This window comes from Enterococcus sp. CR-Ec1 (assembly GCF_002850555.1).
GTDB classification, from domain to species: Bacteria; Bacillota; Bacilli; order Lactobacillales; family Enterococcaceae; genus Enterococcus_D; species Enterococcus_D entomosocium.
The window spans coordinates 1,180,172-1,295,514 of sequence record NZ_CP025223.1 but is presented as its reverse complement, the minus strand read 5'-3'; the positions used below and the strand labels follow the sequence as shown (position 1 = coordinate 1,295,514).

Below are 115,343 nucleotides of genomic sequence, written 5' to 3'. Positions count from 1 at the left end.
GTTTGGCCGTTTTCTAAAAACATACTTGCCATGATCTGTACTTGGTCCAGCAATCCGCCAGGATTTTGTCTTAAATCCAAAACAAACGACTTTGCGCCGGCTTCTCGCAGTTCGGTGATGGTTTCTTTCAACTCAGCTGCTGTGTTTTCACCAAAGGAAGTAATATCGATACGACCGATTGTGTCATTATTTTCAGCAATTTCTCCATGGACTGTTTCGATTGGGATCACATCACGAGTGATCTCCACATCAAAGGTGTCCTGATCACGTTGAATCGTTAAGGTGACTTTCGTCCCTTTTTCACCACGAATCTTTCCCACAACTTCAGATAATTCCTGTCCTTGCGTATCTTCACCGTCTACCTTGACGATTCGGTCATTGATCCGCAGACCACTTTTTTCAGCAGGCGTATTTTTTATCGGCGCTTGTGCGACTTCTGGATAGTCTTCAACGATTGACAAGGTAGCACCAATCCCTTCAAAACTTCCAGAAAGTGATTGTTCTAAGTTATCCGCATCTGATTGGTTCAAATACGTCGTATAAGGATCATCTAGCGCATCAGTCATCCCTTGAAGGGCACCTTCTATCAAGGCATCCTCATCAACTTCTTGGTAATAATTCGCAAGGATTTGGTCATATAGCGACTGGATTTTCTCCATTCCGCTGGCTTCTGTGGTCGTTTCTGTCACCGGTTGCGTCGTCTGCTGATTTTGCTGAGCCGTTTGCCATAAATAGACACCGCCTCCTGACAAAATTGCGACACAAACGAGAGAAACGATATATCGGCTCGTCGTTAAACCTTTCATTCACAACACCTCTCTGAGAAAAAACAGCTCCGTTCTGCGGATTTTATGCAACCATACAAAACGAAGAATCGTTTTTTTATTTGTTATTTTCGAGATACTCTGCCCAGATACGATCAAAAATATCCATGGATGGCAAATAATCAACATTTAGTTCCAGATAAGAAGAGACTTCATCATAGTCATCGCTGTGCTTCGGAAACTGGATATCATGACTTGCATGAGTAGCAAAGATCTGGGCCTCATCTGTATGACTCGGTCCTTTGACTGCCATTAAATAGGTATAAAAACTTTTACGCATGTTCTTGCTCCCAATGATTTTCTAAAAAGGCTGCTCTACGGGCATGATTGCGAGCAAAATTCTCAGGATTCTTTTTATAATACTCTTGGTGCTCTTCTTCCGCTAAATAAAAAGGTTGGGCTGGTTCGATCGTGGTCACGATCGGATCGGTAAATCGACCGGAAGCCTGAAGCGCCTCTTTGCTGGCTTCGGCTTTTTTCCGCTGCTCTTCATTAAAATAGAAGATAGCCGGACGATAATTGTCGCCGCGATCTTCAAATTGACCAAAAGCATCTGTCGGATCCGTTTGCTGCCAATAGATCGTCAAAAGGTCTTCATAACTGATTTTTTCAGGATCAAAAATGATTTCCACTGCTTCAGTATGCCCTGTTTGATGGCTTTTGACTTCTTCATAGGTTGGATTTTCGGTATGTCCTGCGGTATAGCCGGAAAAAATTGAATGCACCCCTTCTAATTCATCAAAGGGTTGGATCATACACCAAAAGCACCCACCGGCAAAAATTGCTCGTTCCATTATTCATCCTCCGTTTCAGCTGGTAAATATAAACTCATTTGAATTTCATCATCCACAAGATTGATTTTGTTGGCTTTGATAAACAAGCCATTTTGCATACGGAATTGATCCAAACGTATCAAAATGATTTGTTCATCGGCATTGACATCGATCCAGTCAGGAAATTTAAAACTACGTTTGATCATTTTCATTACTTCACTGGTGGGCAGATCCAAGGTGCCGATTGATAAGCTTTTGGCTTTCAATTGAACGTTACCTTCTTCGGTCACGTAAGGATCAAAATAGAGATAGAAGGTGATAGGAAATCCTAATACTTGAAACTCTCCCGTCAACAATGCCTCATTTCTTAGCTCAAAATTATACTTGACCTCTTGATCTTTTTGAAAATCTGACAGATAAAAATCAATCAATTGGTTGACCTGGCTCTTGTTGCTGTTAACGGTCAGAACAGGACTGCCCTCCCGTTGAACAAGTTCAGCACTTTCATTTAAGCCGGTTTCTCGCTGTTGAAAAATTCTTGAAGCAAAGAAAACCGTTGTGCCTAAAAGGATACCGACCAACACTAGAAAAGCAATTTTCCAGTAGTTGATCGATTTTTTTTTCGTTGCAGCTGTTTTTTCCGGCTGCTTCGTTGATTCGCTTGGTTTCATTTTGCTTCCTCCTCTAGCAACCAATAATTTTGCGTTTTGATCACTTCATCGCGAACGGCATTCGCCATCAGTTGATACCCAAGATTATTGGGATGGAAGCGATCGCCTTCATACAAAACATTGTTTGTGATATTATTCCCGACAGTTTGCGATGAGTCAGTTGTCGTTGAAGTACTGCTTTGTGATTCGTCCGAAGCTGTCGTCGATGAATCAGATAAGCGTTCTGTGTCCGATGATTCGGCAGTTTTCTCTGATTCTCCTTCTTCTGTATCAGCAATACCGACCTCATCACTTAACCCTTTATAGAGCAAATCGTTGATAGGAATAAAAAAGGCATTGTCTTGCTGATTGACGAACGTTTCCGTTTGTTTATTCCAGTTATCAATGATCGTCTGCATATCCGTGATTTCTGGGAAATTCAGATAAAATGGATTGTAGATGCCCAAGACATAGATTGGTGCATCACTATTCAAATCGCGGATTTGAGCAAATAAGTCTTTTAAACGTTCCTGGTAATCTTCCATCGGTTCCGTAAACGTCTCAATGCTCAAGCCGAAGAAATTGCTCTGAATCACTTTTAGTACGTCGTTACCGCCGACAGTCAAGGTAATCAAATCCGCTTGACTAAGATCTTGGCGTAAGTCTTCATCGTTTTTCACTCGCTTTAAAATCTGATCGCTTCTTTCACCAGCGACCCCATAATTTTTAGTTACCAAATTGCTCAAATCATAGCGATCCTCTAGATCCCCAGCCAAAATTGGCACAAAGCCACCACGAGCTGTTTCATCACCAACCCCTTCTGTCAAGGAATCCCCAAGAGCGAGATAATCAATGGCGGATTTTTTCGAATCATTGGCTGCTAGCTTGTCCACAGGGGTCAGCAATGGTTGGGCTTTGGGAACAGTAAAATGAAACAGTAAGCTAGTTCCAATAGCTATCAATCCCACAACGAGTAGATAAGTTACTAATTTCTTCCATTTCACAGGTATTCAAACTCCTTTGTAATCTTTGCTATTTTAACAAAATTCTCATAAAATTCCTAGTCGCAATCCTTCAAACTTAAGAAAGAAAACAGCTACCTGCCAAAGAGTCGACAAGCATAGGCAGCTTCTTTTTTTGTTTTTTCTTCCTGACAGCTTGTCATACGCCAAAAAGCGATTCGTCATTAAACGAATCGCTGAAAGAAAACATGCTTTTTTATTCCGTACTATAAGTAATCGCAAAGGCACCTTTACCTGTGTGAGTGGCGATGATCGGTGTCGTGTGCAACAAGGGGATATCCAACTCGGGGAATAGTTCCGCTAATTCCTTTTGGAAACGTTCTGTGATTTCTAACCCTTCAGCATGAGAAATACCAATTTTCGTCACTTTAGGCATACTCTTCAGTTCAGCTTTTAACTCTTCAAACCATTTATTGAAGGTCTTGACACCACGTCCTTTGACGACTGGAATCAGTTCTGAATGATCAAAATCCATAATCACTTTCATGTTCAGCAAACTCGATAAAAGACCTTTGGCACGACTGATACGACCGCCTTTTACTAAGTTTTCTAACGTTGAAACGCCGATAAATAATTTCGTATGCTCCCGCACCAAATCCACCTCTGGTAAAACTTCTTCTAGTGTCTTACCGGCTTTAGCCAATTCTGCTGCCCGAATCACTTGAAAAGCCAACGCTTGGTCTGTCGTGTCACTATCGATCACAGTGACTTTGGCTTTTGATAGATGACTGGCTTGACGAGCCGCTTCCACGGTTCCGCTAAGCCCTTTGGTCATATGAATCGATAGTATTTCACTGCCATCTTTGCCTAATTCATCATATAGTTCTACAAAATGACCGATTGGCGGCTGGCTAGTTTTAGGTAATTCTTTGGCTTGCGCCATCATTTGCATAAATTTTTCTCCCGGCAGCGTTTCATCATCTGGATAAACGACACCATCGATCATTACAGATAAAGGCACGACATGGATAGCCAAAGCATCACGGACACTTGGTTCCATCGTACTGGAAGAATCTGTCACAATTTTAAGATTTGCCATCATATATTCACTCTCTCTTTAAATCAAGTCTTTTTTCGTGGTAAAATAACCACAGACCATTTATACTAAGTATAACAGAGAGAAAATTTTTTTTCATCTAATTTCGATTCGAAAGGACGGTGCCGAATGCAGCACATGAAGTTTAGTCGCAGATATTTGATCGTCAATGAAGTATTAAATGCAGTAACCCACGGGATCGGATTAGGACTGAGTATCGCAGGACTGGTCATCCTCTTAATCAAGGGGGCAAATCTAGGGTCACCTATCCACATCGTTTCCTATGCCATTTATGGGTCGATGATGATTTTGCTCTTCCTCTTTTCTACCTTATTTCACAGTTTGATTTTTACCAAAGCAAAAAAGGTCTTCCAAGTCTTTGATCATGCCTCCATTTTCTTGCTGATCGCCGGAAGCTATACACCTTTTTGCTTGCTTAGTATCCAAGGCTGGCTTGGCTGGTCACTCTTTGTCTTGATTTGGCTACTAGCAATTAGCGGCATCGTTTATAAGTCACTGACTCTTCATAAAAAAGAGACTGTCTCAAAAATCTCCACCCTGATCTACATCATCATGGGCTGGCTATGTGTCGTCGCCTTCAAACCTCTGATCGAACATTTAGGCTACTGGGGAACATTTTTACTAGCAAGCGGTGGTGTTTCTTATACTGTAGGTGCGCTATTCTATAGTTTAAAATCCGTTCGATTCATGCATGTGGTTTGGCACTTATTCGTTATGTTAGGTGCTGGACTGATGTACTTCTCCGTCTTGTTGTATACCTAAAAATGAAGCATTGCTTACAAACAAAGAACAGGAAACTTTCGCTGCAGAAAGCTTCCTGTTCTTTTATTTTCTATGATAAAATTCAAATTGATGGGGGTAACGGTTCTTTTCATCGACGATCCCATCGATCACATGATCAAGTTTCCATTGCGTCCAATCAATCTCTGGGAAATACACATCTCCGTTAAATTCCGCATCGATCACTGTACGGTACAATTGATCGCAATCGTCAATCATCGCTTCAAAAACACCCGCTCCACCAGTTAAAAAAACGGGATGCTCTTGTTGCTTCACATACGCTAAGATTTCCTCTCGGTCATGCATCACTAACGCGCCGTTGGCTTGATAGTGTGGATCACTTGTCAAAACGATCGTCGTACGCTGCGGCAGTAATCTTTTTCCCATTCCTTCAAAGGTTTTGCGCCCCATTATAATCGTATTATTGATGGTTTGCTCTTTAAAAAATTTCAAATCATTTGGCAAATGCCACGGCAACGTGCCATCTGCTCCGATCAAACCCTTTTGATCTTGTGCCCAAAGTGCGATCAACATAAAAATTACATCCCTTCTGTATAAAATGATTCCGAAATAGTAGCAGCAACCTGCAGCCGCTGCATCAGCTGAAAAGCTGATTCATGCTCAAATGGATCTTTGTTGCGCTCATCAAAGCGCAAGCCATCACAGGCTTGGTAAACAATTGTGCCGCCGCTTCTTTGGACATTTCTCGGCCATTCCCCATCGTTTAAACGCGCGTTGTTGTTTTTCAGTAAGGTCGGTATCAGGGAGATAGGAAAGAGAGCACTGCCAGCTGCGACATCAATTTCTTGTGTTTGAAAAAAGTCAGCAGCGATCTCGTTGATCAAGCACTCCGTTCTTTGCCACGTTTGCGGATGACTCGCAAACGCCCTTGCAGTTCGCCCTAGGATACAATACGTATTCTCTGGTAACGGCTGTTTGCTTATTGCCACAAGTTCTTCTGGATACGTCTCGATCCACGTCACTACGCGATCAAAATCACAAATATGCAATGAATCCAGCATTGGTAAAGTATGCTGTGCCGCAAAAATAAGCCTTCTGCGGGCATCCGCCGCCCCTTTTGCTGGTATAAAAATGGCAGTACACTGCTGATTTGAACGAATGGCTGCTTTTAGCTCCGGCACCGTTTCTTCGGATACGGATAGCCAAACTGCATCATAGTGCTGATCCAAGAAATCAATGACTTGCTCAATGAGCACTGGAGTAATTGATCCGGCATGTCTCTGATGGAAGGTCGCCGCAAAGCCTCGTTTGTGGGTATTTTCCATTACGCCTCATTCCTTTCTTTATGAAATGAAACCAAACAACCACTTAAACTGCGATCGGTGCTTTGATTGTTGGATGCGGATCATACCCTGCCAGGGTAATATCTTCCATTTCAAAATCAAAGATTGACTGTTTTTCAGGATTTAACTGTAAGCTTGGCGCCGGACGTACCGAACGAGTCAACTGTTCCTTCATCTGTTCTATATGATTACTGTACAGATGAGCATCACCTAATGTATGGACAAAATCTCCGACTTCTAGTCCAGTTTCATGAGCAATCAGGTGCGTTAATAGCGCATAACTAGCAATATTGAAGGGAATGCCTAAAAAGACATCGGCACTGCGTTGATATAACTGACAGCTTAAGCGACCATCATGAACATAAAATTGAAACATCGTGTGACAAGGGGGCAACGCCATCGTCGGTACATCTTCTGGATTCCAAGCAGAGACGATTAAGCGGCGAGAATCTGGCGTCGTCTTGATCATGTCGATCACTTCTTTGATTTGATCGATAAACCCGCCCGTACTTTTTTCCCAATGGCGCCATTGGTACCCATAAACGTGTCCCAAATCGCCGAAGGCTTCAGCAAAAGTATCATCAGATAAGATTTTTTCACAAAACTGTTTCAACTCGTGTTGGTACTGTTCATTGAAAGCTTCATCCACTAGGGAACGACGGCCAAAGTCCGTCATGTCAGGACCTGTGTAAGCATCACTTTTAATATAGCGCTCAAACGCCCATTCATCCCAAATGTGGTTATTATGTTCTAGGAGATAACGAATGTTGGTATCTCCTTTTAGAAACCACAATAATTCGCTTTTGATCAAGCCAAAAGGAACTCTCTTGGTTGTCAACAATGGAAAGCCTTGGGACAGATCAAAACGCATTTGGTGACCAAAGACACTGCGTGTTCCCGTTCCGGTACGATCACTTTTATCATTGCCTTCTGCTAATATTTTTCTTCCTAGATCTAAATATGCTTGTTCCATCGTTCTCTCCTTTACTCTACACAAATTCGCTCAAATATTCCCAACGATCCATTTTTTCTGCAAGTTGCGTTTCAACCTCGCTGATTTCTTGCTGTAATTTTTGGAGCTTGGTAAAGTCAGCTCCTTGATGATTCATCTCTTCAGTCAAAGCGGCTGCTTTTTCTTCTAAAGCCGCGATATCATCTTCAATTGTCGCCCACTCTTTTTGTTCCATATAACTCAGTTTCTTTTTGACAGGCGTTGCAGCAGACTCCTCACTATCAGCAGAAAGGGAATCGGTTTTTGATTCTTTTGGCTCTAGTACACATGAACTAGCTTTATTGGTATTGGCTGCTAGATACTCATTAATGGAACCAAAGTAGGACTTAATCCTGCCGTTTCCTTCAAAGATCAGCAATTTTTGGGCAACTTTATCTAAAAAGTAGCGGTCATGGGAAACAGTGATTACTGCACCTGGGAATGTTTCCAAATAATTTTCCAAAATCGTCAGGGTATCAATATCCAAATCGTTGGTCGGTTCATCTAACAAGAGAACATTTGGCTGCCCAATCAATAGCTTGAGCAAAAATAGGCGTCGTTTTTCCCCGCCAGACAGCTTGCCGATCTTAGTGCCGTGCATGGATCGCGGAAACAAAAACTGTTCCAGCATTTCTGCGACACTGACTTGTGAGCCATCCACTTTTTGCACTTCCTCGGCTGCTTCTTGCAAATAAGCAATCATTCGCTGATCAGGGTTCATCGCTTCAATCGTTTGCGTATAATAAGCCATTTTCACAGTCACGCCAATCGTCCGCTCCCCTTCTTCTAAAGGCAGGCGACCAGCTAAAATATTGAGCAACGTAGATTTGCCCGCACCGTTTTCTCCTGTGATCCCTAAGCGTTCTCTTGATTGAATCAACAAATCAAAGTGAGACAAAATCGTTTTGTTTTCAATTTGGAAACTCGCATCTTTTAGCTCTAAGACTTGTTTGCCTAAGCGTGTCGTAGCAACATCAATGGCCACTTCGCCGTTACGTTTTACTTGATGTAGGTTTTCTTTTAAATCATCGAAACGATCGATCCGTGCCTGTTGTTTCGTTGTACGGGCCTTTGCTCCGGTGCGAATCCAAGCCAACTCATGTTTGTATAACTGCTTGCGCTTGTCTTCTTGCGTCTCCTCCACTCGTTCTCGTTCTGCTCGAGCATGAAGATACGTCTCGTAATTGCCTTGATATTCATGCAGCTTGCCAAAGGACAATTCAAAGATCCGGTTAACGACTCGATCCAAAAAGTAGCGATCGTGGGTCACCATCAATAACGCACCCCGATAATTTTTTAGATAGCCTTCCAACCATTGGATCGCATCATAATCTAAGTGGTTAGTCGGTTCATCCAATAACAACAGGTCTGGTTCATCGATCAATACTTGAGCCATAGCCACTCGTTTCTTTTGACCTCCAGATAACTCACTGACCTTTTTCTTTAAATCACTGATCCCAAGTTTTTGGAGGATAATTTTGGCTGTTGTATCTGTGTTCCAAGCATCCGCTTTATTCATCGCTTCTTCTGCCAATTGATAATTGCGCTGCGTTTGTTGATCCATACCATTATTTTCTAAAGCAATCAGCGCTTTTTCATAGTCGCGAACAACGCGGATCAGCGGACTGGTCCCTTGAAAAACAGCATCTACAACGGATAATTCTTCTTGTAGCTGATTGTCTTGCGCTAAAAAGCCAATTCGATAATCTTGACTAGCAAAAACAGTTTGGCGATCACCATCTCCACGATCCAAACCTGCTAAGATTCGCAGCAAACTTGATTTCCCCGTGCCATTGACACCGATCAAACCGATCCGATCTTTTTCATGTATCAGAAAAGAAAGCTGATCAAACAGTGTTTTTTCACCGTAAGTTTTGGTTAATTCACTTACTTTTAATTCTTTCACAGAATCCCTCCTGAGTTTTTTCTTCGCTCATTGTACCACATTTCATCCGAGGAAACGATGAGAGAAAGGAGCAGTTTTTGCAATAAAAAAGAATGCCTTCGTCAGTTTATTCCCTCTGATCATCGATGTTGATCATCTTTTAGGAATAACCTGACGGAGACACTCCATAAAACGTGCATCAAGTTGCGCGCCTTTTGAGACATATTATCGGCGGAACATCCGCTGTTTCGGTTGTTCTTCCGCTCGAGACATCGCATACGATTCTAACAGATTGACATTGCGTCGGTACTCATTTGCAGAAATCGTTGAAATCTTCTCTGCCACTTCATATTCATCGATCGTCTTGCGCTCAAGATAATAGCCCCAAAGGACTTTCTTAACAAAAATCGGGTCTTGCTCAATCATGATCGTTTCAATGAAATTGCTATGTTCAAACCGTTTGATGCTCATTTCTCGTTGACGAATAAAGAAATTGATCAGCGAAGAATCATAAACATCTTCTAAATTGCTCAAACTGTGAAAAATGTATTCACTGTTTTTTAAGTAGATTTTTTGTACTTCAGAAATGTCTCGTTGTTTCAAGGCATCTTTCAGTTGCTGCTGCCGCTGTAAAAACAAACGTGGATGGATCAGTACACGAATAAAACGCTGAATAAAGAAGAGCCAAAAACTAAAGAATGAGAGAATTTGTTTTGCGAGGGAATGCTGCTGCTGAGAAATAAAGCGTGAATAAAAACGATAGCCATTTAGGCTGACTTTCCCATTTCGATAAGCTTCATCCAAGCCGTCTTGTTCGATCGATAAGATCAATCCTTGAATTTCTTGGATTTCTTGTTTTTCTGAATCAGTCAAACTATTGCGATACAATTCCCAACGACGATTTTCATAGGAATTGATGACAGCATCGATCGCTAAGCGACCTTTATCAGAAAGCTCTTGTTTTTCTTCTGCTTCCAATTGTTCGATGACGTCTTCTAAGATCAGCAAGTGATTGAAGTCGACACTTTCGGCAGCTTCACCATCTGCCAAATAAGGTAAGACCATCACGCTGATGATCAATGTCAGCAAAATTACACAGGCGGTCAAAAACAGGAGCAAGCTCCGTTCCTGAAACGGTGTCTCATGCACCATCACCGGTAAAATGAAGATGGCTGCCAAACTGACTGTTCCCTTGACGCCACCAAAGGTCAACAAGGCGACTTGATTCATGGATACTTGTTTTTTTGACTGTAAGAACCAATAATAAAATAGTAAAAAGATAAAACGTACGAGGAAAATCACCGCTGTGACGACTAAAATCGTGATGACTAGATGCCAGTTTGCATAGTTTTTGCTTTCCCAGATCGGTGAAAAGACTTGTGACAACTCGATCCCTAGAAAGAGAAACACTAATGCGTTCAATGTAAAGACAATGGTCGACCATGTGCTTTCAGAAATGTTCGCTAATTCTGCATCAAACAACGAGATCCGGCGTTTTCTTTGGGCTTGGGCTACACCTGCCACAACTGCTGCGATAATCCCTGAGACGCCAATCATTTCTGCCAGCAAATAGGCAGCAAATGGCAAGAGCAGTTCAATCAATAAGTATACTGTGACATCTTGTGCCGAGATTTTTTCAATAAAACGTAAAATCCGGCGTTTCAGCCATACGATCAAGTAACCGACAAGCCCGCCACCGATACTAGAGAAAAGAAGTTGGAAGCCTGCGTTGGCTGCTGAAAAACTCCCGGTAGTCAAAGCCACGATAGCAAACTGTAATGCGGTAACCCCCGAAGCATCGTTCAGTAAGCCCTCGCCTTCAAGAATATGCATAATGTTTTTGGAAATTTTCAAACGCTTTGCTAATGAGGAGACTGCCACCGCATCAGTTGGTCCTAACGCAGCCCCGAAAGCGAAGCAAGCAGCCAGAGGTATCGTCGGCATCAACCAATGGAGGGTTCCGCCGACCGCAAACAGCGTCATTAACACGCCACCAAAAGCCAAAAACAGCACGATCTTGCTGTTTTTTAGGATCTCAGGTACATCTGCTCGTTCCCCTTCTCGAAATAGCAATGGACCAATGATCATTACTAAAAACATTTCCGGTTCAAAGGCGATCTCTTGACCCATTTCTGTAAGACCTAATAAAATTCCTAAGATGATTTGAATAAAAAAGATCGGTACTGAGGGCAATATTTTGCTCGCCACATTTGATAATGTGACAAGAATTGCAATGATAATGACGAGTTCAATAAATTCCATCCATTACCCTCTTTTCTTTCGAATGGCTAATAACAGCTCAAGAAAATCTTCTTTTTTTAAAAGGATCTTGTCGTTTAGAAGACCTAACTCCTTTTCGTTATTTTCAATCTCGCATTGGACACGCCGTGATTCCAAGCGATATAAATCGTGTTTCATTCGTTCAAATTTTCGGAAAAGCAATGGATTTTTCCGTTGTAAATAATCCCGAATCTCCTTTTTTTCAGATGGTGTAAATTGTCCCAACTGCTTCATTAGTTCTTGCTTACTTAAACATTCCTTGTTCATAATTACGTTTTTTACCCCTTTTATCATCAGTTTATCTTTTTATTTAACGTGCAAATCAAAATTATCTCTTGACCGCTAGTATTCTAAGCCAATCATTCAAAAATAGCAAGTCTTTCTCACTAAATGTTGGTTTTCTATCAGTTTTCTTATAAAACAAAAAAACCGCAGTCTTCACTGCGATTTTTTATGCTTATTTCATATATAAGTCGTAGTAAGCATCCATGATCTCTTTGGCGATTTGAATATTTGGATGGGTATCTGTGTCGCCTTTTAATTGAGGCATTACGATCGCAATCGCAATATCCGCATCACTGCTTGGCCCGTAGGCAACGATGTTTAGGTTAACTAAGCTGATGGTATTGCCATTACTATCCACAATTGGTGTTTCGGCAGTACCTGTTTTGGCAGAGACCTCCATTTTCGCAGAAGCCAAGCCTTTGGCAGTTGCCCAAGCATCCGTTCCATGAACTGCATCATAAAATCCATTTTGAACAATTTGCATTTGAGCATCTGTTAAACCAACTTCATTCAATACCGTTGGTTCGATCTCTTCGATCAGTGAGCCAAGACCGCCAGTTTCATCATTGCCGTAAATACCGTCGACGATATGAGGCTGCAATCTTTTGCCACCATTAGCAACGGTTGCTGCATATTGTGCCAGCTGCAACGTGGTATAGGTATCAAACTGACCAAAAGCCAAGTCAAGGATCTTCCCACCATCACTGACCGGGTCCATGTTATCGATCGATGTGCTGATACCAGTCGCTTCTCCCGGTAAATCGATCCCAGTTTCAGTTCCCATACCAAAAGAGGCAAAAGACGAACGTAGTTTTTCATAGACATCCCCTTGACGATCCACTGTTGGAATCGAGATACCTGACTGATAATTGATGCCCATCAAACGTAAAGCGACTTGCATCATATAGGAGTTAGAAGAAACTTCCAACGCCTGCTCCGCAGAAAGGTTACGATTATTTGCCCCAGTTGGGTTGAAAATTGAGGCTTTTACATCGGAGCCAATTCTGATTGGTTGATCCAATAACACTTCATTGCCGTTTAAGACCCCATTTTCCCAGCCAGCAGCCAAAGTCCCTGCTTTGACAACGGACCCTGGTACAAAGGAATTAATGAAGGTACCAATGGCATTTTCCTGCAATTCATTTGAACCTGTATCATGATGATAGCCGGACATTGACAAAACGCCGCCGGTTTTTGGATTTAACGCCACTGCGTAAACCCCTGGAGAATATTCTGCTGCCCCAGAATCAATCAGTTTTTGGAAATTGTCTTGCAAGATTTTATCAACTCTCGCTTGAAACTCAGCATCTAATGTTAATACAAGGTTATCCCCTTTTGCCCCAGCAAAGGTTTCTTTTTGACTTTCAATATTATTATTGTTATCAAGGGAAATCTCGGAAATGGATTTTGTGCCTTGTAAGACTTCTTCATACTGCTGCTCTAAATAACTACGTCCAACTCGATCATTACGAGCATAGCCTTTTTCTAAAAATTCATCCAAAACTTCTTCCGGAATCCCTTGTTCTTCACTAGTCACCGTTCCGATCAAACTAGCCAGAGAACTTCCTTCAACGATGTTTCTCGTCCAATCAGTCCCCGTGGAGATTCCCGGTAAATCAACCATATTTTCAGCGACAACAGCTAATTCACGGTCAGACACATCCGACGTCTTAATAAAGACCGTACTCAAAGATTGGGCGCTATTCATCCGCTTAAAAATCGTGGCTGCTTCTAATTCTGCATCAGAGAAATTGATTTCATCTTCTGTCACTTTATCAACGGTTGCCGCATATTGTTCAGAAGTACCTAAAGAACGCTCTTCATCACTCAATCGGTCAGTTGCTGCTTCAAGATTTTCTTCATCGGCCAGCCAAAAGTCCTTAAGATCACGATCAGACAAGTTTTTGTCCACAGGTACTTCGATCAACTCGCTCAATTTTTTGGCCGTTTCTAATAAATCTTGAGCGGTCATTTTGTTTCCGCGGGTAAATGTGATTGCTGCATTGGCTTGATTTTCCACCAGCGCTTTTCCAGAAGCGTCATAGATCATTCCCCGAGGGGCGCTTCCTTTGACTTCCACTACAGATGAAGCTTTCAACTGCTGCTCAATATTGTCGCCATTGACGATCTGTAGATAGCCTAATTGAACGATCAAGGACACAAACAAAGCAAAAATAATAAAAAACAAAAAGTTCAATCGAAATGGAACATGAGATTTGCGATACGATTTAGCCTTTGGTTCTTCTGGCCCCTTGCGTATCCCTTGGACAACTTTATCTTTCAAATTCTTCATCTCATCTATCCTTCCAATCTATAATGACTACTGTCCTATTTTACCAAAAAATTCGATTCGAAACAGAAAAAACAAAAAATATCCATTAATCCTTAGAAAAAACTATAAAAATTAGCGTGAATCCGAGTAAATGTTTCACAGTTTGATTGTTTCATTTTCATTCTTTCATGAAAAAATTGTTTTTTTAAGCTTTCTTATGTTTTTTCATTTGATGGTTTCGTGAAACAAGATTTCCGTTGGTGCTTTTGTGGAAAACTAAAAAGCAGGAGGACTTTCGGTCATCCTGCTTTTTAGGCTTCTAAAGAAACTAGCTACTCTCCAGTTGTTGAGTTTTCTTCTGAAAAGGTCAGACTGTCGTCGTATAACTGATAATTAGGCGATCCGTTAGTAAATTCGTCGCCTTGGGTCAAACCCTCGTTCGTCGGAAGTTGCAACTGCTCCTTTAATAAATTTTGCGTATGTAACAACTGATTCGTCCCCAATAACTGATAATACACTCCACCAATCAGTTGCCCTTCTCCTTGGAGTTGCTCTTGTTTGATGGTCGTAAAAGCAGGGATATAATTGGTAGCGATGTCCATCATATCATCCCACGTAAGATCCGTCTTCGAATTCTTTTCAACCGCCTTAAGAATCTTTTGGTAATTACTGATACCATCCAGACTCATAACTTTTTGAAGAATTTTCGTAACCACTTCTCTTTGCCGTCTTTGGCGACCGATATCCCCTTCCGGATCTTGTTTTCGCATTCTTGCATAAGCCAGACCTGTCTTACCATCTAAAGTAATTCGCCCTTCAGGGACATGAACACCTTCTAAAGTAAAATCGATAGCATTTGTCACCTCGATGCCCCCAACTGCATCGATCAGATCCCGCATACCCTGCATATTGATCGTCACATAGTGATCGATAGGAATGTCCAAGAGATTTTCAACAGAGTCCATGGCCATGGCCTCCCCACCAAAAGCATAAGCATGATTCAGCTTATCGATCGTATTGTACCCAACGATTTGTGTATAAATATCACGGTCAAGGCTAATGATCGTTGACTGTTTTTTTTCTGGATTTACCGTCACCACCATCATACTATCCGAACGACCTTGTTCGGTTCGCCCTAAAGCCCCAGTGTCGATTCCCATTAGCAAAATGGAAAACGGATCTCGATCTTCAATGCTGATCGCTTCCTCTCGTTTGTCTGTTTTCCGATCAACAGCGTGAGAGATTTGATTAAAAGTGGCATTCGTCTCTTGATAAACCTGCATCCCGTAGATCGTTACTCCAATGATTCCAACCACTAACACGACTAAAATACCTAAAATTACCTTTTGATATCTCCGCATCTTACACCTCGCCAATAAAAATTCACTCATCAAATAAATTTTCCCACAAAACGCATCTTTCAGCAATCGCTATCATGCATCAACTTCATATTTAATCCTTCCGTAACTTCTTTGAAATAAACAAAAATAAAACAAAAATAAAGTGCACCCTCTAAGTTAGAGAGTGCACCGCAAATAGTCACTTTTTTAAATATAATCCACAAAACGAGCACGAAACTTCATATGCAGATGGCTTCCTAAAATAAGAAGCATCAAAGTTAAACACCAGAATATAAGTGTGTAAGTCGTTTTTTCCCAAACCCATGCACGGGAAAGGAAAGCATCACGAAATCCTTCGATTAAATAGTAAAATGGATTCAAGCGAAGAATCTTGATTAACCAAACAGGCATATTTCGGTTATTAATATCCCAAATCGGACCAGAAACATAAAATAATAATCTCAAAACAGACTGTAGAAAAATATGATAGTCACGTATCAGTACTGTTATGGTCGCATTCAATAGACCAAAAGCAAATAGGAATATGACCATCGCAAGAAAGTAATAAATAAATTGTAACCAATAGATGCTTGGTGTCACACCTGCTATGAATAACGAACCTACGACGATTGCCACCATAGGAATGTAGGATGACAAATTACTTATAATATTGATCGATGGTAAAATGCTTACTGGGAACTTCATTTTTGCTACCATTCCAACTTGTCGGTGAATACTATTAGAAGCGCCTAGTACAGATGCATTAATATAAAACCAAGCAGTGATCCCAATCAGCATCCAGATAATAAAAGGAACGCCATCAATTTTTCTATTCCCGTTCACTCCTAACCCGAAAACCAAATAATAAATACCGATTTGAATCGCAGGATTTAATATTTGCCAAGCTAATCCCAAATAATGGCTCTGATAAGTAGCCTTATCCTCATATCGAGACATCCGGAATATAATTCCCGCATGCTTAAATTGTTCTTTTATAACTGCAGCAATCTCTTTCACAAACTTCTTCCTTTTCTATATGAACTAAACAAAGAAACATCTTCTTTATTTGAAAACTTGACTGATCGTTTCAACGGGATTCTTAATTGCGTAAGTAATCGAACGCCCACTAAAAGAAACCAGCGAACAAAATATCGTTGCGGCTACTACCAAACCTAGGATTCCTTTGGTTGGCCAGCTCATTTTTTCCCCTAAAGGTGTACGTTTCAAGTTTTTTTGGATCATTTGGTCCGAAAGATTTTGTTGTTGCAAGAAGTGATCTTCACGGCTTTTTTCTGCTAATTTCTCCAAATTAAAGGCTTTCTGGTCTTCTTTATAATTGTCTTGATACGCTTTTTGCTCTTTCTTTGGCTGCTTTTTGAACCAATCAATGAATTTGCGATATTCAGCCATTACTTCTTCAGTAGGACCAAACATCCGTAAATCACCATAGTGCATCCAAATCGTTCGGTCGCAAAGTTTTTCTACCTGTCCTAAAGCATGACTGACAAAAAAGATGGTTTTTCCGGCTGCTTTAAATTCCATGATTTTATCCACACATTTTTGATAAAAAGTTTCATCACCGACAGACAAAGCTTCATCAATAACTAAAATATCTGGATCATTATGAACAGCAATAGCAAAGCCTAACCGTGATTTCATCCCACTGGAATAGCTTTTAACCGGTTGATTGATAAAGTCACCCAAATCAGCAAAGGCCACGATCTCAGGCATTTTTTCATCAATTTCTTTATTAGTCATTCCAGACATCAATGCTTTGAGCCGAATATTTTCTAACCCAGTCAGCTGATATTTTAACCCCGCACCGATTGCGATAATCGAGGTGTCACCATTTACTTCCATCGTACCAGATGTCGGTGGGATAATCCCACTGATCACGTTGGATAAAGTTGATTTCCCAGAACCATTGATTCCAATGATCCCTACTGATTCGCCGGCTTTCACATCGAAGCTGATCCCTTTTAAGGCCCAAAATCGAGGAACATTGCGATGATAGAACTTGAATAGCGCTTTTACTTTATCCGCTTTCTTTTTATATAAGTCGTATTCTTTCGTCACTAAAGTTGCACGGACTTTGATTTCTTTTTCCACTTTCTTCATCCATTCTCATAGAATTTCTAATTGATCGAGTCAACTCACAAAACATCATACCATATTTTGTGTTCTGAACAAATAATCAATGAAAAACTAGTAATAAAATCTTAATTTCTTGAAGTTGGGCTCAATAAAAAAAACATCTGTAAAAGATGCTTTTTTATAATAGTCCTTTTAATTGTTAAGTTTCAAATCTTTTTTGATTTGAGTAGTTGATATTTCCGGGGTCCGTGCTAGATAGATCACTTCAGCATCTGTTTCTTCTTGAATAAAATCAAATTTGCCAGCCCAATCGTCTCCCATAACAAAGGTATCCACATGATATTCTTTGACATCGGAAACTTTTTGTGCCCACCCTTCTTCAGGAATCACTAGATCCACATACCGAATCGCTTCTAATAATTGCTTTCTTTTCTCATAAGAAAAGTAGCATTTTTTTTGTTTTTCGTTCCAATTAAATTCATCCGTTGATAGTGCCACGATCAAATAATCGCCTTGCTCTTTTGCACGACGCAAAAGATTGATATGTCCATAATGCAATAAATCAAATGTTCCGTAAGTAATTACTCGTTTCATGCTTATCCCTCTTCGCTTCCTAGTCTTACTAATGTATTGAAGATACCAAATATGGCGAGAAATAGCAAATTAAAAAAGCTGAGGGCTTACTCAGCTTTTCCGTTCTGATTTAGACTTTGGTCACTTCTGCTGCTTGAGGTCCGCGGGCACCTTCAACGATCGTAAATTCAACTTCTTGACCTTCTTCAAGTGACTTAAAACCGTCTCCTTGAATGGCAGAAAAGTGAACAAATACATCATCGCCACCGTCAACTGTGATAAAACCAAACCCTTTTTCGTTGTTGAACCATTTTACTTTCCCATGTTCCATAGTGTGTAAAGCCTCCAATAATTATAATCCGACGATTCCGTCGCCTTTATTATAGCGGATTATGTAAGCGTTAGCAATATCAAAACTATTCTTTCTATCCACAAAAAAAGAAGCCTTTTAGCAGGCTTCTTTCTAGTAAATTGTTTAAGCTTTTGCGAAATATTCGTTTACTTTGTCCCAGTTAACAACACTCCAGAAAGCATTGATGTAATCTGGACGAACATTTTTGTATTTCAAGTAATACGCATGTTCCCAAACATCTAAACCTAAGACAGGTGTTTGGCCATCCATCAATGGTGAATCTTGATTCGCTGTTGAGGTGATTGCTAATTTGCCATCTTTAACGACTAACCATGCCCAACCTGAACCAAAACGTCCGGTTGCAGCCGTTTTGAATTCTTCTTTGAAGTCTTCAAAGCTGCCGAAAGCTTCGTCAATTGCCTCTTTGATAGCTCCAGTAGGTTCACCGCCAGCATTTGGGCCTAAGATTTCCCAGAAGAACGTGTGGTTAGCATGGCCGCCGCCATTGTTACGAACCGCTGTTTGAATATCTTCTGGCACAGAAGAAAAGTCAGCTAATAATTCTTCAACTGTTTTTTCACCTAATTCAGGGTGTTTTTCAATCGCTGCGTTTAAGTTTGTTACATAAGTGTTATGGTGTTTATCATGATGCAAATGCATCGTTTCTTCATCAATGTATGGTTCTAATGCATCGTATGCGTAAGGTAAATCTGGTAATGTGTAAGTCATAAAAAAATTCCTCCTCAATGATAATGTTTACATAAGTAACATTATCAGACTATCAGACTTTGTTCAAAAAATATGCTTACTTTTTCTCACTTTTTTTCGTATTGAAAATCAAAAATTTACTAAACACATAGTTTGCCAAAACAACAACAACTTGGGTGACCAGCTTGGCAACTAGATCGCCGGTTGCCAAAATTGAAATAAATAGATACATACAAAGCATATCTAAGCCTAATGATAAGACACGAAAGAAAATGAACTTCCCAAATGCCGCCCATGACTCTTGCTTTGTCTCGGTTTTTGCTTCAAAAACCCATAACTTATTTGTAAAGTAGGCGAACAAAACAGAAGCAATCCATGAAATCACATTCGCTGTCTGGTAATAAAGACCAAATCCTTCACGAAAAATGAGATAGACGACAATGTTGACTACAGTCGTTAATCCACCAAAAAATAAATACGTAATCGGCTCCCACAACTTTTTTTGCTGCAAGAACTGCTTGTATTCGTTGTACTTTTGCATTCTTTTGCCTACTTTCATTTCTTTATTTATTCATTCATTCGATTATTGGTTCTTTTTTTGTGAATTCCTTGTAATTCAAAGAACCCTTCGTTACAATTACTCTAGTTATACCACAAAGGAGTTCATCAGCAAATGACTATCGTCCAACTATTTAAAATTGCTTTTTTCCGAATACCTGATTTAAAATTTGTCAAAAAAGCAGAATTTTCCAAAGTAATCGTTTTTCTATTAAGCGCCTCCGTGCTTATCGCGGTACCGATGACCATCAATGTATTAGGTGTCTTTCGCGATGTGCAAGCAGACGGACAAAAAATTGGAGAATCGATTCCAGATTTTACGATCGAAAATGGGCAGCTTGCTACAGCGCCGGATACGCAAGGTTTCATTTATCAAACCGATTCGATCATCTTTACTTTCGATCCAGATGGCAACCGTACGCCAGCAGATATTGCATCTGATGTTACTGGCTCTGTCATCGCTGTTGGCTTGTTAAAAGATCAGCTGGTCATCCGTATCCCCTCTTCTGGCTTATCGACGTCAATGTTAGATTCTAATCAATTAGAATTTGATTACAGTGAGCCTGCGCTGCGCAATCTTAACGGTCAGGCGATTCGAGAAGCGCTATCAAACCAAGCAATTCCATGGCTAATCAAACTCATTGTCTTTTTTGTTGCATTGTATCCATCATTTGTCAGCTTGCTGATCACCTTAGTGATGGGGACCTTTATTGCAACAATCTATACAAGATTAAAACGATTCTCCTATACTTTCTTTGAAAATTTAAAGATTCTGATCGTAAGTGCTGCATTGCCTACGCTTATTAGTGTAATCGTACAACTACTATTGCCTTCCTTCGATGCAACCACCTTTATTTTGTTTGGTTCTTTATTCTTATTCACACAAGGGGTCAAACATTCTCCAAAAATTCAGTTTAAAACCTAATCTAGGCCATGTTCAATTCCTTGAACATGGTTTTTTTCTCATTCTTTGCTACACTTAAGTTAAAAGGAGGCTTGGCAATGAAAAAAATAATCTTAGCCACTCGAGAGTTTCGCGACACATATGTGAAACAAATCGAAAAAGACTATCAATTTCTTGTGTACACAAAGGACCAAGCAATTGATTGGTCACAAGTAGAAATCACCATTGGTTGGAAGTCGGAATGGAAGGACTACCTGCTAACGGAGAAAACAAATTTGAAATGGGTCCAAGCGATTTCAGCTGGCGTAGACACCTTACCATTAAAAGAGTTTGCGAAATACAATATTCGCTTATCTAACGGCAGCGGCATCCATGCCGAATCGATCACAGACCATTTGTTGGCTCTACTATTTATGGAAAACCGCGGGATTTTCCAAGCAATTCAGCAACAGAGAAAACAGCAATGGTCACCGAATACAATTCACTATACAAAATTGTCGGACCAAGAGATTTTGATCGTTGGTACAGGACAAATTGGCCAAAAGTTAGCTCAAGCATTGACCTTTTTTGGTGTAAGTCCCATTGGTATCAATACTAGCGGGCATGACGTGACAGGTTTTGAAAAAACGTTTGCGTTATCTGACTTACACGCTTGCGCAAAAACCGCCGATTGCGTCATCAACATCCTTCCTCTGACGGAAGAAACCAATCACTTGTATGATGCAGCTTTTTTTGCCCAAATGAAACCTAGTGCTTCCTTTTATAATGTCGGCCGCGGGCCAAGTGTGGATACCACTGCATTAGCAAAAGCCCTAGAAAAAAAGCAGATAGCATTTGCCGCACTGGATGTTTTTGAAGAAGAGCCCTTGCCCGAGAATGATCCGTTATGGCTCATCGAGAACCTTTTGATAACACCCCATATCTCAGGGCATACGCCCCATTTTCAAAAGGCATTTATGGCCATTTTCTTAGCGAATCTCCAACAATTTTTGGCGAAACAAGAACTTGAAAAAAATGAGATAAACTTGGATAAAGGCTACTAACAAATTCTTTCCGCAAAAAAAGTGTACAGTTGGAGGCGAAACCTTCAGATTGTACACTTTTAATTTATCGTTGTTTTTCTTGGTCTTTTTCAGTTTCTTTCAAGAAATATAAGGGTCTATTTTTGGTTTCTAAGAAAATTTTCCCAATATATTTCCCGATGATTCCCAAACAAAGCAATTGCAAGCCGCCCACAAATAAGAAAATGCTAACCATCGATGGCCAACCAGTTGTTGGATCACCAAAGATAAAGGTTCTGATCACAATAAAGATCAATGCGATCAGAGAGCCAAAACAGGAAAGCGCACCAATAAAAGAAGCAATGTTCAGAGGGGTATCCGAAAAGTTGACGATACCGTCGATCGAATATTGAAATAGTTTCCAAAATGACCACGATGTCTCACCAGCGACTCGTTCCCGGTTCTCATAGGCGATGTATTCTGTATCAAAGCCGACCCAACTGAAGATCCCTTTGGAAAAGCGATTGTATTCAGACAGTTGTAAAACGGCATCTACCATATTACGGCGCATCAAGCGAAAATCTCGAGCACCATTTACCATTTCGGTATCGGCAATCTTGTTGATAATATTATAAAAAGCATCTGAGAAAAAACTACGGATCTTCGGTTCTCCTTTGCGATCCGCCCGTCTAGTCCCCACACAATCAAGCTCTGGTTTTGCTTCCAGCATCGCAAACATTTCTGGCAGTAATGTCGGCGGGTCTTGTAGATCTGCGTCCATCACAGTGACAAAATCGCCTTTCGCCGCTTGTAAGCCTGCATAAAGTGCCGCTTCTTTGCCAAAGTTTCTCGAAAAAGATAAATAGCGAACACTGTCGGGGCGGGCACGATATAACTCTCTTAAAACAGGTAGTGTTTGATCTGAAGAGCCATCATTGACAAAAATATATTCAAAGGGCATATTTAATTGTCTCTTCACTTTTTCTGTTTCCTCAAAGAATATCGGCAAGCTCGCCTCTTCATTAAAACAAGGTACAACAATTGATAACATCGGTTTCATCTCCTAGAGCCAATCGTGGGAAGCCGGTCAGCTATGACCGAATCCACATTATTTTTTATCTTCACTAAAATCGTACTTCGGTTCATCCAACGTTTGATCATAATCAACTGTCAGATTATAGCCTTTGAAAAACCACTCATCCGCTTCATCAATAAAAAAAAGCAAGCCGTCAATGGTTTGTTCAACGATCGGACGTTCTGGTTTGTCCACTGACATCCCCACGGAAAATCCGTCATGCACTTGTGTCTTTCCATAAATTTTTCCAAAAAAACGAATCCCGCTTCCTTGGTCTACCTCCAACTCTTTTTTGAACCATTGCATTGCTTCAGGACTTATTGTTAAGTTCATTTTCTTCACTCCTAATCATTCATATGTTCATCGAGTATATCTACATCATCTGTATTGCCGATCACGAGTAAATTGTCATTTTCACGCACGATTGCCTCTGCATCAGGCGAAACGATCACTTGTCCTGGTCCACGACGAATCGCAACGACTGTCAGACCATACTTTTGTCGAAAATTCAGCTCAATCAGGGATTTATTGAAAAAGCGTGGATTGGACACGCGAATCTCTGCTAGAGAAAATTCGTCAGATAGTTCAATATAATCTAAGATATTTTTGGAAACTAGATTATGGGCGATGCGAATCCCCATATCACGTTCAGGATGGACGACACGGTCTGCGCCGAGTTTTTCCAGTACACGGGCATGGTATTCGTTTTGGGCTTTGGCTAAGATATTAGGAACACCCATTTCTTTAACCATCAGTGTGACCAATATACTGGCTTGAATATCTTCACCTATCGCAACAATGACATGGTCAAAGTTACGGATACCCAATGAACGCAACGTCATCTCATCTTGTGCGTTGCCGACCACCGCATGGGTGGCGATATTCATATATTCATTGACACGATCTTCGTTGCTATCGATTGCCAACACTTCTTGACCTGATTCAATCAACGTACGACAAATACTTCCACCGAAACGACCTAATCCAATAATTGCATAATTTTGCTTCACCACAAACGCTCCTTTGTTTGCCAGATCATTATTTAGTATAACAAAAACCTCCCCTGCTTGCCATGAGGAGGTATGATTATTAAGATTTTATTTTATCAAGCCATGTTTAAAAGCATATATCGTAGCTTGCGTACGATCTTCTACTTCTAATTTTGATAAGATATTTGACACATGTGTCTTCACTGTTTTCAGCGTAATGAAGAGTGAATCCGCAATCTCTTGGTTGCTCTTTCCTTCAGCGATCAACAGTAACACTTCTTGTTCCCGATTGGTCAAATCTTCATGTAGGATTGGTGTCCGATTCGTCAAACGATCCATCATTTTCGTGGTGACTTCGGGTTCTAAGACCCTCTCTCCTCGCTGGGTTGCACGAATGGCTTCCGCAATCTCATGAGCAGTAGACGTCTTTAACAGGTAACCGGCCGCACCCGCTTCAATTGCAGGATAGACTTTCTCGTCATCAATAAAACTAGTGACGATGATGATTTTTGCTTCTGGCCAATCATTTAAAATCAATTTCGTAGATTCGATCCCATCCATTTCATCCATCACCAAATCCATCAAAATCACATCTGGACGTAATTCCAATGCCTTTTCATACCCGACTCGACCATTTTCCGCTTCCCCAATTACTTCTATATCGTCTTGAATTGATAGATAAGAAGAGACCCCCAGACGAACCATTTCATGGTCATCAACTAACAACACTTTAATCATACGTTATGCCTCCTTCAACAGTGGAACTTTGATTTCAATACTGGTTCCTTGATTTTTAAAACTAATAATTTTCAACGTTCCGCCAACAGCACTTACCCGTTCTCGGATATTCATCAAGCCATAGCTGCCGGCCTTTTGATCTTGGGGATCAAAGCCAACTCCGTCATCGATCACCCGCAATAACACGTTATTATCGATGCGATGCAAGTATACTTCTAACTCATCAGCTTTCGCGTGACGCAGGGTATTAGACAAGAGTTCTTGGATCACACGAAAGAGTTGATCTTCAATCGAACTAGGCATCGTAAAGTCTTCAATATCCCAAGTCAATAGAATTTTGATTTTGGTCTCTAATTCCTTTAACAATTGCTCGATTCCTTGCTTTAGACTCTTCCCTTCCAAAGTTACAGGTCGTAGATGAAGCAAGAGCGCCCGCATTTCAGATTGCGAAGCATTGATAATGTCTGTGACCATAGCTAACTGTTTCTTTTGGCTTTCTGGAGCATCTGTTCGAATCGCTTGCTCATTCAGTGCAGACATCATCATCATGGCGGCAAACAGCTGTTGAGAAACAGAGTCGTGCAGTTCACGAGCCAGACGCTGCCTTTCTGCTTCTAAAATCTCTTCTTTCGTCTGACCATCAACAAACTGCGGTTTCGCATTCAATTGCTGTAATTCCATCGACATCTGTTTCATCTTCGATTGGATACTGGCAATATCACGATCCACATTCGCAATCAAATGGTTTTCAGACGCATGTGGGATCTTTGTTTCCAATAAAGGGCTATCGATATAGCCGCTGGCTAACAGTCTTAGCTTTTCTTCCACCGGACCGTATTGACGGTTGCGAAAAAAAGAAATCAGTAAAAAGACAGCTAAAGCAATCAATGCAGATATTACAAGTAAGTGAAAGACGATTGGGATAAAAAAGAGTTTGATTTGAAAGACTTCTATCAGCCAATTATTTTTCCCACTGGCATACAAATAGGAAAACAGCATCAATATCATGGTGAAAAAACTTGCTAATCCTGCGTAAAAAGCGATCATGCCTCTTGAAAATTTCCCAATCATACCCGAATCACCTCAACATCACCAACAAGGGTATTCGTTAAGATTTTCAAACGCCGACTATTTTCGCCATAATCCGGGCTGTAAATCGTCACTTTTTCATTTTTCAAGCTCGTTTCTTCGCCTTCAAAGATAACGGAGCCAATAAAAGTACTGTGCTCTAATTTGATCGCTATGCCAGCAGGCACTAAAATACGAGTTCTACCAAAGCCTTTTCGTACGATCACGACGTTTTCTTTCTTAGGCAATAAAGTGTTGCCTAGATCGATGAAAGTGTCTCCCGTCAAGATATCTAAATTGATATCGTCCCATTCATAGACTTGACTGCCGATCCGTTCATTGCCTAACCATTGCTGCTTTTGTTTCAGCGGATGATCCACTTTGGGTTCTTCAGTTTCAACGATAATCATTTGTTTTTTGCGCCAGAATGAATTTTTAGTTAAGTCGATTCCGGTAATCTCGACTCCTTTTAAACCAATAAATAAAATCGCAAAAATCAGCATCAGCCACAGTGCTGGACTATTTAACAAACTGATCAAAATAGCAATGGAACTTGAGACCATCAAGAAATTTTTAAAATTGCTCTTGCGCTCACTTCGGTTCACAAGGACCAAGCACGTCACACCAAGTATTAATAAAAATAATAATGGCGGATTAGATAAAATTTGCCATACCGCAAAAAGCAGTAAGAGCGCTTCAACAATAAAGAAAAAACGCCAAGGACTTTTCATTCAAGCTCCTCCTCCTAATAATTCTACTTTATCATACCTGAAAAAAATGGTTTGTCCATCCGTCGCTGGTCCGAAAAAAGACCCTGTTTGATCAATTTCCCTAAAGGAGAATGAACAACAGGGTCACCTAAATCTACCTAGTGATCAAGCGACTAGCTTTTCTTTACTTCTGTGATTCTTACTTGCATATCTCCGCCTGGCGTTGAGATCGTCACTTCATCATTGACTTTTTTCCCAATCAAAGCACGAGCGATTGGTGAATCATTGGAAATTTTACCAGAAAACGGATCTGCTTCAGCACTACCAACGATCATGTACTCTTCTTCGTCACCATCAGGCAACTCAACAAAAATCACAGTTTTTCCGATGGAAACTTCATCAGAGTCTACACCCTCATTATCAATGATCTCTGCAAAACGAATCATATTTTCTAAAGTAGTGATTCGGCCTTCGACAAACGCTTGTTCATCTTTAGCAGACTCATACTCGGAGTTTTCGGATAAATCGCCAAAACTGCGGGCTACCTTGATACGTTCAATGATCTCGCCGCGTTTTACCGTTTTCAATTCTTCTAATTCTTGTTCTAGCTTTTCTTTTCCTTCAAGTGTCATTGGGTAAACTTTTTCTACCATAGTTCTTTTCTCCTTTTAGTAACTTCTAATAAATCGCAAAAGGTAATCTTTTGCGATGAGTCCACAAAAGATTACCATGCTTTTTTTTAAATGTAAACTATAAACCTATGAAAATTTAATTTGAGGTATTGTTTACATATTGTTCCACTAATTGCATATGCTGTTCATAGGTTTCCGCAAAGTAAACTTCTTGGGTTTGAATGTCAGCAACGAAATAATAGTAGTTGTTCGGTGTTGGATCTAAGACAGCTTGGATCGCTGCTTCGCTTGGATTGTTGAATGGTCCAGGTCCGTAGCCAGTATGCACATAGAGATTATAAGGAGAGTCAACTTGAGTGTCCTCATAAGTGACTAGCTCTTTGTGCTCACCTAACGCGTATAGAATCGAAATATCCGATTGCAGCGGCATATCAATCGCTAAACGATTGAAGAATACCTGTGCGATATTTTTACGATCTTCTAGCTTACTACCCTCTTTTTCAACAAGTGAAGCCAATGTAAGGACTTCTTGGACCGTCATTTCTTTTTGAGCAATTTGATCGAAATATTTGGACAAGACTGAATTTGATTTATCCACCATTTGGGTAACGACTTCTTCTAGGGTATTCCCTGTATAGTAGTCATACGTCGCTGGGAACAAGTATCCTTCTAGTCGGTAACGCACGCCTTGCGCATCGCCGGCACTTGCTAAAAGCTCAGGATAGGTTTCTTTCATTTTTTCAAAGAACTCATCGCTTTCCATCAAAGCTAAGAAATCGTCTTTCGAGATATTTGTTGCTTCCGCTAGAGCATCACCGATTTGATCCACATCAAACCCTTCTGGAATCGTCACTTTTGCATCAGAGGTGACCGAACCTTCGCCATTTTGCAGCATCTTTGAGATTTGATCCAAAGTCATACTAGGAGAAAAATGATAATTTCCTGCTTGAAATCCAGTTAAATTATTGAATTTCGTATAATAGTTAAAGATCATACCACTTTTAATGATATTGTCTTCTTCCAATATTTCTCCAATTGCTTTGTTGGACGATCCACTAGGAATCTCAACTGCCACCGTTTCTGTATCTTCTGGATTCAACGGCTGCAATCCTGATGTTACATAACGATACATTGAAAATCCTAAAACACCACCGATGACGAGCAGAGCAAGGACTACGATCAAAACGATCCGATTGACAATCCGATCTTCTTTTTTGCGTTGCTGCTTGCGCAATTGCGTTTCCCCACCTTCAGCTATGGGCACTTCTTCCGCTGCTGCCCTACGACTTGTAGCAGCTTGCTTTGCTTGTTTATTTTTGGTCTTTCCACTTGCAGTTCGCGAACCCACCTCTTCTTGAGGTTGTTGAATAGGACGCTCGTTCAAACCATCGCTTTCCTGGGTTTGATCTGATTGAGGTTGCTTTAAAGCTCCTAATACTTCGTCTTTAAAGGATCTATCCTCTGGATGTTGTTTACTCAAAACAACTCCTCCTAACTTTCGTAATACTGGCTTGTACCATTATACACGAAAGTTAGGAGGAGTGGAATAGAATTAGTTTCAAATTCGTTTCATTCCAAAGTTAAAAAGATTATATAACAAAATATTTTTATATATTTTTTTAACTTGATTAATAATAGTGTAGCTTAAACAAATAATGAAAGTAATTCCTGAAATAAAAATAGAAATTTTAATAGTCAAAGGAATCGGATACGAAATTCTTATTGCACTTACTTCATTTGCATTTAACTGGATTGTTCCAATATCGGTTGTGCGTACACTAATGGTTTTTCCTGAAGAAAGGTCTTTAATTACAGTATCCTCGTATTTAAATATAGGTACATTAATCATTTCCTCATCACCTGATTCCCAAGAAACGATGATATCTCCGTCTGATACTTTTTTCTCAAAATTTGGATTTGGATTAATTACATATTCCCAGTATTTGGAATACGGATCAAAAAGTTCAAAATCTTGGTTACTCAACGGTTCTTTTAATGGTAAGTAGTCAGAAGTCCCTTTTCTTACAACATCCAATATTTTCCCAAGATCACTACTCCTAATGATATTTCTTAATTCTTTGGCTGATATGTTTGACGGTTTCTTATTTGGTGAGGCTAACACATTTTCAGAGTTCCATTCTGTCATTCGAGACATCACTCTATCTTGAGCCATGGAAATTGAAAAAAAGGTTGCTGTGCCTAACACTACTAATACCATTTCTTTCTTTAAATATTTGCAGGTATATTCAAAAGTAACTAACAATAAAATTGTCGGCACGATAATAAGCCTTGATGGAAACTGTAAGAATGATTCCAACGCTGGGAATAATTTTGAGAAGATACTCCATGGAAAAAAACGACTTGATACTAGTAAGAATATACTTCCAGTAGTCATTAAAATTTTTATTGTATTGTTTATATTTTTCCAATTTATAATTAAATTAATTACTTGGAAAAAGAACAAAGAACTAAGTACAATTCCAATATTCGCTTGTCCATTTCCCTTTTCAGGCAAGAAATACACTGCATTTTTTAGTAAGTCTAACGGAACTGTTTGCAATAATTGATTATCCTTTAAAAGATAAAACATTCCTAACCAAACGTTTAAGCTTAACAATATGGCTATACCTATGGAAAAGAGCATTTTAAACAAGAATTCTTTTTTTAAAGTAGTCTTTATAAAAGCATATATCACACAAGGTAATAGGACTAAAGTTGCTAGGAGTGAGGAAAACACATGCGTTTGAAGTAAGACTCCCATACTCAATCCTAAACCTAGCACTGAAAAATTATGTTTTTTATCTACTAACATCTCAATACCATAATACATGACATAAGGTATGAGCATATTTCCAATCCCTGTAAAAGATCCTGCGATATTCCAAGAGGCAACAAAATAAGTACTCATATAGATAGCACCAGAGAGAATTGCTAAACTGTCTCTCATTGATAATTTTTTTGCAATGCGATAGATTCCATATGCACCGATAATGTTAACCAAAAAAGATGTAACTAACTGAAACTTAACCCAACTTCCCAAAAACAGCAATAATGCTCCCAGTATATATGACATTCCAGGACCATAAAATGCATTAACAATTCTTGCAGATTGTTGATAGGAAAACAAAGAGATAAAATAATTAAAATCCCCAGTTTTTAGTTGCATCATAGTCTCATATATTCTATTCATATGAAAAATAGAATCAACGCCAAGAACATAACCTTTTGAAAATATTTGTGGACTTTGGATAATTACCGATAAAATGGCAAATATCATCCAAATTGATATGCTTTTTTTCCATCCTGTAACTTTGTTTAAATACATACTACAACTCCCTACATAAAATACTAATCTTTAAAAATTTTTTCCCAAGTACTTAATGCTCTTTCTTCATACGATGAAAACATAAACTTTTCATTAGGTAAAATATTTTTAATACCTAGATCAAACCCTTTTATCAAACCCTCTATCGAATTTTCGACTACTATTGTTTTATCTGCTCCATCTAAAATTTCTAATGTTTCAGGTACTTCAGTCATTATTACTGGTGTATTTACGGCTAGTGCTTCTAATACAACCATTCCTAATCCTTCGTATCTACTACTAAAAATAAAGTATGATGCTTTTTTCAATAAATTATAAGGGTTTCCTAAATTCTGCAAGAGATAGATAGACTCCTTTTTGTTACTACTATTAATTTTATTTATGATCGTTTCCTTTTCAGGGCCATATGACTCAATTAAAACTAAGTATACATTTTTTTCTTCAACAGTTTCAAATGCTTTTATCAATCTATCTAAACCTTTTTGTTTTGAAAATCTACCGATATTAATAAAAATCTTATTCGATTTATTTTCAAATTTCTCAATTAGTTCTAAAGGTATGGTATCTGTAAAAGGCAAATTAGATAACTTTTCTACTTTTTTCTTATTTATTAAGACATTACTAACAAAAGTATTAGCTTTGGGAACTAGATAATCAATTTTTTTCTTTATTGTCTCGCTTACACAAATAACTTTGGTTGCTTCCTTGTAAGCTTCAAATAAAATATTCCTTTTTAAATACTTATTTAGTTCCATTTCTTTTTCTATGTCTGTATGCACAAAAATAATTGTCTTGATTCCAATTTTTTTAGTATCCACATCCAAGATGCATATGAGCGGTCATATCCTGGATAATGAATAAAATATGTGGGAGCCAAATTAGGATACTGCCTTTTGAAATCTCTCAAATACATTTCTTCGATCAACTTTTTTGATGCTGGTTTTTCATTCATATAACTTAATGTCGCAAATGACTCACTAATCGTTGATTGCACTTTGCCAGCACTTATAAATGTGAAAATTCCTTTGGGAAGATTTTTAATTTTATATTCTAATTTTTCTGGAATCATACCTTCTTGCCATGTCAATATATAGTTTCGTTTCGTTAAATCAACAGTTTCAAAATAATTTAATAAAGAAGCAGTTATTCCATTCTCAGCAAGTTGATAGGCATAAATTAAAACGTTTTCCTTCCCATTCCAGTTATTTTGAACAATTATATTAGAGGAATTTTTTTCTGATAATAAAAAGTCTATAACTTGTAATGCACCATTTTCATTATCTGAATTACAATACGTTTTTATGAATTCATCATTCCTAAAAATATAATTTTGTCTCAAAGCTAAAATTAAACTTTCAGGATCTGTAACTTTCTTAAATGGAAGGTCTTTTATTTTTAAATACATTCCTCTTTCTGCTTGATACTCTTCTTCATCAAAAGTAAATAGTAGAACTTCTCTCTTTGTCACTAAAAAATCAAACATTATAGAAGAATAATCAGTAATGATTTTTTCAACTGTTTGCATAAATGTATACGTTTCTTCTTTGGGAAACTTTTTCAAATGTTTAAATTTATATGAATCAAAATTTATTAGATTTTCTTCGTAAGGATGGAGTTTTACAAACATCTCTTCATTATCAAGAAGTAGATCATCTAAACGTTTCAAATTATTTATTAACTTATCAGAAATCGTTACATTATTTGTATTTTTACCACGCCAAGTTGGCATATACAAATATCTTTTTGGTACAACTCTGTTTTCAAACAAATAAGAATTTCTTGGAGATGGAGCTATCACAATTTCATTTTTCACTATATTTTCGATGCCAAAGTCACTTATTAAAACCTTTTTAGTAAACTCATTGCTGACAAATACTTTATCCGCAGAAGCTAAATTTCTTTGTATATTTCCATATCCTTGTATCTGTGTTGATTTACCTAAAAATTTTAACGGTGTTCCATGCCAAAATATATAATATTGTTGTTCAACACGTTTATTAAAAAAAGACCAAAAGGATGTATCATTTATAAGTATTTCAGCAGTTGCCAAATATTCAAAGTATTCCTTACTTAAGTGCTCAACGTTAAAAGTCTCGAACTCTGCAGGTAAGTATACATTTTTTCTTGTGACAATTTTGACAGTATATTCCGGATAAAATTGTAGTATATTTTTAGTTAAAGCAAAAATGTGTCCACTAAACTCCCTTCCATGGGAACCTTCAAGTAGAATCGTTTTCTTTTTTATTGGTAAGTTTCTAAACTTTAGATATCGTAACTCATTGGGAGTCATCACATTCTTTTTTATTTTTTCTATTAATTTCATCATCGGCTCCTATATTTCTCAAATCAATATCCTTTTTCTTTGTCCCTATAAGAAATAGTAACACAAAAAGCTATAATTATGAGCACGACTTGCCGTATCAACAATTATAGCTAAATGTATACGATTTTTAATTTATTTCATTATAAAAACTTTTAATGGCTTCTTTGTTGTACTTATATGGATCAAATGAAGTGAAGTCACCTTTATAAGACCAGGCTCTTAATAAGCCATCTTTAATATCTTCTGTGGAAGTTCCTTTTGTGAGCAATCCATATTCTTCTTCTTTACCAAGTACATTAATATTCGCAGGTATATTAGAAGCCAGTATTTTCATTCCTAAAGTCATTGATTCCAATAATACCATCGGTTGCCCTTCATAATACGATGGTAAAACAAATAGATCCGTTTCTTTAATAAAATTAAAGGGAGAACTCAGATGACCTAACATAAATACCGATCCTTCTTGATTTGTATCTTTAATACACTGAATCAACTCTTTTTCTAAAGGCCCTTTTCCTAAAATGTAAAGTCGACTCTTTGGATTCTCTAGTCTAAATTCAGAAAAAGCTTCAATCAAATTTTTCTGATTCTTTTCTGGAGATAACCTTCCCATATTCACTATATTAAAGTAATTTTTGTCAAGAAACGGAACTTTTTGAAAACCTAGATCAACTTTGGGTAATACGAAATTTGTATCTAATTTTTTTTCAGCTTTGTCATCTGCTTCTTTAAAGTCTTCTTCTGAAATTTCAATTATAAATTTTGAATCAATATAACCAATTGATGTATCGTTATTTAAAAGTAATTTATAAAATTTATTACTTCCAACATAACTGATTTCACTAATTTTAAAAGGCTGTTCCAAATACTCCTCCGAGAAAGGAATACTCTCCGAACCAGTGATTCCTTTTGGCGCAGACCATAATTCAATGTTTGGTATGTTTTTGATTTTCCCATAAAAATTCGTGCTCTCAACGAGATCTGTAAAATAAACAGGTTCAATTGTTTCAAGCTTTTTTGTGCGGCGCATGAAATAACTGTTTATAGGAGAATAACGACTCGTTTCATGTATTCTCATTAAAGGTCTTGGTGATACCCATCCCAGTGGTTTCTGATTATATTTCACATAGAAATATCTTCCTGCATCTGTATATGCAACTTTTTCAATCTCAAAATACCGATTCTTAAATGGACGTACATAACTAATAATTTTGTCTTTTTTTGTATTAGTCTTTATGTCTTTCCAAATCGGATAGTTTAAAAATCTTGAAACTGTCGCAAAACCATGGAAGTCTTCAATTCTTTGCGTACTAATTTCTTTGGGGATTACATATTTTTGGGATATCCAACCTAAATACATATTGTCAACAGATATTTTCAAAAATAATTCATCATCAACATAAAATGATGCATATTGAACAACTGTTGAATCTTTTGATACTTCTTTTTTAGAAAATAATTTTTTTCGCAGGCAGTTAATGTTTAATGCATACTCAATTATTCCAGAACTCTCAAACTGTAAGAAACCTCTCTTCACAATTAATTGTTGTTTATCTTCAGCTAAAGGTTGTTTCTCTAAAATTTTCTCGATGTTAATTGTATTATATACATAACTCATTTGCTCTTTACTAACATATTTCTTCAAATTACTATAATTTACGTCTCTTGTCATAGGTGAAACGCTCAATAGTTTATCAAACTTATAATAAATAGAGAACAAACCATTTAAATCTTTAAACATTGGCATTTTCCCATTCACTTCTCTACGAGAATCGGAATAGAGATCATTATGCATAAAAACTATATATTTTTTTGCATCTGCTCCTAAAATATGCCTTCCCCAAAAATAGCTATAACCACTAAAATCAATTGCTACATCAAATTTTAAATTACCAACAAGCCTATTCATCTCTCGACGATACCCGTTTTCCGGATAATTACTTCTTTGATCTATTTCCACACCTTGATCAGCAAATTTCTTGTTAACTAGTTTTTCTTTTCTTGTAAGAATGTCAATTCCAAATCGGAAAAGAGGCCTAATGTTTTTATTCATTGCCTTTAGATTGTTATTGATTTCATCATTGCTCGAAGGATTGCAAATAACAGTAACATCATACTTTGAATAATCAATATTATTGGTCAGATTTAAAAAGCTTGATGTTATTCCATTATTCCTCATACCACCAGGAAATATTAGCAGCTTTTTCTTTTTTGAATTAACTGTATGAACTGTGATATTTTTTGAATCTTGTTTTTTAAAAATATATTCCACATATTTTTTTGTCACATTTCCATCTTCATATGGAACCATACGCTGAGCCAGCTCTTCATATTTTTTTTGATATTTGGTATGATTCACTTCCACCGATTGAATCAATTTTAGTAACTCATCAAAGTTTTCTGCAGTAGGACCTGGTAACTCATCATTTGTCAGATACATTCCTCTTTCAAAACTGTATAAATCTTTGTCCCAGGCATAAAAAATGATTGGTTTTTTTGTAACTAAGAAGTCGAAAAAAATGCTTGAATAATCCGTAATGAGCACGTCAATGATAGACAACACTTCGTTGGCATCAATTAGATCTGAAATTAATAGACCAAATAATCTACTGTCATTTTTTATCTCATTATAGATAAATGGATGAACTTTTACTAACACATCATATTCATCGTAAAATTTTTCTTTTAATCTTAACGTTTCATTGACTATTTGTTCAATATCATCCGTTGCCTGATGAACATTTTGACCTTTCCAAGTAGGACAATAGAGTATTTTCTTTCTATCACCTCGTATATTCACACCAACACTCTTGAGTTTTCCATAAACTGAATCTTTATTTTTTGATAGTGTAGCGTCAATTCTAGGATATCCCCCCTCCAATATCTCTCCTGAATAAATTCCCTTTAATTTATAACTATCAATAAAAATATTAGAAGTATGTGCGTTTGGTGATAGAATATAATCTGTCATTAAAAAATTTCTTAGGACGTTTTGAGAATGAGAAACTGATCCCGGTATGTCAAAGCCCATAAACTTGAGAGGTGTACCGTGCCAAGTATTAATGTAAATTTGATCTGATCTTTTAACAAAAAATGATTCAAATGTCGAATTTGAAATAAGATACTTAGCTTTCAGGAGTGCATCTACGTAATCTAATGTGTCACGATAAACAAATTTCACTTTCTTTTTAGATGGTTCTGAAATAGTATTTTTGATACCTTCAGCGTCTTTATCAATAACCCAAATATGATTAAAGTCAGAAAATCTTTCATCTGATGTCAAGTAATTAAATATAGCCAACGGTGAATCTACGATTGATTTGCCATCTCTTGTTTCATATAAGATAGTTTTAGACTCGATTGGTGTGCTCTCATAATGATCTGCATAATATAGCCTCATACGATGTTGTAAATCGGGAAAAATAATTCGTTGAACAGAATTAGCTTTTGTATATATTTTCTTCAAAACCACAATTAGTTCCTCCAATAGTTTAGTAAATTAACTTCATTTATTTTTTATTAATCTCCAAAAGATCAACTATTTAATTTACTTACTAAAATAAATTTTATCTATCTCTTTTAAGATTGCGCATACTCCAAACAATACTTTTACATAAGAAAATAGGAAGTTGCAAAATTCTTCCTAATCGTTTGGGGTTACTTAAAGATCGGTAGAGCCACTCCAAATGAAATTTAATAAAAATATTTGGTGCTCTTTTAACGTGTCCACTAATCACATCAAAGCTCCCGCCTACATCTTGAAAAATGGACACATTAAGTTCACGTATGTTACGCGCTAACCATTGTTCTTGACGAGGAAACCCTAATGCAACAAAAAGCATATCAGAGTTTGATTCATTAATATGACTGACAATTTCTTCTTCCTTCAATTGATTATATCCATCTATGGCTCCTGCAACAATTAAATCTGGATATGAATGTTTTATATTTTTTACAGTATCTTCTAAGATACACGGTTTTGCCCCATATAAAAAAATTCGCTTTTTATTTTCATTTGCAAAAGCCAATATCCTAATCATCAAATCATAACCCGTTACTCTATCAAATATACTCCCTCCAGTTAATCTTGATACCAATACAATTCCTATGCCATCCGGTATTCTATGAGTACTTCTCCAAATAAAATCAACGATATCAGGATATTTTTTTGATTCTGTAACAATTTGTGGATTAATACTAACAATTGTCATTTTATTTTGTTTATCTAAGTAACTGGAAACATCTTCAATTATATTATCATAAGATATATTATCAACCGGAATTCCCATTATCAATTCAGATCTCATAAGTGACTTCAATCCATTCTATAAGTTGCTTAATAGCTTTTCCATTTGCATATTCATTCCATATTAGATTAAAATGATTTAAAGTAGTATTTTCGTTCTTATTAATAATTTCAACAACATCTTCAATGTTCTCGAATATCTCATACTCTTCACTCATAATAAAATCAGTTTGTAACCCTACTTCTTTTTGATAGTTATCCAAATCAGGACAGAAAAAAACAATGTTCCCTTCAGGATTAGCAAGAGAATATTCGAATGGGATAGACGAATAATCAGTAATCAAAACATCTGTTAAAAAAAGAGTTTCTTGCAAACTAAAATTATTCAAATGTGTCATGATACTGGGATAAACTTTTAGTTGCTCTTTAAGTACGTTATCGCTTGGGTGAGGATGCACCAACAATAAACTATCACCTGAGATATTTGAAGATAAATATCCTAAATCAATATAATTATGGCTATGTTCTCTGTAAGTAGGAGCATACAAAATGATTTTTTTCTTTATAGTTTCTTTCACTTTTAACATTTTCATTTTTGTTCCTTCATTGAGATAATAATCTGTTAAAGGATAACCAAATTTCAAAATATTTGGATCAATTTTGTAGCTACTCTTAAATATATCAGCCATTTTTGATGAACTAACTACTATATCCGTAATTTTCTTATAAACTTGTCTATATCTATCCTTGTTTTTATCCGAAGCATTTTTGGCATAATTTGCTTCAAGTCCAAATGTCTTAATTGCTCCATTTGCATGCCAAATTTGAAGTATTTTTGTTTCTTTGCAAAAATCAATACCACCCAATATCGGAAAATAATTATCACATATTACTACTTTTGATCCCTTTAATAATGGAACAATTTTTGTAAATAGACTATTAAGCGAACTGAGACTATACACTTGGCAGCCTCTTGACTCAAATTTTTTGCTAAGGTAGTAGAATTACTTGTATAAATCACAATTAATCTTTTTTTATAAATTTTGTATAATTCTTCTAAAATATAATAGCTTGTAGAATCAAAGCTCAATAAAAAAATAATGTTATTGTGTTTCTTTTTAGATAGCTTACTTACCATATTTACCGCTATTAAATAAAACGATTTAAGGTATGTAGTAATTGAATTAGTAATCATAGTTCCTCTTTAACTTTTTGACATTTGATTTAATTATACTATATTTTCAGGTTCACAAAAACGGATAGATTAATAAACAGCACATCTTATAGAAATTCCGCACTTCTTACTCTTGGAAAATTAGTTGATGGCTGTTTATCAAATTTTTTATTGTATTTTTATCTAAATTGAGTTTTTTAAAACTTCGTAAATTCTTTTGCAAGCATTACGATCATTATATTTATAAATTTTTTCAGGTATCAATTTCTTAAATTCCTTGTCCATTCTATATCGTTTTATCTTTTGTTCAATTTCGTTTATTAAATCATCCTCAATCTGAAAAATTTTACCGGGAAGAAAATTCTTACTTGATTCTTCTGCTCTTTGTTCCTTCAATTCAACATCAAATTGATAGTAAAGAACAGGTCTTCTTTGAATGGCAAAATCTAGACCCACACTTGAAAAATCGGTTATTAAAATCCCATGTTCCTTTAATAATGTTTGAACTGTAGTATCCGATGCCTTAATGATATTAACAAAATCAGAAGTGAACAGATGATTATATTTTTGAAAATTATTGTGAAGATACAAATCGATTGTAATCCCTTTATCCATAACCAGTTTTTCTAGTCTTGGATTATTAATTAAGGAATGAAAAGCCTTATAAAACGTTGTTTCTGTAAAATCTTCATCCGAAAGTTTTTCTTGCCCCATTCGCCACGAAGGCATAATTAAAACTTTCTTTCGTACTTTATATGACTCAAAAAAACCATTATCTTTTAGCAAACTATCAAATCTAGCTAAACCAGTTACTGCTATATCTTCTTCAGGGTAATATAGCTCATCTCTGACAATGCTCTTTTCTCGCTCAGAAGAAACAATGAATTTGTTTATTAGGTTAGGATGTGTTTTTCTTCCATACATATATTCCAAATTTCTGACTCCAATTATACCATGCTGTAAAAATAACTTATACAAGTCTTTAATTTTCTGTTCAGCAGAAGCAGACAAAACAGGTACTGCATAGTTAGGGGTATGTGTATGCGCTAAAAAATTGGCTTTAAAAAAATAATCTATATGCTCTTTGCTTTTATAAAAAACAACATTTGATAGGTATTTTTTCAAAAGATGTACATCATTTGAAGCACGTGAGATAATATAAATAGGTTTAAAAGTATTCTGTTCCTCCATTAAATATTTAAAAAAAGCTAATCCATTTTCCTGAGCTTTGTATGGATATTCTGTTATTAAAATTATATTTTCAGAATCTGTTATTTCAGAAATTTCCTTCTCTTTAAAATAACTATATATATCGTTTTTTAAAAAACCAATTCTACACGATAAATTCCCTAACCCCGTCTCATACCATCGCACTAACACTTTCATACTCTCCGAAAAGTCTAACCAAGTTTCATCATTAAACAGATCGGTATAAATTATTCTAGATTTAAAATTTGTTAATGGTAGCATTTCTGAGCTAGTAGTAATGAAAAAGTCAATAACGGTTGTATCATAGTCATCGTAGTCAATTCTCGTGATTATTGTTTTTAATACCTGAGGAAAGTCTATTGTAATTTCAAATACATTTAAAAATACATTAGGTTCTACTCTGATACTTTCTAACCATTTAGATTTCAAATCAATTTGAAGCTTTTCTTTACGGTTAGAGATAATAAAATCCATAGTATTAATAGGAATTCCATATGATTCAACATCTACTTTAAAAGAAAAAAGGTGATTTTTCTTAATATCCGAGTTCGTAATTTTACAATTCTTCACATAACTTTTTGCTGAAGGAATTTGGTTCCAAATAAATCTTAACGTTTTGTCTAAAGTAATATATAAATATATTAAAGTATCACCTGCAAGCAGTTGTGGCGAATTTACAAATTGAATATCAAAATTATCTATGGATATTTCTTTTGAATTATCGCCATAATAAATATTAACGCGGTCTTCTTGCTTTATAGTCATTAGGTTGGCTACATCATTTACTTCAACGTACCATGTTAGACTATCAATTTTATTAAAGGTCGTAACTCCTTTTTTGTTTTTTAGAACTAAATTTGTTAGCTCAGAGTTTTCAGTCTGAAGAACAAAACGTCCATTCTCAGCTTTTACATATAATTTTTCCATGTCCCCACTCTTCTATTTTCAATCTTATTAAAAAGGATGCTTATATTAGCCGTTCACATTTTTAACCAACAATTTCTACATATTTTTTAGTATAAAGTATTAAAGAATTAAAACCAGTTCTCAAATATAAAAAAGAACTGGTCTATTAATCTACAGAAATTAAATCATTTCTTTACGGATAAATCCGATTCAACAACCGTGGAAACGGAATGGATTCTCTTACGTGCTCGATTCCTGATAACCAGGTAACGGTCCGTTCTAGTCCAAGTCCAAAGCCGGTGTGAGGAACTGAGCCGTACTTGCGTAGGTCTAAATACCATGAGTATTCGTTTTCGTCTAAGCCGTGGGCGCGGATTTGCTCTAGGAGGTATTCATGATCGATGGCACGTTCAGAACCACCTATGATCTCGCCATAGCCTTCTGGTGCGATCATATCGGCACAGATCACGACATCTTCTCTCGTTGGATGTGGCTTCATATAGAAAGGTTTGATGGCTTTTGGATAGTTTAAGATAAAGACGGGCTGATCGAATGAATTGGCAATAAAAGTCTCATGTGGTGAGCCAAAGTCATCGCCCCATTGAATATCATCAAAGCCGTTCTTTTGTAATAATTCCACTGCATCATCGTAAGAGATTCTTGGGAATGGTAATTTGGTATATTTTTTCAAGACTTCACGGTCACGACCTAAGACGTCTAACGCATAGTCACAGTTATCGAGCACATTTTGCACTAAGAATGCCACGTACTGCTCTTGGACTTCTAAACTTTCTTCTTGGTGCATAAAGGCCATTTCTGGTTCAATCATCCAAAATTCAATCAAGTGACGACGTGTCTTTGATTTTTCGGCACGGAAGGTTGGTCCAAAAGAAAAGACTTTGCCAAACGCCATAGCGGCAGCTTCCATGTACAATTGACCGGACTGAGATAGATATGCTTTTTGATCGAAATAGTTGGTTTCAAATAAATCGGTCGTTCCTTCTGGTGCTGATCCGGTTAGGATCGGTGGATCGATTTTGATGAAGCCATTCTTGTTGAAGAATTCATACGTTGCCCGGATGATTTCGTTTCTGATTTGCATGATGGCGTGTTGTTTTGAGGAACGCAACCATAAATGACGATGGTCCATCAAGAAATCTGTTCCGTGTTCTTTTGGTGTAATTGGGTAATCGTGGCTTTCACCGACAACTTCTAAACCAGAAATGCCAATTTCATAGCCAAATTTTGAGCGGCTGTCTTCTCTGATTTCCCCCGTGACCAGTACGGCAGTTTCCTGATTTAAATTTTTCGCTAATTGGAAAACTTCCTCACCTACTTCACTTTTTACAACGATTCCTTGGAAATACGCTGTTCCGTCGCGAAGTTGTAAGAAGGCGATCTTGCCGCTAGAACGTTTGTTAGCAACCCATGCTCCGATTTGAACGGTTTCGCCAACGTGTTTTTTTGCATCTAAAATTTGAATAGATTCCACTTGATTCTCTCCTATCTAATTAATAAAGGCACCATAGAGCATTTTAAGCTTTTTGGCGCTTCTTTTCAACAAAATCATGGATTCGTTTGGTAGCTTCCGCTAACGTGTCCCAATCAGTTGCATAGCTGATCCGTAAATAATCCGGTGTGCCAAAACCAGCACCAGTCACTACTGCCACGTGGGCTTCCATTAGTAAAGCTTCTACGAAGGCATCAATGGTTTGATAGCCGCACATTGTCATGGCTTCTTTGACATTTGGGAACAAGTAAAAAGCGCCTTGGGGTTTCGTCACCTGAAAACCAGGAATAGCGGCAATTAGCGGATATAGTTTGTTCAAGCGTTCTTCGAAGGCCTGACGCATCACTTCGATCGATTCTTGATTACCAGTCAGTGCCTCAACTGCAGCGTATTGGCTAGCAGCCGGCGGGTTGCTGGTAGCTTGGGAAGCGATATCGACCATCGCTTTGATGATTTTTGCATCGCCGACAGCAAATCCGATCCGCCACCCAGTCATAGAATAGGTTTTAGAAACGCCGTTGATCACGATGGTTTGTTTGCGGATCTCTTCTGATAGACTAGCGATTGATGTAAAGGTATTGCCGTTATAAACCAAACGACCATAGATATCATCCGCTATGATCCAAATATTATTTTCCACTGCCCAGTTGCCGATTGCCGTTAATTCTTCTTTTGAGTATATCGCCCCTGTTGGGTTGGCAGGCGAGTTTAAAATGATGGCTTTCGTTTGCTCTGTACGAGCGGCTTCTAATTGAGCAACAGAAACTTTAAAATCTGCTGATTGCTTAGCTTCAACAAACACAGGTGTCCCTTCTGCTAAACGGACTTGTTCCGCATAACTGACCCAGTAAGGAACTGGAATAAGTACTTCATCCTCTTCATCAAGAAGCGCTTGAAACAACGTATACAAAGCAAATTTCGCGCCATCTGTCACGATCACTTGGTTTGAATCATAGTCAGCACCATAAAACTCTTTCATATAAGCAAGAATCGCCTGTTTTAGCTCTGGAATCCCAGCAGTTGCTGTATAAAAACTAGCTTTGCCGCTCTCAATCGCTGCAATCGCTGCTTGGCGAATGTTCTTCGGGGTAATAAAGTCGGGCTCACCGACGGTTAGACTTAATACGTCTACACCTTGGTCTGCTAATGCTTTTGCCTTAGCAGATGCCGCTAACGTAGCGGAGGGTTCTAATTTTTCTGCTCTTTTTGAAAGTACCATGTTTATCATCCTTCCTACGATCCAAATTTCTGTCTATCAAAAGCGCCTTTTTATAGTTCAGTGACCGCTTTGATTTCTTCTCCATCTTTGAAACCAATCAAATAATAGTTCAAGCGGCCTTGGTCGTCTTTAGTCATGACTTCCCAAGCGGGCTCGCCTTTAAAAATACCCAATGCTGCTTTTTGGATTTCCTGCCCTTGATGGTTGTCGCGAACGAAGGCCTTGGCCTGTGCTTCCGTCAATCCATCCCCTTGATTAAAAACGGAAACCTTTTCGCCGCTTTTAGGAATGATCACGACGATCTCATTGTTATTCGTATCTTTTCCAACAATGCTAAAAGATGTTTCCTCACGGGTGAACCAATAAAATTGTTCGACCTCTGCTAAATCGGTGTATCTTTCTGCTATTTCGATCGCTTCGTTTCTTGCTTGCCGCATTGGACGAGAAGAACGGAGATAGAAAATAGAAGCGAAGAGAATAACGACCAGTAAAACCGTGATCGCACTCAGCAAAATAATCACTCGCCGATGTTCTTTGTCTTTTGTTTTCACACTTCGTACTCCAATCTTAAATAAAACTCATTATATCAGATGTTCGACTCATTTTTCAAAATCAACCGCCGCTTTTTCCTCTTGCGCAAAAAAATGTTGAATATCTTCGGCAATTTCGGTTGGACTAGCTTCAATCAGAGGTAAGTTTTTAGGTAGACCTTTGACCATCCGTTTGCCATACTTCGTTGATAACAAGCGTCGATCAAGGACGACCATCACGCCTGTATCCTCTTCAGAACGGATCAAGCGCCCCAACGCTTGGCGTAGCCGTAGAATCGCTTTAGGTAAGGCATCTTCTTTGAAAGAATCGATGCCTTCTGCTTCCAAGAAGGCATGCCGTGCTTGGACCATTGGTTGCTTAGGATTCTCAAAAGGTAAGCGAGTCACCACAGCGATCTTCAAGGCCTGACCTGGTAGGTCGACCCCTTCCCAAAAACTGCTAGTCCCTAATAAGATGCCATTTTCCGCTAATAAAAATTTCTTTAAGATTTTCTCACGGGTTCCGCCAGTTCCTTGAGCAACGATTTCTCTGCCATAATGCAGGGCTTTTTTATTCAATCGATCATAGACATTTTTCAAAGTTTCGTGCGCCGTAAACAACACAAGCGCTGGTTGCGGATTGTCAAACAAAATTGGGACTAACGCTTCGACTAAATAATCCGCGTATTCGGCAGCTGATGCTTGTTGGATCGAGAGTCCTTTTTTAACTACATAGAGTCGAGTTTGTTTGCTGTAGTCATAAAAAGCGGGAATCGTTTTGACTGGCACATCGGTCAAGCCAATCTGATGGGCAAAATATTCTTTATTTCCTGGAATCTTCAATGTCCCCCCAAGATAAATGATGTGCTGATAGCGTTGATACCACGTGCTTTCCACGATCGAATGCCCTTCTAGATCAGCTAATTCAATCACAGCATTTCCTGACTGGGGATGCTTTTTCAACCAATGAACGTAACGAGGATGCCACCAAGTCAACCATGCGGTCACCGTTTGTTCCTGGGTTTCCATTTGACCAAAGAAATCAAACAAACGAGCAATCACGATTCGTTGTCTTGCATACCACCGATCATTGGTCAACTCGAATCGCTGACGCAACTGTTGTTGGATCTCATTGATTTCTTGATAGTAAAGGCTCAATTTCTGATGCAGCTTGTCTTGTTCTAACGTGCCATCATAGAGGTCGTCATGGTGCACGACTTGTAGCTCTGGCGCATCGATCGACAAACTGCGAAAATACTGTTCTTGTGTTTCGACCAAGATCGACAACGCGTTTCGATACAACGAGAACATCCGTTGCAGAAAGTCATCCTCGGTAATGATTTGGGCAATTTCTTCAAGTAGCCCTTCTTCATTTAGCTGTAAAAACTGCCGCTTGAAGTGAGCAGAGTCAAAGACATGTTGACTAAAGCCTTCTGCTTGCTGCGGCAACTGTTGGGCTTCATCAATCAATAAGTAATCACTCGTTGGCAACAGTGGCTGCGCTCGCCGGTTTTCCTGCATCAAAAAGGCATGGTTGACGATCAAAACATTGCTTTGCGCCATCCGCTTATATAAATGTCGAACAAAATCTTGTTCATAGAAGGGTTGATCTTTGGCTAAAAAAGCAACGCCGCGATGGCGGATGTCGGTAAATAAAGGATGATCAAGTCGAACCAAGTTCAATTCATCGAAATCCCCCGTTTCTGTTTTAGTCAGCCAAACTAAGATCCCCATTTGGTATTGCGCATATTGCTTTTGCTCTATCGGTTGATCAAGGGTCGCTTTAAAACGCTGCAAATCAATGTAATGACGATGACTTTTGACCAAAACTGCTTGCAAAGGTTGCTGCAGTACTTGGTTTACCAAAGGAATGTCTTTGTTGATGATTTGATTTTGCAATAGAATTGAAGAGGTACTAACGATCAACGGATTTTCTGGTGTCACTAAATAGGCGGCTGGAAACAAGTAACCAATGGTTTTCCCCATGCCTGTTTCTGCTTCAATGATCAGATTTTTCTCTGGCTGGGTGTAATGCGTATACACTGCATTCATCAAGCGTGCTTGTTGTTTCCGATAGACTAAGTGCTGGCCAAAGCGCTGTTCTTTTTCCGTTTTAACTTTCGGATACGTTTCTTGAAAATGCGTAGATTCAAAAAGCGGGACGGTCTTTTTCCGCAAGACGATACCGTCGATCACTTCTAAATCTTCTGCCAACTCTGGGCCTTTTTCTTTTAAGATTCCATGGATATAGTCACTCGTTTGCATGCCCATTTGACCGCTTAAAAGCGCAATTTGTTTAAGGGTCGTTCGGGGCAGTTCTCGCATGATCGCTTCGATATACAAAAATAAAGCTGCGGTCACTTCTGCATCACTATCAGCTTGATGCGGGTTATCATGACGAAAGCCGATGCTATCTGCCAGATCGCCTAAACGAAAGCTGCTTTCTGTTGGTAGAAACACTTGCGCCAATTCCACCGTATCGATTCCGGGAAGTGATAAAGGCGGTAGCCCGCAACGCACAAATTCATTGCTTAAAAAATGATAATCAAAATAAATATTATGCGCCACAAAAATCGTGTTGCTGAGTAAGTTATAGATCGTATCAGCTACGTCTTCGAAATATGGCGCTTTGCTTACTTGTTGGTTTGTGATGTGTGTCAATCGTTGAATTTGCTTAGAAATTCTGCGGTCAGGGTTGATATCTGCGGCAAAACGATTGATGATCTTGCCATCTTGGACTAAGACACAGCCAAATTGAATAATTCGATCAATCGTCGAATCGGTTCCTGTTGTTTCAAGATCCACCACAGCGTATATGGGTTTCATTGTATTCCTCCTTGCACACTGTCTGCATTATACTACAAAATCAATGGCGATTACATCTGTTTTCCCACTAGATAAGAGGGTTCTCGGGAGGTAAAATTAGAAAACCAACCATTGGCGTTTCCTAGCTGAAGAAGTTTGTTGCTGTTCGCTGATCGCTTTTTTCGACAAAAAAAGGGATCTTTTTTATAATTCACTGTAAGGAGGCGAAAAAAATGAATGATTTCAAAAACAAACGAGTGATTGTAACGGGGGCTGCTTCAGGGATTGGAAAAGCGGTGGCAGAACAATTTCTAGCACAGGGCGCACTTGTTGGGTTAATTGATCGCAACGAAGAAGAGCTGCAGGAGTTTCTTGCTGACTATCAAGCACAAGCCCATTATCGAGCTGTTGACGTCACTGAAGCGGATAAGCTGCAAGAAGCAATGAGTGGTCTTGTAGAAGAACTAGGCGGTCTCGATGTACTCCATGTCAATGCCGGCATCAACGGTACCTGGACACCGATCGAAGAGCTGACAGTGGCAGAATGGGATCAGACGATCAACACTAACTTACGTAGTACCTTTATTACCGTCAAAGCAGCCATTCCCTTTATGAAAACGAACGGTGGCAGCATTGTCATTACGAGTTCAGTCAATGGAAACCGCATCTTCAGCAATTTTGGTGCGACTGCTTACAGTACGTCTAAGGCAGGTCAAGTCGCCTTTACAAAAATGGCTGCGCTGGAACTTTCTGGTTATAATATTCGGGTCAATGCCATCTGCCCTGGGGCGATCGCGACGAATATCGATGCCAGCACAGAAATTGAAGAAGAGGTTGCTCACGTTGAGATCCCCGTCAAATATCCAGAACGTTCTCGACCATTAAAGCAAGAAACAGGCGTGCCAGAACAAGTCGCCAACCTTGTGCTTTTTCTATCTTCAGAGGCTGCCGGCAATATTTCTGGAACGGAAGTCTATATTGATGGAGCGGAATCTTTACTTTAATCCAACAAAAAAACGAAAAATCAAGAGATGATCCCCTCACTTGTTTCATTGAAGCCCTTGAGATGGATCATCTCTTGATTTTTCGTTTTTTCGTTTGGGTTATTTTCCCACCAAAGCCGCGATTTCTTCTAGAAAAGCAGTCTTGCCATAAAAATCTGCATTTAGTAACTCTGGAAAAATGGCTTCAAAGAAATAAGTGACACACGGACGATGCTGAAACTCTTTGACGGTTAAAACGGCCTCTCGAAACATTTCTTTGTATACTTTATCTGGGTTGCTTTTTGAGATCTCTTCAAAAGATTCATACAAAAGATCGATCTTATCCGCAATTGCTAATAGCTGCCCTTCAAGGCTGTTGTCTTTGCCATCCGCTAAGCGTCTGCGATACGTTTCTTGAAAGCTTCCTGGAATTTCTTCTTCGATGAAGGCATCGGTCATTTTTTCTTCAACGGTTGATAACATTGCCCGCAATTCTTTGTTCGCATATTTGACCGGCGTTTTGATATCACCGATGAAACGTTCAGTGTAATCATGATTCAAGGCTTTTTCGTAGAGAATTTGCCAATTGACTTGATTCCCCGCCTTTTCTTCGATATCAGCTAAGGTCTGGGCAATCATCGTTACTCGAAATGAATGAGCAGCTACACTGTGCTCAGTAAACTTAAAAAAACCCGGCGCTCGTTGGATCTTCTCTAAATTAGCCAATCCGAGAATAAATTCATTCAATCCCATAAATGTGCCTCCTTTTTTTAAGAGTATAACAACTCCTTTGTCTGCAAGCAACTATCTCGCGCACAAAAAAAGAGCAGCTAAGCTGCTCTTAAAAGGCATTCACTAATTATGCTTTGTTAACGTTAGTCGCTTGAGGGCCACGTTGTCCGTCTTCGATATCGAAAGTCACTGCTTGACCTTCTTCTAAAGTTTTGAAGCCTTCGCCTTGGATAGCTGAGAAATGAACGAATACATCGTTACCGTTTTCTGCAGTGATGAATCCAAAACCTTTGTCTGAGTTAAACCATTTAACTGTACCTGTTTCCATAATAAAAATCCTCCTTGTGTTTATACACATATTTTGCAATTACTTGTATAAGGTGAAAATGTGGAAGATGTTTAAGATGAAACAAGCTACCATAATTTACCGTAACAAAAACTACACTTTGTATTATAGCACATTATCTTCATTATGACTAATAGAAAATCAAAAAAAATGAAAACGCCTTTATTTTTTTATAATTCGCAAAAAGACTGCTGCATTAAAGATCTGCAACAGCCTTCTCTTTTTTGGAAACGATTTATTGGCTAACGACGCAACTGCGTTTAGTAGCGCAAAATCGCCGTCAAACTTTTTTCTCCAGGGGCATCTTTTTGTTCCAAGATAGATACCTCACCGCCGTTTTCTAAAACATCGATTGCCAGCGTATTTAACACTTGGCGACGATCATACTCTGTATCAGGATCTTCTCCAAACCCATCGGCGAGATTTGAGGTAGCCACAAACAGATTGGCGATCCGGCCTTCTTTGGCTGCAGGCACGATATCAACCAATTGGTCAATAAATTTTCGATCCAACAGCTTGCCGTATTCCCCAACTTCTTTTTGTGTCAACTCCGCAATCAGCTTTTGCGTACACGTTTGGATCTCTTTCAAAGATAACGACGCTGGTGAAGAAGAAATACTTGGATCTGCTTTGAAAAAGTTGGTTTTTGCCACTTTTTTAAACAGCGTTTGATTTTCTGGTAATGCAAACAGATACATTGGTAAATGCTCTTCATTTGAAAAATCATTCTTGAAAAATGCATCAACTGCTTGGTAGTAGTTGACGTGATCGATCTCGACTTCTTCATCTTTGGCACTAAAGCCGTGATAAGCAACGCCTTCTCCCCCTGAGTTAGGGCCACCTTGAGCACTGTAATTAAAGTTACCACCACCAGTGACTTCTTCCCCCAGCGCTTTTTCAATCGTCGTCGGTGCCTCTTCTGGCAACTCGACTTCACGCACTTGATTGTTTTCAACTTGATAGACTTGCATTGAATCGCGATTCAACGCTAAGAGATAAAATGGGTAATTAAATTGTGCATTTTTGATGACAGCTAATACATAAGGGGTTTCCCCTACGTAATATTGATCATCCACACGAATACTTAACCGATGGACCAGTACCTCTTCTGGGGTGATAATCACCGCCACACTTGTTGTACTGTTGCGCCAAAATGATTGATCTGCAAGCAGTTCATCAATTTTCGTTTGAAAAAGATCCCAAGAATGTTCTGGGTATTTCTTTTCAAAGCGGCGCTTCGCATCTTTGGCAAAGTTCTTAAATTTGATTTGATCCTTTTCGACATTCTGGTGGCCGACATGCGTATTGAGCATGATCGTGACAAATGGTCCTTTGATTCCGTCAGATATTACCTGCGATAAAAAACTTTTTCCAAATTTTCCCATTCCACATTACCTCCTGCTTAATCAAATACAAATAAAGTGTACCATGCTTATTTTCTTCCATAAAGTAAAACGATTGCACGCGTTTATTTCCTCATTCGTTTTTCTGATGACTCACTATACTGGCTATTTTTCAGCGGATCAGCCAATGTATTTCTGGTGGCCCATAGAAAGCCTCGTTTGGTCCAAGTCTGAATGGTCGGCTCTTTCAGCTCTTTTAGACTGTGTCCAACGGATTGGAAAAAGACTCTGCCCTTGCCCCATTTTTTGATCCACATCATTGGCAGTATGACTTCTTGGTTAGCTGCATTCGGATGATCTTTAGCGGCAAATGTTGAGGTAGCTAACACAGTGACGGCTGGATCAACCAAGCAATAGTATTGCTCCGTCGTCAACTGAGGGATCGATTGCGTATTTGCCGTAATATAGTGATCTGTCGTAAGATCGATGCTATAGGTCGTTTCCAAGCCACCAGGATGTGCCAAAAAACAGCCACCAGTCAGAAACAACCAGCCTTTACTGGCTTGAAAAGCCGAAGCAAAGCCGCCATGAACTCCTGCTAATCCTAATCCTTCTGCTACAGCCTGAGTGACATTTTGCAGCGGCTCATCAGGCAATTCTCCTCGCGTCCAATTCATGATCAACAGATCCAGCCTTTTTAATTCTTCTTTATGATAGAGAGGTTCAAAATCTGAGGCGAGTGTCACCTGATATCCTTCTGACTCCAGCAACGTTTGGTAAAACTGACTGGTCTCTTTTGGGGCGTGTCCTTCCCAACCTCCATAAATGATCAATGCTTGTTTCATTTTGTGTTCCCTCCTTTCTTTCTAACTTAGCGAAAAAAATGCAAAAAGCGAAGCAGAACGATTCTTCGTTTTCCTTCGCTAGTAATTTTTTCTGATTTAACGATTAATTGAACGCCCGACACGATTGATCGTATGGCGCATGCCTCTAATTGCAACCGATGTTTCGAAAATATTTTCGGTCGGTGCCATGCCGCCATAGCCGGCATCACCGATATGCTGCAGATCGACCCCACAGGTTTTGTTGATAATGGCTAATTGCCGCAACGTTTCTGGACGTGCGCTTTCTTGACTCGTTCCGATCGCTGACATCGTCAATAAGTCATATTGTTTGGCAATTTGAACAGCTTCAATCAGATCCTTTTCTAGAAAGCCTTGAATCGATCCAACGGAAGGCAGTAACAAAATATCTGCCCCAGCTTCAGCGTAAGAAATGATGGCTTCTCGATCAACCACAGGCTCATCTGAGCCGGCACTGTGCATTTTTCCAGCGATAATCAACCCAGAGAAATGTTCTTTTGCCAATTTTACTGCTTTAGCGATTTCTCGGTTGGTCACACCTGTTCCAGGATTGCCTGTAAAGCAGAGAAAGTCCACCCCGAGTTCTTGGGCTTTTTTGATGGTGTCAACCGAACTTGTTCGGCCTTGACTGATGCTGATCTTTTCACTCATCATTTCCGTTGTATCGGGGATCGGCTCAAGATTGATACCGACAGGTCGTCCAATCAGTTGCTTTAATTGGGGAATCGGATTTTCAATCGGCTGTGTAGAATCCAGTAGCTGATCCACGGTGACATCTGGCATTCCAAAAATAGCTGGGCGATAACAATCAAACCCATTCAACAAAATTAAGTCAGCCCCAAAAGCTGCCGCGACTTCTGCGTTGGTGATATCGCCAGCTTGCGGCATGGTTTGAACCACCGTTTCACAGACGATTACTCGTCCTTCGCTCGCTTTAATGGATTGTTTCAATTCTTGCGCCGACATTTCTTTGATTTCACTATAGTTTGCACTTATCAATCGTTTGACCATGTTTTTCTTCCTTTCTTTTCCTTCTCATCTTGCGAGAAACACGAATAACAGGTAAAATATAGCTATTGTGTTCCCTTAGTTAAATGGATATAACAAGTCCCTCCTAAGGATTAGTTGCTGGTTCGATTCCGGCAGGGAACGTTTTTTGAAGAAAAAGATTCCTTATTTTTAAGGAATCTTTTTTTGTTGGAAAGTAAATACCTCTGCCTCGATTTGCTTAGAAATAATCTTCCAGAATCGGCTTTCCGTCTGGTAAGTTTTCCTGAATCATCACTGCAGCTTCCTTCTCCGTTTCCATTTGCTGGAAAAAGACCAGAGAATCGAGGGATTGTGCCTGCATGAACAGCTGCACAAAACGCTGAATCGACAAGGTTGCTTTTGGCAGCTTGGTGGCCGTCGTTTTCGTTACCTGATGCTGAGCGGTTTCGATTGTCACTTCATAACAGCCATTATTCCATGGGGCATATTCATCCCCTTGAATTTCTATGGCAAAACCGCCGGCTTTTTTCAATGTGAATGGATAACTTTTTAGAAACCCTTCCACATCGATGACGCGCGCCATCATGTCCGGGCGCACTTGGTAGTGAGCCAATGGTTTGGCCGCGTTTGCTTGTAGGACTTCCCCATCAAACCCTGGTCGATAGTTAATCTGTGCTACTGAATCTGCATGAGAGACGATAAACCGATTAAATCCTTGATACGCGTCAGCGGTCAAATAGCCCCACTCTTGAATATCGAAACGTCCTCCCTCGATAAAGTAAATCAAGTAGCCTTCAGGGACCCCTGCTTCATTGCGATAAATCGCAAACGTATACGGTCGGCGCAAAACAAACTTGATTTCTTCCCACCAGGGTTGGCGAATCAGTCCGCCCTTTTGATGGCGCGGCAATTGATGATAAATCTCGTGAATGATCGGCTGTGCTTCCTCCCAATTCATGCGTTGAATCGTTCCATTCACTTTCTTGCCATCGGGCCATTGATGCGCATCGACTTCATAAACCGTCCGTTCAAAAGTATACTCATACCCATATCTGCGATAAAAAGCAAAGGAGAAAGGTGCCAGATAGGAAAGAACGATTTTTTGTTCATAGCAGTCCTTAATGATTTGTTTCATGATCCGATCGATCCGACCTTGGCTGCGATACTCTGGATACGAAGCCACAAAACCGATCCCTGCCATCGGATAACTCGTTCCATGAAAGTTCACATCAAAAATCGTTGCCATGATTTGGCTCGCCAATTTTCCATTCCCATCGTAGGAACCATAATTCCAAGAATTTTCCGCAAGCTTGCGATAGCGCTTGATATTTGTTTCATTCAATTCCCACTGAAAGGCATAAGAAACCAAGTCCAGTACTTCTTGCGAACCAAATTCGGTCATTTTTTTGACATCTGTCATTCCTTCATCTCCTCTACTTGAAAACACGCAAGAAACGCAAAAAAGGCGTCAGTCGACCCCTTAATATGCTTCTTCCATCATACTCAACATTTTTTTAAATTGCTTGCGTTTGAAATATCCTAGAATCGTACCTAAGAGCATGTCATTTAATTGCTGAATCATGCCTTCAGAAGTCATTTTTTCTTCATAATGCAAGTTGCAGTGCGACTCGTCTATCGCTTCGATCTGATAGTGTACACGGAAGGTATTTTTTTTCGTCGCCGTTTGGAACGCATAGGCTTGATTCTTCTTGACCGTTTCGATTGTTATGGTGGCATTACTATCTTTATAAAACTGTTTAAGATAGCTGTATCCTTCTAATTGCTCTTCAGTAAGTGTTTGATCTGTCGCTTGTTTAATATCATGTAAAACGGAATCGATGATCGTCTTATAAAAAAAGTCAGCGGGTACATTCATTTTTTTAGTGATTTCCATCTTGCGCCTCCTTGTCTTTCTTGTTGCGTTTGTGTCCAATTGAAGCCATGATTCCTCCAATAGCCATTAGAATGACTGACGTGATGAGATTCACCCAGTGGTATTCACCTGACTGCGCGTTAGCGCTGTATATAAATAACATACTACCGATGCTTATAAAAAACAATCCATTTTTAAACATGATATCACCTCACTATTGACTAACGACGTTAAAGTATAGTACTCGACCCCAATCAGTATTTTTGATTGCGTCTTTGGCAAGTTTCGCTGCTTTTTCTTTGTCTTCTGCCGTTGTTTCAAAAATCAACTGAATCCCTTTTTTTTCTTTAAAGGTATACTTGATCTCACCTTCTGTCAAAGACTCAAGTAATGCTTTGATGTTGTCTTGTTGCATCGCGGAATTTACAATAATCATTTTTTCTCCTCCTAAAAAAGATAGCTAGATGGGTGAAGCCACCCATCTAGTTTATTTGATTAGTTCTCTTGGTCTGCTGGATTGATTTTGTTGGCAGCAATAATAAATGGTGCCCAGATCAATAAAGCTACAGCCAAATTAATAATTGTCAAGATGATCGCACGCCAGTCTCCACCGGTAGCTAAGAAGCCGCTTAGGATCGTTGGCATTACCCAAATCACATTTACCACAACTGGTGCAACTAACCCTAAAGTTGTTGCAAAGTAAGCAATCGTTGCTGTAACTAACGGTGCAACAATAAATGGAATGATAAACAATGGGTTTAACACGATTGGTAGACCAAACATTACTGGTTCATTGATATTGAACAACCCAGGTCCAATCCCTAGTTTACCAACTGTCTTATAGTCGGCACGTTTAGAGAATAGCAAGATTGCGATCAAGAGCATTAAAGTCACACCTGCTCCACCAGGCCAAACAAATGCTTCGAATGAACCTGCTACCCATTTATAAGGAACAGCTTCCCCTAATTGATAAGCATTAGTATTTTCAACCATTGCCACACCGTAGATCGATTGTAGAACAGGTCCCATGATATTTGTTCCATGTAATCCAAAGAACCACAAGACATGGACAAGTAAAACAATGATAAATACGGCAAAGTACCCTTGAGAGAGACCCAATAATGGTTTTTGGATCGATTCGGAGATCCAGTCAATTATCGGCATACCGACAAAGCGTTCAAATAGATAGTAAATCAAACCTGAAGCATATAGTCCGGCAATCCCAGGGATAATCGCTGCAAAGGCACGGGAAACTGCTGGTGGCACTGAATCTGGCATTTTGATAATAATATTTTTTTGCATCAATTTTGCAAAGATAATAACTGAAACGAAACCAAAGATGATTGCCGTGAACAATCCAGAGCCACCCATATAGGCGCTAAATGGGAAGTAGCCCCAGCCTGCAGCGCTGATCGTTGAACCATCTGCTGCAAATCCTGATGTAGCACTTGTACTGTTGATCATGTCTACCACGTTTGCTGGTAGTGCTTCTTCTAACGCTAAAGAAAGAGAAGCAGATTGTGGAATACCCATAATAAATGCTGCTAAAGAGACCAACGCACCTGATAGTGCATCAACATTGTAAGCCTTCGCTAAATTATAACCGAATGAAGCTGAGAAGATAACCGCCATAATTGCTAAGGTACCTGTCCAAACTAAACCATTGACTGCGATCACTGGCGTGAAAAATTTCGTGATTGCATTGTCCGCACCAAGATAAGTGTTTGGAAAATCACGCATGAAGGCGTTCAGTAATACTGCAATTGCCCCAGCCATCGTTGCTGGCATCATTCCGATAAAAGCATCCCGCAAGGCAACCAAATGCTTTTGCGCACCAATCTTAGCTGCAACCGGGAGAATGTGTCTCTCCATCCAACTTGTTAATCCATCCATTCTTAATTCCTCCTATAAGTTCTATTCGTCAAAGAAGATTTTTTGATTCATCGACAATAACTACTTCTATCCGTTCAAAGATTATTCGTTATTTAGACGTCGATAGACATCAATGATTTCTTTCGCTAAATCGGTAAATGCGATTGACGTCATTAGGTGATCTTGTGAATGCACGGTCAACAATGTCACGGTCATATGATTGCCTTGCGCTTCTTGTGTCAACAATCCTGTTTGCGAATGATGCGCTTCCACAAGAGATGCTTCAGCATCTTTGATTTTTTGGTCAGCTAATTCGAAGTTCCCTTCTTTTGCTGCCGCGATTGCTTCCATTGCGTCACTTTTTGCATTACCACCATACATGATCAATCCCATAATGGCTTCCAAATTTTGCTCATCCATCTTTAAAAATCCTCCTTACACTTCGATCCTAAAAAATCTTAGTTCATTAATGTTTCTGCTTGTTGCAATACTTTTTCGCCGTTCATCATGCCATAGTCTGCCATGTTGATCACGTCCAAAGGAATGCCTTTTGGTGCTAATTTTTGTTCAAATTGTGATTTCATGAAACGTACTTGTGGTCCTAACAATAGAACATCGACTGGTTTTGACTCCAAATGTTGGTCGGCTTCTGAAGCTGAAACAGCAAAGATATCTGCTTCCATTCCTTTAGCTTCGGCTGCTTTTTGCATTTTTGTCACCAATAGACTGGTACTCATTCCTGCTGAACAAACCAGCATAATCGTTTTTTTCGCCATCGCGCATCTGCTCCTTTCTGTTGTAAGTTACACTTTACTATAAAGCAAAAAGCGTGCCAAAAAAAAATAAGTTCAGACCTTTATTTATCAATGGTCTGAATCAATTTCTCGTTTACACACTCGCAGTTTTTTCATTACACACTAAAATTGTGTGCGGATTCATCATAATTTTTGATTTTGTTTTCTAAAAACATTTGGGTTAAATAGGCGATCTCATCTTCAGAAAATTTGATTTGATAATTTTTTTCAATTTGTAATAAATGGGTTCGTAAAACATCCATTTCAATTCGGTACCGTTTTTGGAAAGTAGCTAAGTTGACGAAAGTACGGGAAGGCTCCTTCTTCAATAAGCTTTCTACCAAAAAGGCTAAATGAATGACTAATCCTGCATCGACGGTTGGTTCTACAATCACATGCAATTGATTTTGAATCTGATGAACGATTCGTTGCAGGCTTTCGATCAGATGATAGACGGACCCAACATGAGTTATCGTATTTTCCAATGAACGCACGATCTTTTCGATCGGCACTTCATCTGAAGCGATTCGTTTTAGCACATTCAAGCGATTGTCATCAAAAACATCATAGGCGGAGAAAAACGGAATGTTTTGATAATCGATCTCGACGGTGCCGGCAATAGCTTTGATCTCATATTCTTCTAGCAAGCCGTCAATATGTTTTTTGAAGGTTTCTTTTTCAATAAATTGCATTTGGATGATCTCGACTTTTGATTGATCGACGACGGGATAAATACGTTGATAAAGTTTGGCAGCGACACCTTCCCCAGTAAAGCAAGTAACGATGACTGCCTTTTTATTTCCTTTTGCTTCACGAACCGTACGGAACTGTTCTTGTACGATGGTTTCAAAAGAACGCTGAATGTTTTGGTAGATATCTTCTAAACTGCGCCCACTCTCTGCCATCCGCAAAGCTTCTAAAACAATCATCGTGCTGACCATCGAAATAGCTTTCGTACGAATCCCCGTCTCTTCGGAAATCAAATTCGCAAATGAATTGAGGGAGCCCATATCGGTTAAAAGCAATAAGCCATTGCTCATCTTCTCTTTGTTTTCATTGATATAATTCAACAGCTGGTCATACATTTGCCCGACTTCCATATCCAAAGACATATTCATTGCCTTGCCATGGTCGGTCTCCAGCAGCTCTTGGGCTGTCTCCAGCATACTGCTGGCAGTTGCCTTGCCATGCATCAAGACAATGATCTCGATTTTTTCAAGGGGCAATGGCGAAGGCTGTTTGACTTGAATCGCTAAAAACATACTGATAAAGCCGATTTCATCAAATGGGATCTCGACATGACGTTCCTCTTCAATGATCGTCGATAAATCCATTGCCACTTGAAATTCGGATTTTAAGTTTTTTCTAATCGTGTTCAAATCCGGATGAACGATCATATGTCCCTCTTTAACACGTTCCAGCGTACTTTGCAAATGCAACGCAAAGGCAAAACGGGCTTTTTCACTATAAGTTCGATCTAACCTCTGACCTGCCAAGTCATAAAGAACATTGGTCAGTTTCCAAATGTCTTCTGGAATCAACTCTTTATGAACAGGGTTTTGGATCAATTCTTCGACATATTTTTCAAAGTAGGCATCCACATCCTTAGAGATCAAGTTTTCTAAATCAACATTGGCTACACCGGTTTCAATCAGTGTGCTGACTTTTTCTTCGATCTCATTGTACACCTGCATATTCCGTTGCGGATCACGAGACCAGACAACATCTGGGTCGCCGGGTTCGAAACTCAGAAAGTCGCCTTTGCCATCTAAAAACCGATCCAAGCGTTCTGACATTTCTTTGATCTTCAACAGCCCTTTTTGAACTTGCAGTGAGCAATCGCCTTTTCGAATCAGGAGGTGTTTTTTCCCATAGGTCCGATAATGTAAGAATGCCTTCGCACAGACGAGTTTCAGGTCTCGCTTGATTTGACCGATGTTGCCTTCTGCATCATAGAGCATAAAGGCCAATATCGCATCTCGCTCGACATCGATCCGCTGATTTAGACGGGTCGCCTCTTGCTTGATAAACAAGGAAATGATTTCATACCGTTCATCTAGCGAACGACTTTCCACATTTGGCAAAGTAATAGCCATGGGAATTCGCCGATTGAAGGTCGTTAAAAAGGTTTCTGATGATTCCGTGGTGGCACCGATGATCTGCACGGCGGCTTCATGAACTTGATTACTTTCCCCTAAAGGACGGTAGATCCCTTTGTCAATGAAGGTAAAGAGCATTTCTTGGCCTTCTGGCGGCAGTCGATGGATCTCATCCAAGAACAATATGCCGCCATCGGCTTTTGCCATAAGTCCTGGACTATCTTCTGCAGCACCTGTGTAGGCCCCTTTTTTGATGCCAAAGATGTGACCAAACAACAACTGCGGATTTTGTGCATAATCCGCACAATTAAACGATACGAAAGGAGCATCTTTTTCTAACATATTTGATTCAACCGCAAAGTGATACATACATTCGGCAAATAGGGATTTACCGGTACCTGTCTCTCCAAAAATAATGGTATGGAGTCCTCTAGGCGGATATAAAATTGCTGCTTTGGCTTGCTGGATACTTACTTTTAAAGAAGCTTGAACCCCAACAAGACTTTCAAAACTCACTTCAGAGGAAACATCCACATGCACCGTTTCTTCTAATGGCTCATAAACGACCGGACGGCCGGAACGTTTGCCGATTTTCTTTTCTTTATAAAGCTCACTGAGATAACGGCTTGCATTGCTGCGATCGATTTGTAAGATTTTAGCGACGTCAACTGCGGTCAACCCTTGCTTATGCAGTTCGATCGTTTGAAAAATCTCTTCTTTTCGCGAATTCATTCGATAGCCTCCTCATTTTTTTACACACTAATAATAAACAACGTTAATGGTAACACAAAAAGACGCTCAATGGCGTCTTTTTCCTTTGTCTTTTTGCTTTTTCGTCTTTTTCTTGGTCTTTTTAACAGGAGTGTGTAATTTTTCAGATGTTTTCTTGGAAATTTTCTGCACACTTACTATTTTCGTTTCTTTCTTGCTTTCCTTTTCGATAACAGGTGCTTCTGTGTGTAATTGTCCCCCATGCAGATAGACTTCCTTGAGTTCTATGGACAATTGATTCGCGATTTTTTTCAAATCCTTCAACGAATGGTCTTGAACGATCGTGACGACGGTTCCTTCTTTGCCCATTCGTCCAACACGTCCTGCCCGGTGCAGATAGGATTCTTTTTCTAACGGGACTTCCGTATTGATGACATAAGGCAAATCCACCACATCTAAGCCGCGAGAGGCGACATCGGTCGTCAATAATTCTACTAGTTTTCCTTGACGGAAGCTCTCCAGTGCGCCTTTTCGGGCAAGTTTGTTTTGGTCAGATGCTAATGATGCCACCGGCAAGCCGTGAAACAGCAGTTTTTCTTCTGCATTTCCCATTGCGCTTAATTCATTGAAGAAAACCAAGGCTTGAAAGCTTGGTAAATGAGCAAAGCGCCTTAAAGCATCCACGATTCGTCGTTGCGGATAATTCAAATAGTAGTGATGGATCACGCCTTTGCTCTGATCTTCTTGGGTAACATCAATGATCAGCGGCTCTTTTGTCACCAATGGTCGAATCTCATCAATCACTTCGTTAGCGGTTGCTGAAAAGAAACTACGCTGGATTTGTTTTGGCAATGTTTGATTGATCTTGGCAGCCAGTGTGAAGGCCCCTTCTTTCAATAATTGGTCAACCTCATCTAATACCAACGATTGCAACTGCTGGGTCTTGATTTTTTTTGCTTTGATCAATTCTAACACTCGGCCTGGGGTGCCAATCAAGACCTCGGGCTTGTCTTTCAGTCTTTCCACTTGGCGTTTTGTACTTGCGCCACCAATTAGCGGCAGAACGGTCAAACCAATGGCTTGGGCCCATTCCCGGGCCACTTCTGTGACTTGCATCGCTAATTCTTGTGAAGAAGTCAAAATCAGCAACTGATTACCTTGCTTTGCCTCGACTTTTGTTAACAGTGGCAAGAGGTACGCCAAAGTTTTACCAGAACCGGTCGGTGAGACTCCAATGACAGACTCACCATCTTTTAAAGGGCCAAAGGTTTTCTCTTGTATCAAGGACGGTGCGTGATACCCTGCCGCCTGCCATTTTTCCTGCCAGATGTCTGGCAATTGTGTCAATTCAAATACTGTCATAAATGTTCCATTCCTTATTTTTTATCTGCATCAAAAATGATGCCTGCTTGTTTACGCATAAGAGCGATGGTTTCATTGACACTGCGAGCAAGTTCCACCCATTCCTCATACCGTTGTCCTTGTTGGGGATCATTTTTGTTTTCGATGATGTCTGCAAAGTCTTGTGCTTCTTCGATCATCGGGTTTTCTAAAGCACTTACTGCTAATGCCTGGGTTTGTTTTGTTTTTCGCTCATAAAATGCGGCTTCTTCGATGGCATTGACGGCATTTAGGTCTAATGTACCGTCTTCAAAATAGATTTCTGAACGCAACTCTGAATCAGCGATTTTTCCTGTTTGGATTGTGACATCAAAGTCAGCATAGCGCAACACTGCAGTCCCGATACCATCTACACCAGTCGGTAATTTACGGGCAAAATAATGAACATCTTGCGGTTTGCCAAACCAAGCGACCGCCGCATAAATCGGATAGACGCCCAAATCTGCTAAGGCACCGCCAGAAAAATGTGGAGAAAAAATATTTGGTTCCTCCCCAGCTAGTACAGCGTCATAACGAGACGAATATTTCATATAAGAAAAGTTCGCCCCAAGAATGGCACCGCGTGTCGGTAAGAATTCGGCTACAGTAGAAAAACTTGCTTCATGGATGTTGCGAGCTGCTTCAAAGAATAATACCTGTTGCTGATTTGCCAATTCGATGATCTCCGCCATTTCCTCAGGCGTTGAAAAGGCTGGCTTCTCCACAATGACATTTTTTCCTGCTAAAATACCTTGCTTGGCTTGTTCAAAGTGCAAACTATTCGGAGACGCGATGTAGACCGTGTCCATATGAGCTAAGCCAAAAAAAGTGTCCAGATCGGTCGCATACTCGATATCCCCATATTTTTCTCCAAAACGTTGTGCCGTTGCTAACTTTCTTGAGTATACGGCAACCAATTGATAGCGTTTGGTTTCGTGGGCTGCTTGTACAAATTGATCGGTGATCCAATTTGTGCCGATAATCCCTAAATGAATCATGTTTTTTCCTTCTTTCTTCTATAGATTAGGGTCGTCAAAGACGACATTCAAATCAAAAGGGATTGGTTCTTTGACCGTGATCATCCCTTGGTTTACTTGGCAATTATAGGCAAACACTTCGACACCCTTGCTTTGCGCTTCAGCGATTTTAGTGGCCAGATCCGGTTGCATCTGTCGATGGATCGTGGCGATTTGCACCGCTTCAAATTGGATCATAAACAAAACCGCCGCATAATAGCCAGCTTCTTTGGCATGGATCAATTCATTGACGTGTTTCAAGCCACGAATGGTTGGTGCATCTGGAAAAGCACCGACTTGCTTGTTTTCAAGGGTCATTCCCTTGATTTCTAAAAAGCCTTTTTCTTGTTCATCTGTTTCAAAATAAAGGTCGAATTTTGATGTCCCATAGACAACTTCCCTTCGCAAAAGCGCGATTCTCCCTTTGATATTTGGCAACTGGATCGTGCCATCCAAGAGGCCTTCATAGCCTAAACGATTCGGTACTTGACTATCGATGTTGATCCATTGGTCTTGTTTCTTGACTGAGATCAAGTCGTAATTGGTTTTGCGTTTCGGATTGTCCCAATATTGCAGGGTAACAAGCGCACCTTTGTGCAAGAGCTCTTTTCCTCGTCCGGTATTTTTTACATGGACGATTACTTCTTGACCGTCAACGAGACATCGGGCAATGAACCGGTTGTCTCGCACGAGAAACGTGGCTAAAAGGGTATTCGGATAATTCATTTTCTCACCTGCTCTTTTGAATCATAGCATATTTTGATAAAAACTTCTAAACTTCAAACTAAAGTACCATGCTTTTTTACCTTCTCATGGTATACTTATGGCAATTATTTTCTAGTGCGAAAAAGTGGACACCTGTCCACAAGGCACAACTTGATGAATCGTAAATGATAGGACGTGTATAAATGAAGAAAAGGTCTATTTTGATTGGTTTATCTCTTGCAACGGGCGTGGTCAGCTCCTTGCTGTTGCGAAAAGAAAAACAAAAAAATGAGAATCGCCAGAATTTCATTGGTAATTGGCGTTTTACTTCCAAGACAAAAGAAGATGTCACGATAGAAATAGCCAATGATTATTCATTGACCATCGAAGGCAAGCCTTTGACTGCTTCCATCGTTGAATTGACTCCGATGCGGTTAGTTTTACTGGACACATTTGGCTATCATTTAGTTCTTGAACAAAAAGGCTCCGTCATTACTTTATATGATGAAGCAGAAGATTGCCACTATTCTTTGACAAAAATCATCTAAAATCGCTGAGAAAGCCAAGTTCATGTTTTCTTCACATTTTCTTCGGTCAATTCTCAGACTTTTTATCAGCATTTCTTGGCAATCCATGCTATCATTAACTTAACAAGTGGTTGAACAAGGTGTTCCGTTGAGTGATGTTTGATCGTTCATAGATTAAGGTGTAGGTTCGATTCCTACCTTCCACATTTATTTTAAATAGAAAGAAGGGATTTTTATGTTAACGACCTTTATTTCACTCTTTTCCATCTTTGCTTTAGCTGCATTGTTAGCTGGGACATTCTTTTTAGCAAAATTGGCTATGCAACAAGAAACGAAGGCGGTGAAAGTTCCCGTCAGAGTCCAAAACCAAAACCCGAGAATCCATTCCAATCGTCGCTAAGTGAATCAGTTTGATCCTATGTCAATTCACAAAAACTTGCCTTCTATTTTATAGGAAGGTAAGTTTTTTTGTTAGCTATTATTTACAGTAAACAACCTTAGTCACGTAACGTCTCAGTTTGTCTACTGAGGGATCGGTCTTACGCAATTAAATGCTAAGTTTTCTCTTAGAGTATTGCAACGGTGGATACTCTTTGTTAAAATTTTTGCTTAGATACAACTTTAAAGGAGCTACTACATATATGCAGAAAATAACCAAGTTCGGGTATTCCATCGTTGCTGCTTTGGCAATCCTCTTTGCTGCTGCCGGCTTACCCGTCGTTTCGTATGCTGATGATACAGCTATGAGCGCCGAAGAGATCCAAGATTTTTCAGTCGATGCAAAAGCCGCTTACTCCATTGATTTTGACACAGGCAAAGTGTTGTATGATCAAGATGGTGAGACCGCCATGGGCATCGCCTCCATCACCAAGATCATCAGTCTCTACCTTGTAGCTGAGCAAGTAGAGCAAGGAACCATCGCTTGGGATGATCCTGTCCCTATTTCAGATTATGCCGCGAATCTCAGCGTGTCGCCAAACTTATCGAATGTCCCTTTGCATCAAGACGTTACCTATACAGTAAAAGATTTGTATGATGCCAGTTATATCCAATCTGCAAATGCTGCAATCGTAGCGCTCGCGGAGCTGATTGCTGGGTCTGAAAGTGCCTTTGTTGATCAAATGCAAGAAAAAGTGCAATCATGGGGCATTACCGATGCAAAGATCGTTAATGCTTCTGGCTTGAACAATACTTATTTAGGGGACAATATCTATCCCGGGTCAACTTCCACTGACGAAAACGAACTATCCGCAAAAGATGTCGCCCTGATTGCTCGCCATTTGCTGCAAGACTTTCCAGACGTTTTAGAAGTAACAAGTCTTTCCACCAAACAATTTGGCGAAGGTTCCTATTCGCCTGTCGAGATGGTCAATTGGAACTGGATGCTTCCAGGTTTTACGAATACTAAAGATGGTGTTGACGGTCTTAAGACTGGTACGACAGATATGGCAGGCGCCTGCTTTGTCGGAACCGCCGTCAAGGATGGTCAACGAATTATCACCGTCGTGCTAAACGTCAATGGTCATGCGGAAAATCCAAGCGTACGTTTTATCGAAACAGGTCGGTTGATGGACTACTCCTTCGATGCTTGGGAACAAGTAGAAATTCTACCAGAAAATGCACAGTTAGAAGATACACAGACGGTGGCAGTCAAAGATGGGAAAGAATTGAGTGTTCCCGTTGCCTTAAATCAAGGTTTGACCTTATGGGTACGTGGAGATATGGATGCAACAGCCTTTGAAACAACCATTGACTTTAATGAGCATTATCGTGATTCTGCCCTGCAAGCGCCATTGACTGAGGGCACAGAAGTCGGTACTGTAAGTGCTTCGATTCCAGCTGATACGCTTGGTTATATTGATGCTTCTGATCATGACGAAACTGCAGGATTGGTCACAACACAAACGGTAGAAAAAGCCAACATCTTTGTTCGTGCTTGGCGCGGTGTGTCTACCTTTTTCGAGAATCTTTTTTAATCCAAACCAAAGAAAAAATCTGTCCTGAGCAAAGATTGCTTCTCGGACAGATTTTTTTTATTCTACCGTTTCCACCGTTGCTGCTGCCAAAGGCTCAACAGGGAAAAACAATTCAACTTCCCCTTCTTTAAAATGAGGAAGATATCTTTCTTGGATCGCTGCTGACAAGTGGACGTTATTTTCTGGTAAAACTTCCATCAACATTTTTTCAGTCATCATGGTCAAGTTTTTTTCATCCGTTTTTACAACGAGATAGGTCATTGCGGGCATTTCCCAACGGACCCAACCGACGGGAGGAAAATTTTCTGTATGGACTTGAACGCCTGCCAAATAACGGCCGGTTTCTTGCCAAGGCTCTAACCAATTGGTGCCATCACTCATTAAGCCCCAAAATTCCAGTTCTTCTGCCTTTTGATCGCTCACTAGAAATTCGATCTCTTCAAAATCCTTTGTTGCAAGTTCCCATAGCGCTGGTACCCAAGAAGCTCCTTCTTCCGCTAATCCCTTGCCTTCTTTTCCGATCACATAAAAAGCGGGCCGTTCAACGCGAATCACTTCACCTAATTGCATGTTCCTTCCTCCTTCTTTTCTTCATTTTAGCGAATTGCAAGAAATTCAGCAACTTTGACCTTAGCAACAAGCAATTTTTGTCATTTTTCGGTATACTAGGTGTATCGTTAAAGGAGTGAAAAACATGGATTTTACGCAATTGCTGATTTTTGCCATCAGCTATTTGACGGGTGTGATCGTCGTTCAAAAGTGGCGCAAGAATAAAGATGAGCCAGATATTTTCTTTTTTGAGTGCTGTTGGACGATTTTAGCCCTGCTGATTTATTTAGCCGTCTCAGAATTACGGACAGGCAGTTTCTTTATTCTAATACCAGTTGCCTTCGCCGGCCTTTTTTTATTTTCTTATCGGCGTAACAAGCACCGACTCGTAAATGGCTTGCTCTTTAATTTGTTTGTCTTAGCATTTGGTGGCTACCTAGTCATTAATCTATACCGAACACAAGATATTCTTGTAGGTGGTCTATTGGCTGTTTTGCTAGCGATCTTCTTTGCTGTATTATTATTCGGCTTAGCCATTCTCGTGGTCTTTCTTTACTGGAATTCCATTATTGTTTTACGAAGAGAGTCGCGATCAATCGCCAATCTATTGACCCTGATCTTAGCAGTGGTTTTGACCGTTTTATTATTTTCAGATACCCTTTTGCACTTTTTCCCGGATTGGATCCGAACCTTATTCGGCGTTGTTCCCCTAAGTCTGATGTATCTATTTGTGGTCTTTTTGAACTTTTTATCGATTTCAGTCATTTATCAGTTCAATCATCCTCGTTACAATCAAGATTTTATCATCGTCTTAGGAGCAGGTCTTTTGAATGGCACCACGGTCTCCCCTTTATTGGCCAAGCGTATCAATAAAGCAATCTCGTTCTACGAAGCGCAATTTAAAGCGAAAAAAACCGCTCCTCGGTTACTGATGTCAGGCGGCCAAGGAAGCGATGAAAAGCTGCCAGAAGCTGTCGCGATGAAAGAATATGCAGTTGCGCAAGGAGTGCCCGAAGGAGAGATTTTAGTAGAAACAAATTCCACGACTACTTATGAAAACATGAAGTTTTCGAAAGAAATCATGGATTCCTTAAAGCCAAATGGCTACAAAGTTATTTTTTCCTCCAACAATTACCATATTTTTCGTGCCGGTCTCTATGCAGATCAAGCACAACTTAAAGCGGATGGTATCGGAGCACCCACCGCCTTTTACTATTTACCAAATGCCTTCTTACGAGAATTCGTAGCGATCCTTTTTATGCACAAAAGACGACACTTAATGGTATTGATCACCTTACTGATCCTTTATGTAGGCGCAGCGATCCTCCAACTTATTTTTGGCTAAGCAAACAAAAAAAGTTCTTTGAACCGGCTGGTTCGAAGAACTTTTTTCTTATTGAATCGTACGATGTTTCTTCCAGAAACGTTGTTGCCATTTTTCTTTCATACTTTCTGTAAGTGGTTCTGATGCTTCTTTGATCGCACAATATTTGTCAACCATTGTGACAATATAGCTTTCTTTATAACGTGGCGGCGCAATCGTTGCTCCCCACATATGTTTCAAGATGATATCTTTTTCTAGATCACTTAGTTCAGTGATTTTTTCAGCATTTTTTACTGCAATTCGTGGATGCATATACGCATGGGTACCTTCATCAAACTTTGTGGTACGCCAGTCATAGTAGAATAAATCATGAAGGAGTCCTGCACGAGCTGTTGCACGAGCATCGCCGCCCCATTTCTTGGCCAATTTGTAACTATAATAAGAGACGCTGATCGAATGTTCCAAACGTGTGGAGTTCATATGCTGCACAAAGTTGGCTAATTTTTTTACAGCTTCTGTTTCTAACAGGTCAGCCACGTAAGACATATATTCGCTATCTTCTTGCCATTTTTCTGTCATAAATTTTTGTCTGCCACCTTTTTTTGATCTGCTTGATTGTTACAAGACAAAGTATAGCACCTATTCATCGAAGATTCTAGGTGAGGTGCAATAGATTCAAATAGTTTAACAGTTCCTTAAAAATCTAACTGACAGAAAAATACATCAAAATTCCGGCTGCAATGGCGACGTTCAATGATTCCGCCTGACCATAGATGGGAATATACACATTTTTGTCAGTCAAAGCCAACAGTTCTGGGTGAACCCCTTGTCCCTCGTTACCTAAAATGAAGGCAGCTGTTTGTTCTTTAGGAAGCTCGGTATAAGGAACGGCTTCTTTATTTAATTCGGTGCCATAAATCGTCACGCCAGCTGAGCGTAGCTGCTTTAGAAATGGCGGGATCGCTCCTTCTAAAATCGGTAAATGATAGTTGCTTCCTTGCATGCTGCGCAAGACTTTTGTGCTGTAAAGATCTGCTGTTCCTTCGCCGAGAAACACCCCGCTAAATCCAACAGCATCCGCTGTTCGAATCATGGTACCAACGTTCCCGGGATCTTGCACATTATCTAAAATCAACCAATTACCCGTCAGTGTCTGTAAGTTTTGCTCTTGCTTTTCCACCACGGCAAAAATTCCTTGTGGTGTTGGTAAATCAGAAAGCATCGCTGCGATCTCCTCTGTGATCAAATAGCTTTCTTCCTGATAATCATCGAGCTGCCCGTTGGCTTCGCTTAACCCTCGCGGTGTCACCAACAACGCTTTGATAGGTACTTTGGCCTGCAGCGCTTCTTGCACTAAATGCCAGCCATCGATCAAATACGTATTGGTCTGTGTACGGTGTTTTTTTTGTGTTAGTTTTTTGATTTCCTTGATAAAGGTATTTTTTTTCGATTGAATTTCTTTCATGTGGTCACCTCGATTTATTATAGCATGAGTCAATCGATCTAACTTGTTCTTTTACTGAAAAAACGCTATCATTATAAGCAGAGGAGGGATTGTCCATGAAGAAACTACGAATCCATGTTCAAGGGCGTGTCCAAGGTGTCGGCTTTCGTTATACCACGAAAATGCTTGCCGATCAATTAGGGGTCACAGGATCTGTAAAAAATGAGGCAGATGGTTCTGTTTCGATTGAAGCGATGGGAGATGAAAAAATCATCGATGCCTTTGTTGCCGGAGTGAAAGATTCTCCTTCTCCCGCTGGAAAAGTGAACCAAATCGACATCCAACCAGACGATACCATTAAAGAACGTACTAGCTTTGATGTAGTCTATTATTGATAATTGAATGTTTTCTAAGTCGAAAGATTGATTTTTCAATGAATTTCTCTTTGTACATTGAAATAGTCGGTCTTTTTTAGTATAGTTATTTTTGTCTAAATTTATTGTGAAGAGGAAGAATAGAATGTCTAAAATGAATAAATGGCTGCTTTCATCAGGATTATTTGGCCTGTTATTAGCATTATCAGGCTGTGTCAGTACCAATGCTGATGGTACGCCGAAAGAAACAGGAATGATTTATCGCTTTTTGGTGAAACCTTTAGGTGATATGATCACGATGCTCGTTGAAAACTTCAACTGGTCTTACGGCTGGGCGATCATCGCCGTAACGATCGTTGTCCGCGTCATTATCTTACCATTAGGGATCCATCAGTCTCGAAAAACGATGATTCAAAGTGAAAAAATGCAGTTTCTGAAACCTCAAGTGGATATTGCGCAAGCCAATTTGAAGAAAGCAACCACTCGGGAAGAACAAATGCAAGCGCAAGCGGAGATGCAAAAAATCTATTCTGAAAACAACGTCAGTATGTTTGGCGGTATCGGTTGCTTGCCTTTACTGATTCAGATGCCGATCTTCTCTGCCCTCTACTTCACCGCCCGTTACACACAAGGAATCCAAAACTCTGAGTTCTTTGGCGTATCATTAGGTGACCCAAGCATCCTCTTTGTGGCGATTGCTGGTATTTCCTACCTGGCACAAGGATACATCTCAACCATTGGGATTCCAGAAGAACAGAAAAAAACGATGAAAACCATGTTGATCGTTTCTCCATTGATGATCGTTTTCATGTCAATGAGTGCACCAGCTGGTGTGACACTTTATTGGGTAGTCGGTGGGGTCTTCAGTTGTATCCAAACATTTATCACGAATGTCATCATGAAACCAAAAATTCGTGCCCAAGTCGAAGCAGAAATGAAAGCCAATCCGCCAAAAACGGTGGTTACGCCTCGCAAAGATGTAACTCCTGAAAAAACAGAAGCTGTCAAAAAAGCGTTGAACACGACAAAGCCTAGTGGAAAAGGTCGTAACGCAGGCAAGCAGCAACGTTAGTAATTCTTGACCAAATCGCTCAATGAGTGGTTTGGTTTTTTGTTGTTTTCAAATGGGAATCAGTTGCTTCTTCTTCTGCCTTTCGCTATAGTAAATGAGAGGTGAGCACATGTTTCAAGCATATATCAATATTTTTGTCATTTTCAGTCTCATGTTTATCGGTTATTGGTTGTCTTACAAACAATGGTTTTCTAATCGAACCGCCGATACGTTTTCAAAATTGGTATTAAATGTCTCATTACCAGCCAATATGTTTTTAACGATTATTAAAAATTTTACGAAAGATGAATTTCTTTCATTGGTTTCGGGGATGATCATCCCATTACTTTCCATGATGATCACTTACTTCGCTGGTTATTTATGGCGACGTTTCGCGCAAGTTGAAGCCAAACACCAAGGCGCATTTTCCGCCATGTTTACCTTTTCCAATACGATCTTCATCGGCTTACCGATCAATTTAGCTATTTTTGGTGAAAAAGCCGTTCCTTATGTGTTGTTGTACTATATTGTAAATACGACATTATTTTGGACCATCGGTATTTTTGATTTAGCAAAAGACAATCCTGATTTTGGTGAAGCCCGGATTTCCTTTCATCCATTGGTCATGCTAAAAAAGATTTTTTCACCAGCCTTGATTGGTTTCATCATCGGTTTGATCTGGATGCTATTCACCTTACCACTGCCCTCATTTGTTGATGGCCTTGGAAGCTATCTAGCAGATTTGACGACACCCTTATCAATGTTTATTATCGGAATCATCGTCTACTTTGGGGGACTCAAAAATTTGCGAATGACGAAAGACATTGTCGGTGTCTTGTTTGGTCGTTTCGTTCTTTCGCCCCTCGTTGTGTGGCTGTTAAGCAGAATCATCCCTGTTCCTGAATTGATGCTTTCTGTGTTTATTATTCAAGCCTCTATGCCCGTCCAAAACTCTGTCCCGATCCTTGTACGAAACTACCAAGGGGATGAAGAATTTGCAACTTCATGTCTAGGCTATTCCGTCTTACTGTACATGGTGTATTTGCCTGTTTTGCTTTTTTTCTTTTTTTAGCTATTTAACGAACTTTGTCGAAAAATACTCGTTACCAAAGGCATTCGCTTCTTTCGGTAACGAGTATTTTTCTCCTCTTTGTATGGTAAAGGTTCGATTGATTCGCTACCAAGGCTGGCCCCTATGATTTCCCACAATAGACCACGATCTTACTGATTTTCGTCAGATTGTGGCTGCTTAGATCGATTTCACAAACAAGACAAAAAAGCACATCATGCAGAAACTAGCTATACTAGCCATTATGATGATGTGCTTATTTTTTATCTTAAGTGAACAGCCGGTGGTTTACAACATATCAAACAAAGACAACTGATTTTCATCAGGTAAATCTTTTAGAACACCGTTATCCGTCATGTATTCAATCAAAGTCTTAGAAACTTTCCCGCGATTGGCGAGATCTTCTTTCGATAAGAAAGGACCATTTTTCCGTGCTTCCACGATTTGTTTCGCTACGTTTAGTCCCAAACTCGGCACTGCTCGAAATGGTGCGATCAATTTTTTTCCGTCGATCACGAAGTTTTCCGCATCCGATTTATACAGATCGATCATCCCAAATTCATAACCGCGCTCTAACATTTCATTGGCTAACTCCAGAACGGTTAACAGATTCTTTTCTTTCGTTGACGCATCCAATCCTTTGTCAGTGATTTCTTGCATCCGTTCTTTTACGGCGTCTTTTCCTTTTGACATGGCAATCAAATCAAAATCATCCGCCCGGACAGAGAAATAAGCACAGTAATAGAGAATTGGGAAGTACACTTTAAAGTAAGCCACCCGCAACGCCATCAAAACATACGCCGCTGCATGGGCTTTCGGGAACATGTACTTGATCTTCGAACAAGAATCGATATACCATTCAGGGACATTGTTCTCCCGCATCGCTTGCAAGTAAGTGTCCCGCAAGTCGTCAGGGATCTTGTTCCATTGCCCTTTACGAACCGTCTCCATGATTTTAAAGGCCATCCCGTCATCTAGGCCAGCATGGATCAAGTACACCATGATATCATCCCGACAGCCGATTACTTCTGCTAGACTGGCATCTCCGCGACGAATCAGTTCTTCGGCATTGCCCAACCATACATCGGTACCATGGGAAAGACCAGAGATCTGCAAGAGCTCTGCAAACGTCGATGGATGGGTTTGATCCAACATCCCCCGCACAAATCGGGTCCCAAATTCTGGGATGCCTAATGTACCTGTTTTTGAGTAGATCTGCTCTTCAGTCACACCTAGCACGTCCGTACCACCAAAAATACGCATCACTTCCGGATCATCCGTGGGGATCGTTTTAGGATCGATTCCTGATAAATCCTGCAGCATCCGAATCACCGTTGGGTCATCGTGTCCCAGGATATCCAGTTTTAAAATATTGTCATGAATGGAATGGAAATCAAAGTGGGTCGTTTTCCATTCTGAATTTTGATCATCTGCTGGGTATTGAATCGGCGTGAAATCATAGACATCCATATAGTCTGGAATAACGATGATTCCCCCCGGATGCTGACCAGTTGTCCGTTTGACGCCAGTTGCACCCTTAGCCAATCGATCGACTTCAGCTGCTCGATAATGGAGATTATGATCGCGCTCAAAGCCTTTTACGAAACCGAAGGCTGTTTTATCGGCTACTGTACCGATCGTTCCGGCACGATAGACATATTCTTCGCCGAAGAGCACTTTCGTATAGTTATGGGCCTCTGGCTGATATTCCCCAGAGAAGTTCAAATCGATATCGGGGACTTTATCGCCATGGAAACCAAGGAAGGTTTCAAAAGGAATATCATGGCCATCTTTGTTCAGACGTGTGCCGCATTTTGGACATTTTTTCTCTGGCATATCATAACCAGAACCATACGAGCCGTCTTCGTAAAACTCAGAATACTGGCAATCGGGACAATAATAATGAGGGGCTAATGGATTGACCTCAGTGATCCCAGTCATCGTTGCTACGAAACTAGAACCGACTGATCCCCGTGACCCTACTAAGTAGCCGTCTTGATTGCTTTTATGAACCAGTTTTTGTGAGATCAAATAGATCACGGAAAACCCATTCCCAATGATCGAATCAAGCTCTTTTTTCAAACGTTTTTCCACAATTTCTGGTAATGGATCACCGTATAGCTCTTTGGCACGGTTGTAACTCAAGTCGGTGATCTCTTGTTCAGATCCGGGAATCTTTGGTGTATACAGATCATCTTTTACCGGAATGACTTTTTCACAGAGATCAGCGATTTTATTTGGGTTCGTCACCACAATTTCTTTCGCTACTTCCGGACCTAAAAACTGAAAAGCGGTCAGCATCTCATCGGTTGTTCGGAAGTGTACATCCGGTAAACTATGTCGATTCAAGGGATTGGCGCCCCCCATCGAATTGATCAAGACCTTACGATAAATGGCATCTTCTTCGTTCAGGTAGTGGGCATTCCCAGTAGCAACAACGATTTTTCCTAACTCTTCACCCATTTGGATCAAATTCCGAATAATGTCTTCTAGGTCTTTTTCGCTTTTCACGAGCTCCGTTTCTAGGAGATGGGCATAAACTGCTTTGGGCATGACTTCGATATAGTCATAAAACTTAGCAAGTTCCCGCGCTGCATCAACCCCTTTTTGCATCATTGCGACAAAGACTTCCCCTTTATCACAAGCGGTTCCGACTAACAATCCTTCCCGCAATTTCACCAATTCTGAGCGCGGGATCCGCGGGACTTTATCATGGAAGTACTTCACATTCGACATCGAGATCAGCTTGAATAAATTCTTCAATCCCGCCTGTGTTCGGGCTAAGATCGTGGCATGGAAAGGCCGAGCTGCTTTATAGGAGTTCTCGCCCCCAACGTGTCGGTTCAAATCTTCGTGCAGCAGCATGTCATGTTTTTCCATCGCTTCTTTGACAAAGATCCACGCTAAATGACCGGTTGCCTCGGCATCGTAGATCGCTCGGTGATGTTGCTCCAAACTAACGCCGAATTTTTTGGAAAGGACACCTAAACCGAATCGCTTAAACTCTGGATACAAATAACGAGCGAGTTCCAATGTATCAATGACGGGATTTTCTGCTTCTGGAATACCGTATTTTCGATAACTTGTATTTAAGAAGCCCATATCAAATGACGCATTGTGGGCAACTAGAATGGCTCCTTCAGAAAACTCACGGAACAAACGTAAGACTTCTTCTTCCGATTTTGACCCCCGAACCATTTCATCGGTGATCCCCGTCAATTCTACGGTCGTTCGTGATAAAGGATGGCCAGGATCGATGAATTCATCAAAGGAGCCTTCCACGTTGCCTTTATGCATCCGCACAGCGGCCAATTCAATGATGGTGTCGTACACTGCAGACAATCCGGTGGTCTCCACGTCAAACACGATATAAGTGGCATCAGTCAGTGGGACAGGCTTCGGATTATAGGCAACCGCTACCCCGTCATCCACGATATTGGCTTCCACACCGTAAAGAATTTTTACCCCGGCTTTTTCTCCGGCGTGATGGGCATCAGGAAACCCTTGTGCGCCACCATGATCGGTGATCGCAATCGCCTTATGGCCCCACTTGCCAGCTTGAGCGACAAAGTCTGCCACATTGTTGGTTGCATCCATCGTACTCATATTTGAATGCAGGTGAAGTTCGACCCGTTTTTCGCCTTCAGGTGCATAATCTTTGCGGGCCTCGTGTTTGACTTCCAGCAAATCTTGTGCATTCATAACGAGATCTCGCATAAAAGTATCTTCTTGAACACTACCACGCACTTTGACCCAACTACCTTTAGCAATGGCATCAAAGACTTGTTCATCTTTTTCATTATTGGAGAATTTTTTCACACTAAACGACGACGTATAGTCGGTGATTTTCAAAATCAAAATCTTCCGTTTTGAACGCAATTCTCGAACTTCTTTATCAAAGACATACCCTTGGATCGTAACTCTGCGTTCTTCCTCAATGATATTGATCATCGGTGTCACAGGTTCATCGGCAGGAATATTACGTCCCAAGGCAATTGGTCCGTCAAATTCGACTGTTTTGACTTCTTTTTTGCGTTGCTCGTGGGCCATTAAGTTCTCAGCGGCTTGCAATTGGAAGGCTGCCGTTTGTTCTTCTTTTCGTGCTTCAAGTTCTTTCAAGGCTGCCTCAGCCTGTTCTTTGTCTAGCTGCGGCAAGATCCGAAATTTTTGAAACCCGAAAGTCCCATAATTTTCCTCAATGATCGGTAAGTACTGTTGCTGCAAAATCGTGATGACCGCATCATTGTTGACGGGTAAAATCACTTTGTTCTCTTGAATCATAGGCATTTGATTTTTAATCACTTGATGAACTAACGGCCGATCACAATTTTGATTGGCTAACGCTAATGGCCAGTATTCTTGAATGAACTGCTCATCAAAGGAACCATCTTGAGCTTCAATGACAATGCGAACTTCCGCGATCTCTTTAAACGCTAGTTCAATGTGTTGTTTAAAGGATTGATACACCATCACCGGTAATAAACGTTCAAATTGGAAATAAAACGTCCACGCTTTTGATTGTCGATGCACGGTTACTTGTCTGATTTGGGCAGTTTGCATCAATGGATGCTGCCGAAGATTTGGGGCAGCTGCAATTTGGTCTAATAATATCTCAAAGGTCTCTCTTTCTTTTGACAATTGAAGATCCTCCTTTTCTCAGTACTCACTAGTATACCTCTTTTTGTCTTCACTTTCATTAAAAAATCGAGAAAGGATTTCCTCTCTCGATCTACCATTTGTTCCGATTTATTCTTGGTTGGCTAATAAAATCGTCAAGGTCGAAGCGACTTCTTCTTTCCTCACTTCAACGGTTGCGCCAGTATGCTTGATTTTGATCTCCACGATGCCTTCTACGGCTTTTTTACCGATGGTCAAGCGAATCGGACAACCAATCAAATCGGCATCTGCAAATTTGACCCCTGCACGTTCATTGCGGTCATCCACCAATACTTGATAGCCGACTTGGTTCATCATTTCTTCTACTTCTTCACTTAAGGCATTTTGATAGCTATCTTCAATCGACGTTTGGATGATATGCACATCAAATGGGGCAATTTCTTGGGGCCAATCGATCCCAAACTCATTGCCGTATTGTTCGACGATTGTTGAAAGCAGCCGAGAAACGCCCAGACCATAACAGCCCATGATGATTGGTTGTTCATCGCCATTTTCATCGACAACCGTCGCTTCTTGGGCCTCGCTGTACTTGGTTCCTAACTTGAAGATATGCCCAACTTCGATTCCTCGCGTAAAGGTTAAGGTTCCTTTTCCATCTGGGGAAGGATCGCCTTCTTGAACCAAGCGAAAATCGGCAAAGGCTAGTGGTTGAAAATCACGGCCTACATTTGCATTGAGAAAATAGCTCTGTTTTTCTGCCGCTGGGACGATCAGATTCGCCATATCTTGGACATGCTGATCCGCATACAATTGGATCGAATCAGCAAGCTCAATGGGGCTGCGAAGTTGTGTGTCACTGGTCAGATAGGACTCGGCTTCTTCAGCAGTCAGGACCTTCACTTGATCAGCCGCTAAAAAATGCTTGATTTTTGTTTCATTGAGACTGTGATCACCTCGAAGCAATACCATAATGACTTGCTCGTCAACGAGCAGCAAAAATACTTGAACGATTTTTTGCAAATCCGTATCGTGTGTTTTCGCCAGTTCCTCTAACGATAATGATTCTTTATGAACGACTTTTTGTAACTCTAAGTAGGTCTCATGAGATTTTTTAGCGATATACTGACTAGTTGCTAGTTTCCAATTGGCGACATAGTCGCTTTCAGTCGAATAACAGATCAGCTCTTCGCCGATTCCAGACAATGCCAAAAACTCTTTTGAATCTCGGCCACCCATCAAGCCATTATCCCCGACCACTGCCCGATACTCGATCCCACAGCGTTTCAATATGGCATGGTAAGCCATTTCGTAGCGATTATAGGTTTGATCTAAGCTGGCTTCATCGGCGTGAAAAGAATAGCCATCTTGCATGATAAATTCACGGCTGCGAATCAATCCAAAACGCGGCCGCTGTTCGTCCCGATATTTCGTTTGGATCTGATATAAGCTCAAAGGCAGCCGCTTATAAGACGTGATCTCGTTTTTGATCAATGTCGTGAACGGCTCTTCGTGAGTGGGCCCTAAAACGATCTCTCGTTCGTTTCGATCTGTCAACCGATACAAAGACTCACCATACAATGAGGCCCGTCCAGACTCCTTCCATGGTTCATACGGAAGCAAAGAAGGCATCGCCATCTCCACAGCATCGATTTCTGCCAGCTCCTCACGAATGACCCGTTTGATCTTTTCTAACACCCTTTGAGCTAATGGCAAGTAGACATAGATGCCTGCCGCCACTTGTCGAATATACCCTGCCCTAACTAACAGTTGATGACTTAACGTCTCCGCATCGCTGGGGGTTTCCCTCAATGTCGGAATCAAACATTTTGACTGTTTCATTTTTTTCTCCTTTGCTACAAAAAATCATGTTCACCCGATCAACAATTGATTTGCTTGTGCGTCTTATTTTTAAAAGAAGAAACGTTGGATATCATTCCAGGTAACGAGAACCATCAGCAGCATCAAAAACCCAAACCCAATCAGGGTAATGATGCCTTCTTTTTCTTGACTGATTGGCTTGCCTCGCACACCTTCTAAAATATTTAAAACCAGTTTCCCACCATCTAATCCAGGAATCGGCAATAAATTAAAGATCCCCAAATTGATGGAAATCATCGCCATCATGGCGATCACCGTTGTGACACCTTGCGATGCGGCTTGAGAAGACAGTTGGAAAATCGCTACCGGTCCGCCCAATTTATTGATATCTGGTTGGGCGATCAAGTTGCCGACTGCTCTAAAAATAACCAGCGAATTGTCAATGGTCGTTTGTAAGCCACCCAGTAAGATGTCTCCGATCCCAGTTTTTAACGAAGCCGTGATCCCTAAGAAACCGATCGTGGTCTCCCCTGATTCTTGACTCGCAGGAGTTGCTGTTAAATCAAGTGTTTCCGCTCCTCGTTTGACTTCTAGAGTAATCTTAGTAGCTGGGTACTTTTGGATCTCTGTCGTCAATTCTGACCAGTTGGAAACATCGACGCCTTCAACTGCTAGGATTTCGTCGCCATTTTGCAGCCCGGCTTCAGCTGCCGGGGTTCCTGCTTCGATTCCTGTCACGACGGTTGCATCTTGATTCGCGACACCACCTTGCGCAAACACCAACCCAGTGAATAAAACCAAGGATAAAATAAAGTTATTCATCGGTCCTGCAAAATTCGTCAGCATTCGTTGCCACAGCTTTGCAGACTGGAATTGAACGTCTTTTGGTGCGATCCGAACTTCAACGCCATCTTCATGAATGATCGTTGCGTCATGATCCACAGCGTACGTAACCGCTTCTTGTTCATTGCCGTTGATGAAGCCAGTGATCGTCAACTTCTCCTCCAAGTCAAAGTCGGTCACTTCCATGGGGATCGCTTGCGGCAATTGGATCTTTTTGCTTGTATTGATTTTGGTGACTTTGCCAGTTGCATCTTGAACCAAGGAGACTGGCATGCCAGGCGTTAATTCGGTCTCATCTTCGCCCCAGCCTGCCATTTGGACATACCCGCCTAATGGCAGCATCCGAATCGTGTAGGTCGTCCCATCTTTCGCTTGATGCGCGAACAATTTAGGCCCCATACCGATGGCAAACTCTCTTACTAAAATACCTGCCCGTTTTGCAAAGAAGTAGTGTCCAAATTCGTGAATCACTACCACCACGGAAAAGATAATGATAAATACAAGTATCGTTTTCATGCTCGTTCCTCTCTTTCACAGCATCCCTCTCATTCAGGGCAGCCTTTCCTTATTTTATCACACCGGTTCCCGTTGAGGAACTCACATTCCCGTTGTAACAAGAATTTAAAAAAAGAAGCGCAAGCCAAGCCTGCACTTCTTAAAAATTTTCTAAAAGACACCGAATAAATACATGATTGGAAACACAAACAACATGCTGTCGAAGCGATCTAAGATTCCTCCGTGACCTGGCAGGATATTCCCTGAATCCTTCACGCCATAGTGACGTTTGATCGCGGATTCCACTAAATCACCAAATTGCCCAGCGATCGAAAAGAGGACCGTCAATAAAATCATGATGGCACTACCGTGTCCAAAATAATCTTTCCCAGGAAATGCTAATAGATACAAACCAGCTACGACCACCGCAGCAGCAATCCCGCCTAGGGCCCCTTCGATGGTTTTATTAGGAGAAATCTCCGGCCATAATTTTCGTTGGCCGTAACGCCGTCCCACCATGTAAGCCCCAATATCCGTTGCCCACACGATAAACAGCCCGAAAACTAAAACAACTAATCCATCCGTTGCTGACCGTGCCGTCAAGAAACGTTCAAACCCGACACCGGTATATAAGCTAACGATCACCGGAAACCCAGCTTCATCGATGGTATACGTATTTTTCGAAATAACCGCGATCCCTAGTAACAAAAGAACGATCAGATAGTACAAGGCACTTTTATCTGTCCCCTCTGGCAAAAAGAAAAACCAGCGTTCTTGAGGCAAAACTAAGATCACCGCCCCGAGGATTGAAAGAATTCCTTCAAAACTGAAAATAGCTAGTCCTTTCATCCGAAATAATTCATAAACACCAATTCCTGCCATTGCTGCTGCCAGCAATTCGACGGCAATACCGTCAACATAAATAATTGGCAGGAAAAAGGCTAATGCGACGACCGCAGTGATTACACGTTGTCTCACTCTTCTTCCTCCTCTGTTTTCAAACCGCCAAAACGCCGGTTTCGTTGTTGAAAGCTCCCAATTGCGTCCTCTAATAACGCAGCATCGAAATCAGGCCAGAGCGCCTTCGTAAAGAATAACTCGCTGTATGCAATCTGCCATAACAAGAAATTACTGACACGTTCCTCACCACTCGTTCGAATCACCAATTCAGGATCCCGCAAAGGGCTTGGTAAAAAACCAGTCATCAAATGCGTCCCCAGCATGTCTTCCGTGAGCTCTGGTAGGACTTCGCCGGAAGCCGAGAGTTCTTCATAAAGCGCTTGGACAGCTGTCAAAATTTCTGCGCGGCTGCCATAATTCAAAGCAAAATTCAAGATCATTCCCGTATTGTCTTTGGTTTGGTCGATCGCTCGCTTGACCGCTTCTTGCGTGTGTAGGGGTAAAGAATCCGTGAACCCCATCACTTTGACTTGAACATTTTCTTTGATTAGCTCAGGAACAAAGGTGTCGAAAAAGTCGACTGGTAGTTGCATCAAAAAGTCTACTTCCTCGTTCGGCCGTTTCCAATTCTCTGTCGAAAATGCATAAAGCGTCAATACCTTCACACCTAAGTGTGAAGCGTGTTTCGTGATTTTCTTTACCGTCTCCATGCCTTCTTTGTGGCCAGCTACTCTTGGCAAGCGCCGATTTTGCGCCCATCTGCCGTTACCATCCATAATGATCGCGATGTGTTGGGGAATCGGCAGTGATGGATCAAATTCATGTTCAGCCGCTTCTTTGATATATTTGTCTTTTTGTGGAAAAAAACGCAGCATCGTATTCGCTCCTCTTCCAATTCTTGAAATTCATCTTTTACATTATAACAATAATCAGATTTCTTGCCTATGAAAACCAAGAAAAGATTTCCATATTAAGAAAAAACAAAAAAACAGCTGTCATATTCAAGTACATGAGATAGTTTCGCCCATAAAAAAAGAGCCGCTGAAGCGACTCTTCGTCATTCCTTTTAAACTTCAAGTAATTCTTGTTCTTTTTCAGCTGCGATGGCATCGATTTCTTTGATGCTGTTATCTGTAGCAGTCTGCACTTCTTTTTCAGATTCCCGCAAATCATCTTCTGTGATGTCGCCAGCTTTTTCTTGTTTCTTGTAAGCTTCCATGGCATCCCGACGAATGTTACGGACGGCGATTTTCGCATTTTCAGCTTCTTTTTTCACGTCTTTTGCTAATTCTTTACGGCGTTCTTCCGTTAATTGAGGAATCACCAAACGAATCACTGTTCCGTCATTGGCAGGCGTGATACCAATATCACTTTGCATGATGGCTTTTTCAACTTCTTGGATCATTGTTTTGTCAAAAGGTGTGATCATCAAAATTCTTGCTTCTGGAATCGTAATTGAAGCCATTTGGTTCAAGGGTGTTGGTACACCATAGTAAGTAACCATTACGCGGTCTAAGATGCTCGCGTTCGCGCGGCCAGCACGGATTTGTCCTAGTTCCCGCTGCAAGTTTTCTGCTGCTTTTTTCATTTTGTCTTTTGCTTCTGTTAAAATTTTGTCAGCCATGTTATTTCCCCCTTACTGTCGTTCCAATATGTTCACCTAAAATGGCGCGGCGAATGTTTCCATGCTCATTCAAGTTGAATACGACTAATGGAATATCGTTGTCCATACTTAATGAACTTGCGGTTGAATCCATTACTTGCAATCCTTTGGAAATGACTTCTAAATGAGTCAATTCTTCAAATTTCACAGCACTTTGATCCGTTTTAGGATCTGCTGAGTAGACGCCATCAACATTGTTTTTTGCCATCAAAATGACATCGGCGTTGATTTCAGCTGCCCGTAAGGCTGCGGTCGTATCAGTTGAGAAATAAGGATTCCCGGTTCCGCCAGCAAAAATGACGACCCGTCCTTTTTCTAAATGGCGTTCTGCTCTACGACGAATATAAGGCTCAGCGATTTGACGCATCTCGATTGAAGTTTGGACACGCGTTGGTACACCAGCGTTTTCTAGTGTATCTTGTAATGCTAAAGCATTCATCACAGTCGCTAGCATGCCCATGTAATCAGCTTGGGCTCTTTCCATCCCCATTTGCGCACCGATTTGTCCACGCCAAATGTTTCCGCCGCCGACTACGATCGCCATCTGTACACCTAATTCGTGGACTTCCTTGATCTCTTTAACGATCTCCTGGATGGTCGGTGGTTTGATCCCAAAGCCTTCGTCACCCGCTAATGCTTCACCACTTAATTTTAATACAACACGTTGATATTTTGGTTTGCCCATCATGATTCCTCCGTACATTCTCCAATACTATTGTAGCATATTGGTGCTCTTTCGTTGAAAATTATCTACACTATTTCTTCAAAAACCGTTTTTGCTTAAAAAAAGGGAGCGCACTTCCATGCGTTCCCATCTGTTCGAGGAACAGAATTATTTTTTCACTTGGCTCATTACTTCTTCAACGAAGTTGTCTTCGCGTTTTTCGATACCTTCGCCGACTTCAAAGCGGACAAAAGATTTCACAGTTGCGCCTTTTGATGCAACATATTTTTCAACTGTCATATCTGGGTCTTTAACGAATGGTTGGTCAACCAAAGCGATTTCTGCTTTAAATTTCTTCAAGCGTCCTTCAACCATTTTTTCAACGATGTTCGCTGGTTTGCCTTCGTTCAATGCTTGTTCTGTCAAGACTTGTTTTTCATGATCCAATTCTTCTTGAGAGATTTGTGCTTCGTTCACGTAGCGAGGGTTGATCGCTGCAACGTGCATTGCAACATCTTTCGCAACTGATTCGTCAGTTGTTCCTTCAAGAACAGTCAACACCGCAATACGTCCGCCCATGTGTAGGTAACCGCCGAAAGCAGCATTGTCATCTTTTTCAACAACTTCAAAACGACGGAAGCTGATTTTTTCTCCGATTACTTGTGTTGCTTCGATCAACGCAGCATCCATTGTGCCTTTAGAGGTTTCTAATTTTAAAGCAGCATCCATATCAGCTGGTTTGTTCGCTGCGATTACTTCAGCGATTTCTTTTACTAAGTCTTGGAACATTTCGTTTTTAGAAACGAAGTCAGTTTCTGAGTTCACTTCAACGATTGCTGCTGTGTTGCCGTTGATTGCTACAGATGCTAAACCTTCAGCAGCAATACGGTCGTTTTTCTTCGCAGCTTTTGCCATACCTTTTTCACGTAATAAGTCAACGGCTTTTTCGATGTCGCCTTCTACTTCAACTAATGCACGTTTTGCGTCCATCATTCCTACACCAGTCATATCGCGTAATTCTTTTACTAATTTAGCTGTTACTTCTGCCATTTTTTGTTTCCTCCTAAATGTTTTTAAACAAGATTGCTTGTCTTTAAAAAAAGCTGTTTCAAAGGAGAGTGAGGCTTGGCGCCTAGCCTTTGAAACAGCTCCATCATTTATTATTCAGCTGATGCGTTGTCGCCTTCGACAACATCAACGATTTCTTCGATTGAAGTTGCGTTTTCTGTTGATTCAGCAGCAAAATCTTCTTCTGCTACTTGGTCTTCGCCTTGGTTACCTTCGATGAAAGCATCTGCCATTTTCGCAGTGATCAATTTAACGGCACGAATAGCGTCATCATTTGATGGGATAACAACATCGATTTCGTCTGGATCACAGTTTGTATCGACCATCGCTACGATCGGGATATTTAATTTGCGTGCTTCTTGGATCGCGATACGTTCTTTACGTGGGTCAACAACGTACATTACATCTGGAATTCTTGGCATATCAGCAATACCGCCTAAGAATTTTTCAAGACGTTCGCGCTCTTTGTTCAAGCCAACGACTTCTTTTTTAGGAAGAACAGCAAATGTACCATCTTCTTCCATTTTGTTGATTTGTTTCAAACGAGCAACACGTTTTTGGATTGTTTCCCAGTTTGTCAATGTTCCACCTAACCAACGATGGTTAACATAGTATTGACCTGAACGGATTGCTTCTTCTTTGATTGCTTCTTGTGCTTGTTTTTTAGTACCTACGAACAATGCAACGCCGCCTTCTTCAGCAACATTTTTCATGTAGTCGTAAGCTGCGTCTACTAATTTCACTGTTTTTTGCAAATCAATGATGTAGATGCCGTTTCTTTCTGTGAAGATATATTTCTTCATTTTTGGGTTCCAGCGACGAGTTTGGTGACCAAAGTGTACGCCGGCTTCTAGTAATTGTTTCATTGAGATTACTGCCATGTTGTGTTTCCTCCAATTTGGTTTTTTATTTTCCTCTCTTGCTCTTTTACTCCTTGAAGAACTGAATCGATCAGCACCGCTTCGCAGATGGAACAAGATGTGGGATTGACGTGAAAAACTCACGCCTTAAACAGTATACAGTAGCTAAAAAAGAAATGCAACTGATTCAAATGAAAAACTACGATTCGCGATCCAGCTTTTTTTAACACTCTAAATCTTTTCTTATAATATATAGGTTTTTTCGGCGTTATCTGCTATGATAAGGCTGACTTAATCAATCATGCTTAAAGGAGTTTACCTATGCGAAAAGCTGATCGCCATTTACTTATTAGACAAATCATTACTGAACATACTGTACGCACGCAAGAAGAATTATTGCATCAATTGGAAGCCCAAGGCGTCTCCGCCACGCAAGCGACTATTTCTCGCGATATTCGTGATTTGAAAATCGTGAAAGTGCCCGATGAGTCAGGTCAGACAAAGTTTGTCATTTTTCAAGGAATGCAAGCTTCTGAGGATGAAAAAGAAGAAGAGCAGCGTTTGATACAGATGATCGAAGACGTTGTCACTAAAGTAGATCGTGTGCAATTCATGACCTTAATCCATACCGTTGCGGACAATGCGCCTTTGCTTTCGGCAGCGATCGATGAAGTGACCATGCCAGAAAAAGTTTGCTCGTTGGCGGGCTTTGATACAGTAGCGGTGATTTCCCGCAGCGACGAAGACGCTGAAACTTTTTATCAATTTATCAGAAACCACGCGGTCTTATAGCGCAAAAACAGCTATAGGATCTAGCTGCATTCTTCACTACAAAAAAGCTGTGCCCTTGTCGAAACAAGTGACACAGCTTTTTTTGTTACATTTTGTCAGGTGCATGTAAACCAAGCAACCGTAAATCTTCTTTCAATAGAGTAGTTACTGCATAAACCAGAGCCAGACGTGCGTCTTTTTCCGTATCTTCGGCTAAGATTTTGACATTGGCATAATACTTGTTAAAGGCTTGTGCCAACTTGATGGCATGTTTGGCAATGACGGATGGTTCATATTTTTCCGCCGCTTGCATGACCGTTTCTGGGTAGCGCTGAATCAATTTGATAACTTCCCAGCTCTCAGCGTCTGCCAACGCCAGACTGCTGACAGCAGCGGGATCAAAGTTGGCTTTTTCAAGAATGCTCATGGCACGGGCATGAGAGTATTGCACGTATGGTCCGGTCTCTCCTTCAAAACGGACGACTTCTTCTAGCGTAAAGTCGAAATTATTCAAACGGTCATTTTTCAAATCGTGGAAAACGACTGCCCCGACACCGACTTGTTTTGCTACTTCTTCTTTGTTTTCAAGTGTTGGGTTCTTTTCAGTGATTTGTTCTTTCGCTGAATCGATCGCTTCATTCAATACTTCTTCCAAAAGAACAATCTTGCCTTTTCTTGTAGACAGTTTTTTCCCATCTTTGGTGATCAACCCAAATGGTACGTGGGTCATATCATCTGCCCACTCAAAGCCCATTTCCTTCAAAACAGCTTTTAATTGTTTGAAGTGATAACTTTGTTCATTCCCTACCACGTACAATGATTTTGCAAAATTGTAGGTCCGTTTGCGGTAAAGCGCTGCAGCCATATCCCGTGTGATGTAAAGGGTCGCACCATCGGACTTACGGATCAACGCCGGATTTAAGTCATAGGCAGCCAAATCAACGATTTCTGCCCCTTGGTCTTCTTTTAGCAAGTGTTTTTCTTCTAATAATTCCACGACTTCTGTCATTTTATCATTATAGAAAGCTTCGCCATTCAATGAATCAAAGGAAACTTCCAACATATCATAGATTTTATTGAATTCTTTTAATGATTCATCACGGAACCATTGCCACAAATCCATTGCTTCTTGGTCACCATCTTCTAGTTTCTTGAACCAAGCTCTCGCATCATCTTCTAATTGCTTATCTGTCTCGGCTGCTTCATGAAAATCAACATACAAACGCAATAGTTCGTTGATTGGTTCCGCTTTGACCGCTTCTTCTGACCCCCACTTCTTATAGGCAACGATCAATTTTCCAAATTGTGTGCCCCAGTCGCCTAAATGGTTGATGCGAATTGGCTGATAACCGATTTTTTCTAAAATAAAGCCGATCGAGTTACCAATCACAGTGGAACGCAAATGCCCCATTGAGATGGGTTTGGCAATATTTGGTGAAGACATATCGATCGGTACTGCTTGCTGATTGCCGATGGTTTGATCGCCAAAATGATTTTTTTCTTTGAGAACCAGCTCTAAGACATGGGCAGAGATTGCTTTTTTATCCATAAAGAAGTTTAAATACGGACCGACCACTTCAATTTTTTCAAAAGACGCTTGATCGATTTTTTCTGCTAAGTCTGCGGCAATTTGCTGCGGCGCTTTCCGATAGACTTTTGCTAGCGAGAAGGCTGGGAATGCCACATCCCCATGGTCGGCTGACTTTGGATTTTCCAGTAATTGCTGAACTTGTTCGATCGATAGATCTTCTTTTACTACTTGATGGATCGCTTGTGCGACGATTTCTTTGTTATTCATAGTATCCCTCCTATAATGACTGAACCCATTTTTTGATGAAACGTTGTTTGAAGCAAGCAAACAGTTGTATGTTTTTCATGCAAGAAATGATTGATAAAAACAAAAAAGCCTCTAGCGCATAACTTGCACTAGAGACGAGATTTCCCGCGGTACCACTCTGATTGTCCTTTTCGGACCCACTTTTTTCTGATAACGGCAGAATTCCGTTTGCTTAGCAAATTCTCACAAGTGCGTTTCACAATCTGATCAATTCGGCTTCCACCACCCCGAACTCGCTAACTGATACTCGAATCGCTACTTCTCTTGTTTCATCAAATCAAGGCTATTTACTTCCCAGAAAGTATAGCAAAGAAATGTTTGTTTGGCTAGCGAGATTCTGGCATTTTTCAAAAATTTTATTTTTATACTTTAGGAATAAATAGATCCCCGGCAGTCACTGCCATGATCGCTTTGATTGAGTGCAAACGATTTTCGGCTTGATCAAATTGACGAGCATACTTGCTACGAAAGACCTCGTCAGTGACTTCCATCTCAGAAATCCCATACGCCTGCGCTGCTTTTTTGCCATAAATAGTTTGTTCATCATGAAAAGCCGGTAAACAGTGCATAAAAATCACTTGGTCATTTTGCGTTTTTTCCATCAACGATTGGTTTACTTGATAAGGCAGCAGCTGTTCGATCCGCTCTTGAAATTTTTCTTCTTCGCCCATTGAAACCCAAACATCGGTATACACGACATCAGCGCCTAAAACACCTTGATCCACGTCATCCGTCACCAGGATCTTTGCGCCAGAGTGCTGAGCATAGGCTTGTGCTTGTTCGATAATGTTTGCTTCTGGCTGCAAGGCCTTCGGGGTGACGACATGAATATTGACCCCTAAAATCGCACTCGTCACTAACAAAGAATTGGCGACATTGTTGCGCCCATCCCCACAGTATGCGATGGTCAAGCCAGTCAGTTCACCGAAGTTTTCTTGAATGGTTAAAAAGTCAGCGATCATTTGTGTTGGATGCCAGTCATCCGTTAAGCCATTCCAAACAGGCACGCCTGAATAGTTGGCCAGATCTTCGACGACCTGTTGGCTAAAGCCGCGAAACTCGATCCCGTCAAACATGCGTCCGAATACTTTGGCGGTATCTTCAACGGATTCTTTAGACCCCAACTGAATATCATTGGCCCCTAAAAATTCCGGATGCGCCCCCAAATCCACCGCTGCAACCGTAAAGGCTGCTCGCGTCCGTGTTGAATTCTTTTCAAACAAAAGCGCAATATTTTTTCCTTCTAAGTAGCGATGTGGTTGATTGTTGGCTTTCATCCCTTTTAAGTGCTGGGAAAAATCAATTAAATATTGCAGTTCTTCTTTTGTGAAATCTTTCTCTGCTAAAAAACTGCGTCCTTTAAAAACTGATGTCATTGCATACCCGCCTCTCAAATAATTAATAAATATACATCAGAATATCAAATAATGAAATATAATACAACTATATCTTCTGTTTGCTCATAAATGAAACAAAAAAAACACCTAAGAACGGATCTTAGGTGCAATCATCTTAAGAAATCCTATGGGCAAAGCTGACACTTGGATCAGCATTCAATGAAAGGTCTGCTAGGTGCTGCTTTTTCAACGCAACATGGGCATAGGCACCAATCATGGCCGCATTATCTCCGCAAAGGCGCAACGGTGGAATCAACAGTTCTACCTCCGGCAATTCCTGCATTGCTTTTTGTAAAGCGTCACGCAAGCCTTGATTCGCGGCGACCCCGCCGGCGACGATCAGTTGTTTTACCGGATAGGCTTGGCATGCCCGCACTGTTTTGTGAACCAATACTTCGACTACGCTGGCTTGAAAACTGGCTGCTAGATTTTCTACTGACAATGCTTCCTCTCTTTGCTGTGCATTATGCACAAAGTTGATAAAGGAACTCTTCAAGCCACTGAAACTAAAATCAAAATTATCTTCTTGCATCATTGCTCGAGGAAAGTGATACGTATCACTACCTAGATGTGCAAGGCGATCAATTTCTTTCCCACTAGGATAAGGCAAACCGAGAACTCGACCAACTTTGTCATAGGCTTCACCAGCGGCATCATCTCTCGTTTCTCCGATGATCTCAAAAGAGCCATCTTCTGCCATATACACCAATTCGGTGTGGCCGCCGCTGACCAATAATGCCATTAAAGGAAAAACCAATGGCTTCACTAGGCGAGCTGCATAAATATGTCCTGCCATGTGATTGACCGGAATCAGCGGTAAGCTGTGGGCCCACGCAAAGGCTTTCGCTGCAGAAAGCCCAATCAACAGTGCCCCAACCAACCCTGGACCATAGGTGACAGCCACGGCTGATAATTCTTCTGGTTGTGTGTTGGCTTGGGTCAATGCTTCGTCGATGCACAAAGTAATCTGTTCGACATGGTGACGACTAGCGACTTCTGGTACGACACCGCCGAAGCGCTGGTGGCTCTTGATCTGCGAAGCAACAATGTTACTTAAAATGGTGTCGCCGTTTTTAATCACTGCCACACTGGTTTCATCACAACTGCTTTCAATGGCTAAAATCAATTCATTCATTTGATTTTTTTCCGCCTACTTTCTTTTCCATAATCAACGCATCCTCTTCAGGATGACTGTAATATTTTTTTCTACGACCGATGACCGTATAGCCCATGCGCAAATAAAGGGCCTGTGCTTGTAAATTCGACACACGTACTTCAAGATAGATCCGCCGACCATCGGTTTGTTCCACGAGCGATTCCATTTGTTTCAACAATTCTTTCGCCAAACCATGCCCTTGATATGCTGGTAAAACCGCTACATTAAACAGCTCTGCTTCATCCAGCACTTGCTGAAAACAGAGAAACCCAATCAGCTCTTGGTTGGTTTTTCCATAACGAAACAAATAGCGACTGTTGCTGTTTTGCAAATCTTGCTGAAATTGCTGCAAATTCCAAGGCGAGCCAAAGGGATAGCTCTGATCCGCCAATGACCAGAGCATTTGCGGTGTCGGGATCGTTTGATCTGCTTGTTCGTTAGTCATTTAAAAATTTCACCATATCCAATGCGTCTTCATTGCCTTCAGTGTAATACGCCGTTTTGATCGCCTGTGAAACAAACCCGAGGGTCCGATACAAACGTTGTGCATCACGATTGCCCAGGCGAACTTCTAATGTCAAACGGTCGCATTTGTTTTTCCTCGCATAACGTTCGATTTCTCCTAGCAAGAAAGAACCGATCCCTTTTCCTTGATAATCAGGAATGATCGCGATATTGGTGATATGGGCATCAGCGCCTAAAATCCGCACCCCGATAAACCCAATCATCCGTTCATTATGCAAGATGCCCAAATAAAGATGTTTGACCCGTGAATAAAGTTCTGACAAAAAGGCGCTCTTGGTCCAAGGCAGTTCCCCAGCATACACGAGACGCTCCACCTGCAGCAGCTCTTTAATGTCATCACCGACTAATTCACGAACAACATACGTTTCCCCTCGTATCTCTTTTTTACGCTCTGGATATTGAATCTGACGGAAAAGAGCCAACTTTCCCGTCATCGTTTTAAATTTTTTCAACATAAGCATCCACTCCCGGTTCATGCGAGGCTAACCATTTTTCTTCGGCTTCAACTAATTTTAAATAGTCCGGTACAAAATCATGGATCGAAGCCACCGGCGCTTCTTCTTTCGCAATAGCAGCTAAAACAACGCCATTCGGGTAATTCCAAAACGACACTTGATTGATATGGGCTGTCGGCAGTTCCGCCTCGATCATGTCTTTAAATTTGACGGTATCGGCGCCGACAAATAGCACTTCTTGACCATCAACTGCTTTTAGCTGGGTCAATAACTCAGACAGTGAGATATGCTGGTCTTTGATCCTTGTTTCTAAGGTACCATTATGCCATTGGTAGGCACCTGCGTAGACATTTTGACGGCGAGCGTCAAACAACGGGACGATCACTTGCGATACGCCCACGCAATTGGCAGCGACTGCTTTCAAACTAGAAACACCAATCAGCGGGATGTTCAATGTTTGTGCCAGCGTTTTTGCTGTTGTGACACCGATGCGCAAACCCGTATACGAACCAGGACCTTTCGCAACAACGATTTGCTCCAGCTCTTTAGGGGCCATCCCCACTGCTTGCATCAATCCATCGATGGCAGGCATCAATGCTGTGCTGTGGTTTTTGATCGCCATCGTCTGGCTTTGTCCCAACACTTCTTGACCATCGACCACCGCAACCGCCAGTGTCTGGTTTGAGGTATCAATCGCTAATGTTTTCATCTATCTTCTCCCCATTCAAAAAACTCTCTCATATTCTACCATATTCTAATCAAATGCCCAACCAAGTCTCCAAAAAGATGCCTGTGTTAAGAAAAAAAGCAATAGGACAACAATACCCGAACCTTTGAAAAAAGCAAGCGCGGTTGCAGCTGCAAACCAGCGGGGCTGTTTAAAGGTTCGGGTAAGGCGATATTCATTTTTTTGTTATTTCATTAAAACTCAGTTGACGTGTGTAACGGTATCCTCCGATGATTCAACTGGTTGCTAAGAAGATTGGCGCGTAATCAGCTCCGTTGCGATCGTAACTTTTCGAGGAACGGGTGCTGCATTCGTAATGATATCCAGCAAGGTCGTCACTGCCAGCTCCCCCAGCCATTCCGTATGAACTTTGATGGTTGACAGAGTCGGAAAGACGTACTTTGCGACACTGACATCATTGAAGCCGATAATTGCGATCTCATCTGGAATCTTGATGTTTTTTTCTTGCAAAGCACGCATAGCGCCAATCGCTAAGGCATCACTGGAAGAAAATAAGGCACTTGGCAACTCTTTGTTTTGCTGCAAATACTCTTTCATCGCCTCATAACCGCCCTCTACTGTAAACGGTGCGCTAAGATGATATTGCGGGTGGTGCAACTTCAACCGACGAAGCCGTTCCTCAAAAATCCGGCGCCGAGGGTCTTCGATTTCTTGGTGATGGTCCTTGGTAAACTCAACGCCTGATAACAAGCCGATCCTTTGGTGGCCTTTTGCAATAAAGTCATCGATCACTAAATCGACCGCTTGTTGAAAGTCCACCACCAGAGAATTGACGCCCTGGGCCAATGCGTCAAAATCGACCATCAACAAATTGGATTGGCTTTTTTTCAATTGACGAATCTGGTGATCATCGAATTTCCCTAGCGCGATCGTTCCATCGACGGCGGTATCAGACAATCCTTCATAGGGTTCTTTCAGCAAACGGATCCCTAATTCTTCGGTTTTGTTTTCAATCCCGATACGGATCGCTAAATAGTAAAGATCCGCTAATTCTTCCTCGGTATCAAACCATTGGATCAAGCGCATACTACTGGTTTCTGGCTGACTCTTTTTTTTATGTTTTGTGTAATTGAGTGCTTCTGCGGCTTTAAAAATTTTTTCTTTGGTTTCAGAGCTGACCGATAATTCTGAATCGTAATTCAGCACCCGTGATACAGTGGCTGGCGAGACGCCAGCCTGTTGTGCAATATCTTTGATCGTTGCCATCTTCCAGCCTCCTTTTTTTGCGGGGAACTTTTTTATAAAGTAGCTATAAAGCGAGCAAAGGCCGTTTGCCCTGTCTGGTCTCGTTTAAAGACGCCCGCATGCGTCAATACTTGCGTAAAGACTTCTCCTAATGCATTGCGCAAAATCTGCGACACGTTTTCGGCATTGCATTCTGGGTGCTGGGCTTTGATCGCATCTGCCCACGGTATATGGTAAGCCGCGATCTGATTGGGCTGATCCAATAGATAAGCAGTCACTTCTTCTAGTTCCGGAGCTAAACGCGGTGGGAGAACTGCCAAACCCATGACTTCAATCAATCCGATATTTTCTTTTTTGATATGCTGCACTTCTTGATGTGGATGAAAAATGCCGTCAGGATGTTCTTTGGAAACATTATTATCCCGCAAGACTAAGTCCATTTCAAACAGCTCTCCTTGCTTGCGGGCGATCGGTGTCACCGTATGATGAGCCGTCCCATCTTCTGAAAAAGCATGGATCGAAACACTTGGATCTGAGTACTGTTGCCATTGGGCTAACACATATTGGCAAGCGGCGGCTAATTTTTGTTTGTTTTTCGCTTGTAATCGTATCACCGACATTGGCCACTTCACGATCCCCGCAGCGACATCAGGAAACCCAGTCAAAGAAAAGTGTTGTTCGATTGGCGCTTTTGCCATGGCAAACGTATGCCGCCCTCCTTGGTAATGGTCATGGGACAAGATCGAACCCCCAACGATCGGCAGATCGGCATTGGACCCGACAAAATAATGCGGCATCACTTCAATGATCTGCAACAAGCGAGCGAAGGTTTGCAAATTGATTTTCATAGGCCGATGGTCTAAAGAAAGAAAAATCGAATGCTCATTGTAATAGGCGTAAGGAGAATATTGGAAGCCCCACGCTTCATTATCCAAATTCATACGAATGATCCGATGATTGGTCCGCGCTGGGTAATTGACTCTTCCTTGGTAGCCTTCATTTTCCAAACACAACATACATTTCGGATAATCTACAGAAGTAGCGGTACCTTCTTGGGCAATTTGCTTCGGATCTTTTTCAGGTTTTGATAAATTGATCGTGATCTCGATCTCCCCATACTCCGTATCAACAGGAAAGACGATATTTTTAGCGATAGCCCGAGTCTTGATGTAATCATTTTGACGGCACAGCTCAAAGAAATAATCCGTCGCTTCTTTAGGATCATTGGCATAATGTTGCGCAAAAAAAGCATTGACTACTGAAGGTGGTGGCGTCAAAAAGTCCATCAACTGGGCTTCAAAGATTTCTCTTTCTGCGTGAGAATCGCCAATTTGCTGATTGCTCAATGCACATGCCACCAGTTCGTCCATCATTTCAATCGAGGAACGAGCAACAGAACGAATTTTGCTGGGCTCAAAAACAGCTTCCCCGATCATAGCTAGTACTCGGTTTTGCAAATAAACACGATCCATTTCCATCCAGCCGCCAGCCTTGATTGCTAAAGTGACGAAATCGCTGATTGTTTGGCTGATCGTCATTGGTTATTCCTCCTGCCCTTGATACCCATTTGGATGGCTGACATGCCAATTCCAAGCAGTCTCGATGATTGCTTCGACGTCGGTATAGACTGGTTTCCAGCCTAAAACCTTTCGTGCTTTTTCACTCGATGCCACTAAGGTACTTGGATCACCGGCACGGCGAGGCGCCACTCTGGCTGGGATCTCTTTTTTCGTTACATTGCGGGCCGCTTCCACCATTTCTTTCACAGAGTACCCATGATTGCTGCCTAAATTGAAGACATTGCTCTCATTGCCTTTTTGTAAATATTCTAATGCCAACAGGTGAGCAGCGATCAGATCTTCGACATGGACATAATCACGAACACAAGTCCCATCTGGAGTATCGTAATCCTCCCCAAAAATCGCGACTTCTTTTCGTTGTCCTAAAGCAGCTTGTAAGATGATCGGTACTAAGTGTGTTTCTGGATCATGGTCTTCACCGATCGAAGCATCCGACTTCGCGCCAGCCACATTGAAATAACGCAATGCGACATACTTCATACCATAGGCTTCATCGCACCAACGCATCATTTTTTCCATGATCAACTTGCTTTCGCCATAAGGATTTTTAGGATTTGTTGGGGTTTCTTCCGTGATTGGACTATGATCAGGTTCCCCATAGGTTGCTGCTGTAGAAGAAAAGACAATATGTTTCACTTGATGTTCCTTCATCACTTCTAAGAGGACCTGCATCCCATACACATTATTGTTGAAATATTTCAATGGTTTTTCTACGGATTCACCCACCAAAGAGCTAGCAGCAAAGTGAATCACGCCATCGATCGTTTCTTTTTCAAATACCGATTGTAAAAATGCTTTGTCGCGAATATCCCCTTCATAAAAGGTTGCTGCTGGATGGATCGCTTGGCGATGTCCTGTCAGCAAATTGTCAACGACAACGACTTGTTTTCCTTGTCCGATCAATTGATCGACTGCATGAGAACCGATATAGCCGGCTCCTCCTAATACTAAAATCGCCATATTTTCAGCCTTCTTTCTAAATTCCTTCATCATTTCTTATTCTACAGTTTTCGTGCACCATCATCAATACTTGCTTGATAAATGTCGGTTGCGTAGCCGATTTCTGCTAAATAGGTTGCTTTGACGGACGCTTCAAAATCAGCCCATTCACTTGCTTTGACCAATGCGATCCCGCAGCCGCCAAAGCCCGCACCAGTCATCCGCGCACCTAAAACAGCAGGATGCGCTTGAGCAGCTGCGACTAATGTATCTAGTTCACGCCCTGTCACTTCATAATCATCCCGCAATGAAGCATGCGAAGCATTTAACAACTGGCCGAATTCTTCAAGATCACCAGCAGTCAAAGCGGCTTTTGCTTTTAATGTCCGTTGGTTTTCCGTCACTGCATGTTTCGCCCGTTTGATCAAGCGTGGATCATCGATCAATGCTGTATTTGCAAAAAAGGTTGCTTCGTCTAATGCACCCAATGAATCAACGGCTAATGATTTTTGCAAACGAGCTAATGCTTCTTCACATTCTGCACGTCGTTCATTGTATTTAGAGTCAGCCAATTCGCGGCGCTTATTGGTATTCATGATCGCTACGACATAATCACCAAATGCCGCTGGTACGACTTCATAATTTAAAGTGTTCGTATCTAAAAGCAATGCATGGTCTTTTTGACCCATTCCGATCGCAAATTGATCCATGATCCCTGAGTTAACGCCAATAAACTCATTTTCGACTTTTTTGCCGATTTTAACTAAGTCCAAGGTCTTCAAAGTTAAATCAAAGAGATCTTTTAGACAAACCCCCGTCAGCAATTCAATCGATGCCGAAGAAGAAAGACCTGCGCCATTCGGAATGTTGCCATAAAAAGCGATGTCAAAGCCACGATCGATCCCTTGCCCCGCTTCTTTTAGGAAACGAACGACCCCTTTCGGATAGTTTGTCCAATCATCTTCTTTTCGGTAATCTAGCTCATCTAACTGAAAGGAGATCACGCCTTTTTCTGGAAAATTCTCTGAATAGAGTTGGATCAACTGGTCTTCACGTTTTCGTGCTACTGCATACGTCCCTAATGTGATTGCCGCCGGGAAAACATAACCGCCATTGTAATCTGTGTGTTCACCGATCAAGTTGATTCTCCCTGGCGCAAAATACATGCCTGTGCCTGCTGTTCCAAATTTATCAATAAATATCTGTTGCAATTGCTCCATTTTTCTCACTCCCACTTTCTTTTTAGTAAACTTATTGTAAATTATTTACTAAATTATTTCAAGCGTTTTCAATCCCAAAAGTGATTTTTTTTGATATTTTTTCCGTTTTCATTCATAATGAACCTATAACTAAAGGCGAGGTGTTTAATGATGAAACGATTTCTTTCAGGATTTTTAGTAGGAACAGTCGCAACGGTTGCTGCAGCTGCAAGTGTTGTTATGACGGTCAAGAAACAAGTGATTGATCCAATTGACGAACAACAAGCAGATCATGATGAAAAACGGAAACGTGCGATGCGTAAAAGCGTTGCCCGCTAATCATTTGCTACAAAGAGCCGTCAGCCTTCAATAGGCTGGCGGCTCTTTTAGGTAATCATTCTGCCTTCTCCAGTAAGTCCTGCAAAATCACGGCTTGATTTTGTTCTTCATTTTTCGCTCCGTATAGTAAGGTCACGGTCTGTTGTTCAGCAACCAACGCTTTTAACCGTGCCAAGGCATCTTTAGCTGGCGCTTTCTCTAATTCTTGTAGATAGCGGCCTTTAAACGCATCAAAACGTTCAGGATCATGCCCAAACCATTTGCGCAATTCAGTACTTGGTGCGACTGCTTTGAGCCATAGATCGATCTGGGCTGCCTCCTTTTTCATTCCTCTAGGCCAGATGCGATCCACCAATACTCGATAGCCATCTGTCGTTTCCGCCACTTCATAAATTCTTTTTCGCTTGATCAACGCACACTCTCCTTATCGATAGACCTAAGTTCAAATAAAGGCAAAAGCCCACAATGTAAATTGAACAATGACTTACTTGAAACACTCCATTTGGTGTTTCGTCACTCATTCAAATTTGCTTGTGTTCTTTTGCCTTGAGTTCTCTGTTTTATAAACTATTTTTCTTTTTCGTCTTGCCGCTCCAACCTTCATACCCTTCTTTTAGGATATAGACATTGGTAAAGCCTTCTTTACGTAATTTATTTGCTGCGCGAATACTCAACGATTTACGCGTGTCATATAAGTAGATTGGTTGATCTCTACGAAATGCGCTGAAGGAATTGGTTAAAACCGTAAAGGGAATATTACGCGCCCCTAAAATATGCCCACTGTCAAATTCATTTTTTTCCCGAACGTCGATCACTTGGGCTTTCTTCATTCCTGCTTTAAATTCATCTTCTGAGATGATCGTTGCTGAACGGCGTCCCATAATTTGAAAATACGCCCAGTTCAAAGCGATTGCTAAGATTATTAATGCCAAAACCAAGTTTAGCCACATAATTGGTGTCATTTCTTCTATTCCTCTCTATTGTAACAAACATTCTTTTTTGATTTATGCTGCTTTAATCTATCCTTGCCTAGCAGCTTGTCATCTATGCTTTTGCTGCAAACTGCAAAGCTAATGATGCTGCCCCAATCACACCGGCATCATTCCCAAGTTCGGCCAATTTGATTTCAGTACTTTCCGTTACCTGTGGGAAGGTAAATTGAGCAAAGTAGGCAGCAACCCGTTCACGTAAAAATTCACCGGCTGCCGATACGCCTCCACCTAAAACGATACTTGATGGATTTAATGTGTTTCCTAGGTTTCCGCATGCCAACCCAAGGTAGAAGCACACTTTATCAACGACCATCAAGCCAAATGAATCGTTTGCTTGAGCCGCTTCAAAAATATCTTTACTTGAAACATCTTCCCCATTGTCCAGCTGTTGTTTCAATGCCGAGTCGCCAGCATATTCTTCTGCCAACTGTCGAGCAACTCGCACAACACCCGTCGCACTAGAAACCGTTTCTAAACAACCACGTTTGCCGCAAGTACATTCGAACCCTTCAGGATCAACAGTGATATGACCGATTTCTCCGGCACAACCAGCAACCCCATGAAGCAATTGCCCTTCCATGATGATACCGCCGCCAACACCTGTACCTAGTGTGATAAAGATGACATCAGGATTGTTATCCCCTGCCCCTTTCCAACGCTCACCTAAAGCTGCTACATTGGCATCGTTATCGATGGCAAATGGGATTTTTGTGCCTTTTTCAATCAGTTCTTTGACTGGCTGAAGTGTTTTCCAGTTCAGATTGTAGGCACCTATGACGGTTCCTTTGTCACGGTCGACACTTCCTGGTGTCCCCATACCAATACCGATAAATGCTTCCGGCTGTAAGCCATATAATTCTAGGCGATGATTGATCGATGCCACGATTTCTGGCACGATATGTGAGCCTTCATCAAGAATATTGGTGTCAATACTCCATTTTTGCTGAATCTCGCCTTCGCTCGTTAAAATAGCGAATTTCACCGTTGTTCCGCCTAAATCAATTCCGATGATTTTTTTGTCCATCACTTGTTTTCCTCCCGGCTTTCTTCAATTCGATGCTCCCGCGTAAGAATTCGCCGGGCAGTCAGATATACATCCCGATCTATCAAGCGACTGTCATAAAAGTTTTTCAACTCGATTTGCATCAGTTCTATATCGTAGATCCGCTTGCCGACATATACGTAAACACCAAATTGTTTCAGTAATTGTTGTACGTCATATAACGTTTCCATTTAACCACTTCCTGCTTATTATACAAGTAATTAATATTTTTTAAAACCATATATCACAAAAATAGCCAATAAGAAAACAAAGAGTCCGCCAGAGAGGATTCTGGTGTGGATCGAATATTTTCCATAGTTCTTTGGCAATGCCAAAAGATTCCCTAACAATAACCCACCGAGGATCCCGCCAATGTGTCCCCACATATCAATCGTTTGATCAAACACCCCAAAAACCAGGTTCAATCCAACGAATAGGGCAAATTGCCGTACCATTGCTTGGATGCGGTAATCATTTCTAAAATGCCAACCTAAAATCAAAAATGCCCCGAAAAGCCCGAATAATGAAGTACTAGCGCCTGCTGATTGAACCCCTATTTGGTTGAAAGCAAAACTCATGGTATTGCCCATGATGCCGCTTAGTAAATACAAGGCAAAAAAACGGCTATGACCATAGATGGCTTCTACTTGTTGCCCCATATAATAGAGAATCACAGAGTTGATTGCAAAATGTGCCAACCCGAAATGCAGAAAGATTGGGGTAACGAAACGCCAATATTCATTTAAATAGACGACAAACGGACCAAACATCACCCCGCCTGATTGAATAGAGGGACTAAAATAACCCAAGATAAACACAATAGTTTGGATAGCTAAAAATAGATACGTGAAGATCGGCTGATTCAGCCATCTTTTCATTTGAGAATTCATTGACGTGCTCCTTTACGTGCGAATAAGCGAATCCGTATAGATTTTATCGATTGGAATGTCGAATACATCTGGTGTCCATTGATCGTTGAATTGTTCTCCGAAGACCAAAGAAACGGTCTTGCCATCAAAAGCTGACAAGAAACGATCATAATAGCCGCCGCCAAAGCCGATGCGATAGCCTTTTTTCGAAAAAGCCAAGCCGGGAACAATGAGTAAATCCAAGTGATGGGCTTCTTGCTCACTGATCGGCTCTTCAACCCCAAATGCCGACGTTTCATAACGCGTTGCCGGCTCCACATGATAAAACTGCAATTTTTTTTGTTGTGCTTTCGGCACTGCGATTCGTTTGTTTTGTTCAAATCCTTTAGCAAAAATAGCCGCTGTATCAAATTCAAATGGCAACGAACGGATCACTCCTACTGACTTAGCCGTTTGCCAAATCTGAGAAGAAAACAGCAACTGCAAAATCACCGTTTCTTTCTGCTGCTTTTGTTTGCTCGGCATTTTTTTTAATGTTTGGATCATGTGCTCTCTAATGACTGGTTTTTCCATTGGATCACTCCTCTCAGAAATAGTACCAAAAACTGTGTCCAAATAGCAAACTAGAATCGCAGATTTCTTGGCAAGATCATGACTATCTGCTCATCCTTCTTTACGCCGGATCAGTAAAAAGACAAAGTACGGTGCCCCCACGATAGAAATGATGATACCAGCTGGGATCTCACCGCTTGTCAATAGTAAACGACCGATCGTATCACTTACTAAGACCAGCAGACTGCCGATCATTCCCGCTAAGAAAAAGGCACTGCGAGATTCTCTGCCGATGAGTCCCTTGGCGATATGAGGCGCCAATAAGCCCACAAAGGCTAAATTACCGGTATAGCCAACCGTACTGGCAGCCAAACCAACCGCAATCACTAAAAACCACGTCCGCAACCGTGTCAAAGAAACCCCTAAGCTAATTGCCTGTTCCTCACCAAAACCAAGCAGATTAAGTTTAGGTACGGTCCAGAAAGCTGCGACAGACAATACGATGACCCAAGGAAGCAGACTGGTAATTTGCTGCCACGAGGTTCCCCAGATAGATCCAGAAAGCCATGCTGTTACAAAGCGATAGCGGTCTTTTGATAATTCCACCGTAAAAAGTAAAGTAGCCGCGGCCAACCCTGCATTGACGGCGATTCCCGCAAGCAGCACTCGCTCCATCGACAACAATTGGCGGTGTTTATAGGCAATCAAATAGACCAGTACAGCAGCCAACAAGCCACCGAAGATCCCAACGACAGGTAAAAGCTGCGATCCTTGGGTATAAACCCCTAAGTAGATCATTACAAAGAGACCCGCGCCATTGTTGATTCCTACGATACTTGCATCAGCCAGCTCGTTTCTCGTCACCCCCTGCAAGACAAAACCAGAAAAACCAAAGGCACCGCCGGCGATCAGCGCCAGACAAGCCCGTGGTAGTCGAAACTCAGTAAACGTCAGTACCTGACTCGAAGAAGCCGTACCTTGAAAGATTGCCCCTAATGTCTGAAAGGTTAAGATTGTTTTTCCCACCATGACACTTCCTAAAAAAGCGGCCATCACCAGTAGAAAAAAAACAAAGAGTGTTTTTTTCATCAGTCTTCCCTCCGTATCTTGACCAATAGAAAAGGCACACCGATCAATGCCATCAGTATCCCAAAGGGTGTCTCAAAAGGGGGATTGATCAAGCGACCTGCCAGATCAGCGGCCATCACTAGGGTCCCACCTCCAATGATCGTCAAAGGCAAAATTAATTGGTAGTTTTTGCCCACCATCCCCCGCACGACATGAGGAACCATTAAGCCGACAAAGCTGACCGGTCCTACAAGCGAAACCGCCATTCCCGCCAAAACTACGACTAACAGTAAGGCAGATGCCCGAATCAGATGCGGGTGCTTGCCTAATGAAATGACGGTGTCATCTCCTAGTGCTAACAGATTGAGGGCTTTTCCTAGCCGTAGCACAAAAACGATGGCGATCAGATAGATGGGGCCCACAAAACGCAGTTGCTGCCAAGTCACATTCGCCGCACCACCGATAAACCAAAAGGCTATCTCTTGGTTTAAATCAAATTGCAATGACAGAGTTTGACTAATGGCTGAGAAAAAAGAACTTAATGCCACACCAGCCAAAATCAGTCCCGTGGGCGACATGCCTAGTTTGGCGTATCTGGTCAGTAAAAAAAGCAGCCCAGTTGCCGCAAACGCACCAAAAAAGGAAAACAGCGCCGCTTGACTCGGTTGCACACTAGGAAAGAGGATAAATGCGATCGCTAGTCCCAAGGCAGCCCCACTATTGACACCTAAAAGACCACCATCTGCCAAGGGATTTCTCGTAATCCCCTGCATGATGGCTCCTGTAACAGCAAAACAACTTCCTACTAGAAAAGCAGCCAAAACACGTGGCAACCGAATATTGCGCAAGACTTGATGCAGCTGATTCTCATAATCAAAAGCAAAGACGGCATCCCAGATCGTTTCAAAAGAAAGGTCCGCTGCTCCTTGAGTGATCGCTAAAAAGAAACAGATAATAAAGCAGCCACTAAAAAGCAGCAGCAGCCAAGGAAACTTTTTCATATCTGCGCTCCTAACTCATAGGTCAAGACCAGCGGCTTTGTACTATTAGGAAAGGTACCTAACACGGCATCGATCTCAAACAAACGCTGCAGCCATTCTTTGGTCAGCACCGTTTCCGGTGTACCGGAAACCAAAAGCTCTCCACCTTTTAATGCGTAAATATAATCAGAAAAACGTGACGCATGATTCAGGTCATGAATCGACATAATGATCGTTTTCCCATAGGTTTTATTGATTTGCTGTAATAAGAGCAAAATTTCTAATTGATGCGCAGGATCTAAAAAGGTTGTTGGTTCATCTAAAATCACGATATCCGTATCTTGCGCCAGTGCCATGGCGATCCAAACGCGCTGCTTTTGTCCCCCTGACAGCGTACTGATCACTTCTTCTGCCAGTGCCGTCAAACCAGTTGCCTGCAAAGACCAGTCGATCGCTGCAAGATCTTGTTCCGATAGACTATTCAGTCCTTTTTGATAGGGAAAACGACCGTAAGAAACAATTTCGCGAATCGTCAAGCCAATCGATGAGTCGCTAACTTGTGAAAGCAGCGCAATCTTTTTAGCCACTTCTTTGGTTTTGATGTTCTGGAGGTTTTGTGTATCTAATAGGACCTCACCAGACAAAGGCTGTAAAATTCGGGCGAGTGCCTTTAAAAATGTCGATTTTCCACTGCCGTTCGGACCAATCAAGCCGATGATTTTCCCTTCTGGAATCTCAATTGTTAGATTTTGCACAATTTTTTGTTTTTGATAGCCGACACTCAAGTCAACTGTTCGTAATTTCGCCATATTCGTCCCCAAAATAATTGATTGATAATGCTTATCAATTATGAATGTAATCCTACTATTCGTCAATAGTTCTAAAAAAAGGAAATAAAAAAATAAGATTGACAAATCAGCGTTTCTCCGTAATAATAGCAATCAGCAAATGAGAATTATTCTCAATTAAAATGATAAGTGCTCATCTTTTAACAAAGGAGGAAGTTTTTCTATGAAACAATGGTCAAAAAGAAGTACTTGGCTTACCCTGCTAGCAGCCTGCTCCCTTACTCTACTGGGTGCTTGCGGTACGAATAATGACTCAACGGATAGCAGTGGATCAGCCACTACTTCTTCAGAAATAGCAACAACCTTTACCGATGCGATGGGAAATGAAGTCACTGTTCCCGAAAACCCACAACGGGTGATCGGTAGTTACTTGGAAGATTATTTGGTCGCTTTAGGGGTAACCCCGGTTGCTCAATGGACAGTCGGCAATGACAGTGATCAAGCATACTTGCAAGACAAACTAGCAGATGTGCCAAGAATCAACTATGATCTGCCCTATGAAGATGTCTTGAGCTTTGAGCCAGACCTGCTGCTGATGGATAGCAATTCCATGGTGGAAGGCGACAAATATGATCAGTACAGTAAGATCGCGCCGACCTATGTGGTCACAAATGGCGAGGAAGTAACCTGGCGTGAACGTCTGACAGATATCGCAAAGGTCTTACACAAAGAAGAGGAAGCTGCCCAAGTAGAAGCTGATTATGATGACTTAGTCGCTACTACCAAGGAAACGTACGCTGATCAAATCCAAGGCAAGTCAATTGCTGTTTTATGGGTGGTCAATAATTCTGTCTTCATGGTTTCAGAAACAAAATCAAGTGGTCAACTGCTGTATCACGAACTCGGTTTTGAAGTTCCCTCGCTTGTTTCAGAAATCAGTGAAAGTGCCACTGCTGACTGGTCTGCCGTTTCTCTGGAAAAATTGGCAGAATTGGATGCCGATTACTTGATTTTAGTGAATAGTGATAAAGGCGCTGATTTTTTCAGCGAACAAGTCTGGCAAAATCTTGATGCAGTCAAAAACAATCATTTATGGGAATTCGGTCCTGAATCAAGCTGGCTCTACAACGGTCCGATCGCCTATACCAAAATGATCGAAGATATCCAGAGCAAATTGGACTAATGCGTTTCAAGTAATTCGTCAAGTAAAACTACTTAACAAATTTCAGGAAAAAGCTAGCATTCCCGCACAAAACATGCTATTATATTTTAGTCTGAGAGATTTCTTAGAGGATTCTTGTATCGTTAGGGGGGAAAATCATGCGCGTAAACATCACATTAGAGTGCACTTCTTGTAAAGAACGCAACTACTTATCAAACAAAAACAAACGTAACAATCCTGATCGTTTGGAAAAGAAAAAATATTGCCCACGTGAAAGAAAAGTTACTTTACACCGCGAAACAAAATAATACTATTTAAGAAGTTCGCAAACGCTGATAACCAAGGCGTTTGCGAACTTCTTTTTTTTCAGACATTTTGCAATGATAGCTGCTGCATTTTTATTTCCCTATTTACACAACCACTCCCCTATTTTCACTTATTTGCTTTGAACTTTTGAGCCAACTTTTTCTTTGAAGCGACGTATAAATAAATTTTAATGTATAATGTAAAAAAGAAACTAATGTTCAACAAAGGCGGCACATAGAACATGAACTAGCTTTTTCTTCTAGCTGTCCTTTCAATATACTTTGAGTGCCAGTCGATCCTTTCATGCTATACTGCCTATAGGAGGTGAACCCATGCTTGGCAATTTTACGTATCTACCTAGTAACTATCGTCTGTTTTATGGCGCTTTTCTTTTTGCTCTTATTGGAAATATGCTTTTCATTTTCATTAAACACCCTGCTTGGACCTTTAGCTTACCGACAGTGATTATCCTCTTCTTAATAAATGTCTTCTTTTGGACAAAATACAAGAAGAAAGTTATTCCTTGCACAACTGATGCACTGTTTTATGTTCTGCTCTTCCTATTGGTATTTTACAATCACTAACATAATGCTTATTTTGATACTAATTTTTTCTCTTCCCCCTATTTCGTCATAACGAAGGAGTGTTGATGCGATGGAGATTTCCCATATCACGTTGATCGTACAGAATTTAGCAAAGACGACAACGATGCTGGAAACATTGTTTGAAGCAGAGGAAATTTATGATAGCCGAGACCAGCCCCATTCTTACTTCCCAGAAAAATTCTTTTTGATCGATGGCTTATGGCTTGCTGTTATGGAGGATGCCTCCCAGAAGCTGCCGAAAACGTATAACCATATTGCCTTTAAAATCGATCAAACTCAAATCGATTCCTTGATTACGCGCATCCAAGGACTAGGATTGAAGATCGAAAAAGATCGTTCTCGTATCAAAGGCGAAGGTGCTTCCATTTACTTTTACGACGATGACAACCATTTGTTTGAACTACATACTGGTACGTTGGCTGAACGGTTGCACCATTACCGTCTGACAGAAACGAGGTAATCTTCATTGCTAGCAACTGCATTGACTGTTATGGAAAGAATTCCCACAAGAAAGGAAGAAAACAATGAAACTAGATATGGTTGGTATTATCACAAAAAACATGGAACAGGCACTGGCTTTTTATCAAGTACTTGGCTTCACGCCATTAGGTCAGCACTCAGAAGATTATATGGAATTAGCAAACGACGGGGTTCGCATCTCTTTGAATAGCCGCCAGATGGTTGCCGGGATCTACGGACATGCACCAATGACTGTTGGTGACACAATTGAATTAGCCTTTTTATGTGATTCCCCTGAAGAGGTTGATGCCCTTCATGCAAAAGTCGTAGCTGCCGGGTATCAGTCTTTCAAAGAACCTTGGTGTGCCTTTTGGGGGCAACGCTATGCCATCGTCAAAGATATAGACGGCAATCTCTTAAGTTTGTTTGCAATGCTACCTGCCGAAAATTGATTTAAGCTACGACAGTCGGTCCAATGGATCGGCTGTTTTTTTAATCACACCTTCGGGTAAAAAGACAAAATCACGTTTTTATGTCCAATCGGATTCTGATAACCTGAAATGAATGTATCCCTTATAAAACAACGTTTCCCATCATTATAAGCCAAAAATAACCTCTCTATAAAAAAACAAATCCACCCATCCGCTCCTGTTCGCTTGACAAAAAAGAACAAACGTTCGTATAATCTCGGTAAGGAGTGATAAAAATGGGTGGTTTTAATTATGCGCTCGAGCCAAAACGCGATATCTTATTTATCGATGTCAAAAGTTTTTATGCTTCTGTCGAATGCATCTCGCGCGGTTTAGACCCTATCCAAGCGATGCTGGTCGTCATGTCTCATTCTGACAATACTGGAAACGGCTTAATCTTAGCGGCTTCCCCAAAGGCAAAATCGGCTTTAGGAATTTCAAATGTGACCCGCAATGACAATCTGCCGACGCATCCCGATTTGTACAAAGCATCGCCACGTATGAGTTTTTATATCAAAGAAAACACCAAAGTCAATGATGTCTTTCGCAAATATGTTGGACAAGATGATTTGCTGCTCTATTCAATCGACGAAACGATGATGGATCTGACCCGTACACTGGATCTTTTCATTCCTGATAACACGATTTCTCGCGAAGAAAAACGTTGGCTGATTGCCCAGCAAATTCAAAAAGACATTTACGAAACAACGAAATTGTATGTCACCATCGGTATTGGTGACAATCCTTTGTTAGCAAAACTAGCTTTAGATAACGAATCCAAACACAACCGTTCCTTGATTGCCGAATGGACCTACGAAGATGTCCCGACAAAAGTTTGGCAAATCAGCCCCATGACTGAGTTTTGGGGAATCGGTCGACGCACAGAAAAACGACTTCACTTGATGGGGATTGAATCTATTGAACAATTGGCTCATGCCAGTCCTGATCTTTTGCGCAGTCGCATGGGAATCATTGGTGAGCAGCTCTACCATCACGCTCACGGCATTGACCGCACCATTTTAGCCGAACCGACACCGCAGGTCATGGAAAAAAGCTACGGCAATAGTCAGGTCCTACATCGCAATTATTATTTACAAGAAGAAATCGAGATCGTCATCAAGGAAATGGCAGAGCAAGTTGCCGCTCGAATTCGCCGCCATCATTGTCAGACCGCTTGTATCAATGTTTACATCGGCGTAGCCTTTGGTGAAACTGCCTCTGGCTTTTCCCGACAAATGAAAATCCCGCCAACTGACAATACACGTAAGCTTGTTGCTCATTGCCTATTTCTCTTTCGAAAATTTTATACCGGGCAAGTCGTTCGCCACATCGGTATCACCTATTCAAAATTGGTTTATACAGAAAATGTCCAGCTGGATCTTTTTGAGCAAGCAGAAACGCAATTACGCCAGCGTAAATTAGATTTGATCATCGATAAGATTCGTGAGAAATACGGCTTCACTTCGATCGTTCATGCCACAAGCCGAATGGAAGGCGCTCGTGCCATTGCACGCAGCAAATTAGTCGGTGGTCACGCTGGTGGTCTAGATGGGATCGCCAACATAGGACCTGTCCATCAGCAAAAAGAACCGTTTGCTGATGGTTCAAAAAATACCGGCACTTGACTCGTTTTTCTTTCCTTTTCGATGACAAATCTTAAGATAACATTAACAAACGATCCATTTTTTAAAGATTTATGTAATTTCGAGGCCCCCATCTCCCCCTTTACTTCTTTCTAAGGTACTTTAATAGCAAGGAGTGTGAGCAGATGAAAATTGACAAAATCGAATACAAACGAGTCATCAATGGTGCGGGACACCTTGAGTACGATTTGCTGCAATATTTAGAAAAGAATCGGGCGACTGCTGCACAAAACCTGAAACAGTCTGAGATCGATTACCTTCTGGAAAAAGATATTCAGCATCGGATCATTCAACATGCTCGTAAGAGTTTCTTTGGCGATACAATCGTTTTAAAGGATGAATATGCCGAAGATTATCTTTTATTAAAAAAGTATACGGATATGTTCCAAGAAACATTCTAAAAAAAACGCAGAACCAACTGGTTCTGCGTTTTTCTTATTCTTCGAAATGTTCTTGATAAACATCATCAACCGTTTGATTTGGGTCGATCACGATATACAGACTCTTCGTTTTTTCACTGATTTTTGTTGATTGGTATACATTATCCAATCCTTCCGTATCTTTGTCCTTGTATGGGAAATAAACAAGATCCGGTGTACCGTTACGGTAAAGAATTTCCATCCGTTCAATATCTTCATATTTCAACGCACGAGCAAACATCCCTAATTCAAGTCCGCCTAAGTTGATGTCATGTGTTGCCACATGATCGCCTTCTTGGAAGATTTCAATTTTGAACCCAGCACATGGATGAATCTCAACGAATTCGCTTCCGTGGATACGGCCAAAACTGGTCGTGATTTGTTTGATCCATAAGTCACCGATGTAACGGCGCTCGATCGTCCATGTTTCTCCATTACGGAAATAAAATTTTAAAGCTTTCATTTCTCTAGCCATGACAAAACGCTCCTTTTTATTAATAATACATTTTAATTCTAACACATAGTCGCTACTGGGACACAAATTAACTTTGGTTTTCGTTGACTTTTTTCATAAACCGAGAGATTTCCACCGCCGCTCGTTGATGAGTCCCTTTGGCAATGAGTTGTTGCGCCCCATCGGTCACCTGATAATCAAACTGGAATCCTTGTTCTTTTTCCCATTGTATAAGAACTGTGATTGTCGCTCCGACTGGCGAAGGTTTCAAATGATCGATCGAAAACTTTGTACCAACGGTGGTAAACCCTTTATCTAAAGTAGGCTCAAGGGCTTCCCAACAGGTGTTTTCCACCATTGCGACCAGTCGAGGGGTTGCTAAAACCGCTAAACCGCCAGAACCCAAAACAGCCGCAGTGTCTTGAAGGTCAACGAGAAAGTCTTTTTTGCTTTCCATTCTTCAGTTATCCCTCCTTCGCTAAATATGCTTGGGCAAACGCCAATAGTGCTTCTTTTTCATTAGGGATTTTTCGTGTGATGACTGCAGCTTCGGCAGCGGCCAAGACTTCTTTGAGCCACGGACCAGAAGAACGATCAACTGTCTGCAGTAAATCACGTCCATTGATCGCCAGCTCCTTCAGTGAATGGATCGGTAGCTGCTGATAGCGCTGACTGATTTTTGCAGGATCATTGGGCAGCTTGTCATAACGCAATAATCCTTCAGCTAAACAGGTTGCTTCTAAACCGAACTGATACAACAGCAGATCGTTCCATTCGCCGTTTCGACGCATTAGCAGTGCTTGATAGACCGTTTGTACTTGGCGGATGCAGTCATTCGAACATTTCCAAGCTTTTAAAAAGCTGCGGACTGCCTCAGGAGCTAAACCGATTTGGTCAATGAGCAATACCCAAGCCGTCGTTTCGTTTTCTAATGGGATCGCTGGCAGGTCTGCCATCCGCAGTAACGCCTCACCGTATTCCCGTAAGCCTGGGCAATAGATATAGCATTCGGTTTCTACTAGCGCCCGCAGTGCTTGGTTCCGATGATTGCCTAACAGCAATTTCACGAATTCAATCATGATCCGTTCAACAGAGATTTTCCCCAGCAAGGCATGATTCGCATGGATAGCAGCCAATGTTTCTGTTTCTAAAACAAAGCCCAATTGACTGACAAAACGCAGCCCCCGCATCATTCGTAGGGCATCCTCATGGAAACGTTCCTGTGGGTGACCCACTGCTCGTAAAATCTGATTGTCGATATCTGCCAGACCATCGAAAAGATCAATGATGACCCCATCTTCTTGAAGTGCCAATGCATTGATGGTAAAATCCCGCCGCTTTAGATCTTCTTTCAAGGACCTGACAAAATCAACTTTGTCAGGTCTGCGATAATCCTGATAGGCGGCTTCGGTTCGAAAGGTGGTAATCTCATATTGCGCCTGTTCCCACAAGACCAGCACCGTCCCATGCTCGATACCAATGTCAATGGTTCGAGGAAAAAGCGCCTTGATTTCGGCTGGAAACGCACTGGTAGCAATATCGACATCATGGATCGGCTGGCCTAAAATCGTATCCCGCACGCTGCCGCCAACAAAGTATGCTTCATAGCCCGCGGCTTCGATTTTTTTTAGGAGTGGCGCAGCTTCTGCAAATTCTTTTGGTAGTTTAGTCAGCTTCATGTACTTTCCCATCTTTTCTTTCAAAACGATACGCATCCCGCTGATTGAATTTTGCCATATTTTCCTCAAACACTTCAGTCAGGTCGATGTCTAGTGAATTGGCCATGATCATCGTCACAAAGAGTACATCGCCCAGTTCTTCTGCCACGGTCTTTTCAACTTCATCGCTTTTTTTATTTTTTTCCCCGTAATAGTGATTTACTTCTCGCGCCAATTCGCCAACTTCTTCAGTCAAACGAGCCATTTGGGCGAGGGGGCTGAAATAGCCAGTTTTAAATTGTTGAATATAGGCGTCGACTTCTTCTTGCATCGATGCCAAGGAACGTTTATCTGTCATCTTCTTCACCCTTTCTCGTTTATCTTACCAAAAGAATGGCTGCCTGCCTAGATAGAGCCCCCTCAGGATTTGTTGTACATTCAATGATTTCGTGCTACATTGATACTTGTGGAAGTTGAATAACGGAGGAAACAGGATGCGGGCATTTTTTTCATGGCGAACGATTCGCGACATTGTTTTGATTATTTTCGGTACGAGTATTTATGGCTTCGGTCTAGTCTATTTAAATATCCCAAATGACTTAGCAGAAGGCGGTGTGACAGGGATCACCTTGATCCTGCGAGCCTTATGGGGAATCAATCCTGCCATTAGTACATTGATCTTAAATATTCCGATCATTTTGATCGGTGGCAAAATTCTTGGTCGACGCTCATTAGTGTATACGATTTTAGGAACCTTTGGTTTGTCTTTTTGGTTGGCATTTTGGCAGAGTGTTCCCCTGTTGATCGATCTACAGCATGATCTACTGATCGTCGCACTCTTGGCTGGTTTGATTGCAGGGATCGGTAGTGGGATCGTCTACAAAGTCGGTGGAACAACAGGTGGCGTCGATGTACTGGCGCGCATTTTAGAGAAAAACTTTGGGGTGACGATCGGGCGGTCGCTTTTGATCTTTGATGTGTTCGTCCTGTTGCTTTCTTTGACCTATATAGATTTGAACCGCATGATGTATACCTTGATTTTTTCTTATGTCTTCACTCGTGTGATCGATTCGATCTTAGACGGCGGCTATTCAGCCAAAGGGATTTTAGTGATCAGCAATCATAGCGAAGAGATAGCTCCTGTTTTAATGGATGAATTGGAACGCGGTGTCACGTTTTTACAGGGCGAAGGGGCTTACTCAAGAGTATCGAAACAAATCATTTATATGGTGGTCAGCGGACGGGAGATTTCTGAAGTCAAGCGCATTGTTCATGACTTTGATCCGCAAGCGTTTGTTTCTGTCATCAATGTCCATGAAGTCGAAGGCGAAGGCTTTACTTACTTAAGACCTAAGTCACGGTTCTTACAGCGCAAAGCAGCGGTCTCTAAAACAAAATAAAGACTAAAAAAGCAGTCCCGGTTAAAGGACTGCTTTTTTATTTGTCAGCGGCTTTTTTCTTTTTGTTGGAGCAAGTGCCGATTTACTTCATCGGAAAGTTCTAAGAAGGCATCACGATCCCCATTTTCCAATGCTAGATCGATCTGCCGATACAAGGTATCAATTTTGGTTTTTGCTTCTTCTTTTTCAAGGTACTGGGTAACATGTTGGGTCATTTCTTGATCCAAGTGGTCGTTCCAACGTTCATAAGGATTGTCTTCTAAAACTGCTAAATAAAAGGATTGCGACCAAGAATCTGGAAAGAGACATTCAAGATACAAGGGTTGTTTCCAATTCATGCGAATCTCGTGAAAAATCTGATCAATGTCATAAAAGGTCTGTCCTTCGATACTCAAGACAAAGGGTTCGCCTCCAACTTCCGTACTGCGGACACTTAAGCCCCGTTTGGCTGCGGCTGCCCCTTCTACAAAATGAACATTGGTCAAGATCGCTTCATGGTTCGCCAGATAGTTTAACACCCAAGAGACTTCTCGGCGGCTGAAGGAAACGGTCGAAACTAACCAATTAAGAAACTTTTTCTTTTCTTGTACATTGATGTTCATTTCTCTCACCTATCTTTCTAATAAGTCCTCCACGATCGACTGTACTTCTAAATCACCTGGTTCGTGTGCCAAATAATGTTGTAGCAAATGAAGAGCTTCAGGTAAACGCCCTTCTTCACGTAAGAAAATGCCATATTCCTTCATAAACGCCGGTTCATGGTGCAAATCAGCATTGGCTTCTTCGTAATATTTTGCTGCTTTGTCAAAATCTTCTAACGCATTGAAGGCTTGCGCTAGATTCCATAAAGCGTGAGGCTGTTCATTGTCTTCCATTCGCTCGATCGCCAAGATCGCTTCTTGCCAACGCTCTTCATTCAAGTATAAATTACTTAAAGTCAGTAATGTATCCTCTTCTTTTTCACCAGTTTCCAGTGCTTTAAGTAAAAATGACTCGGCTGCTTCACTGTCATGAAGTCGGTAAGCATTCTCGGCAGCAAAATGATAGAAATCCACTTGATATGGATCTTCATGAATCCCTTCTTCGATCACACGTTGCGCTTCTTCCAGCTGTTCTTCTTCTTGCAATGCTTCAGCCAAATAAAGATACAAGGCCCGGTATTGGGGATTCATGACCCGCAACTGCTGCAAGTAGCGAATCGCTTGTTCATTTTCCTTCAGCTGCAAATAGACTAAAGCCGTTTGAAAGAGACGCTCGTCCGTCTGTTCGTCTTCTAAGCTTGCTTCAAAATATTCCAACGCCTCTTCAAACTTACCTGCCATACTCAATGACGTTCCGGTCCGTTCAACGATCGAAATCCCCGAAATATCCGTAATATCTTCTTCCAGCAATCCTTGATAAAGGTCAACAGCTTCTTGATAGCGATCCGTTGAAAAAGCTAACTCAGCTAAGGCAAAACGAATCAAGGGTTCCTCTGGCACAAGGCTTTGCGCTTCTTTTAATTTGGCTTCGCTGACTTCCGGAATACCGATCAGTTGATAGAGATCCGCACTCAATAACAAGGCTTGCAGATAAGCTTCACTCGTTGGTAGTATTTGATCGATATAAGTGAAGGCTGTTTCAATCTGGTCTTCTTCCATCGCAATTTCCGCTAAAGGAAGCAGCAAAGCTTCATTTTCAGGATGCCGCTGCTGCAAGGTTTCAAATAACGTTTTCGCCTCTTCTAAAAAACCGATCTGCAGTAATTCATCGCCTAAAGCGCCAAGTGTCTCATCATCATCTTTTTGCAGTGCTTCGGTAAAATTCAATTGTGCTTCAGCCAACTCTTCTGCGGCTAGTGCTTTTAACATTTTTTCACTATAAGTTTCCATTTAGACCCCTCGAATCTCATTGATTAATCGCTGATAAGTCTCCATCGTCTGGACAAGATCTTTCTCCTCGATTTCCGTTCTGCCCCCTATTGTACCAACTTTTGCCAAAAATAACAGTTTTTTTTCTTTTTGCTGCAATTCTAGTACACGGCTGAAATATTCGCTTAAGGAAAAAGACTCGGGCAATTCGATAGGAAAGCCTAATCGTGCAAGCCATTGGCAAAATACTGGCAGATCGACAGTCAACTGCTGCTGCTGGACTGTCCAAATAAAATGAAACAAAAAGCCAAAGAACAATTTCATCGCATCAGACAGCAAGTGACCATTTTCTGTTTGATAAGCAGCATCGGCAAAGAGTTGCCCAAACTCCTCTAATTCGCGTCCCGACTGCTGATACAATTGGATCAGCTGATTGGTATAAGCTGCCAACGAGTGTCTCATCAATGCCTGATGACTGGGGTACGTTCGATAAAGTTCCTTTAAAAAATCGCTATCGGCAAGCACGCCACCACGGATCAGGGTCAAAAAGTCGACAAGTTTCCCATCGATTTGCTTTTCGGCAATCGTCTGATCGAAAATAACAAATTGTGGTGCATTAGGATTTTCCAGCATCGGGATATCTGGCTTTTTCACAACGATCGCTGTTTCTTTGACACTTTTGGCTAAGGCCCGCAAGGAAACAGGAATCAACCAAAGCTGTGTCGATAGGACCGAAGTCGCATGGATAAAACTGCTCAGTGCCAATACACCTTCATTCCCAAACCCGACGATCAACAAGGACTCTTGCTTTGAAAAGCGACCGAAGAAATCCATTGCGGCCTTAAATTCACTAAAGTTGTTGCAATACATTTGGTTGGTACAAATATACCAATTGACCTCGCGCGGCAAAAACAGGCGGGTTACTTTTTCTGAAAAGCGGTCATAATAACGCTGATTCGTCAAAATGATCACTTGCTGCGGCTCGATCGACTGTCCTTTCATGACCGATGCCAATGTTTCCCCGTAAGAAATCTGGGTTTCTTGCTCATTTCTGTAAAAAACAGCTTCCATCGGCTCACTCCTTTGTTGCTACTACTTACTATTATAGCAAGAAGCCGTTGAAACACCTACTAAATCGCTAACCATTAGGAAGTATTTTCGCCGATTTGTCCCATGATTCTATGCCAAAAAGCAAAAAACATGGTTTCCTGTATTACAAAGGAAACCATGTTTTTTTCTAAACCAAAAGCGAGTAAAGTGATTGATTTTGCTGAAGGTTGATGTAGCCTTGATCAAACTGTTCAATTCGTGACAGTAATGCGGGTAGATCGTTTTTTTGTTTCAACAAGATTCCCAGCATTACTGGTCCTGTTCCACGATTGATTTTTTTCGTATATTCAAACCTCGTGATATCATCATCAGGCCCTAATACATGGCTAACAAATTCCTTCAACGCACCGGGACGTTGTGGGAAATTGACGATAAAATAATGTTTCAATCCTTGATAAATCAGTGATTTCTCTTCGATCTCTGCCATGCGGGAACTATCATTGTTACCACCACTCACAATACAGACGACCGTCTTGCCTTTGATTTGCTCTTTGATCTCATCCAGAGCTGCCACGCTCAAGGCACCAGCTGGTTCAGCGACGATCGCTTGTTTGCTGTATAATTCTAGAATCGTTTGGCAGATTGCACCTTCTTCCACCGTTACCAATTGATCCACATAGCGTTTGGCATGGGCATAGGTCTGAGCTCCGACTTGTTTGACTGCCGCACCATCGACAAAGGTTTCAATATGCTCTAAAGCCACCGGTCCTTGGTGATCAAAGGCTGCTTGCATCGAGGCGGCCCCTACAGGTTCTGCTCCAACAACTTTTATATTTGGCTGCTTTTCTTTCAAATAGGCTGCGGTCCCGCTGATCAAACCACCGCCACCAATGGCTGCCACCACCAAATCGATCGATACTTGTTTTTTTTCAGCATCCGCCAACATTTCCACGGCTACTGTTCCTTGTCCTGCGATAATATTGGGATCATCAAAAGGAGCAATGAAAGCCATTTGCTTTTCTTTTGCAAATTGTTTGGCAGCCTGCGCCGCCGCATCAAAGGTATCTCCCACCAATTCGATTTTGACGTAGTCGCCGCCGAAAAAGAGAACTTGCGCGATTTTTTGTTGCGGCGTCGTTGTTGGCATGAAAATGACCGCATGGATCTGCTGTTCTTGGCAGGTATAAGCAACGCCTTGGGCATGATTTCCGGCACTGGCACAGACGACGCCACGACTGGTCTGCACAGGATCTGCCTGGGTGATCGCATAGTAGGCACCTCGTAATTTGAAGGAGCGGACTTTTTGCAAGTCCTCTCGCTTCAACAAAACCGTCGCTTGGTATTTTTCAGATAAAAAGCGATCATACTGCAGCGGTGTATGACTAACTGCTCCCCGCAGTCGTTCATATGCTTGCTCGATTGCAGAAACTGTCACCAACAAACGCGCCACCTCTAATCTTTCGCAACAAACGGCATCATTTTCCGTAACTCGCTGCCGACTTTTTCAATTTGATGGTTGCCGTTTTCTTCACGCATTTTATAGAATTCAGGGAAGCCATTTTGATTGTCTTCAATGAATCCTTTCGCGAATTGACCATTTTGGATATCTGTCAATACGGCTTTCATGTTTTCTTTGGCTTGTGCGGTGATCACCCGAGCACCGGAAACGTAGTCGCCATACTCTGCCGTATTCGAGATCGAATAGCGCATTTTTTTGAATCCTCCTTCATAAATCAAGTCAACGATCAGTTTCAATTCATGACAAACTTCAAAATACGCCAATTCCGGTTGGTACCCGGCTTCTACCAATGTTTCAAAGCCGGCTTCGATCATGCTGGTCAAACCGCCACAAAGTACGGCTTGTTCCCCGAAAAGATCGGTCTCGGTCTCTTCTTTAAAGGTCGTTTCCAAAACGCCGACCCGTGTGGCACCAATGCCTTTTGCATAAGATAAAGCTGTCGCTTGTGCGTTGCCAGTCGCATCTTGATAGACTGCAAACAAGGCTGGCACCGCAAACCCTTCGGTAAAGGTTCGACGCACCAAGTGGCCCGGTCCTTTAGGCGCAACTAGGAACACATCCACCTCTTCTGGCGGCGCGATCACATCAAAATGAATATTAAAACCATGCGCAAATGCTAATGCATTGCCGGCAGAAAGATTCGGTTCGATCTCATTTTTATACAACGATCCTTGGATCTCATCGGGTGCCAAGATCATGACTACGTCCGCTTTTTGAGTGGCTTCGGCTACTGGAAAGACTTCAAATCCGTCGTTTCTTGCAGCTTCTGCTGACTTTCCTTCACGAATGCCGATAAAGACTTCATGACCTGTGTCCCGTAAATTTTGCGCATGAGCGTGCCCTTGAGAGCCGTAGCCGACGATCG

116 protein-coding genes, 1 tRNA gene and 1 other annotated feature (2 of these 118 running past the window's edge) are annotated in these 115,343 nt (G+C 41.0%); of the genes, 22 read left to right on the top strand and 95 right to left on the bottom strand.

Annotation, left to right across the window (positions count from 1 at the left end):
• From CXM95_RS06250 to CXM95_RS06220, 6 genes are all read right to left on the bottom strand, one after another.
• On the bottom strand, nucleotides 1–806 hold the 5' portion of the coding sequence (locus CXM95_RS06250; RefSeq protein ID WP_086299603.1) for a S41 family peptidase. 625 nt of this gene lie to the left of the window's left edge; only the first 806 of its 1,431 coding nucleotides appear in the window; it begins with the start codon at nucleotides 804–806; its stop codon lies beyond the left edge, outside the window.
• 76 nt (nucleotides 807–882) lie between these two features.
• Nucleotides 883–1,104 (bottom strand): YozE family protein, encoded by a 222-nt coding sequence (locus CXM95_RS06245; RefSeq protein WP_005236867.1) that lies wholly within the window; start codon nucleotides 1,102–1,104, stop codon nucleotides 883–885.
• Nucleotides 1,097–1,618: a peptide-methionine (S)-S-oxide reductase MsrA gene (gene msrA / locus CXM95_RS06240; protein WP_008379644.1), complete on the bottom strand. Its 522-nt coding sequence runs from the start codon at nucleotides 1,616–1,618 to the stop codon at nucleotides 1,097–1,099. Before msrA ends, CXM95_RS06245 begins: the two co-directional genes overlap by 8 nt.
• Nucleotides 1,618–2,268 carry a YpmS family protein gene (locus CXM95_RS06235; RefSeq protein WP_005236869.1) on the bottom strand — a complete coding sequence of 217 codons (651 nt, stop codon included), beginning with the start codon at nucleotides 2,266–2,268 and terminating at the stop codon, nucleotides 1,618–1,620. The genes msrA and CXM95_RS06235 overlap by 1 nt, the downstream gene beginning before the upstream one ends.
• Nucleotides 2,265–3,251 (bottom strand): SGNH/GDSL hydrolase family protein, encoded by a 987-nt coding sequence (locus CXM95_RS06230; RefSeq protein WP_101698922.1) that lies wholly within the window; start codon nucleotides 3,249–3,251, stop codon nucleotides 2,265–2,267. The genes CXM95_RS06235 and CXM95_RS06230 overlap by 4 nt, the downstream gene beginning before the upstream one ends.
• Before the next feature lie 214 nt (nucleotides 3,252–3,465).
• Complete coding sequence (locus CXM95_RS06220; protein ID WP_034872242.1) at nucleotides 3,466–4,308, bottom strand: DegV family protein; 843 nt, start codon at nucleotides 4,306–4,308, stop codon at nucleotides 3,466–3,468.
• A 126-nt stretch (nucleotides 4,309–4,434) separates the two neighbouring features.
• On the opposite strand from CXM95_RS06220, the gene trhA reads away from it, so the two are divergent.
• Nucleotides 4,435–5,088 (top strand): PAQR family membrane homeostasis protein TrhA, encoded by a 654-nt coding sequence (gene trhA, locus CXM95_RS06215; protein WP_005236874.1) that lies wholly within the window; start codon nucleotides 4,435–4,437, stop codon nucleotides 5,086–5,088.
• A gap of 63 nt (nucleotides 5,089–5,151) precedes the next feature.
• On the opposite strand, the gene CXM95_RS06210 is transcribed toward trhA, so the two are convergent.
• The 14 genes from CXM95_RS06210 to CXM95_RS06145 form a co-directional block, all read right to left on the bottom strand.
• Complete coding sequence (locus CXM95_RS06210) at nucleotides 5,152–5,640, bottom strand: dihydrofolate reductase (RefSeq protein ID WP_086299606.1); 489 nt, start codon at nucleotides 5,638–5,640, stop codon at nucleotides 5,152–5,154.
• 5 nt (nucleotides 5,641–5,645) lie between these two features.
• Complete coding sequence (locus CXM95_RS06205) at nucleotides 5,646–6,392, bottom strand: hypothetical protein (RefSeq protein ID WP_086299607.1); 747 nt, start codon at nucleotides 6,390–6,392, stop codon at nucleotides 5,646–5,648.
• Nucleotides 6,393–6,435: 43 nt separating this feature from the next.
• On the bottom strand, nucleotides 6,436–7,383 hold the full coding sequence (locus CXM95_RS06200; RefSeq protein ID WP_086299608.1) for a thymidylate synthase: 948 nt from the start codon (nucleotides 7,381–7,383) through the stop codon (nucleotides 6,436–6,438).
• Nucleotides 7,384–7,399: 16 nt separating this feature from the next.
• Complete coding sequence (locus tag CXM95_RS06195; RefSeq protein ID WP_086299609.1) at nucleotides 7,400–9,307, bottom strand: ABC-F family ATP-binding cassette domain-containing protein; 1,908 nt, start codon at nucleotides 9,305–9,307, stop codon at nucleotides 7,400–7,402.
• A 204-nt stretch (nucleotides 9,308–9,511) separates the two neighbouring features.
• Nucleotides 9,512–11,548 (bottom strand): cation:proton antiporter, encoded by a 2,037-nt coding sequence (locus CXM95_RS06190; protein WP_016613210.1) that lies wholly within the window; start codon nucleotides 11,546–11,548, stop codon nucleotides 9,512–9,514.
• A 3-nt stretch (nucleotides 11,549–11,551) separates the two neighbouring features.
• Nucleotides 11,552–11,833: a hypothetical protein gene (locus CXM95_RS19140; protein ID WP_086299662.1), complete on the bottom strand. Its 282-nt coding sequence runs from the start codon at nucleotides 11,831–11,833 to the stop codon at nucleotides 11,552–11,554.
• 190 nt (nucleotides 11,834–12,023) lie between these two features.
• Entirely contained in the window at nucleotides 12,024–14,144 is a 2,121-nt protein-coding gene (locus CXM95_RS06180; protein ID WP_016613209.1) for a peptidoglycan D,D-transpeptidase FtsI family protein, read from the bottom strand.
• Between the two features lie 311 nt (nucleotides 14,145–14,455).
• Entirely contained in the window at nucleotides 14,456–15,484 is a 1,029-nt protein-coding gene (locus CXM95_RS06175; protein WP_086299610.1) for an LCP family glycopolymer transferase, read from the bottom strand.
• A 186-nt stretch (nucleotides 15,485–15,670) separates the two neighbouring features.
• Entirely contained in the window at nucleotides 15,671–16,480 is an 810-nt protein-coding gene (locus CXM95_RS06170) for an ABC transporter permease (protein WP_086299611.1), read from the bottom strand.
• A gap of 45 nt (nucleotides 16,481–16,525) precedes the next feature.
• Nucleotides 16,526–17,581, bottom strand: a complete 1,056-nt coding sequence (locus tag CXM95_RS06165; protein WP_086299612.1) for an ABC transporter ATP-binding protein — start codon at nucleotides 17,579–17,581, stop codon at nucleotides 16,526–16,528.
• A 168-nt stretch (nucleotides 17,582–17,749) separates the two neighbouring features.
• A complete protein-coding gene (gene tagD, locus CXM95_RS06160; protein WP_008379620.1) occupies nucleotides 17,750–18,151 on the bottom strand; it encodes a glycerol-3-phosphate cytidylyltransferase in 402 nt (133 codons plus the stop codon).
• Nucleotides 18,152–18,260: 109 nt separating this feature from the next.
• On the bottom strand, nucleotides 18,261–18,461 hold the full coding sequence (locus CXM95_RS06155) for a cold-shock protein (protein WP_005229578.1): 201 nt from the start codon (nucleotides 18,459–18,461) through the stop codon (nucleotides 18,261–18,263).
• 144 nt (nucleotides 18,462–18,605) lie between these two features.
• Entirely contained in the window at nucleotides 18,606–19,211 is a 606-nt protein-coding gene (locus tag CXM95_RS06150) for a superoxide dismutase (protein WP_005236898.1), read from the bottom strand.
• Between the two features lie 76 nt (nucleotides 19,212–19,287).
• The gene (locus tag CXM95_RS06145) at nucleotides 19,288–19,731 is read right to left on the bottom strand and encodes a GtrA family protein (RefSeq protein WP_034872204.1); all 444 of its coding nucleotides are present in this window, start codon (nucleotides 19,729–19,731) and stop codon (nucleotides 19,288–19,290) included.
• Nucleotides 19,732–19,863: 132 nt separating this feature from the next.
• Here CXM95_RS06145 and CXM95_RS06140 point away from each other — a divergent pair, with 132 nt between their 5' ends.
• Together CXM95_RS06140 and CXM95_RS06135 are read left to right on the top strand one after the other, a co-directional pair.
• Nucleotides 19,864–20,673, top strand: coding sequence for a DUF1189 domain-containing protein (locus CXM95_RS06140; protein WP_005236906.1), 810 nt, complete (start codon nucleotides 19,864–19,866; stop codon nucleotides 20,671–20,673).
• Between the two features lie 26 nt (nucleotides 20,674–20,699).
• The gene (locus CXM95_RS06135; RefSeq protein WP_086299663.1) at nucleotides 20,700–21,695 is read left to right on the top strand and encodes a phosphoglycerate dehydrogenase; all 996 of its coding nucleotides are present in this window, start codon (nucleotides 20,700–20,702) and stop codon (nucleotides 21,693–21,695) included.
• Between the two features lie 64 nt (nucleotides 21,696–21,759).
• Here CXM95_RS06135 and CXM95_RS06130 read toward each other — a convergent pair whose 3' ends face one another.
• The 19 genes from CXM95_RS06130 to CXM95_RS06045 form a co-directional block, all read right to left on the bottom strand.
• The gene (locus CXM95_RS06130) at nucleotides 21,760–22,704 is read right to left on the bottom strand and encodes a glycosyltransferase family 2 protein (protein ID WP_199559936.1); all 945 of its coding nucleotides are present in this window, start codon (nucleotides 22,702–22,704) and stop codon (nucleotides 21,760–21,762) included.
• Nucleotides 22,705–22,761: 57 nt separating this feature from the next.
• Nucleotides 22,762–23,061, bottom strand: coding sequence for a HesB/YadR/YfhF family protein (locus tag CXM95_RS06125; RefSeq protein ID WP_086299614.1), 300 nt, complete (start codon nucleotides 23,059–23,061; stop codon nucleotides 22,762–22,764).
• A gap of 11 nt (nucleotides 23,062–23,072) precedes the next feature.
• Nucleotides 23,073–23,738, bottom strand: coding sequence for a potassium channel family protein (locus CXM95_RS06120; protein ID WP_005229566.1), 666 nt, complete (start codon nucleotides 23,736–23,738; stop codon nucleotides 23,073–23,075).
• An 87-nt stretch (nucleotides 23,739–23,825) separates the two neighbouring features.
• Entirely contained in the window at nucleotides 23,826–24,455 is a 630-nt protein-coding gene (locus CXM95_RS06115) for a response regulator transcription factor (protein ID WP_005236913.1), read from the bottom strand.
• Nucleotides 24,456–24,458: 3 nt separating this feature from the next.
• Nucleotides 24,459–25,526 carry a sensor histidine kinase gene (locus CXM95_RS06110; protein ID WP_008379604.1) on the bottom strand — a complete coding sequence of 356 codons (1,068 nt, stop codon included), beginning with the start codon at nucleotides 25,524–25,526 and terminating at the stop codon, nucleotides 24,459–24,461.
• On the bottom strand, nucleotides 25,523–26,254 hold the full coding sequence (gene liaF / locus CXM95_RS06105) for a cell wall-active antibiotics response protein LiaF (protein ID WP_008379602.1): 732 nt from the start codon (nucleotides 26,252–26,254) through the stop codon (nucleotides 25,523–25,525). The genes CXM95_RS06110 and liaF overlap by 4 nt, the downstream gene beginning before the upstream one ends.
• Nucleotides 26,255–26,406: 152 nt before the next feature.
• On the bottom strand, nucleotides 26,407–26,886 hold the full coding sequence (gene greA / locus CXM95_RS06100; protein WP_005229556.1) for a transcription elongation factor GreA: 480 nt from the start codon (nucleotides 26,884–26,886) through the stop codon (nucleotides 26,407–26,409).
• 115 nt (nucleotides 26,887–27,001) lie between these two features.
• Entirely contained in the window at nucleotides 27,002–28,345 is a 1,344-nt protein-coding gene (gene mltG / locus CXM95_RS06095; protein ID WP_086299615.1) for an endolytic transglycosylase MltG, read from the bottom strand.
• A gap of 78 nt (nucleotides 28,346–28,423) precedes the next feature.
• Entirely contained in the window at nucleotides 28,424–30,190 is a 1,767-nt protein-coding gene (locus CXM95_RS06090) for a hypothetical protein (protein ID WP_101698920.1), read from the bottom strand.
• A gap of 23 nt (nucleotides 30,191–30,213) precedes the next feature.
• Nucleotides 30,214–31,008: a glycosyltransferase gene (locus tag CXM95_RS18940; protein ID WP_233499096.1), complete on the bottom strand. Its 795-nt coding sequence runs from the start codon at nucleotides 31,006–31,008 to the stop codon at nucleotides 30,214–30,216.
• Complete coding sequence (locus tag CXM95_RS06085; protein ID WP_233499095.1) at nucleotides 30,954–32,513, bottom strand: CDP-glycerol glycerophosphotransferase family protein; 1,560 nt, start codon at nucleotides 32,511–32,513, stop codon at nucleotides 30,954–30,956. The genes CXM95_RS18940 and CXM95_RS06085 overlap by 55 nt, the downstream gene beginning before the upstream one ends.
• A 127-nt stretch (nucleotides 32,514–32,640) precedes the next feature.
• A complete protein-coding gene (locus CXM95_RS06080) occupies nucleotides 32,641–35,985 on the bottom strand; it encodes a CDP-glycerol glycerophosphotransferase family protein (RefSeq protein WP_101698919.1) in 3,345 nt (1,114 codons plus the stop codon).
• A 94-nt stretch (nucleotides 35,986–36,079) separates the two neighbouring features.
• Complete coding sequence (locus CXM95_RS06075; protein ID WP_101698918.1) at nucleotides 36,080–36,820, bottom strand: WecB/TagA/CpsF family glycosyltransferase; 741 nt, start codon at nucleotides 36,818–36,820, stop codon at nucleotides 36,080–36,082.
• Entirely contained in the window at nucleotides 36,810–37,721 is a 912-nt protein-coding gene (locus CXM95_RS06070; protein WP_233499094.1) for a CDP-glycerol glycerophosphotransferase family protein, read from the bottom strand. Before CXM95_RS06070 ends, CXM95_RS06075 begins: the two co-directional genes overlap by 11 nt.
• Nucleotides 37,722–38,116: 395 nt before the next feature.
• Entirely contained in the window at nucleotides 38,117–40,069 is a 1,953-nt protein-coding gene (locus CXM95_RS06065) for a CDP-glycerol glycerophosphotransferase family protein (RefSeq protein ID WP_101698917.1), read from the bottom strand.
• Nucleotides 40,070–40,241: 172 nt separating this feature from the next.
• Entirely contained in the window at nucleotides 40,242–41,540 is a 1,299-nt protein-coding gene (asnS, locus tag CXM95_RS06060; RefSeq protein WP_005236932.1) for an asparagine--tRNA ligase, read from the bottom strand.
• A 43-nt stretch (nucleotides 41,541–41,583) separates the two neighbouring features.
• Complete coding sequence (locus CXM95_RS06055; protein WP_008381156.1) at nucleotides 41,584–42,777, bottom strand: pyridoxal phosphate-dependent aminotransferase; 1,194 nt, start codon at nucleotides 42,775–42,777, stop codon at nucleotides 41,584–41,586.
• Between the two features lie 50 nt (nucleotides 42,778–42,827).
• A complete protein-coding gene (locus tag CXM95_RS06050) occupies nucleotides 42,828–43,328 on the bottom strand; it encodes a cell wall elongation regulator TseB-like domain-containing protein (protein WP_005236934.1) in 501 nt (166 codons plus the stop codon).
• A gap of 48 nt (nucleotides 43,329–43,376) precedes the next feature.
• The gene (locus tag CXM95_RS06045) at nucleotides 43,377–46,133 is read right to left on the bottom strand and encodes a helicase C-terminal domain-containing protein (protein WP_101698916.1); all 2,757 of its coding nucleotides are present in this window, start codon (nucleotides 46,131–46,133) and stop codon (nucleotides 43,377–43,379) included.
• Nucleotides 46,134–46,345: 212 nt separating this feature from the next.
• On the opposite strand from CXM95_RS06045, the gene CXM95_RS06040 reads away from it, so the two are divergent.
• Nucleotides 46,346–47,116 (top strand): SDR family oxidoreductase, encoded by a 771-nt coding sequence (locus CXM95_RS06040; RefSeq protein ID WP_061053928.1) that lies wholly within the window; start codon nucleotides 46,346–46,348, stop codon nucleotides 47,114–47,116.
• Nucleotides 47,117–47,215: 99 nt separating this feature from the next.
• On the opposite strand, the gene CXM95_RS06035 is transcribed toward CXM95_RS06040, so the two are convergent.
• The 5 genes from CXM95_RS06035 to CXM95_RS06015 all read right to left on the bottom strand — a co-directional run bounded on the left by CXM95_RS06035 (nucleotide 47,216) and on the right by CXM95_RS06015 (nucleotide 51,390).
• Nucleotides 47,216–47,848 carry a YfbR-like 5'-deoxynucleotidase gene (locus tag CXM95_RS06035; protein ID WP_086299617.1) on the bottom strand — a complete coding sequence of 211 codons (633 nt, stop codon included), beginning with the start codon at nucleotides 47,846–47,848 and terminating at the stop codon, nucleotides 47,216–47,218.
• Between the two features lie 106 nt (nucleotides 47,849–47,954).
• The gene (locus tag CXM95_RS06030) at nucleotides 47,955–48,155 is read right to left on the bottom strand and encodes a cold-shock protein (RefSeq protein WP_003126918.1); all 201 of its coding nucleotides are present in this window, start codon (nucleotides 48,153–48,155) and stop codon (nucleotides 47,955–47,957) included.
• A 278-nt stretch (nucleotides 48,156–48,433) separates the two neighbouring features.
• A complete protein-coding gene (locus CXM95_RS06025) occupies nucleotides 48,434–49,558 on the bottom strand; it encodes a baeRF6 domain-containing protein (protein ID WP_008381145.1) in 1,125 nt (374 codons plus the stop codon).
• Nucleotides 49,559–49,641: 83 nt separating this feature from the next.
• The gene (locus CXM95_RS06020) at nucleotides 49,642–50,361 is read right to left on the bottom strand and encodes a ThuA domain-containing protein (protein WP_016621256.1); all 720 of its coding nucleotides are present in this window, start codon (nucleotides 50,359–50,361) and stop codon (nucleotides 49,642–49,644) included.
• A gap of 96 nt (nucleotides 50,362–50,457) precedes the next feature.
• On the bottom strand, nucleotides 50,458–51,390 hold the full coding sequence (locus CXM95_RS06015; protein ID WP_086299619.1) for a DUF7916 family protein: 933 nt from the start codon (nucleotides 51,388–51,390) through the stop codon (nucleotides 50,458–50,460).
• 69 nt (nucleotides 51,391–51,459) lie between these two features.
• Here CXM95_RS06015 and CXM95_RS06010 point away from each other — a divergent pair.
• Nucleotides 51,460–51,531: transfer RNA gene (locus CXM95_RS06010), tRNA-Arg, on the top strand.
• A 76-nt stretch (nucleotides 51,532–51,607) separates the two neighbouring features.
• On the opposite strand, the gene CXM95_RS06005 is transcribed toward CXM95_RS06010, so the two are convergent.
• From CXM95_RS06005 to sfsA, 11 genes are all read right to left on the bottom strand, one after another.
• Nucleotides 51,608–52,789 (bottom strand): GNAT family N-acetyltransferase, encoded by a 1,182-nt coding sequence (locus CXM95_RS06005; protein WP_086299620.1) that lies wholly within the window; start codon nucleotides 52,787–52,789, stop codon nucleotides 51,608–51,610.
• 60 nt (nucleotides 52,790–52,849) lie between these two features.
• Entirely contained in the window at nucleotides 52,850–53,263 is a 414-nt protein-coding gene (locus tag CXM95_RS06000; protein WP_101698915.1) for a DUF3284 domain-containing protein, read from the bottom strand.
• Nucleotides 53,250–53,444: a hypothetical protein gene (locus CXM95_RS05995; protein WP_005236946.1), complete on the bottom strand. Its 195-nt coding sequence runs from the start codon at nucleotides 53,442–53,444 to the stop codon at nucleotides 53,250–53,252. The genes CXM95_RS06000 and CXM95_RS05995 overlap by 14 nt, the downstream gene beginning before the upstream one ends.
• A 12-nt stretch (nucleotides 53,445–53,456) precedes the next feature.
• Nucleotides 53,457–53,678, bottom strand: coding sequence for a hypothetical protein (locus CXM95_RS05990; protein WP_005236947.1), 222 nt, complete (start codon nucleotides 53,676–53,678; stop codon nucleotides 53,457–53,459).
• A 59-nt stretch (nucleotides 53,679–53,737) separates the two neighbouring features.
• Nucleotides 53,738–55,135: a PTS sugar transporter subunit IIC gene (locus CXM95_RS05985; RefSeq protein ID WP_005236948.1), complete on the bottom strand. Its 1,398-nt coding sequence runs from the start codon at nucleotides 55,133–55,135 to the stop codon at nucleotides 53,738–53,740.
• Nucleotides 55,136–55,216: 81 nt separating this feature from the next.
• Nucleotides 55,217–55,534 carry a PTS lactose/cellobiose transporter subunit IIA gene (locus tag CXM95_RS05980; RefSeq protein ID WP_005236949.1) on the bottom strand — a complete coding sequence of 106 codons (318 nt, stop codon included), beginning with the start codon at nucleotides 55,532–55,534 and terminating at the stop codon, nucleotides 55,217–55,219.
• Between the two features lie 38 nt (nucleotides 55,535–55,572).
• On the bottom strand, nucleotides 55,573–55,890 hold the full coding sequence (locus CXM95_RS05975; RefSeq protein ID WP_005229471.1) for a PTS sugar transporter subunit IIB: 318 nt from the start codon (nucleotides 55,888–55,890) through the stop codon (nucleotides 55,573–55,575).
• Nucleotides 55,891–56,024: 134 nt separating this feature from the next.
• Nucleotides 56,025–58,739: a sigma 54-interacting transcriptional regulator gene (locus CXM95_RS05970; protein ID WP_016613177.1), complete on the bottom strand. Its 2,715-nt coding sequence runs from the start codon at nucleotides 58,737–58,739 to the stop codon at nucleotides 56,025–56,027.
• Between the two features lie 66 nt (nucleotides 58,740–58,805).
• Entirely contained in the window at nucleotides 58,806–60,080 is a 1,275-nt protein-coding gene (locus CXM95_RS05965) for a DEAD/DEAH box helicase (RefSeq protein WP_086299621.1), read from the bottom strand.
• Nucleotides 60,081–60,094: 14 nt separating this feature from the next.
• A complete protein-coding gene (locus CXM95_RS05960; protein WP_008381134.1) occupies nucleotides 60,095–61,096 on the bottom strand; it encodes a Gfo/Idh/MocA family protein in 1,002 nt (333 codons plus the stop codon).
• A gap of 18 nt (nucleotides 61,097–61,114) precedes the next feature.
• On the bottom strand, nucleotides 61,115–61,840 hold the full coding sequence (gene sfsA, locus CXM95_RS05955; protein ID WP_016613175.1) for a DNA/RNA nuclease SfsA: 726 nt from the start codon (nucleotides 61,838–61,840) through the stop codon (nucleotides 61,115–61,117).
• 182 nt (nucleotides 61,841–62,022) lie between these two features.
• Here sfsA and CXM95_RS05950 point away from each other — a divergent pair, with 182 nt between their 5' ends.
• The 3 genes from CXM95_RS05950 to CXM95_RS05945 all read left to right on the top strand — a co-directional run bounded on the left by CXM95_RS05950 (nucleotide 62,023) and on the right by CXM95_RS05945 (nucleotide 64,322).
• Nucleotides 62,023–62,367 carry a DUF4828 domain-containing protein gene (locus CXM95_RS05950; protein WP_008381130.1) on the top strand — a complete coding sequence of 115 codons (345 nt, stop codon included), beginning with the start codon at nucleotides 62,023–62,025 and terminating at the stop codon, nucleotides 62,365–62,367.
• 214 nt (nucleotides 62,368–62,581) lie between these two features.
• A complete protein-coding gene (locus tag CXM95_RS18825; protein WP_008381128.1) occupies nucleotides 62,582–62,746 on the top strand; it encodes a hypothetical protein in 165 nt (54 codons plus the stop codon).
• Nucleotides 62,747–62,987: 241 nt separating this feature from the next.
• Nucleotides 62,988–64,322: a serine hydrolase gene (locus CXM95_RS05945; protein WP_016621251.1), complete on the top strand. Its 1,335-nt coding sequence runs from the start codon at nucleotides 62,988–62,990 to the stop codon at nucleotides 64,320–64,322.
• Between the two features lie 57 nt (nucleotides 64,323–64,379).
• On the opposite strand, the gene CXM95_RS05940 is transcribed toward CXM95_RS05945, so the two are convergent.
• Nucleotides 64,380–64,892, bottom strand: coding sequence for a GyrI-like domain-containing protein (locus CXM95_RS05940; protein ID WP_008381124.1), 513 nt, complete (start codon nucleotides 64,890–64,892; stop codon nucleotides 64,380–64,382).
• A gap of 124 nt (nucleotides 64,893–65,016) precedes the next feature.
• Between CXM95_RS05940 and CXM95_RS05935 the strand changes: the two genes are divergently transcribed.
• The gene (locus CXM95_RS05935; RefSeq protein WP_086299623.1) at nucleotides 65,017–66,216 is read left to right on the top strand and encodes a YdcF family protein; all 1,200 of its coding nucleotides are present in this window, start codon (nucleotides 65,017–65,019) and stop codon (nucleotides 66,214–66,216) included.
• A gap of 48 nt (nucleotides 66,217–66,264) precedes the next feature.
• Here CXM95_RS05935 and CXM95_RS05930 read toward each other — a convergent pair whose 3' ends face one another.
• Both CXM95_RS05930 and CXM95_RS05925 read right to left on the bottom strand, forming a co-directional pair.
• Nucleotides 66,265–66,774: an HD domain-containing protein gene (locus CXM95_RS05930; protein ID WP_005236965.1), complete on the bottom strand. Its 510-nt coding sequence runs from the start codon at nucleotides 66,772–66,774 to the stop codon at nucleotides 66,265–66,267.
• Between the two features lie 124 nt (nucleotides 66,775–66,898).
• Nucleotides 66,899–67,660, bottom strand: coding sequence for a TrmH family RNA methyltransferase (locus CXM95_RS05925; protein WP_086299624.1), 762 nt, complete (start codon nucleotides 67,658–67,660; stop codon nucleotides 66,899–66,901).
• Nucleotides 67,661–67,755: 95 nt separating this feature from the next.
• Here CXM95_RS05925 and CXM95_RS05920 point away from each other — a divergent pair, with 95 nt between their 5' ends.
• The 3 genes from CXM95_RS05920 to CXM95_RS05910 all read left to right on the top strand — a co-directional run bounded on the left by CXM95_RS05920 (nucleotide 67,756) and on the right by CXM95_RS05910 (nucleotide 70,136).
• A complete protein-coding gene (locus CXM95_RS05920; RefSeq protein ID WP_005236969.1) occupies nucleotides 67,756–68,034 on the top strand; it encodes an acylphosphatase in 279 nt (92 codons plus the stop codon).
• Nucleotides 68,035–68,158: 124 nt separating this feature from the next.
• A complete protein-coding gene (gene yidC, locus CXM95_RS05915; RefSeq protein ID WP_086299625.1) occupies nucleotides 68,159–69,085 on the top strand; it encodes a membrane protein insertase YidC in 927 nt (308 codons plus the stop codon).
• A 109-nt stretch (nucleotides 69,086–69,194) separates the two neighbouring features.
• Entirely contained in the window at nucleotides 69,195–70,136 is a 942-nt protein-coding gene (locus CXM95_RS05910) for an AEC family transporter (protein ID WP_086299626.1), read from the top strand.
• A 285-nt stretch (nucleotides 70,137–70,421) separates the two neighbouring features.
• Here the strand turns inward: CXM95_RS05910 and CXM95_RS05905 are convergent, their stop codons facing one another.
• The 9 genes from CXM95_RS05905 to rpsB all read right to left on the bottom strand — a co-directional run bounded on the left by CXM95_RS05905 (nucleotide 70,422) and on the right by rpsB (nucleotide 83,082).
• On the bottom strand, nucleotides 70,422–74,771 hold the full coding sequence (locus CXM95_RS05905) for a PolC-type DNA polymerase III (protein WP_005236975.1): 4,350 nt from the start codon (nucleotides 74,769–74,771) through the stop codon (nucleotides 70,422–70,424).
• Nucleotides 74,772–74,879: 108 nt separating this feature from the next.
• Entirely contained in the window at nucleotides 74,880–76,589 is a 1,710-nt protein-coding gene (locus CXM95_RS05900; protein ID WP_008381112.1) for a proline--tRNA ligase, read from the bottom strand.
• A 69-nt stretch (nucleotides 76,590–76,658) separates the two neighbouring features.
• Nucleotides 76,659–77,927: an RIP metalloprotease RseP gene (gene rseP, locus CXM95_RS05895; RefSeq protein ID WP_086299627.1), complete on the bottom strand. Its 1,269-nt coding sequence runs from the start codon at nucleotides 77,925–77,927 to the stop codon at nucleotides 76,659–76,661.
• A 150-nt stretch (nucleotides 77,928–78,077) separates the two neighbouring features.
• Complete coding sequence (locus CXM95_RS05890) at nucleotides 78,078–78,884, bottom strand: phosphatidate cytidylyltransferase (RefSeq protein ID WP_101698914.1); 807 nt, start codon at nucleotides 78,882–78,884, stop codon at nucleotides 78,078–78,080.
• Nucleotides 78,881–79,681, bottom strand: a complete 801-nt coding sequence (locus CXM95_RS05885) for an isoprenyl transferase (protein WP_086299628.1) — start codon at nucleotides 79,679–79,681, stop codon at nucleotides 78,881–78,883. The genes CXM95_RS05890 and CXM95_RS05885 overlap by 4 nt, the downstream gene beginning before the upstream one ends.
• 191 nt (nucleotides 79,682–79,872) lie before the next feature.
• Complete coding sequence (frr, locus tag CXM95_RS05880) at nucleotides 79,873–80,430, bottom strand: ribosome recycling factor (RefSeq protein ID WP_005229434.1); 558 nt, start codon at nucleotides 80,428–80,430, stop codon at nucleotides 79,873–79,875.
• Nucleotide 80,431: 1 nt separating this feature from the next.
• Nucleotides 80,432–81,154: a UMP kinase gene (pyrH, locus tag CXM95_RS05875; protein ID WP_005229433.1), complete on the bottom strand. Its 723-nt coding sequence runs from the start codon at nucleotides 81,152–81,154 to the stop codon at nucleotides 80,432–80,434.
• A gap of 147 nt (nucleotides 81,155–81,301) precedes the next feature.
• The gene (tsf, locus tag CXM95_RS05870) at nucleotides 81,302–82,183 is read right to left on the bottom strand and encodes a translation elongation factor Ts (RefSeq protein WP_005229432.1); all 882 of its coding nucleotides are present in this window, start codon (nucleotides 82,181–82,183) and stop codon (nucleotides 81,302–81,304) included.
• A gap of 110 nt (nucleotides 82,184–82,293) precedes the next feature.
• Entirely contained in the window at nucleotides 82,294–83,082 is a 789-nt protein-coding gene (gene rpsB / locus CXM95_RS05865) for a 30S ribosomal protein S2 (protein ID WP_005229426.1), read from the bottom strand.
• 300 nt (nucleotides 83,083–83,382) lie between these two features.
• On the opposite strand from rpsB, the gene CXM95_RS05860 reads away from it, so the two are divergent.
• Nucleotides 83,383–83,853 carry an arginine repressor gene (locus tag CXM95_RS05860; RefSeq protein ID WP_016613165.1) on the top strand — a complete coding sequence of 157 codons (471 nt, stop codon included), beginning with the start codon at nucleotides 83,383–83,385 and terminating at the stop codon, nucleotides 83,851–83,853.
• Nucleotides 83,854–83,938: 85 nt separating this feature from the next.
• Here the strand turns inward: CXM95_RS05860 and argS are convergent, their stop codons facing one another.
• The 10 genes from argS to CXM95_RS05810 form a co-directional block, all read right to left on the bottom strand.
• Nucleotides 83,939–85,630, bottom strand: a complete 1,692-nt coding sequence (gene argS, locus CXM95_RS05855; protein ID WP_005237000.1) for an arginine--tRNA ligase — start codon at nucleotides 85,628–85,630, stop codon at nucleotides 83,939–83,941.
• Nucleotides 85,631–85,757: 127 nt separating this feature from the next.
• Nucleotides 85,758–85,951: a binding site (T-box leader), on the bottom strand.
• Nucleotides 85,952–86,031: 80 nt separating this feature from the next.
• A complete protein-coding gene (gene argF, locus CXM95_RS05850) occupies nucleotides 86,032–87,045 on the bottom strand; it encodes an ornithine carbamoyltransferase (RefSeq protein WP_005237003.1) in 1,014 nt (337 codons plus the stop codon).
• 136 nt (nucleotides 87,046–87,181) lie between these two features.
• Entirely contained in the window at nucleotides 87,182–88,201 is a 1,020-nt protein-coding gene (tsaD, locus tag CXM95_RS05845; RefSeq protein WP_016621244.1) for a tRNA (adenosine(37)-N6)-threonylcarbamoyltransferase complex transferase subunit TsaD, read from the bottom strand.
• Complete coding sequence (gene rimI / locus CXM95_RS05840; RefSeq protein WP_016613163.1) at nucleotides 88,194–88,667, bottom strand: ribosomal protein S18-alanine N-acetyltransferase; 474 nt, start codon at nucleotides 88,665–88,667, stop codon at nucleotides 88,194–88,196. The genes tsaD and rimI (CXM95_RS05840) overlap by 8 nt, the downstream gene beginning before the upstream one ends.
• Nucleotides 88,660–89,202, bottom strand: a complete 543-nt coding sequence (gene rimI / locus CXM95_RS05835) for a ribosomal protein S18-alanine N-acetyltransferase (protein ID WP_005237007.1) — start codon at nucleotides 89,200–89,202, stop codon at nucleotides 88,660–88,662. The genes rimI (CXM95_RS05840) and rimI (CXM95_RS05835) overlap by 8 nt, the downstream gene beginning before the upstream one ends.
• Nucleotides 89,186–89,911: a tRNA (adenosine(37)-N6)-threonylcarbamoyltransferase complex dimerization subunit type 1 TsaB gene (tsaB, locus tag CXM95_RS05830; protein WP_005237009.1), complete on the bottom strand. Its 726-nt coding sequence runs from the start codon at nucleotides 89,909–89,911 to the stop codon at nucleotides 89,186–89,188. The genes rimI (CXM95_RS05835) and tsaB overlap by 17 nt, the downstream gene beginning before the upstream one ends.
• 264 nt (nucleotides 89,912–90,175) lie before the next feature.
• Nucleotides 90,176–91,156, bottom strand: a complete 981-nt coding sequence (locus tag CXM95_RS05825; RefSeq protein WP_061053918.1) for a LacI family DNA-binding transcriptional regulator — start codon at nucleotides 91,154–91,156, stop codon at nucleotides 90,176–90,178.
• Between the two features lie 32 nt (nucleotides 91,157–91,188).
• On the bottom strand, nucleotides 91,189–92,673 hold the full coding sequence (galT, locus tag CXM95_RS05820; RefSeq protein WP_101698913.1) for a UDP-glucose--hexose-1-phosphate uridylyltransferase: 1,485 nt from the start codon (nucleotides 92,671–92,673) through the stop codon (nucleotides 91,189–91,191).
• 3 nt (nucleotides 92,674–92,676) lie between these two features.
• A complete protein-coding gene (galE, locus tag CXM95_RS05815) occupies nucleotides 92,677–93,675 on the bottom strand; it encodes a UDP-glucose 4-epimerase GalE (protein WP_081118772.1) in 999 nt (332 codons plus the stop codon).
• A 41-nt stretch (nucleotides 93,676–93,716) separates the two neighbouring features.
• A complete protein-coding gene (locus tag CXM95_RS05810; RefSeq protein ID WP_008381089.1) occupies nucleotides 93,717–94,874 on the bottom strand; it encodes a galactokinase in 1,158 nt (385 codons plus the stop codon).
• Between the two features lie 150 nt (nucleotides 94,875–95,024).
• Between CXM95_RS05810 and CXM95_RS05805 the strand changes: the two genes are divergently transcribed.
• On the top strand, nucleotides 95,025–95,192 hold the full coding sequence (locus CXM95_RS05805) for a DUF3042 family protein (protein WP_017144401.1): 168 nt from the start codon (nucleotides 95,025–95,027) through the stop codon (nucleotides 95,190–95,192).
• Nucleotides 95,193–95,247: 55 nt separating this feature from the next.
• Here the strand turns inward: CXM95_RS05805 and CXM95_RS05800 are convergent, their stop codons facing one another.
• The 9 genes from CXM95_RS05800 to CXM95_RS05760 form a co-directional block, all read right to left on the bottom strand.
• Nucleotides 95,248–95,604, bottom strand: coding sequence for a DUF488 domain-containing protein (locus tag CXM95_RS05800; RefSeq protein WP_016613158.1), 357 nt, complete (start codon nucleotides 95,602–95,604; stop codon nucleotides 95,248–95,250).
• 148 nt (nucleotides 95,605–95,752) lie between these two features.
• Nucleotides 95,753–96,154 (bottom strand): rhodanese-like domain-containing protein, encoded by a 402-nt coding sequence (locus CXM95_RS05795; RefSeq protein WP_005237036.1) that lies wholly within the window; start codon nucleotides 96,152–96,154, stop codon nucleotides 95,753–95,755.
• Nucleotides 96,155–96,236: 82 nt separating this feature from the next.
• Entirely contained in the window at nucleotides 96,237–97,208 is a 972-nt protein-coding gene (locus tag CXM95_RS05790) for an ROK family glucokinase (protein ID WP_008381084.1), read from the bottom strand.
• Nucleotides 97,208–97,417 carry a YqgQ family protein gene (locus tag CXM95_RS05785; RefSeq protein WP_005229394.1) on the bottom strand — a complete coding sequence of 70 codons (210 nt, stop codon included), beginning with the start codon at nucleotides 97,415–97,417 and terminating at the stop codon, nucleotides 97,208–97,210. Before CXM95_RS05785 ends, CXM95_RS05790 begins: the two co-directional genes overlap by 1 nt.
• 30 nt (nucleotides 97,418–97,447) lie before the next feature.
• Nucleotides 97,448–98,116, bottom strand: coding sequence for a rhomboid family intramembrane serine protease (locus tag CXM95_RS05780; RefSeq protein WP_005237037.1), 669 nt, complete (start codon nucleotides 98,114–98,116; stop codon nucleotides 97,448–97,450).
• A gap of 12 nt (nucleotides 98,117–98,128) precedes the next feature.
• The gene (locus CXM95_RS05775) at nucleotides 98,129–98,668 is read right to left on the bottom strand and encodes a 5-formyltetrahydrofolate cyclo-ligase (protein WP_086299630.1); all 540 of its coding nucleotides are present in this window, start codon (nucleotides 98,666–98,668) and stop codon (nucleotides 98,129–98,131) included.
• A gap of 90 nt (nucleotides 98,669–98,758) precedes the next feature.
• Nucleotides 98,759–99,736, bottom strand: coding sequence for a FecCD family ABC transporter permease (locus CXM95_RS05770; RefSeq protein ID WP_016621237.1), 978 nt, complete (start codon nucleotides 99,734–99,736; stop codon nucleotides 98,759–98,761).
• Entirely contained in the window at nucleotides 99,736–100,716 is a 981-nt protein-coding gene (locus CXM95_RS05765; protein ID WP_005237040.1) for a FecCD family ABC transporter permease, read from the bottom strand. Before CXM95_RS05765 ends, CXM95_RS05770 begins: the two co-directional genes overlap by 1 nt.
• Nucleotides 100,713–101,504: an ABC transporter ATP-binding protein gene (locus CXM95_RS05760; RefSeq protein ID WP_061053916.1), complete on the bottom strand. Its 792-nt coding sequence runs from the start codon at nucleotides 101,502–101,504 to the stop codon at nucleotides 100,713–100,715. Before CXM95_RS05760 ends, CXM95_RS05765 begins: the two co-directional genes overlap by 4 nt.
• A gap of 202 nt (nucleotides 101,505–101,706) precedes the next feature.
• Here CXM95_RS05760 and CXM95_RS05755 point away from each other — a divergent pair, with 202 nt between their 5' ends.
• The 7 genes from CXM95_RS05755 to CXM95_RS05725 all read left to right on the top strand — a co-directional run bounded on the left by CXM95_RS05755 (nucleotide 101,707) and on the right by CXM95_RS05725 (nucleotide 106,529).
• Nucleotides 101,707–102,666 carry an ABC transporter substrate-binding protein gene (locus CXM95_RS05755; RefSeq protein WP_016621235.1) on the top strand — a complete coding sequence of 320 codons (960 nt, stop codon included), beginning with the start codon at nucleotides 101,707–101,709 and terminating at the stop codon, nucleotides 102,664–102,666.
• 137 nt (nucleotides 102,667–102,803) lie between these two features.
• Entirely contained in the window at nucleotides 102,804–102,953 is a 150-nt protein-coding gene (gene rpmG / locus CXM95_RS05750) for a 50S ribosomal protein L33 (RefSeq protein ID WP_005229384.1), read from the top strand.
• 330 nt (nucleotides 102,954–103,283) lie between these two features.
• Entirely contained in the window at nucleotides 103,284–103,535 is a 252-nt protein-coding gene (locus CXM95_RS05745; protein ID WP_005237045.1) for a hypothetical protein, read from the top strand.
• A 70-nt stretch (nucleotides 103,536–103,605) separates the two neighbouring features.
• Entirely contained in the window at nucleotides 103,606–104,016 is a 411-nt protein-coding gene (fosX, locus tag CXM95_RS05740) for a FosX/FosE/FosI family fosfomycin resistance hydrolase (protein WP_008381069.1), read from the top strand.
• A 64-nt stretch (nucleotides 104,017–104,080) separates the two neighbouring features.
• Entirely contained in the window at nucleotides 104,081–104,467 is a 387-nt protein-coding gene (locus CXM95_RS05735) for a VOC family protein (RefSeq protein WP_061053912.1), read from the top strand.
• Between the two features lie 254 nt (nucleotides 104,468–104,721).
• Complete coding sequence (locus CXM95_RS05730; protein WP_086299631.1) at nucleotides 104,722–106,110, top strand: Y-family DNA polymerase; 1,389 nt, start codon at nucleotides 104,722–104,724, stop codon at nucleotides 106,108–106,110.
• A 143-nt stretch (nucleotides 106,111–106,253) separates the two neighbouring features.
• The gene (locus tag CXM95_RS05725) at nucleotides 106,254–106,529 is read left to right on the top strand and encodes a hypothetical protein (protein WP_008381063.1); all 276 of its coding nucleotides are present in this window, start codon (nucleotides 106,254–106,256) and stop codon (nucleotides 106,527–106,529) included.
• 34 nt (nucleotides 106,530–106,563) lie between these two features.
• Here CXM95_RS05725 and CXM95_RS05720 read toward each other — a convergent pair whose 3' ends face one another.
• From CXM95_RS05720 to CXM95_RS05705, 4 genes are all read right to left on the bottom strand, one after another.
• Nucleotides 106,564–107,022 (bottom strand): hypothetical protein, encoded by a 459-nt coding sequence (locus CXM95_RS05720; RefSeq protein ID WP_008381061.1) that lies wholly within the window; start codon nucleotides 107,020–107,022, stop codon nucleotides 106,564–106,566.
• 67 nt (nucleotides 107,023–107,089) lie between these two features.
• Complete coding sequence (locus CXM95_RS05715) at nucleotides 107,090–107,458, bottom strand: thioesterase family protein (RefSeq protein ID WP_008381059.1); 369 nt, start codon at nucleotides 107,456–107,458, stop codon at nucleotides 107,090–107,092.
• 7 nt (nucleotides 107,459–107,465) lie between these two features.
• Nucleotides 107,466–108,680 carry a CCA tRNA nucleotidyltransferase gene (locus tag CXM95_RS05710; protein WP_086299632.1) on the bottom strand — a complete coding sequence of 405 codons (1,215 nt, stop codon included), beginning with the start codon at nucleotides 108,678–108,680 and terminating at the stop codon, nucleotides 107,466–107,468.
• On the bottom strand, nucleotides 108,667–109,017 hold the full coding sequence (locus tag CXM95_RS05705; protein WP_008381054.1) for a nucleotide pyrophosphohydrolase: 351 nt from the start codon (nucleotides 109,015–109,017) through the stop codon (nucleotides 108,667–108,669). Before CXM95_RS05705 ends, CXM95_RS05710 begins: the two co-directional genes overlap by 14 nt.
• A gap of 136 nt (nucleotides 109,018–109,153) precedes the next feature.
• Between CXM95_RS05705 and CXM95_RS05700 the strand changes: the two genes are divergently transcribed.
• Nucleotides 109,154–110,059, top strand: a complete 906-nt coding sequence (locus CXM95_RS05700; RefSeq protein ID WP_005237068.1) for a YitT family protein — start codon at nucleotides 109,154–109,156, stop codon at nucleotides 110,057–110,059.
• Nucleotides 110,060–110,103: 44 nt separating this feature from the next.
• Here the strand turns inward: CXM95_RS05700 and CXM95_RS05695 are convergent, their stop codons facing one another.
• The 5 genes from CXM95_RS05695 to ilvC form a co-directional block, all read right to left on the bottom strand.
• Nucleotides 110,104–110,661: a YpiB family protein gene (locus tag CXM95_RS05695; RefSeq protein WP_034872191.1), complete on the bottom strand. Its 558-nt coding sequence runs from the start codon at nucleotides 110,659–110,661 to the stop codon at nucleotides 110,104–110,106.
• Between the two features lie 9 nt (nucleotides 110,662–110,670).
• The gene (locus tag CXM95_RS05690; protein ID WP_008381050.1) at nucleotides 110,671–111,930 is read right to left on the bottom strand and encodes a tetratricopeptide repeat protein; all 1,260 of its coding nucleotides are present in this window, start codon (nucleotides 111,928–111,930) and stop codon (nucleotides 110,671–110,673) included.
• The gene (locus CXM95_RS05685; protein ID WP_008381049.1) at nucleotides 111,931–112,980 is read right to left on the bottom strand and encodes a hypothetical protein; all 1,050 of its coding nucleotides are present in this window, start codon (nucleotides 112,978–112,980) and stop codon (nucleotides 111,931–111,933) included. It abuts the gene before it with no gap.
• Nucleotides 112,981–113,146: 166 nt separating this feature from the next.
• Nucleotides 113,147–114,400 carry a threonine ammonia-lyase IlvA gene (gene ilvA / locus CXM95_RS05680; protein WP_035007051.1) on the bottom strand — a complete coding sequence of 418 codons (1,254 nt, stop codon included), beginning with the start codon at nucleotides 114,398–114,400 and terminating at the stop codon, nucleotides 113,147–113,149.
• Between the two features lie 11 nt (nucleotides 114,401–114,411).
• Nucleotides 114,412–115,343, bottom strand: the 3' portion of a protein-coding gene (gene ilvC, locus CXM95_RS05675) for a ketol-acid reductoisomerase (RefSeq protein ID WP_086299633.1). The gene runs 58 nt beyond the window's last position; only the last 932 of its 990 coding nucleotides appear in the window; the start codon falls outside the window, past its right edge; its stop codon occupies nucleotides 114,412–114,414.

Coding starts and splice junctions, on each gene's coding strand:
- CXM95_RS06245 (WP_005236867.1), bottom strand. CDS start 1,104: ATGCGTAAAAGTTTTTATACCTATTTAATGGCAGTCAAAGGACCGAGT.
- msrA (WP_008379644.1), bottom strand. CDS start 1,618: ATGGAACGAGCAATTTTTGCCGGTGGGTGCTTTTGGTGTATGATCCAA.
- CXM95_RS06235 (WP_005236869.1), bottom strand. CDS start 2,268: ATGAAACCAAGCGAATCAACGAAGCAGCCGGAAAAAACAGCTGCAACG.
- CXM95_RS06220 (WP_034872242.1), bottom strand. CDS start 4,308: ATGGCAAATCTTAAAATTGTGACAGATTCTTCCAGTACGATGGAACCA.
- trhA (WP_005236874.1), top strand. CDS start 4,435: ATGCAGCACATGAAGTTTAGTCGCAGATATTTGATCGTCAATGAAGTA.
- CXM95_RS06210 (WP_086299606.1), bottom strand. CDS start 5,640: ATGTTGATCGCACTTTGGGCACAAGATCAAAAGGGTTTGATCGGAGCA.
- CXM95_RS06205 (WP_086299607.1), bottom strand. CDS start 6,392: ATGGAAAATACCCACAAACGAGGCTTTGCGGCGACCTTCCATCAGAGA.
- CXM95_RS06200 (WP_086299608.1), bottom strand. CDS start 7,383: ATGGAACAAGCATATTTAGATCTAGGAAGAAAAATATTAGCAGAAGGC.
- CXM95_RS06190 (WP_016613210.1), bottom strand. CDS start 11,548: ATGGAATTTATTGAACTCGTCATTATCATTGCAATTCTTGTCACATTA.
- CXM95_RS19140 (WP_086299662.1), bottom strand. CDS start 11,833: ATGAACAAGGAATGTTTAAGTAAGCAAGAACTAATGAAGCAGTTGGGA.
- CXM95_RS06180 (WP_016613209.1), bottom strand. CDS start 14,144: ATGAAGAATTTGAAAGATAAAGTTGTCCAAGGGATACGCAAGGGGCCA.
- CXM95_RS06175 (WP_086299610.1), bottom strand. CDS start 15,484: ATGCGGAGATATCAAAAGGTAATTTTAGGTATTTTAGTCGTGTTAGTG.
- CXM95_RS06165 (WP_086299612.1), bottom strand. CDS start 17,581: ATGAAGAAAGTGGAAAAAGAAATCAAAGTCCGTGCAACTTTAGTGACG.
- tagD (WP_008379620.1), bottom strand. CDS start 18,151: ATGAAACGAGTAATTACTTACGGAACATTTGATTTATTGCATTATGGA.
- CXM95_RS06155 (WP_005229578.1), bottom strand. CDS start 18,461: ATGGAACATGGGAAAGTAAAATGGTTCAACAACGAAAAAGGGTTTGGT.
- CXM95_RS06150 (WP_005236898.1), bottom strand. CDS start 19,211: ATGACTTACACATTACCAGATTTACCTTACGCATACGATGCATTAGAA.
- CXM95_RS06145 (WP_034872204.1), bottom strand. CDS start 19,731: ATGCAAAAGTACAACGAATACAAGCAGTTCTTGCAGCAAAAAAAGTTG.
- CXM95_RS06140 (WP_005236906.1), top strand. CDS start 19,864: ATGACTATCGTCCAACTATTTAAAATTGCTTTTTTCCGAATACCTGAT.
- CXM95_RS06135 (WP_086299663.1), top strand. CDS start 20,700: ATGGTTTTTTTCTCATTCTTTGCTACACTTAAGTTAAAAGGAGGCTTG.
- CXM95_RS06130 (WP_199559936.1), bottom strand. CDS start 22,704: ATGTTATCAATTGTTGTACCTTGTTTTAATGAAGAGGCGAGCTTGCCG.
- CXM95_RS06125 (WP_086299614.1), bottom strand. CDS start 23,061: ATGAACTTAACAATAAGTCCTGAAGCAATGCAATGGTTCAAAAAAGAG.
- CXM95_RS06115 (WP_005236913.1), bottom strand. CDS start 24,455: ATGATTAAAGTGTTGTTAGTTGATGACCATGAAATGGTTCGTCTGGGG.
- CXM95_RS06110 (WP_008379604.1), bottom strand. CDS start 25,526: ATGATTGGGAAATTTTCAAGAGGCATGATCGCTTTTTACGCAGGATTA.
- liaF (WP_008379602.1), bottom strand. CDS start 26,254: ATGAAAAGTCCTTGGCGTTTTTTCTTTATTGTTGAAGCGCTCTTACTG.
- greA (WP_005229556.1), bottom strand. CDS start 26,886: ATGGTAGAAAAAGTTTACCCAATGACACTTGAAGGAAAAGAAAAGCTA.
- CXM95_RS06090 (WP_101698920.1), bottom strand. CDS start 30,190: ATGTATTTAAACAAAGTTACAGGATGGAAAAAAAGCATATCAATTTGG.
- CXM95_RS06085 (WP_233499095.1), bottom strand. CDS start 32,513: ATGAAATTAATAGAAAAAATAAAAAAGAATGTGATGACTCCCAATGAG.
- CXM95_RS06075 (WP_101698918.1), bottom strand. CDS start 36,820: ATGAGATCTGAATTGATAATGGGAATTCCGGTTGATAATATATCTTAT.
- CXM95_RS06065 (WP_101698917.1), bottom strand. CDS start 40,069: ATGGAAAAATTATATGTAAAAGCTGAGAATGGACGTTTTGTTCTTCAG.
- CXM95_RS06055 (WP_008381156.1), bottom strand. CDS start 42,777: ATGGTACTTTCAAAAAGAGCAGAAAAATTAGAACCCTCCGCTACGTTA.
- CXM95_RS06045 (WP_101698916.1), bottom strand. CDS start 46,133: ATGAAACCCATATACGCTGTGGTGGATCTTGAAACAACAGGAACCGAT.
- CXM95_RS06040 (WP_061053928.1), top strand. CDS start 46,346: ATGAATGATTTCAAAAACAAACGAGTGATTGTAACGGGGGCTGCTTCA.
- CXM95_RS06035 (WP_086299617.1), bottom strand. CDS start 47,848: ATGGGATTGAATGAATTTATTCTCGGATTGGCTAATTTAGAGAAGATC.
- CXM95_RS06030 (WP_003126918.1), bottom strand. CDS start 48,155: ATGGAAACAGGTACAGTTAAATGGTTTAACTCAGACAAAGGTTTTGGA.
- CXM95_RS06025 (WP_008381145.1), bottom strand. CDS start 49,558: ATGGGAAAATTTGGAAAAAGTTTTTTATCGCAGGTAATATCTGACGGA.
- CXM95_RS06020 (WP_016621256.1), bottom strand. CDS start 50,361: ATGAAACAAGCATTGATCATTTATGGAGGTTGGGAAGGACACGCCCCA.
- CXM95_RS06015 (WP_086299619.1), bottom strand. CDS start 51,390: ATGGTCAAACGATTGATAAGTGCAAACTATAGTGAAATCAAAGAAATG.
- CXM95_RS06005 (WP_086299620.1), bottom strand. CDS start 52,789: ATGACAGATGTCAAAAAAATGACCGAATTTGGTTCGCAAGAAGTACTG.
- CXM95_RS06000 (WP_101698915.1), bottom strand. CDS start 53,263: ATGGAAATCACTAAAAAAATGAATGTACCCGCTGACTTTTTTTATAAG.
- CXM95_RS05995 (WP_005236946.1), bottom strand. CDS start 53,444: ATGTTTAAAAATGGATTGTTTTTTATAAGCATCGGTAGTATGTTATTT.
- CXM95_RS05990 (WP_005236947.1), bottom strand. CDS start 53,678: ATGATTATTGTAAATTCCGCGATGCAACAAGACAACATCAAAGCATTA.
- CXM95_RS05985 (WP_005236948.1), bottom strand. CDS start 55,135: ATGGATGGATTAACAAGTTGGATGGAGAGACACATTCTCCCGGTTGCA.
- CXM95_RS05980 (WP_005236949.1), bottom strand. CDS start 55,534: ATGGATGAGCAAAATTTGGAAGCCATTATGGGATTGATCATGTATGGT.
- CXM95_RS05975 (WP_005229471.1), bottom strand. CDS start 55,890: ATGGCGAAAAAAACGATTATGCTGGTTTGTTCAGCAGGAATGAGTACC.
- CXM95_RS05970 (WP_016613177.1), bottom strand. CDS start 58,739: ATGAATTCGCGAAAAGAAGAGATTTTTCAAACGATCGAACTGCATAAG.
- CXM95_RS05965 (WP_086299621.1), bottom strand. CDS start 60,080: ATGACAGTATTTGAATTGACACAATTGCCAGACATCTGGCAGGAAAAA.
- CXM95_RS05960 (WP_008381134.1), bottom strand. CDS start 61,096: ATGATTCATTTAGGGATTATCGGCACAAATTGGATCACCGATCAATTT.
- sfsA (WP_016613175.1), bottom strand. CDS start 61,840: ATGAATTATCCGAATACCCTTTTAGCCACGTTTCTCGTGCGAGACAAC.
- CXM95_RS05950 (WP_008381130.1), top strand. CDS start 62,023: ATGAAGAAAAGGTCTATTTTGATTGGTTTATCTCTTGCAACGGGCGTG.
- CXM95_RS18825 (WP_008381128.1), top strand. CDS start 62,582: ATGTTAACGACCTTTATTTCACTCTTTTCCATCTTTGCTTTAGCTGCA.
- CXM95_RS05945 (WP_016621251.1), top strand. CDS start 62,988: ATGCAGAAAATAACCAAGTTCGGGTATTCCATCGTTGCTGCTTTGGCA.
- CXM95_RS05940 (WP_008381124.1), bottom strand. CDS start 64,892: ATGCAATTAGGTGAAGTGATTCGCGTTGAACGGCCCGCTTTTTATGTG.
- CXM95_RS05935 (WP_086299623.1), top strand. CDS start 65,017: ATGGATTTTACGCAATTGCTGATTTTTGCCATCAGCTATTTGACGGGT.
- CXM95_RS05930 (WP_005236965.1), bottom strand. CDS start 66,774: ATGACAGAAAAATGGCAAGAAGATAGCGAATATATGTCTTACGTGGCT.
- CXM95_RS05925 (WP_086299624.1), bottom strand. CDS start 67,660: ATGAAAGAAATTCAATCGAAAAAAAATACCTTTATCAAGGAAATCAAA.
- CXM95_RS05920 (WP_005236969.1), top strand. CDS start 67,756: ATGAAGAAACTACGAATCCATGTTCAAGGGCGTGTCCAAGGTGTCGGC.
- yidC (WP_086299625.1), top strand. CDS start 68,159: ATGTCTAAAATGAATAAATGGCTGCTTTCATCAGGATTATTTGGCCTG.
- CXM95_RS05910 (WP_086299626.1), top strand. CDS start 69,195: ATGTTTCAAGCATATATCAATATTTTTGTCATTTTCAGTCTCATGTTT.
- CXM95_RS05900 (WP_008381112.1), bottom strand. CDS start 76,589: ATGAAACAGTCAAAATGTTTGATTCCGACATTGAGGGAAACCCCCAGC.
- rseP (WP_086299627.1), bottom strand. CDS start 77,927: ATGAAAACGATACTTGTATTTATCATTATCTTTTCCGTGGTGGTAGTG.
- CXM95_RS05885 (WP_086299628.1), bottom strand. CDS start 79,681: ATGCTGCGTTTTTTTCCACAAAAAGACAAATATATCAAAGAAGCGGCT.
- frr (WP_005229434.1), bottom strand. CDS start 80,430: ATGGCTGACAAAATTTTAACAGAAGCAAAAGACAAAATGAAAAAAGCA.
- pyrH (WP_005229433.1), bottom strand. CDS start 81,154: ATGGGCAAACCAAAATATCAACGTGTTGTATTAAAATTAAGTGGTGAA.
- tsf (WP_005229432.1), bottom strand. CDS start 82,183: ATGGCAGAAGTAACAGCTAAATTAGTAAAAGAATTACGCGATATGACT.
- rpsB (WP_005229426.1), bottom strand. CDS start 83,082: ATGGCAGTAATCTCAATGAAACAATTACTAGAAGCCGGCGTACACTTT.
- CXM95_RS05860 (WP_016613165.1), top strand. CDS start 83,383: ATGCGAAAAGCTGATCGCCATTTACTTATTAGACAAATCATTACTGAA.
- argS (WP_005237000.1), bottom strand. CDS start 85,630: ATGAATAACAAAGAAATCGTCGCACAAGCGATCCATCAAGTAGTAAAA.
- argF (WP_005237003.1), bottom strand. CDS start 87,045: ATGACATCAGTTTTTAAAGGACGCAGTTTTTTAGCAGAGAAAGATTTC.
- tsaD (WP_016621244.1), bottom strand. CDS start 88,201: ATGAATGAATTGATTTTAGCCATTGAAAGCAGTTGTGATGAAACCAGT.
- rimI (WP_016613163.1), bottom strand. CDS start 88,667: ATGACTAACGAACAAGCAGATCAAACGATCCCGACACCGCAAATGCTC.
- rimI (WP_005237007.1), bottom strand. CDS start 89,202: ATGTTGAAAAAATTTAAAACGATGACGGGAAAGTTGGCTCTTTTCCGT.
- tsaB (WP_005237009.1), bottom strand. CDS start 89,911: ATGAAAACATTAGCGATTGATACCTCAAACCAGACACTGGCGGTTGCG.
- CXM95_RS05825 (WP_061053918.1), bottom strand. CDS start 91,156: ATGGCAACGATCAAAGATATTGCACAACAGGCTGGCGTCTCGCCAGCC.
- galT (WP_101698913.1), bottom strand. CDS start 92,673: ATGACGATCAGCCAAACAATCAGCGATTTCGTCACTTTAGCAATCAAG.
- galE (WP_081118772.1), bottom strand. CDS start 93,675: ATGGCGATTTTAGTATTAGGAGGAGCCGGCTATATCGGTTCTCATGCA.
- CXM95_RS05810 (WP_008381089.1), bottom strand. CDS start 94,874: ATGGAGCAATTGCAACAGATATTTATTGATAAATTTGGAACAGCAGGC.
- CXM95_RS05805 (WP_017144401.1), top strand. CDS start 95,025: ATGAAACGATTTCTTTCAGGATTTTTAGTAGGAACAGTCGCAACGGTT.
- CXM95_RS05795 (WP_005237036.1), bottom strand. CDS start 96,154: ATGACACCAATTATGTGGCTAAACTTGGTTTTGGCATTAATAATCTTA.
- CXM95_RS05790 (WP_008381084.1), bottom strand. CDS start 97,208: ATGGACAAAAAAATCATCGGAATTGATTTAGGCGGAACAACGGTGAAA.
- CXM95_RS05785 (WP_005229394.1), bottom strand. CDS start 97,417: ATGGAAACGTTATATGACGTACAACAATTACTGAAACAATTTGGTGTT.
- CXM95_RS05780 (WP_005237037.1), bottom strand. CDS start 98,116: ATGAATTCTCAAATGAAAAGATGGCTGAATCAGCCGATCTTCACGTAT.
- CXM95_RS05775 (WP_086299630.1), bottom strand. CDS start 98,668: ATGGAAAAACCAGTCATTAGAGAGCACATGATCCAAACATTAAAAAAA.
- CXM95_RS05770 (WP_016621237.1), bottom strand. CDS start 99,736: ATGAAAAAAACACTCTTTGTTTTTTTTCTACTGGTGATGGCCGCTTTT.
- CXM95_RS05765 (WP_005237040.1), bottom strand. CDS start 100,716: ATGAAAAAGTTTCCTTGGCTGCTGCTGCTTTTTAGTGGCTGCTTTATT.
- CXM95_RS05760 (WP_061053916.1), bottom strand. CDS start 101,504: ATGGCGAAATTACGAACAGTTGACTTGAGTGTCGGCTATCAAAAACAA.
- CXM95_RS05755 (WP_016621235.1), top strand. CDS start 101,707: ATGAAACAATGGTCAAAAAGAAGTACTTGGCTTACCCTGCTAGCAGCC.
- rpmG (WP_005229384.1), top strand. CDS start 102,804: ATGCGCGTAAACATCACATTAGAGTGCACTTCTTGTAAAGAACGCAAC.
- CXM95_RS05745 (WP_005237045.1), top strand. CDS start 103,284: ATGCTTGGCAATTTTACGTATCTACCTAGTAACTATCGTCTGTTTTAT.
- fosX (WP_008381069.1), top strand. CDS start 103,606: ATGGAGATTTCCCATATCACGTTGATCGTACAGAATTTAGCAAAGACG.
- CXM95_RS05735 (WP_061053912.1), top strand. CDS start 104,081: ATGAAACTAGATATGGTTGGTATTATCACAAAAAACATGGAACAGGCA.
- CXM95_RS05730 (WP_086299631.1), top strand. CDS start 104,722: ATGGGTGGTTTTAATTATGCGCTCGAGCCAAAACGCGATATCTTATTT.
- CXM95_RS05725 (WP_008381063.1), top strand. CDS start 106,254: ATGAAAATTGACAAAATCGAATACAAACGAGTCATCAATGGTGCGGGA.
- CXM95_RS05720 (WP_008381061.1), bottom strand. CDS start 107,022: ATGGCTAGAGAAATGAAAGCTTTAAAATTTTATTTCCGTAATGGAGAA.
- CXM95_RS05715 (WP_008381059.1), bottom strand. CDS start 107,458: ATGGAAAGCAAAAAAGACTTTCTCGTTGACCTTCAAGACACTGCGGCT.
- CXM95_RS05710 (WP_086299632.1), bottom strand. CDS start 108,680: ATGAAGCTGACTAAACTACCAAAAGAATTTGCAGAAGCTGCGCCACTC.
- CXM95_RS05705 (WP_008381054.1), bottom strand. CDS start 109,017: ATGACAGATAAACGTTCCTTGGCATCGATGCAAGAAGAAGTCGACGCC.
- CXM95_RS05700 (WP_005237068.1), top strand. CDS start 109,154: ATGCGGGCATTTTTTTCATGGCGAACGATTCGCGACATTGTTTTGATT.
- CXM95_RS05695 (WP_034872191.1), bottom strand. CDS start 110,661: ATGAACATCAATGTACAAGAAAAGAAAAAGTTTCTTAATTGGTTAGTT.
- CXM95_RS05690 (WP_008381050.1), bottom strand. CDS start 111,930: ATGGAAACTTATAGTGAAAAAATGTTAAAAGCACTAGCCGCAGAAGAG.
- CXM95_RS05685 (WP_008381049.1), bottom strand. CDS start 112,980: ATGGAAGCTGTTTTTTACAGAAATGAGCAAGAAACCCAGATTTCTTAC.